Origin of the sequence: Pseudomonas sp. SED1, assembly GCF_034044025.1 — a bacterium.
Lineage (GTDB): Bacteria > Pseudomonadota > Gammaproteobacteria > Pseudomonadales > Pseudomonadaceae > Aquipseudomonas.
Map to the genome: position 1 here is coordinate 1 of NZ_JAXCIS010000229.1, position 112,031 is coordinate 112,031.

General features: G+C 60.5%; 106 protein-coding genes, 1 other RNA gene and 1 pseudogene (1 of these 108 running past the window's edge). 66 read left to right on the plus strand and 42 right to left on the minus strand.

Going from position 1 to position 112,031, the window contains the following annotated elements; all coding sequences use genetic code 11:
* Positions 1-71: 71 nt before the first annotated feature.
* Complete coding sequence (ppx, locus tag SNL23_RS28795) at positions 72-1,574, minus strand: exopolyphosphatase (RefSeq protein WP_318304420.1); 1,503 nt, start codon at positions 1,572-1,574, stop codon at positions 72-74.
* A gap of 492 nt (positions 1,575-2,066) precedes the next feature.
* Between ppx and SNL23_RS28800 the strand changes: the two genes are divergently transcribed.
* The 4 genes from SNL23_RS28800 to SNL23_RS28815 all read left to right on the plus strand — a co-directional run bounded on the left by SNL23_RS28800 (position 2,067) and on the right by SNL23_RS28815 (position 6,557).
* Positions 2,067-2,720, plus strand: coding sequence for a DUF1120 domain-containing protein (locus SNL23_RS28800; protein ID WP_076013098.1), 654 nt, complete (start codon positions 2,067-2,069; stop codon positions 2,718-2,720).
* Positions 2,721-2,821: 101 nt separating this feature from the next.
* Positions 2,822-3,535, plus strand: a complete 714-nt coding sequence (locus tag SNL23_RS28805) for a fimbria/pilus chaperone family protein (RefSeq protein WP_076013097.1) — start codon at positions 2,822-2,824, stop codon at positions 3,533-3,535.
* Between the two features lie 6 nt (positions 3,536-3,541).
* On the plus strand, positions 3,542-6,040 hold the full coding sequence (locus SNL23_RS28810; protein ID WP_318304422.1) for a fimbria/pilus outer membrane usher protein: 2,499 nt from the start codon (positions 3,542-3,544) through the stop codon (positions 6,038-6,040).
* Positions 6,000-6,557, plus strand: coding sequence for a hypothetical protein (locus SNL23_RS28815; protein WP_318304424.1), 558 nt, complete (start codon positions 6,000-6,002; stop codon positions 6,555-6,557). Before SNL23_RS28810 ends, SNL23_RS28815 begins: the two co-directional genes overlap by 41 nt.
* A 4-nt stretch (positions 6,558-6,561) precedes the next feature.
* Here SNL23_RS28815 and SNL23_RS28820 read toward each other — a convergent pair whose 3' ends face one another.
* The 4 genes from SNL23_RS28820 to SNL23_RS28835 are packed head-to-tail and all read right to left on the minus strand — an operon-like array spanning position 6,562 to position 9,408.
* Positions 6,562-7,299 (minus strand): amino acid ABC transporter ATP-binding protein, encoded by a 738-nt coding sequence (locus SNL23_RS28820; RefSeq protein ID WP_076013094.1) that lies wholly within the window; start codon positions 7,297-7,299, stop codon positions 6,562-6,564.
* Positions 7,286-7,936 (minus strand): amino acid ABC transporter permease, encoded by a 651-nt coding sequence (locus tag SNL23_RS28825; protein WP_076013093.1) that lies wholly within the window; start codon positions 7,934-7,936, stop codon positions 7,286-7,288. Before SNL23_RS28825 ends, SNL23_RS28820 begins: the two co-directional genes overlap by 14 nt.
* Positions 7,933-8,601 (minus strand): amino acid ABC transporter permease, encoded by a 669-nt coding sequence (locus SNL23_RS28830; protein WP_003213995.1) that lies wholly within the window; start codon positions 8,599-8,601, stop codon positions 7,933-7,935. The genes SNL23_RS28825 and SNL23_RS28830 overlap by 4 nt, the downstream gene beginning before the upstream one ends.
* Positions 8,602-8,622: 21 nt before the next feature.
* Positions 8,623-9,408 carry a transporter substrate-binding domain-containing protein gene (locus tag SNL23_RS28835; RefSeq protein WP_076013092.1) on the minus strand — a complete coding sequence of 262 codons (786 nt, stop codon included), beginning with the start codon at positions 9,406-9,408 and terminating at the stop codon, positions 8,623-8,625.
* Between the two features lie 253 nt (positions 9,409-9,661).
* Here SNL23_RS28835 and SNL23_RS28840 point away from each other — a divergent pair, with 253 nt between their 5' ends.
* The 6 genes from SNL23_RS28840 to SNL23_RS28865 all read left to right on the plus strand — a co-directional run bounded on the left by SNL23_RS28840 (position 9,662) and on the right by SNL23_RS28865 (position 16,967).
* The gene (locus SNL23_RS28840) at positions 9,662-10,357 is read left to right on the plus strand and encodes a FadR/GntR family transcriptional regulator (RefSeq protein ID WP_076013091.1); all 696 of its coding nucleotides are present in this window, start codon (positions 9,662-9,664) and stop codon (positions 10,355-10,357) included.
* Positions 10,358-10,478: 121 nt separating this feature from the next.
* The gene (gene trxA, locus SNL23_RS28845) at positions 10,479-10,808 is read left to right on the plus strand and encodes a thioredoxin TrxA (RefSeq protein ID WP_003213989.1); all 330 of its coding nucleotides are present in this window, start codon (positions 10,479-10,481) and stop codon (positions 10,806-10,808) included.
* Positions 10,809-11,042: 234 nt separating this feature from the next.
* Positions 11,043-12,302: a transcription termination factor Rho gene (gene rho / locus SNL23_RS28850; protein ID WP_008438874.1), complete on the plus strand. Its 1,260-nt coding sequence runs from the start codon at positions 11,043-11,045 to the stop codon at positions 12,300-12,302.
* A 155-nt stretch (positions 12,303-12,457) separates the two neighbouring features.
* Positions 12,458-14,443 (plus strand): acyltransferase family protein, encoded by a 1,986-nt coding sequence (locus SNL23_RS28855; protein WP_318304428.1) that lies wholly within the window; start codon positions 12,458-12,460, stop codon positions 14,441-14,443.
* 89 nt (positions 14,444-14,532) lie between these two features.
* Complete coding sequence (ubiD, locus tag SNL23_RS28860; RefSeq protein ID WP_017476626.1) at positions 14,533-15,999, plus strand: 4-hydroxy-3-polyprenylbenzoate decarboxylase; 1,467 nt, start codon at positions 14,533-14,535, stop codon at positions 15,997-15,999.
* Complete coding sequence (locus SNL23_RS28865) at positions 15,999-16,967, plus strand: CDP-6-deoxy-delta-3,4-glucoseen reductase (protein WP_318304430.1); 969 nt, start codon at positions 15,999-16,001, stop codon at positions 16,965-16,967. The genes ubiD and SNL23_RS28865 overlap by 1 nt, the downstream gene beginning before the upstream one ends.
* Before the next feature lie 151 nt (positions 16,968-17,118).
* Here the strand turns inward: SNL23_RS28865 and SNL23_RS28870 are convergent, their stop codons facing one another.
* Entirely contained in the window at positions 17,119-17,595 is a 477-nt protein-coding gene (locus tag SNL23_RS28870) for a sn-glycerol-3-phosphate transporter (RefSeq protein WP_076013088.1), read from the minus strand.
* Between the two features lie 329 nt (positions 17,596-17,924).
* On the opposite strand from SNL23_RS28870, the gene SNL23_RS28875 reads away from it, so the two are divergent.
* Both SNL23_RS28875 and SNL23_RS28880 read left to right on the plus strand, forming a co-directional pair.
* Complete coding sequence (locus tag SNL23_RS28875) at positions 17,925-20,318, plus strand: TonB-dependent receptor plug domain-containing protein (protein WP_318304432.1); 2,394 nt, start codon at positions 17,925-17,927, stop codon at positions 20,316-20,318.
* Between the two features lie 40 nt (positions 20,319-20,358).
* On the plus strand, positions 20,359-21,012 hold the full coding sequence (locus tag SNL23_RS28880; protein WP_076013086.1) for a gamma-glutamylcyclotransferase: 654 nt from the start codon (positions 20,359-20,361) through the stop codon (positions 21,010-21,012).
* Here the strand turns inward: SNL23_RS28880 and glpT are convergent.
* The 3 genes from glpT to SNL23_RS28895 form a co-directional block, all read right to left on the minus strand.
* Positions 21,009-22,346, minus strand: coding sequence for a glycerol-3-phosphate transporter (gene glpT / locus SNL23_RS28885; protein ID WP_048729316.1), 1,338 nt, complete (start codon positions 22,344-22,346; stop codon positions 21,009-21,011). The genes SNL23_RS28880 and glpT overlap by 4 nt on opposite strands.
* Positions 22,347-22,629: 283 nt before the next feature.
* Entirely contained in the window at positions 22,630-23,247 is a 618-nt protein-coding gene (locus SNL23_RS28890) for a flagellar basal body-associated protein FliL (RefSeq protein ID WP_318304433.1), read from the minus strand.
* Between the two features lie 75 nt (positions 23,248-23,322).
* Entirely contained in the window at positions 23,323-24,300 is a 978-nt protein-coding gene (locus tag SNL23_RS28895) for an NADPH:quinone oxidoreductase family protein (protein ID WP_076013084.1), read from the minus strand.
* A 149-nt stretch (positions 24,301-24,449) separates the two neighbouring features.
* On the opposite strand from SNL23_RS28895, the gene SNL23_RS28900 reads away from it, so the two are divergent.
* Entirely contained in the window at positions 24,450-24,857 is a 408-nt protein-coding gene (locus SNL23_RS28900; RefSeq protein ID WP_167664041.1) for a flagellar basal body-associated protein FliL, read from the plus strand.
* 118 nt (positions 24,858-24,975) lie between these two features.
* On the opposite strand, the gene SNL23_RS28905 is transcribed toward SNL23_RS28900, so the two are convergent.
* The 4 genes from SNL23_RS28905 to SNL23_RS28920 form a co-directional block, all read right to left on the minus strand.
* A complete protein-coding gene (locus SNL23_RS28905; RefSeq protein WP_318304434.1) occupies positions 24,976-26,094 on the minus strand; it encodes an ABC transporter permease in 1,119 nt (372 codons plus the stop codon).
* A gap of 1 nt (position 26,095) precedes the next feature.
* A complete protein-coding gene (gene rbbA, locus SNL23_RS28910) occupies positions 26,096-28,816 on the minus strand; it encodes a ribosome-associated ATPase/putative transporter RbbA (RefSeq protein WP_318304435.1) in 2,721 nt (906 codons plus the stop codon).
* Positions 28,813-29,778 (minus strand): HlyD family secretion protein, encoded by a 966-nt coding sequence (locus tag SNL23_RS28915; protein ID WP_318304436.1) that lies wholly within the window; start codon positions 29,776-29,778, stop codon positions 28,813-28,815. The genes rbbA and SNL23_RS28915 overlap by 4 nt, the downstream gene beginning before the upstream one ends.
* Before the next feature lie 189 nt (positions 29,779-29,967).
* Complete coding sequence (locus tag SNL23_RS28920; protein ID WP_167664043.1) at positions 29,968-30,417, minus strand: EVE domain-containing protein; 450 nt, start codon at positions 30,415-30,417, stop codon at positions 29,968-29,970.
* Between the two features lie 196 nt (positions 30,418-30,613).
* Between SNL23_RS28920 and SNL23_RS28925 the strand changes: the two genes are divergently transcribed.
* Complete coding sequence (locus SNL23_RS28925; RefSeq protein ID WP_003213959.1) at positions 30,614-30,763, plus strand: hypothetical protein; 150 nt, start codon at positions 30,614-30,616, stop codon at positions 30,761-30,763.
* 7 nt (positions 30,764-30,770) lie between these two features.
* On the opposite strand, the gene SNL23_RS28930 is transcribed toward SNL23_RS28925, so the two are convergent.
* The 4 genes from SNL23_RS28930 to SNL23_RS28945 all read right to left on the minus strand — a co-directional run bounded on the left by SNL23_RS28930 (position 30,771) and on the right by SNL23_RS28945 (position 32,189).
* A complete protein-coding gene (locus SNL23_RS28930; RefSeq protein ID WP_076013078.1) occupies positions 30,771-31,400 on the minus strand; it encodes a 5-formyltetrahydrofolate cyclo-ligase in 630 nt (209 codons plus the stop codon).
* A 56-nt stretch (positions 31,401-31,456) separates the two neighbouring features.
* Positions 31,457-31,635, minus strand: a non-coding RNA gene (gene ssrS, locus SNL23_RS28935) — 6S RNA.
* 30 nt (positions 31,636-31,665) lie between these two features.
* Positions 31,666-31,983, minus strand: a complete 318-nt coding sequence (locus SNL23_RS28940; RefSeq protein WP_003213956.1) for a cell division protein ZapA — start codon at positions 31,981-31,983, stop codon at positions 31,666-31,668.
* Entirely contained in the window at positions 31,980-32,189 is a 210-nt protein-coding gene (locus tag SNL23_RS28945) for a TIGR02449 family protein (protein ID WP_003213954.1), read from the minus strand. Before SNL23_RS28945 ends, SNL23_RS28940 begins: the two co-directional genes overlap by 4 nt.
* 138 nt (positions 32,190-32,327) lie before the next feature.
* Here SNL23_RS28945 and SNL23_RS28950 point away from each other — a divergent pair, with 138 nt between their 5' ends.
* The 9 genes from SNL23_RS28950 to gcvH all read left to right on the plus strand — a co-directional run bounded on the left by SNL23_RS28950 (position 32,328) and on the right by gcvH (position 41,704).
* Complete coding sequence (locus SNL23_RS28950) at positions 32,328-32,885, plus strand: YecA/YgfB family protein (protein ID WP_003213952.1); 558 nt, start codon at positions 32,328-32,330, stop codon at positions 32,883-32,885.
* Positions 32,886-32,905: 20 nt separating this feature from the next.
* Positions 32,906-34,228, plus strand: a complete 1,323-nt coding sequence (gene pepP / locus SNL23_RS28955; protein ID WP_167664044.1) for a Xaa-Pro aminopeptidase — start codon at positions 32,906-32,908, stop codon at positions 34,226-34,228.
* Positions 34,225-35,412, plus strand: coding sequence for a 2-octaprenyl-6-methoxyphenyl hydroxylase (ubiH, locus tag SNL23_RS28960; protein ID WP_318304440.1), 1,188 nt, complete (start codon positions 34,225-34,227; stop codon positions 35,410-35,412). The genes pepP and ubiH overlap by 4 nt, the downstream gene beginning before the upstream one ends.
* Positions 35,405-35,890 carry a DUF4442 domain-containing protein gene (locus SNL23_RS28965; protein ID WP_167664046.1) on the plus strand — a complete coding sequence of 162 codons (486 nt, stop codon included), beginning with the start codon at positions 35,405-35,407 and terminating at the stop codon, positions 35,888-35,890. The genes ubiH and SNL23_RS28965 overlap by 8 nt, the downstream gene beginning before the upstream one ends.
* A 9-nt stretch (positions 35,891-35,899) precedes the next feature.
* On the plus strand, positions 35,900-37,117 hold the full coding sequence (locus SNL23_RS28970) for a 2-octaprenyl-3-methyl-6-methoxy-1,4-benzoquinol hydroxylase (protein ID WP_167664199.1): 1,218 nt from the start codon (positions 35,900-35,902) through the stop codon (positions 37,115-37,117).
* Between the two features lie 95 nt (positions 37,118-37,212).
* Positions 37,213-38,217 (plus strand): extracellular solute-binding protein, encoded by a 1,005-nt coding sequence (locus SNL23_RS28975; RefSeq protein WP_318304441.1) that lies wholly within the window; start codon positions 37,213-37,215, stop codon positions 38,215-38,217.
* Positions 38,218-38,413: 196 nt separating this feature from the next.
* Positions 38,414-40,030 carry an ABC transporter permease gene (locus SNL23_RS28980; protein ID WP_167664047.1) on the plus strand — a complete coding sequence of 539 codons (1,617 nt, stop codon included), beginning with the start codon at positions 38,414-38,416 and terminating at the stop codon, positions 40,028-40,030.
* A gap of 156 nt (positions 40,031-40,186) precedes the next feature.
* A complete protein-coding gene (gene gcvT, locus SNL23_RS28985; protein ID WP_076013071.1) occupies positions 40,187-41,269 on the plus strand; it encodes a glycine cleavage system aminomethyltransferase GcvT in 1,083 nt (360 codons plus the stop codon).
* Between the two features lie 51 nt (positions 41,270-41,320).
* Positions 41,321-41,704, plus strand: coding sequence for a glycine cleavage system protein GcvH (gcvH, locus tag SNL23_RS28990; RefSeq protein WP_017476603.1), 384 nt, complete (start codon positions 41,321-41,323; stop codon positions 41,702-41,704).
* Positions 41,705-41,746: 42 nt separating this feature from the next.
* Here gcvH and SNL23_RS28995 read toward each other — a convergent pair whose 3' ends face one another.
* The 7 genes from SNL23_RS28995 to SNL23_RS29025 all read right to left on the minus strand — a co-directional run bounded on the left by SNL23_RS28995 (position 41,747) and on the right by SNL23_RS29025 (position 47,830).
* Positions 41,747-42,886, minus strand: coding sequence for a DegT/DnrJ/EryC1/StrS family aminotransferase (locus tag SNL23_RS28995; protein ID WP_167664048.1), 1,140 nt, complete (start codon positions 42,884-42,886; stop codon positions 41,747-41,749).
* Positions 42,887-43,045: 159 nt separating this feature from the next.
* Positions 43,046-43,717: an outer membrane protein gene (locus tag SNL23_RS29000; protein WP_076013070.1), complete on the minus strand. Its 672-nt coding sequence runs from the start codon at positions 43,715-43,717 to the stop codon at positions 43,046-43,048.
* Positions 43,718-43,879: 162 nt separating this feature from the next.
* A complete protein-coding gene (locus SNL23_RS29005; protein WP_010167882.1) occupies positions 43,880-44,197 on the minus strand; it encodes a DUF2388 domain-containing protein in 318 nt (105 codons plus the stop codon).
* A 69-nt stretch (positions 44,198-44,266) separates the two neighbouring features.
* Positions 44,267-44,713, minus strand: a complete 447-nt coding sequence (locus SNL23_RS29010) for an NfeD family protein (RefSeq protein ID WP_167664049.1) — start codon at positions 44,711-44,713, stop codon at positions 44,267-44,269.
* Positions 44,714-44,723: 10 nt separating this feature from the next.
* Positions 44,724-45,644: an SPFH domain-containing protein gene (locus tag SNL23_RS29015; protein ID WP_003213925.1), complete on the minus strand. Its 921-nt coding sequence runs from the start codon at positions 45,642-45,644 to the stop codon at positions 44,724-44,726.
* A gap of 59 nt (positions 45,645-45,703) precedes the next feature.
* Entirely contained in the window at positions 45,704-47,407 is a 1,704-nt protein-coding gene (locus SNL23_RS29020) for a GspE/PulE family protein (RefSeq protein WP_167664050.1), read from the minus strand.
* Between the two features lie 84 nt (positions 47,408-47,491).
* On the minus strand, positions 47,492-47,830 hold the full coding sequence (locus tag SNL23_RS29025) for a hypothetical protein (protein ID WP_076013067.1): 339 nt from the start codon (positions 47,828-47,830) through the stop codon (positions 47,492-47,494).
* Between the two features lie 127 nt (positions 47,831-47,957).
* Between SNL23_RS29025 and SNL23_RS29030 the strand changes: the two genes are divergently transcribed.
* Positions 47,958-48,428 carry an Lrp/AsnC family transcriptional regulator gene (locus SNL23_RS29030; protein ID WP_010167872.1) on the plus strand — a complete coding sequence of 157 codons (471 nt, stop codon included), beginning with the start codon at positions 47,958-47,960 and terminating at the stop codon, positions 48,426-48,428.
* Positions 48,429-48,527: 99 nt separating this feature from the next.
* On the opposite strand, the gene SNL23_RS29035 is transcribed toward SNL23_RS29030, so the two are convergent.
* On the minus strand, positions 48,528-49,895 hold the full coding sequence (locus tag SNL23_RS29035) for a CYTH domain-containing protein (RefSeq protein WP_167664051.1): 1,368 nt from the start codon (positions 49,893-49,895) through the stop codon (positions 48,528-48,530).
* A 158-nt stretch (positions 49,896-50,053) separates the two neighbouring features.
* On the opposite strand from SNL23_RS29035, the gene argE reads away from it, so the two are divergent.
* From argE to SNL23_RS29085, 10 genes are all read left to right on the plus strand, one after another.
* Entirely contained in the window at positions 50,054-51,202 is a 1,149-nt protein-coding gene (gene argE / locus SNL23_RS29040) for an acetylornithine deacetylase (protein ID WP_076013065.1), read from the plus strand.
* Positions 51,203-51,336: 134 nt separating this feature from the next.
* On the plus strand, positions 51,337-52,635 hold the full coding sequence (gene argA / locus SNL23_RS29045) for an amino-acid N-acetyltransferase (RefSeq protein WP_003213914.1): 1,299 nt from the start codon (positions 51,337-51,339) through the stop codon (positions 52,633-52,635).
* A gap of 595 nt (positions 52,636-53,230) precedes the next feature.
* The gene (locus SNL23_RS29050; RefSeq protein WP_076013064.1) at positions 53,231-54,574 is read left to right on the plus strand and encodes an OprD family porin; all 1,344 of its coding nucleotides are present in this window, start codon (positions 53,231-53,233) and stop codon (positions 54,572-54,574) included.
* A 273-nt stretch (positions 54,575-54,847) separates the two neighbouring features.
* Positions 54,848-55,486 (plus strand): peroxiredoxin, encoded by a 639-nt coding sequence (locus tag SNL23_RS29055; RefSeq protein ID WP_010167863.1) that lies wholly within the window; start codon positions 54,848-54,850, stop codon positions 55,484-55,486.
* A 317-nt stretch (positions 55,487-55,803) separates the two neighbouring features.
* Positions 55,804-56,397 carry an NADPH-dependent FMN reductase gene (gene ssuE / locus SNL23_RS29060; RefSeq protein WP_076013062.1) on the plus strand — a complete coding sequence of 198 codons (594 nt, stop codon included), beginning with the start codon at positions 55,804-55,806 and terminating at the stop codon, positions 56,395-56,397.
* 108 nt (positions 56,398-56,505) lie between these two features.
* Positions 56,506-57,474 carry a sulfonate ABC transporter substrate-binding protein gene (locus SNL23_RS29065; protein ID WP_076013061.1) on the plus strand — a complete coding sequence of 323 codons (969 nt, stop codon included), beginning with the start codon at positions 56,506-56,508 and terminating at the stop codon, positions 57,472-57,474.
* Positions 57,475-57,499: 25 nt separating this feature from the next.
* Positions 57,500-58,648, plus strand: a complete 1,149-nt coding sequence (ssuD, locus tag SNL23_RS29070; RefSeq protein WP_076013060.1) for an FMNH2-dependent alkanesulfonate monooxygenase — start codon at positions 57,500-57,502, stop codon at positions 58,646-58,648.
* 9 nt (positions 58,649-58,657) lie between these two features.
* Positions 58,658-59,446, plus strand: coding sequence for an aliphatic sulfonate ABC transporter permease SsuC (gene ssuC, locus SNL23_RS29075; RefSeq protein ID WP_076013059.1), 789 nt, complete (start codon positions 58,658-58,660; stop codon positions 59,444-59,446).
* On the plus strand, positions 59,443-60,249 hold the full coding sequence (gene ssuB, locus SNL23_RS29080) for an aliphatic sulfonates ABC transporter ATP-binding protein (protein ID WP_076013058.1): 807 nt from the start codon (positions 59,443-59,445) through the stop codon (positions 60,247-60,249). The genes ssuC and ssuB overlap by 4 nt, the downstream gene beginning before the upstream one ends.
* Before the next feature lie 29 nt (positions 60,250-60,278).
* Entirely contained in the window at positions 60,279-60,494 is a 216-nt protein-coding gene (locus SNL23_RS29085) for a TOBE domain-containing protein (RefSeq protein WP_003213899.1), read from the plus strand.
* Positions 60,495-60,666: 172 nt separating this feature from the next.
* On the opposite strand, the gene SNL23_RS29090 is transcribed toward SNL23_RS29085, so the two are convergent.
* Positions 60,667-61,305, minus strand: coding sequence for a TetR/AcrR family transcriptional regulator (locus SNL23_RS29090; RefSeq protein WP_076013057.1), 639 nt, complete (start codon positions 61,303-61,305; stop codon positions 60,667-60,669).
* Positions 61,306-61,384: 79 nt separating this feature from the next.
* On the opposite strand from SNL23_RS29090, the pseudogene SNL23_RS29095 reads away from it, so the two are divergent.
* Positions 61,385-61,462: pseudogene (locus SNL23_RS29095) on the plus strand (outer membrane lipoprotein carrier protein LolA); the annotation flags it as partial.
* A gap of 62 nt (positions 61,463-61,524) precedes the next feature.
* Here SNL23_RS29095 and SNL23_RS29100 read toward each other — a convergent pair.
* Complete coding sequence (locus SNL23_RS29100) at positions 61,525-62,901, minus strand: glutamine synthetase family protein (protein WP_003213894.1); 1,377 nt, start codon at positions 62,899-62,901, stop codon at positions 61,525-61,527.
* A 278-nt stretch (positions 62,902-63,179) separates the two neighbouring features.
* On the opposite strand from SNL23_RS29100, the gene SNL23_RS29105 reads away from it, so the two are divergent.
* The 8 genes from SNL23_RS29105 (at position 63,180) to SNL23_RS29140 (ending at position 72,367) form a co-directional block, all read left to right on the plus strand.
* A complete protein-coding gene (locus SNL23_RS29105) occupies positions 63,180-63,959 on the plus strand; it encodes a gamma-glutamyl-gamma-aminobutyrate hydrolase family protein (RefSeq protein ID WP_318304445.1) in 780 nt (259 codons plus the stop codon).
* A gap of 39 nt (positions 63,960-63,998) precedes the next feature.
* The gene (locus tag SNL23_RS29110; RefSeq protein WP_010167850.1) at positions 63,999-65,357 is read left to right on the plus strand and encodes a glutamine synthetase family protein; all 1,359 of its coding nucleotides are present in this window, start codon (positions 63,999-64,001) and stop codon (positions 65,355-65,357) included.
* Between the two features lie 58 nt (positions 65,358-65,415).
* Positions 65,416-66,780 carry an aspartate aminotransferase family protein gene (locus SNL23_RS29115; RefSeq protein ID WP_318304447.1) on the plus strand — a complete coding sequence of 455 codons (1,365 nt, stop codon included), beginning with the start codon at positions 65,416-65,418 and terminating at the stop codon, positions 66,778-66,780.
* 221 nt (positions 66,781-67,001) lie between these two features.
* Positions 67,002-68,096: a polyamine ABC transporter substrate-binding protein gene (locus SNL23_RS29120; RefSeq protein WP_318304491.1), complete on the plus strand. Its 1,095-nt coding sequence runs from the start codon at positions 67,002-67,004 to the stop codon at positions 68,094-68,096.
* Positions 68,097-68,261: 165 nt separating this feature from the next.
* Positions 68,262-69,356, plus strand: a complete 1,095-nt coding sequence (locus SNL23_RS29125; RefSeq protein ID WP_063026413.1) for a polyamine ABC transporter substrate-binding protein — start codon at positions 68,262-68,264, stop codon at positions 69,354-69,356.
* A gap of 67 nt (positions 69,357-69,423) precedes the next feature.
* Complete coding sequence (locus tag SNL23_RS29130) at positions 69,424-70,566, plus strand: ABC transporter ATP-binding protein (RefSeq protein ID WP_076013053.1); 1,143 nt, start codon at positions 69,424-69,426, stop codon at positions 70,564-70,566.
* Positions 70,563-71,483 carry an ABC transporter permease subunit gene (locus SNL23_RS29135; RefSeq protein WP_076013052.1) on the plus strand — a complete coding sequence of 307 codons (921 nt, stop codon included), beginning with the start codon at positions 70,563-70,565 and terminating at the stop codon, positions 71,481-71,483. The genes SNL23_RS29130 and SNL23_RS29135 overlap by 4 nt, the downstream gene beginning before the upstream one ends.
* On the plus strand, positions 71,480-72,367 hold the full coding sequence (locus SNL23_RS29140) for an ABC transporter permease subunit (RefSeq protein WP_167664054.1): 888 nt from the start codon (positions 71,480-71,482) through the stop codon (positions 72,365-72,367). The genes SNL23_RS29135 and SNL23_RS29140 overlap by 4 nt, the downstream gene beginning before the upstream one ends.
* Before the next feature lie 142 nt (positions 72,368-72,509).
* On the opposite strand, the gene SNL23_RS29145 is transcribed toward SNL23_RS29140, so the two are convergent.
* Positions 72,510-73,151, minus strand: coding sequence for an HD domain-containing protein (locus SNL23_RS29145; RefSeq protein WP_318304450.1), 642 nt, complete (start codon positions 73,149-73,151; stop codon positions 72,510-72,512).
* A gap of 300 nt (positions 73,152-73,451) precedes the next feature.
* On the opposite strand from SNL23_RS29145, the gene SNL23_RS29150 reads away from it, so the two are divergent.
* Positions 73,452-74,417: a GlxA family transcriptional regulator gene (locus SNL23_RS29150; protein ID WP_318304451.1), complete on the plus strand. Its 966-nt coding sequence runs from the start codon at positions 73,452-73,454 to the stop codon at positions 74,415-74,417.
* On the opposite strand, the gene SNL23_RS29155 is transcribed toward SNL23_RS29150, so the two are convergent.
* Positions 74,395-74,748 (minus strand): carboxymuconolactone decarboxylase family protein, encoded by a 354-nt coding sequence (locus SNL23_RS29155; protein ID WP_016973032.1) that lies wholly within the window; start codon positions 74,746-74,748, stop codon positions 74,395-74,397. The genes SNL23_RS29150 and SNL23_RS29155 overlap by 23 nt on opposite strands.
* Positions 74,749-74,847: 99 nt before the next feature.
* Here SNL23_RS29155 and SNL23_RS29160 point away from each other — a divergent pair, with 99 nt between their 5' ends.
* Positions 74,848-75,750, plus strand: coding sequence for an AraC family transcriptional regulator (locus SNL23_RS29160; protein WP_318304453.1), 903 nt, complete (start codon positions 74,848-74,850; stop codon positions 75,748-75,750).
* A gap of 132 nt (positions 75,751-75,882) precedes the next feature.
* On the opposite strand, the gene SNL23_RS29165 is transcribed toward SNL23_RS29160, so the two are convergent.
* Complete coding sequence (locus SNL23_RS29165; protein ID WP_318304456.1) at positions 75,883-78,246, minus strand: penicillin acylase family protein; 2,364 nt, start codon at positions 78,244-78,246, stop codon at positions 75,883-75,885.
* A gap of 239 nt (positions 78,247-78,485) precedes the next feature.
* Between SNL23_RS29165 and SNL23_RS29170 the strand changes: the two genes are divergently transcribed.
* Both SNL23_RS29170 and SNL23_RS29175 read left to right on the plus strand, forming a co-directional pair.
* Positions 78,486-79,571: a GNAT family N-acetyltransferase gene (locus SNL23_RS29170; protein ID WP_318304458.1), complete on the plus strand. Its 1,086-nt coding sequence runs from the start codon at positions 78,486-78,488 to the stop codon at positions 79,569-79,571.
* Positions 79,568-80,449 (plus strand): hypothetical protein, encoded by an 882-nt coding sequence (locus SNL23_RS29175; protein ID WP_318304460.1) that lies wholly within the window; start codon positions 79,568-79,570, stop codon positions 80,447-80,449. Before SNL23_RS29170 ends, SNL23_RS29175 begins: the two co-directional genes overlap by 4 nt.
* On the opposite strand, the gene SNL23_RS29180 is transcribed toward SNL23_RS29175, so the two are convergent.
* The 4 genes from SNL23_RS29180 to SNL23_RS29195 all read right to left on the minus strand — a co-directional run bounded on the left by SNL23_RS29180 (position 80,439) and on the right by SNL23_RS29195 (position 83,158).
* A complete protein-coding gene (locus tag SNL23_RS29180; RefSeq protein WP_318304461.1) occupies positions 80,439-81,662 on the minus strand; it encodes a DegT/DnrJ/EryC1/StrS family aminotransferase in 1,224 nt (407 codons plus the stop codon). The two genes, SNL23_RS29175 and SNL23_RS29180, sit on opposite strands and share 11 nt — an antisense overlap.
* Positions 81,659-82,072 carry a DMT family transporter gene (locus tag SNL23_RS29185; RefSeq protein ID WP_076013044.1) on the minus strand — a complete coding sequence of 138 codons (414 nt, stop codon included), beginning with the start codon at positions 82,070-82,072 and terminating at the stop codon, positions 81,659-81,661. The genes SNL23_RS29180 and SNL23_RS29185 overlap by 4 nt, the downstream gene beginning before the upstream one ends.
* Complete coding sequence (locus SNL23_RS29190; RefSeq protein WP_076013043.1) at positions 82,072-82,428, minus strand: EamA family transporter; 357 nt, start codon at positions 82,426-82,428, stop codon at positions 82,072-82,074. The genes SNL23_RS29185 and SNL23_RS29190 overlap by 1 nt, the downstream gene beginning before the upstream one ends.
* Before the next feature lie 145 nt (positions 82,429-82,573).
* Positions 82,574-83,158 (minus strand): DUF6436 domain-containing protein, encoded by a 585-nt coding sequence (locus SNL23_RS29195; protein WP_318304463.1) that lies wholly within the window; start codon positions 83,156-83,158, stop codon positions 82,574-82,576.
* A 111-nt stretch (positions 83,159-83,269) separates the two neighbouring features.
* Here SNL23_RS29195 and SNL23_RS29200 point away from each other — a divergent pair, with 111 nt between their 5' ends.
* On the plus strand, positions 83,270-84,211 hold the full coding sequence (locus SNL23_RS29200; protein ID WP_318304464.1) for an alpha/beta hydrolase: 942 nt from the start codon (positions 83,270-83,272) through the stop codon (positions 84,209-84,211).
* Between the two features lie 104 nt (positions 84,212-84,315).
* Here SNL23_RS29200 and SNL23_RS29205 read toward each other — a convergent pair whose 3' ends face one another.
* On the minus strand, positions 84,316-85,068 hold the full coding sequence (locus SNL23_RS29205; protein ID WP_076013040.1) for a DUF2059 domain-containing protein: 753 nt from the start codon (positions 85,066-85,068) through the stop codon (positions 84,316-84,318).
* A 131-nt stretch (positions 85,069-85,199) separates the two neighbouring features.
* On the opposite strand from SNL23_RS29205, the gene SNL23_RS29210 reads away from it, so the two are divergent.
* Together SNL23_RS29210 and SNL23_RS29215 are read left to right on the plus strand one after the other, a co-directional pair.
* A complete protein-coding gene (locus SNL23_RS29210) occupies positions 85,200-85,832 on the plus strand; it encodes a 2OG-Fe(II) oxygenase (RefSeq protein WP_076013039.1) in 633 nt (210 codons plus the stop codon).
* Between the two features lie 2 nt (positions 85,833-85,834).
* Positions 85,835-86,329: a DUF523 domain-containing protein gene (locus SNL23_RS29215; protein ID WP_318304492.1), complete on the plus strand. Its 495-nt coding sequence runs from the start codon at positions 85,835-85,837 to the stop codon at positions 86,327-86,329.
* 110 nt (positions 86,330-86,439) lie between these two features.
* Here the strand turns inward: SNL23_RS29215 and SNL23_RS29220 are convergent, their stop codons facing one another.
* On the minus strand, positions 86,440-87,219 hold the full coding sequence (locus SNL23_RS29220) for a transporter substrate-binding domain-containing protein (protein ID WP_076013038.1): 780 nt from the start codon (positions 87,217-87,219) through the stop codon (positions 86,440-86,442).
* Positions 87,220-87,353: 134 nt separating this feature from the next.
* Here SNL23_RS29220 and SNL23_RS29225 point away from each other — a divergent pair, with 134 nt between their 5' ends.
* Positions 87,354-87,794, plus strand: a complete 441-nt coding sequence (locus SNL23_RS29225) for a DUF4399 domain-containing protein (RefSeq protein WP_063026439.1) — start codon at positions 87,354-87,356, stop codon at positions 87,792-87,794.
* A 63-nt stretch (positions 87,795-87,857) separates the two neighbouring features.
* On the opposite strand, the gene serA is transcribed toward SNL23_RS29225, so the two are convergent.
* Positions 87,858-89,087: a phosphoglycerate dehydrogenase gene (serA, locus tag SNL23_RS29230; RefSeq protein ID WP_076013037.1), complete on the minus strand. Its 1,230-nt coding sequence runs from the start codon at positions 89,085-89,087 to the stop codon at positions 87,858-87,860.
* Between the two features lie 204 nt (positions 89,088-89,291).
* On the opposite strand from serA, the gene SNL23_RS29235 reads away from it, so the two are divergent.
* From SNL23_RS29235 to SNL23_RS29250, 4 genes are all read left to right on the plus strand, one after another.
* Positions 89,292-90,686 carry an FAD-binding oxidoreductase gene (locus tag SNL23_RS29235; RefSeq protein WP_076013036.1) on the plus strand — a complete coding sequence of 465 codons (1,395 nt, stop codon included), beginning with the start codon at positions 89,292-89,294 and terminating at the stop codon, positions 90,684-90,686.
* A gap of 22 nt (positions 90,687-90,708) precedes the next feature.
* Entirely contained in the window at positions 90,709-91,374 is a 666-nt protein-coding gene (locus SNL23_RS29240; protein ID WP_010167806.1) for a fumarylacetoacetate hydrolase family protein, read from the plus strand.
* 247 nt (positions 91,375-91,621) lie between these two features.
* On the plus strand, positions 91,622-92,551 hold the full coding sequence (locus tag SNL23_RS29245) for an SdiA-regulated domain-containing protein (RefSeq protein ID WP_318304467.1): 930 nt from the start codon (positions 91,622-91,624) through the stop codon (positions 92,549-92,551).
* Between the two features lie 118 nt (positions 92,552-92,669).
* Positions 92,670-93,578, plus strand: coding sequence for an SdiA-regulated domain-containing protein (locus SNL23_RS29250; protein ID WP_318304468.1), 909 nt, complete (start codon positions 92,670-92,672; stop codon positions 93,576-93,578).
* Here the strand turns inward: SNL23_RS29250 and SNL23_RS29255 are convergent, their stop codons facing one another.
* A complete protein-coding gene (locus tag SNL23_RS29255) occupies positions 93,579-95,531 on the minus strand; it encodes an autotransporter domain-containing protein (protein ID WP_318304470.1) in 1,953 nt (650 codons plus the stop codon). It abuts the gene before it with no gap.
* A 316-nt stretch (positions 95,532-95,847) separates the two neighbouring features.
* Positions 95,848-96,519 carry a ribose-5-phosphate isomerase RpiA gene (gene rpiA, locus SNL23_RS29260; protein ID WP_008438935.1) on the minus strand — a complete coding sequence of 224 codons (672 nt, stop codon included), beginning with the start codon at positions 96,517-96,519 and terminating at the stop codon, positions 95,848-95,850.
* A 136-nt stretch (positions 96,520-96,655) separates the two neighbouring features.
* Between rpiA and ilvA the strand changes: the two genes are divergently transcribed.
* On the plus strand, positions 96,656-98,170 hold the full coding sequence (gene ilvA / locus SNL23_RS29265) for a threonine ammonia-lyase, biosynthetic (RefSeq protein ID WP_003213834.1): 1,515 nt from the start codon (positions 96,656-96,658) through the stop codon (positions 98,168-98,170).
* Between the two features lie 40 nt (positions 98,171-98,210).
* Positions 98,211-98,624 carry a DUF2269 family protein gene (locus SNL23_RS29270; RefSeq protein WP_093203960.1) on the plus strand — a complete coding sequence of 138 codons (414 nt, stop codon included), beginning with the start codon at positions 98,211-98,213 and terminating at the stop codon, positions 98,622-98,624.
* A 112-nt stretch (positions 98,625-98,736) separates the two neighbouring features.
* On the opposite strand, the gene SNL23_RS29275 is transcribed toward SNL23_RS29270, so the two are convergent.
* Complete coding sequence (locus SNL23_RS29275) at positions 98,737-99,393, minus strand: HAD family hydrolase (RefSeq protein WP_167664067.1); 657 nt, start codon at positions 99,391-99,393, stop codon at positions 98,737-98,739.
* 143 nt (positions 99,394-99,536) lie between these two features.
* On the opposite strand from SNL23_RS29275, the gene SNL23_RS29280 reads away from it, so the two are divergent.
* Together SNL23_RS29280 and ptsP are read left to right on the plus strand one after the other, a co-directional pair.
* Positions 99,537-100,016, plus strand: a complete 480-nt coding sequence (locus tag SNL23_RS29280) for an RNA pyrophosphohydrolase (protein WP_003176750.1) — start codon at positions 99,537-99,539, stop codon at positions 100,014-100,016.
* Positions 100,017-100,038: 22 nt separating this feature from the next.
* A complete protein-coding gene (ptsP, locus tag SNL23_RS29285) occupies positions 100,039-102,318 on the plus strand; it encodes a phosphoenolpyruvate--protein phosphotransferase (RefSeq protein WP_076013030.1) in 2,280 nt (759 codons plus the stop codon).
* A gap of 137 nt (positions 102,319-102,455) precedes the next feature.
* On the opposite strand, the gene SNL23_RS29290 is transcribed toward ptsP, so the two are convergent.
* Complete coding sequence (locus SNL23_RS29290; protein ID WP_318304473.1) at positions 102,456-103,202, minus strand: NRDE family protein; 747 nt, start codon at positions 103,200-103,202, stop codon at positions 102,456-102,458.
* 89 nt (positions 103,203-103,291) lie between these two features.
* Between SNL23_RS29290 and SNL23_RS29295 the strand changes: the two genes are divergently transcribed.
* From SNL23_RS29295 to SNL23_RS29305, 3 genes are all read left to right on the plus strand, one after another.
* Complete coding sequence (locus tag SNL23_RS29295; protein ID WP_076013028.1) at positions 103,292-104,074, plus strand: sulfite exporter TauE/SafE family protein; 783 nt, start codon at positions 103,292-103,294, stop codon at positions 104,072-104,074.
* 66 nt (positions 104,075-104,140) lie between these two features.
* Positions 104,141-104,953, plus strand: coding sequence for a prolipoprotein diacylglyceryl transferase (gene lgt / locus SNL23_RS29300; RefSeq protein ID WP_318304474.1), 813 nt, complete (start codon positions 104,141-104,143; stop codon positions 104,951-104,953).
* A gap of 51 nt (positions 104,954-105,004) precedes the next feature.
* Positions 105,005-105,838, plus strand: a complete 834-nt coding sequence (locus SNL23_RS29305; protein ID WP_076013026.1) for a thymidylate synthase — start codon at positions 105,005-105,007, stop codon at positions 105,836-105,838.
* A 125-nt stretch (positions 105,839-105,963) separates the two neighbouring features.
* Here SNL23_RS29305 and cadR read toward each other — a convergent pair whose 3' ends face one another.
* A complete protein-coding gene (cadR, locus tag SNL23_RS29310) occupies positions 105,964-106,413 on the minus strand; it encodes a Cd(II)/Pb(II)-responsive transcriptional regulator (RefSeq protein ID WP_017476559.1) in 450 nt (149 codons plus the stop codon).
* Positions 106,414-106,498: 85 nt separating this feature from the next.
* Between cadR and SNL23_RS29315 the strand changes: the two genes are divergently transcribed.
* From SNL23_RS29315 to SNL23_RS29330, 4 genes are all read left to right on the plus strand, one after another.
* Complete coding sequence (locus tag SNL23_RS29315) at positions 106,499-108,769, plus strand: heavy metal translocating P-type ATPase (RefSeq protein ID WP_318304476.1); 2,271 nt, start codon at positions 106,499-106,501, stop codon at positions 108,767-108,769.
* 16 nt (positions 108,770-108,785) lie between these two features.
* Positions 108,786-109,652 carry a LysR family transcriptional regulator gene (locus tag SNL23_RS29320; protein ID WP_318304477.1) on the plus strand — a complete coding sequence of 289 codons (867 nt, stop codon included), beginning with the start codon at positions 108,786-108,788 and terminating at the stop codon, positions 109,650-109,652.
* A 294-nt stretch (positions 109,653-109,946) separates the two neighbouring features.
* Positions 109,947-111,011, plus strand: coding sequence for a putative 2-aminoethylphosphonate ABC transporter ATP-binding protein (locus SNL23_RS29325; RefSeq protein ID WP_318304478.1), 1,065 nt, complete (start codon positions 109,947-109,949; stop codon positions 111,009-111,011).
* Position 111,012: 1 nt separating this feature from the next.
* Positions 111,013-112,031, plus strand: partial view of a putative 2-aminoethylphosphonate ABC transporter permease subunit gene (locus SNL23_RS29330; RefSeq protein ID WP_318304480.1) — the 5' portion only. 706 nt of this gene lie beyond the right edge of the window; 1,019 of the gene's 1,725 nt are visible here — the first part of the coding sequence; the start codon lies at positions 111,013-111,015; the stop codon falls past the right edge of the window.

A 112,031-nucleotide genomic window follows, 5' to 3' on the forward strand; every position in this document is an offset into this window, starting at 1 on the left:
TTGTGGCGTTTGATTGTTCCCACGCTCTGCGTGGGAATACATCCTGTGACGCTCCGCGTCACTCACCCCTATCAGCGTACGTTCAGCGTCAACCCAACCCGCGTCAGCCATTCGGCTTCCTGGGCGAAATCCGCCTGGGTCAGCTGGTTTTCATCCAGCCAGTTCTTCGGGAACACCACGTCCAGGCTGTCGGCATTGGCGCGCAGCACCACTTGCGGCATTTCCTGGGTGCCACGGATGTGGTGGAACAGGATCGCGAAACGCAGCAGCGCGCACAGGCGAATCAGCTTGATGCCTTCGTCACCGAACTCGGCAAACTTGTCCTTCGGAATATTGCGGCGGTGGCCGCGTACCAGCAACGCGAGCATCTGCTGGTCTTCCCGAGAGAAACCCGCCAGGTCCGAGTGCTCGATCAGGTAGGCGCCGTGCTTGTGGTAATGGTAGTGGGCGATGTCCAGCCCCACTTCATGGACCTTGGCCGCCCAGCCCAGCAGTTCACGCCAGACGCCGTCTTCCAGGTCCCAGTCCTCGGCCACCTGGTCAAACGCGTGCAGCGCTTTGCGCTCAACCCGCGCCGCTTGTTCCAGGTCGACGTGGTAACGCTCCATCAACGAGCTGAGGGTGCGTTCACGGACGTCCTCGTGATGATGGCGGCCCAGCAGGTCGTACAGCACGCCTTCACGCAGGGCGCCGTCGCAGTGGTCCATGCGTTGCAGTTCGAGGGCGTCGAAAATAGCTTCGAGAATCGCCAGGCCTGCGGGGAAAATCGTGCGGCGGTCAGGCTTGATGCCGTCAAAATCGATCTTCTCGGCATCTCCCAGCTTGAATAGCTTGCGCTTGAGCCAGGCCAGGCCTTCGGCGTTGACCTCGCCAGTGCCGTGGCCGCCGGCCTTGAGCGCCAGACCGATGGCGCGAATGGTACCGGACGAGCCGATGGCCTCATCCCAGGTCAGGCGGTGCAGGGCGTGCTCGATGCTCATGATCTCCAGCCGCGCTGCCGTATAAGCCTGGGCGTAGCGGGCCGGGGTGATCTTGCCATCCTTGAAATAGCGCTGGGTGTAGCTGACGCAGCCCATCTGCAGGCTTTCGCGCAGCAATGGTTCGAAACGCTGGCCAATGATGAACTCGGTACTGCCCCCGCCGATGTCGGCCACCAGGCGTTTGCCCGGTGTGTCGGCCAGGGTATGGGAAACGCCGAGGTAGATGAGGCGCGCTTCCTCACGGCCGGAGATGACTTCTACGGGGTGGCCGAGAATGTCCTCGGCACGGCGGATGAATTCGCCGCGGTTGCGGGCTTCGCGCAGGGCGTTGGTGCCGACGATCCGCACGGCGCCCGGGGGCATGCCGTTGATCAGTTGGGCAAAGCGCTTCAGGCAATCGAGCCCGCGCTGCATGGATTCTTCATTGAGCTGACGCTCATCGTCGATCCCGGCAGCCAGTTGCACTTTCTCGCCGAGCCGCTCAAGGATGCGGATTTCGCCGTTCTGGGCCTTGGCCACGACCATGTGAAAGCTGTTGGAGCCCAGGTCGATGGCGGCGATCAGGGACAGATTCTTGGCTTGGGATTGCGGCATGGTTAAGGGGTCTCGGTCGATAACCTCGCCATCGTGCCACGATCAACCGCTGACGCCAACGCGTAGTGCCAGAGTAATTTTTCCAAAACCGCTATGAGACCGGCGAGTTGTCGTTGTAGGAAATGTGCGTTCATCTCGTATTACTAAGTTAATAGTTGATGTGGTCCATATTTGTTCAACCAAGCACCTATTGGGGTAACTGATAGTTCCTACGCGTATTCGTATTCATCCTGAGCGATTTTACGCACGCTCGCACAACGGCGCAGGAAGGTTCAAGGCGATATGCCTGATGGTTCATACGAGGATTGAAATTTTTTCCGGCTTTATTGTGGAATTGATATGCCGATACTTCGATTCGGCATTTGTGCCGTGGCGGTATTTATTTATGGATCAGAGCATCGTGCTGCATAAGTTTGTCCGCATGAACGCGGGCAATGATCGTTTCTGGCCATCTGTAATTAGCCGTTTCTCTCATTGAAAGGTAACTATCTGATGAAGAAAAATATTGCTGTATTGGTGGGCATGTTCCTGGCTGTTGCAGGTCTGAGCGCGCAAGCCGCCGATCTTCGTGTCAAAGGTACTATCGCGCCTTCCAGCTGCAGTTTTACAATCACTAACTCTGTTATTGATTACGGTGCTATCAATCCCAGCACCTTGAGCCCAACCAACTATACCAAGTTGGCCACCAAGACTACTCCTTATGCAATCAGGTGCAGCAGCGGCGTAAAGACCAAGGTGGGTATCAAGGCAGTGGATAACCGCGCCAGCAGCCGGATCCCGAACCTGATGGTTAGTCAGATTGGCGGGAGTTACACCGATACCTATAACTACGGCTTGGGCACAACCGCAAGAGCGCAGAAAATAGGCGGTTACGTTGTACACCTGCGTAACTCTGTGGCTGATGGCAGGGCGGTAAACGTTCTTACCAGTATCAATAATGGTACAAGTTGGGTGCAGGGTGGGCCGGCTTTGGGGCAAGGCGCGAACATTGCTGCATGGCACACTGGCACCAACACGCCAATCCAACTGAATACACTGGCCGGGAATCTGGAAATTCAGGCAGTTATCAATAAAACTTCTGAGCTTGATATGACGAGTCAAATCGCTCTTGATGGTCAAGCGACCTTGGAACTGCGTTACCTCTAAGCATTATTTGAATTGGGTCGGTGCAAGTTAGGGCTGAGTGTTATTTTGCCAGAGCTTGCGTCGACTGGTTTGTATTCTTGAGGTAATGGGAAGGTCGTTCGATGACTCAGTTGAGATTCAAGGTTCTTGCACCTTTGTATGTTTGTTTGAATATGGTGTTCGCTGCTGGTGTATGGGCAGATGGTATGCGTCCTGAAACAACCGTTATTGTGCTGAACGAGTCGGAGGGTGAAGTCAGCATCAACGTAACCAATACCGATGGAGGCCCCGCCTTACTTCATTCGACGATCGAAGATATTCCTGAAGACCTTGAGCCGTTGGTGCTTATAACGCCGCCTGTTGCACGAGTCGATGCAGGGGAGCAGCAGATGGTGAGGTTCCTGGCGATTGGCAAGGAGCCGCTCAAGACACAGCGTTTGAAGCGCGTGTCTTTCGAGGGCGTTCCTCAGACGCGACCCGGTTCGGGTGCGACCATCGGTATCAGCCTTCGGCAGAATTTGCCCCTGATCCTGCACCCCAAAGGCTTGCCTCGAAATGAAGCACCCTGGGAGCTACTGACCTGGCAACTGCAGGCCAGCACTCTGATCGTGCGCAACGACAGTCCTTATGTGGTCCGACTGGGCACTGAAGTGAAGGTCAATCCGCAAAAAATTCAAGCCATCCTTCCTCGCGCCTATATCTTGCCGGGCGAAGTGTTGAGGGTTGACCTGAAGAAGGCCCTACCGGACGCCACTTCAGTGACCCTCGAGCCGGCCACCATCTATGGATTTACCGTCGACAGCTACGACGCATTACTCCTAGCCAATGCGCCTTGACCGGTCATGAGAAAAGTCAAAAGAGTTACGGGTGCAGTCAGTAAAAAACTATCTAAAACCAAGCGTGACGATGAGCGATCCAGGCGTAATGGCCTGGTGTGTGTGGCGATCCTGTCGGGGATGGCTGAGCAGGCTTACGCTGCCCAGCCCGGCACCCAGTTGCTGGGGTTCGACCTGGCGACCTTACAGGCTCGCGGCATTGACCCCGGCGTCGCTCGTTATTTCCGTAGCGCTGCGCGTTTCACCGAAGGCGTGCGCGTTGTCGGGCTGACGGTGAATGGTGACCGGGTCGGGCTGGCGGATGTGCGTTTCAATCATGAAGGCGAGTTGTGTTTCACCCGTGGTTTGCTCGACCGAGCGGGCTTGCAAGTGCCTTCCCGGGTACTGAACAAAGACGCAGCGGTTGACCAGGCTTGCCATGACTTCCTCTCTGAGTATCCCAATACGGTCGCAACGTTACGCCCGGGAAGCGAGGAAGTATTCCTGGTGGTGCCTACCCAGGCGTTGCGCGAACTGCAACGCGGGTCTGGCCACTACTCCCGGGGCGGTACCGCAGGGATGCTCAACTATGACCTGCAGGGCAGTAATAGCCATTCGCGGGAGGACACCAGCCGTTATTTCTCCGCTTCGACTGAAATAGGCTTCAACTTCGGCGACTGGATTGCCCGTAGTCGCCAGTTGTATGTCTCCAGCGATGGTCGCTCCACTACTGAGCATCTGTTTGCCTACGCACAGCGTGATTTAGTGCCGTTGGCATCTACGCTCCAATTGGGGCAGATCTCCGGCACCAGCCCGGTATTTGGCGGTGTGCAACTGTTGGGTGCGCAGTTGTTTCCCGACGGGGTCGCGAGCGGTTCGAGCGGTGCAGGCGTCGTGGTTGAGGGCGTGGCCGTCAGCCAATCACGGGTTGAGGTACGCCAATCAGGCGCCCTGATTTACACCACGGTGGTGCCCGAAGGTCCCTTTTCATTGAACAATTTACCTTTGCTCAATGGCACAAGTGACCTTCAGGTCAGTGTCATCGAAACGCGAGGAGGGCGACGTAGCTTCGTGGTGCCGGCGGCGTCTTTTCGCGCGGCAGTACCGGTCAGGACGGGTTATACGGCTGGGCTGGGCAAGGTGCGTGATGTGAACCGTAGTGGCGCCAAAGAGCCTGTGCTGGGAATGGCCAGCGGAACGTGGGCATTGGGCAAGCGCAGCGCCTTCAGCTCCGGGGTGCAGGGTACCGACAACTACAACTCGGTGGGCTTTGCGCTGGACACCGGTTTTGGCGAACGTTTTTCCTTGGGGCTGCGGAACAACCTTGCGCGCGACCGAAAAAAAAAGCTCCAGGGCGCGCGCAACAGCGTTTCCCTGGGAAGCACGTTGCCTGGCAATGTGCAGGTGTCGCTGAGCGCGACTGCTCAAACCCCAGGCTATCGTGAGGTGCTCGACACCCTGCGTACTGCCGCCGCCGAGGCCGGGGACGCGCGGTTTAAAACCCAGTACACCGCGGGCTTCAGTTGGGCTGTCCGAGAGGTTGGCGAGTTTTCGCTGGGCTATTCCCGGGCGGCTCATTTCAATAGCAGGACCACCCAAAACGTCTATGGCTCATGGAGCAAGGACTTCAGGTACGCGAACGTGGGTGTGACGGTGGACTCGCAAGTGGGTAAGTCGGGTGACACCAGGGGCGACAATGATGGCGTCGGGGTTCGCTTGCAGGTCACTGTACCGCTGGGCCGTGAGCGGTCCCTCAGCTCTGTTGCACGGCATCAAGGTCGTCGATCCAGTATTGGCACCACGTACAACGAACGTGTGGATGAAACCCTCAACTATGAGCTTCGTGGCGAGAGAGACTTGAGAGGCGATCATGAGCAGGCCGTGGGCGGCTGGGTCAACACCATGTCGCGTTATACCCAGGCGGGCGCGGGCATTGACCGGGATGGCTCCAGCACACGCTATAGCGGGCAATTGCAGGGCGCCGTAGTGGCCCATGACCGGGGCGTGACCTTTACGCCGTACCGGGTCGAGGATACGTTTGGCGTCGCCTCGGCCGGTGATATAGCCGGGGCCCGCATCAGCACCCCTCAAGGGCCGGTGTGGACTGATCACTGGGGCATGGCGGTGCTTCCCGGGCTGCCCGCCTATCAAGTCAGCCAGCTTGAAATCGAAGGCAAGTCCTTGCCGCGGCAGGTGGATATCAAGAACGGTACGAAAGTGCTGGAGGCCGGGCGAGGTTCATTCAGCAAGGTCGACTTCGAGGTGGTTAAAGTTCGACGCGTGCTACTGAGGGCCACGGATACAGCTGGCGAGCCTCTGCCCCAGGGTGCATCGGTGCTGGGTGCAGGTAATGCATTCCTGACCAACGTAGTCGCAGACGGCATGATTTTCCTGAGCAATATCGATAGCGCGCAAACCCTCATGGTGTCATCGCCAAGCGGGGCTTCGTGCACACTTCAACTCGACCTGGCGGAGCAATCTTATGATGAGCGACCCTACGAAACCGCCTCAGCGACCTGCCGTTAAGGTAGGCGCTGCAGGCGTGCTGTCCTGCCTGTTGATGGCGGGCGAGGCCTATGCCGCAGAATGTCGTCTGTCGTTGAGCCGGCCAGAGGTTGATCTTGGCGCCTTGCGCCATGGTGGGCAGGCTGCTGCGCAAGGCGTACTTTTTGGTAAGCGCACGGTGCATTTGAATGTGGTGTGCCCGCAGGACACGCTCATCGCCCTGCGTTTTCGAGGCGTACCCGCTGTGGGCCAAGGCTTCAAGTTTGGCGAGCAGGGGTATTTCAACCTTAGCCTCCAACAGGCGGTGCTGGACGGCAGGCCCGCGGAGTTGGCCCCGATGCATAATCGGGCCGAGCGAAGCGGCCAACTGCTGCCGGACCAGACCATGGTGGTGCTGGCAGCCGGACTGCCCGTCGTGGGTCGCGTGTTTTCGGCCCAGGTGCAAGTCGACACTTATCTCTTCGACACGACCACCGCCGTGCGCGACAAAACCGTGCTGGAGGGCGGTGGGCGTTTTGAGTTGGTGCCGGCTGGCTGACGGCTCAGTCGGGTGTCTCTGTCGAGCCGATAAAGTTGGCCAGTTCGGCGGTCTGCGGGTTGGCAAACAGGATTTTCGGGTCACCCACTTCATGCACCTTGCCCTGGTGCATGAACACCAGCTTGTCCCCCACTTCCCGGGCAAAACGCATCTCGTGGGTGACCATGATCAGTGTCATGCCATCCTTGGCCAATTGGCGCACCACGCTGAGTACTTCGTTGACCAGTTCCGGGTCCAGGGCCGAGGTGATTTCATCACACAGCAATACCTTGGGTGACATGGCCAGCGCCCGGGCGATAGCTACCCGCTGCTGTTGGCCGCCGGACAGTCGATCAGGGAAGGCGTCGAACTTCTCTCCCAGCCCGACCCGCTCCAGCATCTGCCGCGCCAGTTGCGCGGCCTTGGCTTTCGGCACTTTCTGCACCACTTGTGGCGCAAGCATGACGTTTTCACCCACCGTCAGGTGCGGAAACAGGTTGAACTGCTGGAATACCATGCCGACCTTTTGCCGCAAGCTGCGCAGGTCGGCGCGGGCGGCGTCGAGGTATTCGCCGTCGACTTCAATCACTCCATCGTTGATCGACTCCAGGCCATTGAGGGTGCGCAACAAGGTGGATTTACCCGAGCCGCTTCGACCGATGATCGCCACCACCTGGCCTTCTTCGACACTCAGGTCGATGCCCTTGAGTACATGGTGATCGCCGTAATACTTATGCAGGGCGGAAATTCTAAGCAGAGGCATGCAGTCTCCTTTCCAGGTAGCGCGCACTGAGGGACAAGGGGTAGCAAAGCAGGAAGTAACCGAGCGCCACCAGGCCATAGACCATGAAGGGTTCGAAGGTCGCGTTGGCGAGCATGCCGCCGGTCTTGGTCAGCTCGGTGAAGCCGATGATCGAGGTCACGGCGGTGCCTTTAACCACCTGCACCGAGAACCCCACGGTCGGCGCCACGGCAATGCGCAGGGCTTGGGGCAGGATCACGTAGCGCAGTTGTTCAAGCGGGTTGAGGGCCAGGCTCGCGGACGCTTCCCATTGCCCGTGGGCGATGGAGTCGACACAGCCACGCCAGATCTCGGCCAGGTAGGCGCTGGTGAACAGGGTCAAGGCAATGGCTGCCGCCAGCCAGGGCGAAATGTCCACGCCGAGCAAGGCGATGCCGAAGAACACCAGGAACAGCTGCATCAACAGCGGCGTGCCCTGGAACAGTTCGATGTAGGTGCGTGCAACGTTGCGCGGGAAGGCTTTGCTGCTGATACGCATGGTCATCACCAACAAGCCGATCACGCCGCCGCCGATAAACGCCACCAGCGACAGCAACAGCGTCCACTGCAAGCCGGTGAGTAGGTTGCGCACGATGTCCCAGAACGAAAAATCACTCATCGGGCGTTCCTCATGACATAGCGCCGGCCGATCCAGTTCAGCAATTGGCGGATCATCAGCGCCATGCACAGGTAGACCAACGTGGTCAGTGCATAGGTTTCAAAAGCACGGAAGTTGCGTGACTGGATAAAGTTGGCGGCGAAGCTCAGCTCTTCTGTGGCGATTTGCGAACAAACTGCCGAGCCGAGCATCACGATGATGATTTGGCTGCTCAGGGCCGGCCAGACCTTGCCCAGCGCGGGCAGCAACACCACATGGCGGAACGCCTCGAAACGCGTCATCGCCAGCGCGGCCGCCGCTTCCAGTTGCCCACGCGGGATCGCCTGGATGCCGGCGCGGATGATCTCCGTGGAGTACGCCCCCAGGTTGATCACCATCGCCAGCACCGCCGCCTGCCATTCGGTGATTTTCAAACCGAGGGACGGCAGGCCGAAGAAGATGAAAAACAACTGCACCAGGAACGGCGTGTTGCGGATCAACTCGACGTACACCCCGAAGATCCAGCTGAACGGCTGGATCTTCCACGCCCGCACCACGGCGCCGACGATTCCCAGCGCCACGCCCAGTACTGCACCGATGGCGGTCAGCTCAAGGGTGAACAGCGCGCCGCGCAGCAACAGATCGGTATTGGCCAGAACCGGCACAAAGTCGAATTGATAGGCCATAGCTAACCCTCGTTACCGCGATCAGAGATCAGCCGGCAGCGGCTCTTTAAGCCACTGCATTGCGTTCTTTTCCAGGCTGCCGTCAGCTTTGGCCGCGACCAGAATCTGGTTGACCTTGTCCAGCAGCGCCGGCTCGTTCTTGTTTACGCCCACATAGACCGGCGAGTCCTTGAGCTTCACTTTCAGTGCCGGTACGCGCTTGGGGTTGCGCTCGCTGATGGCCACCATCACCACGTTGCCGCTGGCGATCAGGTCCACCTGGCCGGCGAGGTAGGCGGCGATGGTCGAATTGTTGTCTTCAAAGCGCTTGATCGTTGCCTCTTTAGGCGCGACGGCGGTCAGCTCGATGTCTTCGATGGCACCGCGGGTCACGCTGATGGTCTTGCCCTTGAGGTCGTCAACGGTGCTGATCGGCGCATCTGGCGGGCCAAATACGGCGAGGTAGAACGGCGCGTAGGCCTTGGAGAAGTCGATGACCTTTTCGCGCTCGGCGTTCTTGCCGAGGCTGGAAATTACCAGGTCGACTTTGCCGGTGGTAAGAAACGGGATGCGGTTGGTGCTGTTGACCGGGGTCAGTTCAAGCTTGACCTTGAGCTGGTCGGCCAGCAGTTTTGCGGTGTCTATATCCAGCCCGCGAGGCTTCATGTCCGGGCCGACCGAGCCGAACGGCGGGAAATCCTGAGGCACGGCCACCTTGAGGGTGCCACGGGCGACGATATCGTCCAGACCGTTGGCCTGGGCGGGCGCCTGGCTCAGCATCAGGCTGGCAAACAGGGCAGTGAGCAGGGCGCTGCAACGCTTGGTCATGGCAACTCTCCGAAAGGGACGAAAGGATTTTCTGAGTTTTGCCAGTGCACAGCCCATGCCAGCACTGTCTTAATTCGCTGGAAGGCCGGTAGCTGTTGAGTTCTGGCGGTCTTACTGGTCTGAACAGTTGCCGCGTTTTCTGCACCCTTTTCGAGCGCCTTCAAAACCCCGCGAGCCCCTTTGGGGCGTGGCTTGCCGGGCGCTGCGAATAGCTTTACAACTATTCGCTCAGTTGACGAAAACTCGAGTTTTTATGAATTCAATCGCCCAAGCCGTACCGGAAGTGGCGCTACAGGCCATCCGCAAGTTGATCGCTGACGAAGGCTTCGGGCCGGGCGATGCATTGCCCTCCCAGCGCGAGCTGGCGCTGCAATTGGGCGTGAGCCGGGCCTCGTTGCGCGAAGCCTTGTCGTCGCTCAGTGCGTTAGGCGTGGTGAGTGTGCAGCCGGGAAAGGGCGTGTTCGTGCAAGCGCCCGAGGAGCTTCCGGGTTTGGCCTGGCCGTTTACGGCGCAGGCAACGCCGCTGGATATCTTCCAACTGCGCTACGCCCTGGAAGGCTTTGCCGCGGGGCTGGCGGCGGTGACGCTGACCACCGATGAGCTGGATTGCCTGGAAGACAATGTCGAGGCGATGCGCAAGGAGCTCAAGGCCGGCGACTTTGAAGCCGCGGCCCGGCTGGACTTCGAATTCCACCAGCGCATCCTGCTGGCCAGCGGCAATCAGGCGATGGTGAATATTCTCAGTGCCAGCGCCGAGGTGTTTCTGGAGAGTCAGAAGCTACCGTTCATCCGGCCGGAGCGGGCCATGGAGACCTGGCAGGAGCACCGCAAGATCCTCCGTGCGCTGGCCCGGCGCGCCAGCGGGGCGGCCCAGAAAAGCATGCAGGAACACGTACGTAACGCAGCGCTGCGCACCGGCATTGCGTTCATGACTCCCGTGACCCCATGAATTGGGCTATACCCAAACTCATGCACCACCATAGCAAGAGTCAATCAGCTGCGGCTTCCTGAACGCGGGAAGGGCGGCTATGATGGGCAACGTTTTTTTTGCTTACAACCCGGAGACATCCATGAGCAACGATCTTATCAAGCACGTCACCGACGCGACCTTTGAGGCCGAAGTACTGAAGGCCCAGGGCCCGGTGCTGGTTGACTACTGGGCTGAGTGGTGCGGTCCTTGCAAAATGATCGCTCCGGTCCTGGACGACATTGCCACCACTTACGAAGGCAAGTTGACCATTGCCAAGCTGAACATCGACGACAACCAGGAAACCCCGGCCAAGCACGGCGTGCGTGGTATCCCAACCCTGATGCTGTTCAAGAACGGCAATGTCGAGGCCACCAAGGTCGGCGCGCTGTCGAAGTCCCAGCTGCAAGCTTTCCTCGACGCCAACATCTAAGCGTCCTCAAAAGGCCCCGCAAATTGCGGGGCTTTTTCGTGAGACAGGGCTAGACGCTCTGAAATTCAGGTGGTACATTCGGCCCCGCACTGGTTTCTCCACTGCCCCCTGCAAGCCGTCGCCGACGCTCTCCTTTTCGATTAGTACGCGATCCTGTCGCCTTCTCTGCGGCGCGGCCTCATTAAGCCAAAAGCTTAATTTCCCCCCCTCCATAAATGATTACGTCATTCCTATATGAATCTGACTGAACTCAAGCAAAAGCCGATTACCGAACTGCTCGAATTGGCCGAACAGATGGGCATAGAAAATATGGCCCGTTCGCGCAAGCAGGACGTGATTTTCTCCCTGCTCAAAAAGCACGCGAAAAGCGGCGAGGAAATCTCCGGTGATGGCGTGCTGGAGATTCTCCAGGACGGCTTCGGCTTCCTCCGCTCTGCAGACGCTTCCTATCTCGCCGGCCCAGACGATATTTACGTCTCGCCGAGCCAGATCCGTCGCTTCAACTTGCGCACCGGTGACACCATCGTTGGCAAGATCCGCCCTCCAAAGGAAGGTGAGCGTTATTTCGCCCTGCTCAAGGTCGACACGATCAACTACGATCGTCCCGAGAACGCGAAAAACAAGATTCTCTTCGAGAACCTGACCCCGCTGTTCCCGACCGTGCGCATGAAGATGGAAGCCGGTAACGGTTCCACCGAAGACTTGACCGGTCGTGTCATCGACCTGTGCGCCCCGATCGGCAAAGGCCAGCGCGGCCTGATCGTGGCCCCGCCGAAAGCCGGCAAGACCATCATGCTGCAGAACATCGCAGCGAACATCGCCCGTAACAATCCTGAAGTTCACCTGATCGTGTTGCTGATCGATGAGCGTCCGGAAGAAGTAACCGAAATGCAGCGCACCGTGCGCGGCGAAGTGGTTGCCTCGACGTTCGATGAGCCGCCAACCCGCCACGTGCAGGTTGCCGAAATGGTGATCGAGAAGGCCAAGCGCCTGGTCGAACACAAGAAAGACGTGGTGATTCTGCTCGACTCCATTACCCGTCTGGCCCGTGCCTACAACACCGTGATCCCGAGCTCCGGCAAAGTGCTCACCGGTGGCGTCGATGCCCATGCCCTGGAGAAACCGAAACGTTTCTTCGGCGCTGCGCGGAACATCGAAGAAGGCGGCTCGCTGACCATCATCGCCACCGCGCTGGTTGAAACCGGCTCGAAGATGGATGAAGTGATCTACGAAGAGTTTAAAGGTACCGGCAACATGGAACTGCCTTTGGACCGCCGTATCGCTGAAAAGCGTGTGTTCCCGGCCATCAACATCAACCGCTCCGGCACACGCCGTGAAGAGTTGCTGACCGCCGACGACGAACTGCAGCGCATGTGGATCCTGCGCAAGCTGCTGCACCCGATGGATGAAGTGGCTGCCATCGAGTTCCTGATCGACAAGCTGAAAACCACCAAGACCAACGACGAGTTTTTCCTGTCGATGAAGCGCAAGTAACACGACGCTTCGGTCAAAAAGGATGGCGCCCCATGGGGCGCCATTTTTTTTGTTTCTGAAAAAGGAGGTTTGGCCTTAGTGTGTGTCTGTTTAGAAACAAATTTGCGGGTGTGACTACACTCGCTGTCAATCTGATCAGGCAAACAACAAGATTTATGACCATTCTCGCTTATCGCAGGGACATTGACGGCCTGCGTGCCATTGCCGTTCTCGCTGTTGTGCTGTTTCATTTTGGTGTACCGGGCTTCACCGGCGGCTTTGTCGGTGTTGATGTATTTTTCGTGATCTCCGGTTACTTGATCACCTCGATCATCTGGCGTGAACGTGAGGCCGGGCGCTTCAGTTTTGTCGGCTTCTGGGCCCGGCGAGCGCGGCGTATCCTGCCAGCACTGTTTGTGATGATGCTCGGCACGCTGGTGGTGGGCTGGTTTTTGCTGGCGCCCAAGGATTACAGCGAGTTGGGGCGCTCGATTCACAACCAGGTGGTGTTTATCTCCAACCTGTTTTTCATGCGCCAGGACGGCTACTTTGATGTGGCCTCCGACATCAAGCCGTTGCTGCATACCTGGTCATTGTCGGTTGAAGAACAGTTCTACATTCTTTTTCCTCTGTTGCTGACAGTACTGTCGAGCCGGCTCAAACACTGGCGTGCGGCGCTGTTTGTGTTGTTGCTGGTGTCGTTCGGGATGAGTACGTGGGCGGTGGCCCACGCTCCGGAAAGAGCCTTTTTCCTGCTGCAGATGCGTGCCTGGGAACTGTTGGCGGGCGCAATGCTGGCGGTTATGCCTGTACGCCAGTACCGCGCGAGCCCGGCATTGGCGCAGGTCGTCAGCCTTGCCGGTCTTGGCCTGATCCTGCTGGCGGTCTTCGCCTATGACCCAAGCACGCCGTTTCCCGGCGCCGCAGCGCTGTTGCCGGTGGTGGGCGTGGTCTGCCTGATTTGGGCCAACGGCCAGCAAGCCACCCTGGCGAGCAAGCTGCTGGGCAGCCGATTGCTGGTGGGGATCGGCCTGATCTCCTACTCCTGGTACCTGTGGCATTGGCCGGTCTACGTGTTCGGCAAGTACGCCAGTGTCGATGGCCTGGGGCCGTGGGAGCTTGGTGCGCTGTTTGTGTTAAGCCTGTTGCTGGGCTACGGATCCTGGCGATTCGTCGAGGCGCCGTTCCGTGAGCGTCGGTTGTTGGCAGGGCGCAAGCAAATCCTGGTGGTGGCGGGTATCGCGCTGCTGGCGGTGGGGCTGCTCGGCAAAGGCCTGGTCTGGACAAAGGGGTTGCCTTGGCGCCTGTCGCCCGAGGCGCTGCAATTTGCCCAGGCGCGCGAGTGGAGCCCGGACCTCATGGCCTGCCTGGTGGACGGCGGTAAAAATCGCCATCATGGATTTTGTCATTTCGGACCTCAGTCCGCGCCGACACGCGCGTTGGTATGGGGCGATAGCCATGCCACGGCGCTGGTTCCGGCATTGCAAGACGGCGCGAGCAAATACGGTGTCAGCGTCACTCAGGCAGGGTATGCCGGCTGCCTGCCGTTTAATCGCAAGGAAAGCGTTCCAGGTTGCTTGAGCTTTAACCAGCGAGTCACCCAACTGCTGGGTCAGGAAACCTTTAGCGACGTAGTGCTGGCAGCGCGCTGGAGCCTTTATGTCTACGGGCAGCTCGATGGCGACACCGAGGCTTCACTGCTCAACCCGGCGACCGGTACTTATGATCGTACTATCGCCGAGCAGCGCTTCGCCGAAAGCGTGCGCGCCCTTGTGCAGCAATTGCGCGCCAGCGGCCATCGGGTGTGGCTGGTCAAGGAAGTCCCCCTGCAGGAATTCAATCCGCCTTACCGCCTCAGTCGCCTGGCGATGCTTGGCCGTCCCACCGACAAAGAAGGCATGCCCCTGGCTGATCACCTCCAGCGCCAGGCCTATATCAGCAGCGTATTCGAGCGCATCGCGGCGGCTGATCCCGGGGTAAAGGTAATGGATCCGGCGCCTAAGCTATGCAGTGCGAATGACTGGTGTCGCGTGGAACTGGACGGTCAGTCGCTGTACACCGACGACAATCACCTCTCGGCGGTTGGTTCGCGGTATGTCGAGGCGTTCCTTGAACCGTTGTTCAAAGCCTTGCGCAATGAAACCCAGGCATCCGCTCTTTGAGTCTGTGTCGTCGGCAATGCTGCTCAATAAGCTGCCAGCGACCGTAAGAGCAGGTAGGATGTACGCCTATTTTACGGGTGGCATGGTTAATGAAATTCAAGGATCTTCGGGATTTCGTGCAGCAACTTGAGCAGCGCGGAGAGTTGAAACGTATCCAGGTGCCGATTTCCCCGGTCCTGGAGATGACTGAGATTTGCGACCGCACCTTGCGTAACAAGGGCCCGGCGCTGCTGTTCGAAAACCCGGTGGGCTTTGATATCCCGGTGCTCGGCAACCTGTTCGGCACCCCCGACCGTGTTGCGTTTGGCATGGGCGCCGAGTCCGTCAGCGAACTGCGGGAGATCGGCAAGCTGCTGGCCTTCCTCAAGGAGCCTGAGCCACCCAAGGGTCTGAAGGACGCCTGGTCGAAGCTGCCAATTTTCCGCAAGATCATCGCCATGGCCCCCAAGGTCGTGAAAGACGCGGTATGCCAGGAAGTGGTCATCGAAGGCGATGACGTCGACCTCGGCATGCTCCCCGTGCAAACCTGCTGGCCTGGCGACGTCGGCCCGCTGATCACCTGGGGCCTGACCGTCACCAAAGGCCCGAACAAGGACCGCCAGAACCTCGGCATCTACCGTCAGCAAGTAATTGGCCGCAACAAGGTCATCATGCGCTGGCTGAGCCACCGTGGCGGCGCGCTGGATTTCCGTGAGTGGTGCGAAAAGCATCCCGGCAAGCCATTCCCTGTTTCGGTGGCCCTGGGCGCTGACCCGGCGACCATTCTCGGCGCCGTCACGCCAGTGCCCGACAGCCTTTCCGAGTATGCTTTCGCCGGTCTGTTGCGCGGTAACCGCACCGAGTTGGTGAAATGCCGTGGTAATGACCTGCAAGTGCCGGCCACCGCCGAAATCATCCTTGAAGGCGTGATTCACCCCGGCGAGATGGCCGATGAAGGCCCGTACGGCGACCACACCGGCTACTACAACGAAGTCGACAGCTTCCCGGTGTTCACCGTCGAGCGCATCACCCACCGAATCAAGCCGATCTACCACAGCACCTACACTGGCCGTCCGCCGGATGAGCCGGCGATCCTCGGCGTGGCGTTGAACGAAGTGTTTGTACCGATCCTGCAAAAGCAGTTTCCGGAAATCACCGACTTCTACTTGCCGCCCGAAGGCTGCTCGTACCGCATGGCCATCGTGACGATGAAGAAGTCGTACCCCGGCCACGCCAAGCGGGTAATGCTGGGTGTGTGGTCGTTTTTGCGACAGTTCATGTACACCAAGTTCGTTATTGTCACCGACGACGATATCAACGCCCGGGACTGGAACGACGTGATCTGGGCCATCACCACGCGCATGGACCCCAAGCGCGACACGGTGATGATCGATAACACGCCGATCGACTACCTCGACTTTGCCTCGCCGGTATCGGGCCTCGGCTCGAAAATGGGCCTGGATGCCACCCATAAGTGGCCGGGTGAAACTACCCGAGAATGGGGCCGCGTGATCGTCAAGGACGAAGCGGTAACTGCCCGTGTGGATGCGCTCTGGAAAGAATTAGGAATAGATTGATGCGTGTAACCCTGCAGCCTTCCGGTGCGGTACTTGAACTGACGCCCGGCGAGCGGATTCTCGAGGGCGCGCGACGCCTGGGCTACGATTGCCCCCAGGCGTGCCGCAATGGTGTGTGCCACGTATGTGCAGCGCTGCTGGTAGAAGGCCGGGTGCAGCAAGCCGGTGAGGTGCGTGACCATGGCGAGTTTTTTACCTGCATTGCCGAACCGCTGGAAGATTGCATTGTGTTGTGGGATGGCGTGCTGGCGCCGGGAGAGTTGCCGGTGCGCAAATTGTCTTGCCAACTGAGTGAGTGCGTTGAAGTGGGCGGTGACGTGTGGCGCGTGCGCCTGCGGGCTCCGGCCGGCAAGGCAGTGCGTTACCACGCCGGGCAATACCTGATGATCGAACGGGAAAACGGCGAGAAGTCGGCGTTCTCCCTGGCTTCGGCGCCCCACGCCGGGCGCGAGCTGGAATTGCACGTACTGGCCCGTGAAGACAGTGCCCGCAGCCTGCTGGAGCAGTTGCAGCGCAACCAGATGGCGCGCATCGAAATGCCGTTTGGCGATACCCACTTGGCCGAACTGCCCGACGGGCCGCTGGTGCTGATCGCCGCCGGTACCGGCATGGCGCAGATGCACAGCCTGATCGAACACTGTCGCGCCAGTGGCTTCAAGCACCCGGTGCATCTGTATTGGGGTGTACGTCGACCGGAAGATTTCTACGAGATCGAGCACTGGGACCAGTGGCTGCAACTGCCCAACCTGTTCCTGCACAAAGTGGTCAGCGACCTGTGTGGCTGGGAAGGGCGCTGCGGGTTGCTGCATGAAGCGGTGTGCGAAGACATCAGCGACCTCAAGGCCGTGCACGTCTACGCCAGCGGCTCACCGGCGATGATCTATGGCACCCTGGATGCGTTGGTCGAGGCCGGCATGGATGCGCACCAGATGCGTGCCGATGTGTTTGCCTACGCACCCCGTCCGTAACCTGTGGCGAGGGAGCTTGCTCCCGCTGGGCTGCGTAGCAGCCCCAAAACAGTCGCTGGGTTCTATCTGAAAGACCGCATGAACTTCAGGGGCCGCTTCGCGACCCAGCGGGAGCAAGCTCCCTCGCCACAGAAGCCCTTCAGCGGCTCAATTAAAACCGCACGCCCGTCGTCACCATCGCCGCATTAAACCCGAGCAACACCAGCTCGGCGGCAACCGGCCCGTAGTGAGTGCCCACGGACGGGATGATCACCGGCGCCACTCCCAGTCCATTCAGCGGAATCTTGTCGCGGTACTTGCCGCGATAGCCCTGGATCACGCCGCCAGTGAGCTTCAAGTACACCGGATAATCGGTCATGTCGTAGCGTTTGCCGGCGTAGGCGTAGTACGACCGCTGTCTGAACGAGTTGCGAAATGTCGCCCCGCCATACACCAGGCCTGACGCTTCATTGCGCTCCAGGCCGATCAGGTCCTGATTGTTGTTGTGGTCCTTGTCCGGCGCAAAGTGCCGGGTGTAGACACTTGTCTGGGCGTACCAGAAGCCTTTTTCGTCTTGGCTGGGTGCTTCCACCGCCAGGGCGGTGGTGGCCTGTGCCAGGAGCAGTAGGCTGGAAAGTCGGTATTTCATGGTGCGACCTCGATAGTCGGTGCGGTTGGCGGCTAAGTGGGTCGTGATAAGTGCCTATTTTGAAGGCTCCCCGCGCCTCTAGGCTGAACGTGCGCTGAAACTACAGGGATTGAGGCGGCCAATCCTGATGAGCGGAGCGACCCGGGCTTATGCATTCGCTTATTCTTTAAAGGTATTTAATTTGTTACATAAATATCATTAAGCTATATGACAACGGACTACCGACTTTCTGCCAATAACCAATAAATGACCGCCACCGTCCGCCACACGGATCGATCGTATGAGCTCAGAGCATTGACGTTCTGGCTTTTGATTCCAAGGGGAGCGGTATGGGGAGCAACAAGCAGCACCTGCTGTACACGGCGATTTTGTCGGCTAACTTGCTGACCGCTGTGGGATTCAGTCCAGTGGCAGCCGCTGAAACGGCCACTACCGATGTACCCAAACTCGACACAGTCATAGTGACCGGCACCCGCGCCCAAGAGCGCACGGCCAGTGCTTCGCTGTCGCCCATCGATGTGATTTCCGGCGACACCTTGCGCAGCACCGGCTCTGATGAATTGGGCGCGGTGTTGGCCCGTCTGATTCCGTCCATCAACTTTCCACGCCCCAGCCTGGTAGACGGCGCCGAACTGGTACGCCCGGCGCAACTGCGCGGCCTGTCACCGGACCAGGTGTTGGTGCTGGTCAACGGCAAGCGCCGCCACACCAGTGCCTTCGTCAACCTCGGCGGCGCAGTGGGCCGCGGCTCGGCACCGGCGGATCTGAATGCGATCCCGCTGTCGGCGGTCGACCATATTGAAGTGCTGCGGGACGGCGCGTCCGCCCGCTACGGGTCCGATGCGATTGCCGGGGTGATCAACGTGATCCTCAAGCATGACGACCACGGTGGCTCGATCACCAGCAAGTTCGGTGAGTACAAGAAGGGTGACGGTATCCAGCGCAATCTCAGCGGCAACACCGGTGTGGCGCTGGGCGATAACGGCTTTATCAATATCTCGGCCGAAGGTGCCGACAACGATTACACAAACCGCGCCGGCAAGGATCTGCGTCCGGGCAGCGTTGGTTCGACGACCTATGGCCAGCGAGTATTCCGCCAGGGCGAGCCGGCTACCGACCAGGGCAAGCTGTTTCTCAACTCGGAATACTCCTTCAGCGAAGCCGCCGAATTCTACGCGTTTGGCGGCTACAGCAAGACCCGCGGCGAGACGGCGGCGTTCTACCGGGCCAGCAACGCGAGCAACAATATTCCTGCGCTCAACCCCAACGGCTACTTGCCACTGATTCGCGGCGACGTGGAAGACACGTCCCTGGCGGTCGGTCTGCGCGGCCTGTTGGCCTATGACTGGCATTACGATGTGTCGGTCAACTACGGCAAGAACCAGTACCAGATCGGTACCGAAACCATCAACACCTCACTGGGCCTGGCGACGCCGCGCAAGTTCGACAACGGCACTTTGGTCAATGACCAGAAGCAACTCAGCCTGGACCTGTCGCGGGAATTCAGCCTGGGCTGGTTGCCGTACCCGGTGTCGGTAGCGTTTGGTGGCGAATACCTGGACCAGGGTTACCAGATCAAGGCGGGCGACCCGGAGTCCTACTACCAGACCGGCAGTTCGGGCCTGGGCGGCTTCCGGGATTCCGACGCCGGCACCAGCACGCGCCATAACTGGGCGCAGTACCTGGACCTGGAAACCAACTTCACCGAAAAACTCAGCGCCTCGGCTGCCGTGCGTCATGAGGACTACAGTGATTTTGGCTCCAACGTCAGCGGCTCGCTCTCGGCCCGCTACGACTTCACCCCGCAAGTGGCCTTGCGCGGCAGTGTATCCAACGGTTTCCGCGCGCCGTCCCTGGCGCAGCAGAACTTCGCCTACACCTCGTCGCAGCTGATCGGCAACACCATCCAGGAAGCCGGTACGTTCCCGGCCAACAGCCAGGTGGCGCGCCTGCTCGGTGCTGAAGACCTGAAAGCCGAGAAGTCCCGCAACTACAGCCTCGGCCTGGTGCTGGAGCCTACCGACAACTTGACGGTGACCGCTGACGTCTACCGTATCGACATCAGCGACCGCATCAGCCTGTCTTCCAACCTGGACCTGAGCAAGAACCCGGCTGCGCTGGCGTACCTGCAGGCCAACGGCGTCGGCAACATCAACTACACCACCGTGCGTTACTTCACCAATGCCACCGATACCACCACCAACGGCGTCGACCTGGTGGCCAACTATCGCTACCAGCTGGATAACGGTGTGCGCTGGAACAGCACCGTGGGCTACAACTACAACCACACCAAGGTCACCGACGTAAAAGCCAACCCGGCGGTACTGGACAGCCTGGGGGCGAGCCTGGTCCGGGTGGATCGTCGCGAACGCATCGGCCTGTTGGGCGACACCACGCCCCAGCACAAGTTGAGCCTGGGTAACGACCTGAGCTTCGGCAATTGGGCGCTGCACAGTAATTTGGTGCGCTATGGTTCATTTACCAGCTACCAGGCCGACCCGGCCAACGACCAGAGCTTCAAGGCCGCTTGGCTGTTGGACCTGTCAGCCGACTACAAGCTGAAAAACTGGACCTTCACCGTTGGCGGCGACAACGTCACCGACAAGTACCCGGAAAAACTCAATGCCTACGCCAGCAGTGGTGGCAATTTGGCCTATAGCACTTTTTCGCCGTACGGTTACAGCGGCGCGTTCTATTACGGTAAAGTTGCTTACAACTGGTAACAGCTTCTCGTAACAACAAAGGAGACCTAAGCGATTTGCCATGACCGCCATTGAATCTGATCTTTTGCAATTGGCTTACCCTCCGCGGCTCGATCTGGGGCCGCAACTCACTCACGAACAGTTGATGAGCTCGATGCAAGCCACCATGGCTTTGCATAAGGGTGGGCCGGTCTGGCTATTCGCTTATGGTTCGCTGATCTGGCGGCCTGAATGTTCGTCCACACAACGCATGCGGGCGCGGGTCCACGGTTATCACCGGGGTTTGTACCTGTGGTCCCATGAGCACCGGGGCACGCCGGAAACACCGGGGTTGGTGTTTGGCCTGGATCGTGGTGGCTCGTGCAGTGGGTTTGCCTACCGCTTGCCGGAAGATCAGCTGGAGGCTTCGCTTTATGCCTTGTGGCAGCGCGAGATGCCTTACCCGTCCTACCGGCCACACTGGCTCACCTGCCGTCTTGAAGATGGCAGCCAGGTGCAGGCATTGGGATTTGTTTTGGAACGGCACCTGCCCAGCTATGCCGGGAACTTGCCCGATATCGTGCTGAATCACGTGTTGCAAAGCGCTTGCGGGCGTTACGGGACCACTCGCGATTATGTCGAGCAGACCGTCAACGCCCTGCGTAGCCACGCCATGCCAGACAAGAATCTGGAGGCGCGGCTCAAGCGGTGTTCCAAAGGCTGTTCCGACGATTAACGTGCGGTACTGACGCTATTGGTGTGCCACAAGGTGGGGATCAGGAATGCAATCGCCAGCAGGCACGCGCCGATCAGCAGCACAAAACCGCCGTCCCAACCGAAATGGTCAACGGTGTAGCCCATGGCCGCACTCGCTGCCACCGAACCACCCAGGTAACCGAACAGGCCCGTAAAGCCCGCCGCAGTACCGGCGGCTTTCTTCGGTGCCAGCTCCAGCGCCTGCAGGCCGATCAGCATCACCGGGCCGTAGATCAGGAAGCCGATGGAGAACAGCGCGATCATGTCGACCATCGGGTTGCCCGGCGGGTTGAGCCAGTAGACCAGGGTCGCGACGGTCACCAAGGCCATGAACACAATGCCCGTCAGGCCTCGGTTGCCACGGAAGATCTTGTCCGACATCCAGCCGCACAGCAGCGTGCCCGGAATGCCCGCCCACTCGTAGAAGAAGTACGCCCACGAGGTTTTATCCACGTCGAAGTGCTTGGCTTCCTTGAGGTACGTCGGTGCCCAGTCCAGTACGCCGTAGCGCAGCAGGTAGACGAAGACGTTGGCGAAGGCGATGTACCAGAGCATTTTGTTGCGCAGCACATACTTGACGAAGATTTCCTTGGCGCTGAATTCGTCTTCGTGGCTGGCGTCGTAGCCTTCCGGGTAGTCATTCTTGTACTCCTCGATAGGCGGCAGGCCCACCGATTGCGGAGTGTCGCGCATGGTAATGAAGGCAAATGCCGCCACCAGCAGGGCCACGGTGGCCGGGACGTAGAACGCCGCGTGCCAGTCGTTGAACCACGCCATGCCCAGCAGGAACAGCGGGCCGATCAAGCCACCGCCGACGTTATGCGCCACGTTCCATACGGAAACCACGCCGCCGCGTTCCTTCTGCGACCACCAGTGCACCATGGTCCGCCCACTTGGCGGCCAGCCCATGCCTTGGGCCCAGCCGTTGATGAACAGCAAAATGAACATCATGGTCACGCTGGACGTTGCCCAAGGCGCGAAACCGAAAATGAACATCACCCCGGCGGACACCAGCAGGCCGAAAGGCAGGAAGTAGCGCGGGTTGGAGCGGTCGGACACCAGGCCCATGAGGAACTTGGACAGGCCGTAGGCAATCGCAATCGCCGACATCGCCAGGCCCAACTGGCCACGGGTGTAACCCTCGTCGATCAGGTACGGCATGGCGAGAGAGAAGTTCTTGCGCAGCAAGTAGTACCCGGCGTAGCCGAAGAAAATACCGGCGAAGATCTGCCAGCGCAGGCGTCGATACGTGCTGTCTATTTTTTCTTCAGGCAGGGGCGCCTGATGTGCGGCAGGACGGAAGAAAGCAAACATTCAAGAGCTCCAGATTTCTTGTTTTGACTGCGGATGCGAATGTTACAGTTTCGTTACCGAAAATAGCACCGCCTCTTATCTGCGGGCATAGGAATAGAGTGCAATTGCATGTTCTTTTACGAACATGTCGCTTAGAGGCAAGTGAAGGACGTTTTCAGGAGGGAATGCCAAGAACCTGTGGCGAGGGAGCTTGCTCCCGCTGGACTGCGCAGCAGGCCCATCTTTGGGGGCCGCTTCGCGACCCAGCGGGAGCAAGCTCCCTCGCCACAGACAGTGATTCGGTTCAGATGCCGTTGGCGGCTGCGATATCACCTGGAAGCAGGTGTTCCTGGACTTTCTGGCTGCGTGACTCCACCAGTTGGCCTTGCTCGTCGAAGCGCAACACGATCAGCCAGTCATACACATTTTCCGGCCATTTCTTCATGCCGGTGAGTGCCGGGCCGTCGCCGCCAAAGGCTTCGATCAACTTGTCGATATGCCCGTGGTGCCACGCGATCAGCACGGTTTGGGCCTGGTTGGACTTGCGCAGCGACTTCACCAGCTTGCCGACTTGATCGTCTGAGTAGGGTGTTTCAAGTGGGAGTTGCAGGCGCTGGGCCAGCGGCGTCAGGGTCAGGCGAGGGCGGGAGCTTTCCTTGCTGTCGCTGGTAGCGATCAGCCGCTGGGGCACCACAGAGACTCCATTCAACAACAGTGGGTCGAAATAACTGGCATAGGCTACCGCCCTTTGTTCGCCCTTGGGGCTTAGCAACGGGCCTTCATCGGGTTTTTCTGCATGACGCACGATCAGCACGGTCACGTTGTTTAGCCCACGCACATCCTTGTCCTCTTTATGGGCAAAGGCTTGAGCCGAGATCACCATCAACAACCCCAGCAGCAGCGCGCGCAACCGTGTGACCATTATTTTTCCTGCCAATGAATGAGTGCCTCGGCCGATCATGGGCCCAGGCACCTCGCCGACAAAATGAAACAATCGTCAGCGTAGCTGCACCACGACCTTGCCGACGGCCTTGCGCTGGCCGAGGTCATTGATTGCCTGCGCCGCTTGCTCCAGCGGGTACACCTGGGACACCAGCGGCTTCAGCTTGCCTTCGGCAAACCAGTTGAACAGTTGCTGGAAGTTGGCGGCATTGTCCTGAGGCTGGCGCTGGGCAAACGACCCCCAGAACACCCCGACCACCGACGCGCCCTTGAGCAGCGCCAGGTTTACCGGCAACTCAGGAATGCGCCCGCTGGCAAAGCCCACCACCAGCAGCCGGCCATTCCAGGCGATGCCGCGAATGGCTTGGTCAAACAAGTCGCCGCCCACCGGGTCGTAGATCACATCCACACCGTTGCCGCCGGTAAGGCGTTTGATTTCGTCCTTGAGGCTGGCTTCGCTGTAATTGATCAGCTCATCGGCACCGGCCGCCTTGGCCACCGCCAGCTTGTCGGCACTGCTGGCCGCGGCGATCACCCGGGCGCCCATGGCCTTGCCGATTTCCACCGCAGCCAGGCCGACACCGCCGGAAGCACCGAGCACCAGCAGGGTTTCCCCAGGCTGCAGGTTGGCCCGCTGCTTCAGTGCGTGCATCGACGTGCCGTAGGTCATGCTGAACGCGGCGGCGGTGTTGAAGTCCATGCTCGGCGGGATTGGCAGCACGTTATAGCCTGGTACCGCGACCTGCTCGGCGAAGCTGCCCCAGCCGGTCAACGCCATCACCCGGTCACCGACCTTCAGGTGGCTGACGTTTTCCCCGACTTGGCTGACCACGCCCGCCGCTTCACCGCCTGGCGAAAACGGGAAGGGCGGCTTGAACTGGTATTTACCCTCGATGATCAGGGTGTCCGGGAAATTGACCCCGGCGGCATGCACGTCCAACAGGATTTCGTTCTTCTTGATCGCCGGGCTTTCGACGTCTTCCAGCACCAGGGTTTCGGCGGGGCCGAAGGCTTTGCACAGCACAGCTTTCATCGGACTATTCCTTTTGGCGTGTTGGCCGATAAGTGTAGGTGGGCAGGGCGACGGGTCAACGAGCATGCCCCGGCCTGATAAGTCGCCATAAGCTTGTGCTCAGGGCTGCTAGCGTTATGCTACTGGGCAACCGAATTGAGGAATGAATTGTGAAAGCGTGGATCCTGTTGATGCTGGCCCTGACACTGCCGATGGCCGCCCAGGCCGAAGAAGCCAAAGAAGGCGACGCGCCGAAGGTCAGCTATATCAGCCTGAGCCCGCCGTTCGTCGGTAACTACGGCCTGGACGGCACTGCGAAGCTGCGGGTGTTCAAGGCGGACATCGCCCTGCGGGTGACCGGCCCCGAGGCGGCGGCCGCCGTCAAAGCCAACGATGCGTTGATTCGCAACCAGTTGGTGGCGCTGTTTACCCAGCAAACCAACGACGCCATGAGCAGCGTCGACGGCAAGGAAAAGCTGCGCCAGGAAGCCCTGAAGCAGACTCAGCAAGTAATGAACGACGAGACCGGCAAGCCGCAGGTTGAGGATTTGTTGTTCAACAACCTGATCATCCAGTAAGCCGGTCGCTTCGCGCCCTTCGCGAGCAAGCCCGCTCCCACACTTGACCGAGTTCCAGCATGAGAACGCGGTTGAATGTGGGAGCGGGCTTGCTCGCGAAGAGGCCCTGACAGACACCTCAGGAAGCCAGGCTCTTCCTGAACCGCGCCAACGCCACCGCAAAGAACAACAACCCAATCCCCGCCAGTGCCAGCAAGTCCGGCCACACCACAGTCACGCCTGCATCCCTGAACAATATCGCCGCACTCAGGCTCACAAAATGCGTCGACGGCGAGCCCTGCATTACCCATTGCAACCACTGCGGCATGCTGTCCAGTGGCGTGCTGCCGCCGGACAACAGCAGCATCGGAATAATCACTGGGATCGCCAGCAGGCCGAACTGCGGCGTCGAGCGGGCGAGGGTGGCGAGGAAGATGCCCAAGGCCGTACTGGCAAACAGGTACAGCGCCGTCACCAGCAAAAACAACGTCAGCGACCCGGCCAGCGGCACGCCGAGCAAGCCTTTCACCACCACTTCCAGCGACAGCCAGGTGCACAGCACTACCACCAGCATGTTGCTCCAGATTTTCGCCAGCATGATTTCCAGTGCCGTCAGCGGCAGCACCAGCAGATGGTCGAGGGTGCCGTGTTCACGTTCACGCAGCAGCGCGGTGCCGGTCAGCACGATGGCGAGAATGGTGATGTTGTTGACGATCTGAATCACCGCCAGAAACCAGCCGCCTTCCAGGTTGGTGTTGAACAACGCCCGGGCGGTCAGCAGCGCCGGCGCTTTTTGGGCCGCATCGGCCTGGCCGCCATAGGTCAGCAATTCCCGCTGGAAAATCCGCCCGATATACCCGGCGCCCATGAACGCCTGGCTCATGGCCGTGGCATCGACGTTGACCTGCACGCCCGGCTGGCGCCCGGCCAACAGGTCGGCCTGGAAATTCGCCGGCACGTTGATCACGAAGGTGTACTGGCCGCTGTCCATCACCTTGTCCAGTTGGTCATACGGCAAAGGCACCGCCGCCTGGAATTCCGGTGGTTGCAGTGCTTCGGCCAGTTGTCGGGACAGCGCGCTGTGGTCTTCATCCACAAAGGCCACGCTGGCGTTGTGCACGCCGATCACCGAACCGGCGGCGGGCATGTAGATGGCGACGGTGAAGGCGTAGAACAGGAACAGCAGCAACACGCTGTCGTGGCGCAGGCTGGTCAGTTCCTTGATGCCGAGGCGCAGGATATGGGCGAACTTGTGCATCTCAGGCCTCCTGCTTCTTGAGCATGATCAGGCTAAGCCCGGTGAACCCCAGGAAGAACCCGAACAGCGCCAGGCACTGCGGCCACAACTGGCGCAGGTCGAGGGCTTTGGTAAAAGTGCCCACCGCAATGTCGAGGAAGTAGCCCGCCGGGAACAGCATGCCCATCAACGCGGCGGCACCTTCCAGGGACGAGCGCGGCACGATCAGCCCGGAGAACTGAATGGTCGGCAGGCTGGTGATGATCATGGTGCCGAGAATCGCCGCGATCTGGGTGCGGGTGAACGCGGAAATCAGCAGGCCCATGCTGGTGGTGGCCAGCACATACAGCAGGCCGCCGAAGGCCAGGGTCACGCCGCTGCCTTTGAAGGGCACGCCGAATAGCCAGCGGTTCATTGCTACCAGCAGCCCGAGGTTGATCAGGCTCACCGCCAGGTACGGTGCCTGTTTGCCCAGCAGGAACTCCAAGCGAGTCAGCGGTGTGGCGTAGAAGTTGGTGATCGAGCCCAGTTCCTTTTCGCGCACGATCCCCAGGGCCGTGAGCATCGCCGGGATGAAGGCGAGGATCAGCGCCATCACGCCCGGGCCGATGGCGTTCACGCTGACCACGTCCTGGTTGTACCGAAAGCGGGTTTCCAGTTTGGCGGCGGCTTGCTGATTCAGTGGCGTGCTGTTTAGTTCGGCCAGTTGCTGGAGATTGGCCTGATGCACCGCTTCTACATAATTGCGGCTGGTTTCCGCACGGAATGGCATGCCGCCATCGAGCCAGGCGGCCACGGCGGGTTGGCGGCCGGCGTAGAGGTCACGGCCGAAACCCGGCGGGATCTCCAGAGCGAGTTTGATTTCCGAGCGTTGCAGGCGTTTGTGCAGTTCGTTGGAGTCAGTGATCGGCGGTTGCTCGGCGAAATAGCGCGAACTGCGGAATGCTTCCAAGTAAGCACGGCTTTGCGGCGTTTGATCCTGGTCGTAGACAGCGAAGGCGAGCTTTTCCACGTCCAGGGAAATGCCGTAGCCGAAGATCACCATCATGAAAATCGCACCCAGCAGGGCGAAGGCCATGCGCACTTTGTCCCGCAGCAGTTCCTTGCCTTCGCGGCTGGCGACGGCCAATAGGCGGGCGATGCTGAACCCGCGTTTGCTGACGGGCGGCGCCATGGGTTCGCTGACGGTTTCGGTGGGTGCGGTAGTTGCTTCGGGCGCACCTTGGGCCTGTTCCAGGCAGGTGACGAACGCTGCTTCCAGGGTCTCGCCGTGGAATTGCTGTTGCAGCGCATCTGGTGTGTCGCAGGCCAGTACCTTACCCGCGTGCATCAGCGAGATCCGATCGCAGCGCTGGGCCTCGTTCATGAAGTGCGTGGACAGGAAGATCGTCACGCCCTGCTCCCGGGACAGCTCAATCAACAACCGCCAGAAATCATCCCGCGCGGCTGGGTCGACGCCCGAGGTCGGCTCATCGAGGATCAGCACTTCCGGGCGGTGCAGCACCGCCACCGCCAGGGACAAACGCTGACGCAAACCCAATGGCAGCTCGCCGGAAGGCTGCTCGGCAACGTCGCCCAGGTCAAAACGCTCGATCAACTCATCAATGCGCTGGCCGCTTTCAGCCTTCGGCAGGTCGAACAACTGCGCATGCAGCACCAGGTTCTGGCGCACGCTGAGTTCGCCGTACAGCGAGAAGCTTTGCGACATGAAACCCACGCGCTTGCGGGTCGCCAGGTCCTTGGCGTTTACCGGGTTGCCCAGCAGGGTCGCGGTGCCCTCGGTGGCGGGCATCAGCCCGGTGAGGACTTTCATGGTGGTGGTTTTGCCGCAGCCGTTGGAACCGAGGAAACCGAAGATCTCGCCTCGGCCAATGCCGAAGCTGACCTTGTCGACCGCCGTGAAGTCGCCGAAGCGCAGGGTCAGGTCGTGGGCTTCGATGGCGATGTCGGTGTTGTCGCTTTGCCGTGGCGGAATCACCAGCGGCCGGTTGTTGTGGGCGCTGTCACCCTGGAAATGGGTGAAGGCTTCGTCCAGTTTGCCGCTGGGTGTCGCGGCGGCGAGTTCGCTGCTCAAGCCGTCGGCGATCAGCTTGCCGCGGTCGAGCATCAGGCAGTGTTCGAACTGCTCGGCTTCTTCCATGTAGGCAGTGGCTACCAGCAATGTCAGCTGCGGGCGTTCGCTGCGTACGGTTTCCACCAGCTCCCAGAAGCGCCGACGGGACAGCGGGTCGACGCCGGTGGTGGGCTCGTCGAGGATCAGCAGGTCCGGGTCGTGGATCAGCGCGCAGCACAGGGCGAGTTTCTGTTTCATGCCGCCGGAGAGTTTGCCGGCGGGGCGCTCGGCGAAGCGCGCAAGGTCGGTGGCCAGCAGCAGGTTATGCATGCGCTGTTCGCAGTCGGCTTTCGTCAGGCCGAACAGCGTGGCGAAGAACCGGATGTTCTCGCTGATAGACAGCTCGGGGTACAGGTTGCCGCCCAGGCCCTGGGGCATGAAGGCGATGCGCGGGTACAGGCTGTTGCGATGGCGGCGGTCTTCGATGGAGCCGCCGAGTACTTGCAGTTCGCCTTGTTGAAGCTTTTTGACCCCGGCAATCAGGCCCAGCAGGCTCGACTTGCCGGCGCCGTCCGGGCCGATCAGCCCGCAGCGTGTGCCGGCGGGCAAGCTGAAGGCGATGTCGATCAGCGCCTGTTGCTTGCCGTAGCGATGGTTGATGCCCGTGGCGTGCAGCGCCAGGCCGCTCATTGCAGGTTGGCCGGCCAGTCCAGTTCAGCGGTGCGCACATAGCCGGCGCCGGGCATGCCCGGTTTGGCTTGCGGCACGGCGCTCGGTTGGGTCAGGCGCAGTTTGACCCGGAACACCAGCTTCTGGCGCTCGTCGCGGGTTTCCACTTCCTTGGGCGTGAACTGCGACTTGGCCGCGACAAAACTGATTTTCGCCGGCAGCGGTTGCTTCGGCAGGGCGTCGAGGACGATCCGCGCCTCGCTGCCCACGGTCAAAGCGCCTGTGACTGAAGCGGGCAGATACAGGTTCATGTATTGGTCGTTGGGGTCGATTAGCAGCAACACGCGACCACCGGCACCGAGCACTTCGCCGGGTTCGGCCAGGCGCAGCTGGATGATGCCGTCGATGGGCGCCCGCAGGCTGCTGTCTTCGATTTCGCTGGTGAGCTGCGCGACCTGGGCCTGGGCGGCGCCGATGGCGGCCTTCACCGAATTGACCTGGGCCTGCGCGGCGACCACGGCGGCGTTGCCGGTGTTTTGCCGCGCCTGCTGCTGGTCGATCAACTGGCCGCTGGCGAAGCCCCGTTTGTACAGCTCCTGGGTGCGCTTGAGTTCCTGGCTGGCCAGCAGTTGTTCGCTCTGGCGCAGTTGCACATTGGCTTGGGCGGCGGCGAAATTCTCTTTGGCGCGCAGCACTTCGGCTTCAGCCTGGGCGCGCTGGGCTTCCAGAGTGCGGGTGTCCATGCGCGCCAACAGTTGGCCCTTGAGCACCTTGTCGCCTTCGTCCACCCGCACTTCGGCGAGGCGCCCGGGGATTTTGGCGGCGATCTGCACTTCGGTCGATTCCAGCCGGCCATTGCCCATGCTCAAGCCTTCGGGCAGGCGGTCCTGGGTGGATTGCCAATAGCCAAAGCCGCCGGCGGCCAGCAGCAAGACAATCAATGGGTTGGCGAAAAGATGGGAGGTGCGGTGGTTCGTCGACATGGGTGCATCCTGCGGCGTTAGCGTCCTAGTTTGACCGATCCTGCCCGAAGGCCCTTGATGCGGGTCAAATGAACTGTAGGAACGAGGGGGGCGCCTAGCCCTTGCTCGCGAAAAACGTCAACGATAACGCGACCTGTCTGGATAGTCGCGGTGCCTTGGAGTTTTTCGCGAGCAAGCTCGCTCCTACAGTTAAAGCAGGCCGAGTACGGCGGCCCATTGCTCAGGGGTGACCGGCATCACCGAAAGGCGGCTGCCTTTTTGCACCAGGGGCAGTTCGGTGAGGGCGGTTTGCTGTTTCAGATAGCCCAGCCCCAGAACCTTGGGGAAGGTCTCGACGTGGGCGACGTTGATCGCGCTCCACGGGTTTTTCTCAGGGCTGGCTTTGGCGTCGAAATAATGGCTGTCAGGCTCCAGCGCGGTCGGGTCCGGGTAGGCCGCCTCGACGATTTTGCCGATGCCGGCAATCCCCGGTTCCGGGCAGCTGGAGTGATAAAAGAAGAACTGGTCACCCACCGCCATTGCCCGCAGGAAGTTACGCGCCTGATAGTTGCGCACCCCGTCCCAACGGGCTTCGCCGAGCTTTTCCAGGCCCTTGATGGACAGTTCATCGGGCTCGGATTTCATCAGCCAATAGGCCATGTTTTCGCTCCTCAAAAGACGATTGGGAAAGTTGTCCGGCAATTTTATGACAAACCGACGGTCGGTTGGCGTCAAGGTTTGCGTGTTGGTCCACGTTAACGCAGAATGCCGGGGTTTTGAGCTTGGCGCAGCTGGCACGGACTACTAATGGAACGTTGCTGTCATCATGTGCAAGATGCCTGAAGGGGGGCAATCGATGAAACGCAAACCGGATTTACTATGGATATTGGTTATTTTGTTCGGTCTGGGCGTCGTGACCACCGGCTATGCGCAGAGCTTGTGGTCGAACAAGACTGACGCACCGATTGAACTCGCACAGCAACAACCGCAACCGTTCAAACGCTGACCTGTCTTTAAGGCGCTGCTGGTTCCAGTAGCGTCTCTGCTATATACCAATCCTTATCGGTGACTGTGCCCTCAAGCGGTACATCCCAGCTCGCCTGCGCCAATCGTTCGACCTTCTGGCATTCATGGGCCAGGCCCAACAGTGTCGGCTTGCGCCAGGATTTCCGGCGGGCCATGTAGGCCAGGCTGCGGTCATAGAAACCGCCGCCCATGCCCAGCCGTCCGCCCACATCATCGAATCCCACCAGTGGCAACAGCACCAGGTCCAGCGCCCAGACCTTGCGTTGCCGGCTGACATTCACCTGTGGCTCAAGGATGCGAAAACGGTTGGGGCTCAGCTTCTCGCCGGGCCGTACCCGCTGAAACACCATCTTGGTTCGCGGCCATGCGCTGAGCACCGGCAGGTAAGTCGCTTTGCCCCGGCGTTGCGCGGCGCGCAGCAGCAGGCGCGGATCGATTTCACCGTCCGTCGGTAGATACAAGGAGATGTGTTTGGCTCGGCGAAACAGCGGGTGCTGTGCCAGTTGCCGATACAGGCCCAGGGCGGCCTGGCGTTGCTCGCTGGGCGTCAGGGCGCGGCGGGCTGTGCGCAGCATGCGTCGAAGTTGCGGGCGGGAAAGCGGCGCAGGTTCGGTCATGGTTTTCGGCTCATAAAACAATGCCAGTCCTAAGACTGGCATTGGATTTGGGAATCAGGCTCCCCGACAGAACCGCTGTCGACTAAGCCCTTGAACCCGAAAGTTCAAGGTGGAAGAAGCAGTAGGCTTTAAGGCTTTCCGTCTAGCGGACATGCACACCAGCCCAACGTGCAACTTCCAGGGTAGTGCGAATCGGCTCCGGGACATCGCCGACTGGCAAGCACGCCAGGGAGTGGGGCGAGTATACCCGAAACCGACGCCGCAATCAGCCCTTGGGTGGCTCTGGATCGGTAGAAAGTACCAGATCAACCCGCTCCAGCAGGTCGCGCACTTGCTCGCGCGTCGAGCCGCTGGCCTGCACGTCAGGCCGTTCCTGCTTATGCAGTAAATCGTGGGTAATGTTCAGTGCGGCCATCACCGCGATGCGATCGGCGCCGATGACTTTGCCGCTGCTGCGGATTTCACGCATCTTGCCGTCCAGGTAGCGGGCAGCGCTCACCAGGTTGCTGCGTTCTTCCTGTGGGCAGATGATCGAATATTCTTTGTCGAGAATCTGCACGGTGACGCTATTGCTTGAACTCATGAGTCTTGCTCCAGGGCCTTCAGGCGCGAAATCATCGATTCGACCTTACGCCGGGCGATTTCGTTTTTTTCAATGAGGTGAGCGCGTTCCTCGCGCCAGGTCTTTTCCTGAGCTAATAGGAGTCCGTTTTGGCTCTTAAGTTGCTCGACCCGGTTAATTAGCAGCTCGAGTCTGGCCATCAGCGCTTGCAGGTCGGTGTCTTCCATTGGGTTCCACTGGATTTGTCTGATGAATGGCAACTGCTGGATAAACGATCTGACGCCCTCGATAGTCTTGGTACGTCTGCCGATGCTAGGATACAGCGCTTCATTCTAGACATTGCGCCGCCTGGCGCCTAGCTCACCATGCCCATTCAGAATTCCCCGTACGATGCTTTTTCCAAACTGCTGAGCTCCAGCGGTCATCCTTGCTCGCCTGCCGAGCTGCACGGCGTGCTGCTGGGCCGCAGTTGCACCGGTGTCGGCTTTGATGCCGACAACTGGCTGGCCGACGTCGCCGAGCTGCTGGAAACCGAGCCCACCGAAAACGTGCGCAATGCCCTCATCGGCTTGCAAGAGATGGTCAAAGGCGAACTGACCGGTGATGACGTCACCGTCGTGTTGCTGCTGCCGACCGATGACGCGCCGCTCACCGAGCGCGCCGCCGCGCTGGGCCAATGGTGCCAAGGCTTCCTCCACGGTTTTGGCGTGAACGCCGGCGGCCTGGACCTGAGCACCGATGCCCAGGAAGTGCTGCAAGACCTGGCCGCCATCTCCCAGGTGCAAGACGCCCTGGAAGAATCCGAAGACGGTGAAAGCGACTACATGGAAGTCATGGAATACCTGCGCGTCGCGCCGCTGCTGCTGTTCACCGAGACCCGTAAATCGGCTGAGCCCGCTGCACCCAAGCCGTCGCTGCACTAAGAAAGGAAGCCCATCTGCCCATGATCCATATCCCCAAAGCGGAATACACCCGGCGCCGCAAGGCGCTCATGGCGCAGATGGAACCCAACAGCATCGCCATTCTGCCGGCGGCTGCGGTGGCCATCCGCAACCGTGACGTCGAGCACGTCTATCGTCAGGACAGCGACTTCCAGTACCTGAGCGGCTTCCCCGAACCGGAAGCGGTGATCGTGCTGATGCCCGGCCGCCAGCACGGCGAGTACGTGCTGTTCTGCCGTGAACGCAATGCCGAGCGGGAATTGTGGGACGGCCTGCGAGCGGGCACCGAAGGCGCGATCCGCGAATTCGGTGCTGATGACGCTTTCCCGATTACCGATATCGACGACATCCTGCCCGGCCTGATCGAAGGCCGTGACCGGGTGTATTCGGCGATGGGCAGCAATGCCGAATTCGACCGGCATCTGATGGAGTGGATCAACGTGATCCGCTCTAAAGCGCACCTCGGCGCCCAGCCGCCGAATGAATTTGTTGCCCTGGATCATCTGCTTCACGACATGCGCCTGTATAAATCGGCGGCAGAAGTGAAGGTGATGCGCGAGGCCGCGCGGATTTCCTGCGCGGCCCATGTGCGGGCCATGCAGGCCAGCCGCGCCGGGTTGTATGAGTTCAGCCTCGAGGCGGAGCTCGACTACGAGTTTCGCAAGGGCGGGGCGAAGATGCCGGCCTATGGCTCCATCGTCGCCTCGGGGCGCAACAGCTGCATCCTGCATTACCAGCAGAATGACGCGGTGCTCAAGGATGGCGACCTGGTGCTGATTGACGCCGGTTGCGAGATCGACTGCTACGCCAGCGACATCACCCGCACCTGGCCGGTGAGCGGCAAGTTTTCGGCTGAGCAAAAGGCGATTTACGAAATCGTGCTGGCTTCCCAGGAAGCTGCCTTTGCCGAAATCGCCCCGAACAAGCATTGGAACCAGGCCCATGAGGCGACGGTGCAAGTGATCACCGCCGGGCTGGTGAAGCTGGGATTGTTGCAGGGTGACGTCGACGAGCTGATCGCCAGCGAAGCCTATAAAGCCTTCTACATGCACCGCGCTGGCCACTGGCTGGGGATGGATGTGCACGATGTGGGCGAGTACAAGGTAGGCGGCGAGTGGCGGGTGCTGGAAGTCGGCATGGCGCTGACCGTGGAGCCGGGGATCTACATTTCCCCGGACAACCAGAACGTGGCGAAGAAATGGCGTGGCATTGGCGTACGCATCGAGGACGACGTGGTGGTGACCAAGCAAGGCTGTGAAATTCTGACCGGTGGCGTGCCCAAGTCCGTCGGCGAGATCGAAGCGCTGATGGCGGGTGCCCGATGAGTCGGGTCAACCTAGCGATTATCGGCGGCGGCCTGGTGGGCGCCAGCCTCGCGTTGGCGTTGCAGGCCGGGGCCAAGGCCCGTGGCTGGAAGATCGTGCTGATCGAGTCGTTTGCGCCTGGCGACAGTTACCAGCCGAGTTATGACGCGCGTTCTTCAGCGCTGTCCTTTGGCGCTCGGCAGATTTATCAACGGTTGGGTGTCTGGCAGGAAATCTCCCGTCGCGCCGAGCCGATCAAGCAGATTCATGTGTCGGACCGTGGCCGTTTCTCCACTGCGCGCCTGTCGGCCATGGAAGAAGGCGTGCCCGCCCTCGGCTACGTGGTGGAAAACGTCTGGCTCGGCCAATGCCTGTGGCAAGGCCTGGACAAGGAAGTCGTCAGCTGGCGTTGCCCGGCGGAAGTCACCCGCATGGAGCCGCTTGCCGATGGCTACCGCCTGACCCTCAATGACGAAACCGTGCTGGAGTGCGACCTCGCGGTGCTGGCCGATGGCGGCCGCTCCGGCTTGCGCGAGCAACTGGGCATCGGCGTCAAAAAGCGGCCGTACAACCAGAGTGCGCTGATCGCCAACATCACCCCAAGCGAAGCTCACAACGGCGAGGCGTTCGAGCGGTTCACCGACGAAGGGCCGATGGCCTTGCTGCCGTTGCCGGACAACCGTTGCGCGCTGGTCTGGACCCGCATCGGCATGGACGCCCAGCGCCTGGCCGAGCTGGACGATCGCAGCTTCCTCAGTGAATTGCAGGGTGTGTTCGGCTACCGCTTGGGCACTCTGAAGCAGGTCGGTGCGCGTCACTTGTACCCGTTGACCCTTGTGGAAGCCGAAGAACAAGTGCGCTCCCATCTGGCGGTGCTCGGTAATGCCGCCCACAGCCTGCACCCGATTGCCGGTCAAGGCTTCAACCTGTCCCTGCGGGATGCCTACGCGTTGGCCGAGGCGCTGCTGGCCGGGCCTGAGATCCCGGGCGACCTGGCGACCTTACAGGCATATCGCGAGCGCCAGCGCATGGACCAGAAACTCACTGTCGGTTTTTCCGACCAAGTCACCCGCCTGTTTGGCAGTGCGCAACCGTTGGTAGCGCTGGGCCGCAACATGGGGTTGCTGGGTCTGGACCTGCTGCCGCCGGCCAAGCGCTGGTTTGCGCGTCAGGCCATGGGCCTGGGTACCCGTCCCGATGCGTGAGTGGCTGACCCAACGCCTGGGCAAGGCGCGGCTGTTGCGCTGGATCATGACCCTGTACCCGCCGTACCTCGGGGCCGGAGTTCGGGTGTTGCACATCGGCAGCGATTTTCGCGAGGTCAAGGTGCGCATGGGCCTGGGCTGGTACAACCGTAATTACGTTGGCACGCAGTTTGGCGGCAGCCTGTATTCGATGGTCGACCCGTTCTACATGCTGATGCTGATGGAGAACCTGGGGCGCGACTACATTGTCTGGGACAAGGCTGCGGCCATCGATTTCATCTCCCCGGGCAAAGGCCCTGTGTTTGCCGAATTTTCCATCGACCAGGCGTTGCTGGACGAGATTCGCCAGCACACCGCCGGCGGCGAGAAGTACCTGCCGCAGCTCAAGGTGCAGATTCATGACGGCTCCGGCACCCTGGTGGCGCGGGTCGACAAAACCCTTTACGTGCGGCGCAAGCCGCAAGCGAGACAGGCTTAAAGCATGGACATGCGCGCAGATGTGCTGATTGTCGGGGCCGGAATGGTCGGAAGCGCCCTGGCGCTGGCGTTGCAGGGCAGTGGCCTGCAGGTGCTGCTGCTGGACGGCAGCCCGCTGAGCGTCAAACCGTTCGACCCGGACGCCGCGTTCGAGCCGCGGGTGAGCGCCCTGTCGGCCGCCAGCCAACGCATCCTCGAACGCCTCGGCGTGTGGGACGGCATTGTCGAGCGACGTGCCAGCCCTTATGGCGAGATGCAGGTGTGGGACGGCAGCGGCACCGGGCAGATTCACTTCTCGGCAGCCAGTGTGCATGCCGAGGTGCTTGGGCATATCGTCGAAAACCGTGTGGTTCAGGACGCCTTGCTCGATCGCCTGCACGACTGCGACCTCGGGTTGCTGGCCAACGCGCGCCTGGAACAGATGCGCCGCTCCGGCGATGACTGGCTGCTGACCCTGGCTGATGGCCGCACCTTGCGCGCGCCGCTGGTGGTCGCGGCGGACGGCGCCAACTCGGCCGTGCGCCGTCTGACCGGCACCGCCACCCGTGAGTGGGATTATTTGCACAACGCCATCGTCACCAGTGTGCGCAGCAGTCAGTCGCATCAGCGCACGGCATGGCAACGTTTTACCGACAACGGCCCGCTGGCGTTTTTGCCGCTGGTGCGCGATGGGCAGGAAGACTGGTGTTCGATCGTCTGGTCGACCACCCCGAGTGAGTCCGAGCGCTTGATGGCGCTGGACGATGAAAGCTTCTGCCGTGAGCTGGAACTCGCCTTCGAAGGACGCCTGGGCACCGTGGTAAGCGCCGATCCACGGGTGTGCGTGCCGTTGCGCCAGCGCCATGCCAAGCGTTACGTCGCCGAGGGCCTGGCATTGATTGGCGATGCGGCCCACGTCATTCATCCGTTGGCGGGGCAGGGCGTGAACCTGGGCTTCCTCGATGCGGCGGTGCTGGCCGAGGTGTTGTTGGCCGCCAACGAGCGCGGTGAGCGCCTGGCGGATGCGAAGGTGCTCAGCCGTTACGAGCGCCGGCGCATGCCGCACAACCTGGCACTGATGGCGGCGATGGAAGGCTTCGAGCGGTTGTTCCAGGCTGATCAACTGCCGCTGCGCTGGCTGCGTAATGCCGGGCTGAAGGTGGTTGAGCAGATGCCGGAGGCCAAAGCGTTGTTTGTGCGTCAGGCCTTGGGCTTGTCCGGCGATTTGCCGGAGCTGGCCAAGGCCTGAGGGGGCTGCGCAACATTTGGTAACGGCTCCGTCGAGCGTTACCAAATGTGAGTCCTTATCATTTGCCCTCTTTTCGCAAATGAGAGACCGCACCCATGTTGGCACCCAAGCGCCTCCTGACTGCCCTGGCACTCACCCTGATCGGCAGCACCACCGTGCAGGCGGCCGATGAGGTCGTGGTCTACTCCTCGCGCATCGACGAATTGATCAAGCCGGTGTTCGACGCCTACACCAAAAAGACCGGCGTGCAGGTGAAGTTCATCACCGACAAGGAAGCGCCGCTGATGCAGCGCATCAAGGCCGAAGGTGAAAACGCCGCCGCCGACCTGCTGCTCACCGTCGATGCCGGCAACCTCTGGCAGGCCGAGCAGATGGGCATCCTGCAACCGTTCACCTCTGCGGTGATCGACAAGAATATCCCCCTTCAATACCGCTCTTCGGCCCATGCCTGGACCGGCTTGAGCCTGCGCGCGCGGACCATCGCCTACTCGACGGATCGCGTGAAGCCGGGCGACCTGACCACCTACGAGGCGCTGGCCGACAAGCAATGGGAAGGCCGCCTGTGCCTGCGCACTGCGAAGAAGGTCTACAACCAGTCGCTGACCGCCACCCTGATCGAAACCCACGGCGCGGCCAAGACCGAAGAAATCGTCAAGGGTTGGGTCAACAACCTGTCCACCGACGTGTTCTCCGATGACATCGCCGTGCTCGAGGCGATCAATGCCGGGCAGTGCGACGTCGGTATCGTCAACACCTATTACTACGGCCGCCTGCACAAGCAGAAGCCGGACCTGGCGGTGAAACTGTTCTGGCCCAACCAGGGCGACCGTGGGGTGCACGTCAACCTGTCGGGCATCGGCTTGACCAAGCATGCACCGCACCCGGAAGCGGCCAAGGCGCTGGTTGAATGGATGACTACACCGGAAGCGCAGAAGATTTTTGCGGATGTGAACCAGGAATTCCCGGCCAACCCGGCCGTGCCGCCGTCGGCTGAAGTCGCGACCTGGGGCAAGTTTGTGGCCGATACGTTGCCGGTGGAAGTGGCGGGCAAGCGTCAGGCCGAGGCGATTCGCTTGATGGATCGGGCTGGCTGGAACTAGATACAATTTGTAAGGCACCGCCGATCTAAATGTGGGAGCGGGCTTGTGTGGGAGCGGGCTTGCTCGCGAAGACGGTGTATCAGTCACCTGTGCGTTGACTGACACGCCGCTTTCGCGAGCAAGCCCGCTCCCACACAAGCCGCTCCCACATTGGTTAGCGGTGGCTTCAAGCTATTCATTCTCTGAGAATTAACCTTTGGCCCATCCCGCCCAACGCCGCTGGTACCTGCCGGTCTTCACCGTCGCCGCCCTGGTGCTGCTGCCGCTGAGCGTGCTGTTGCTGTCGTGGCAGAGCATCGATCACCAGATCTGGTCCCACCTGTGGGAAACCCAGATGCCACGCCTGCTGGGCAACACCTTGACCCTGGTGCTGGGCGTCGGTGTGGGCGTTACGCTGCTGGGTGTCAGCCTGGCCTGGCTGACCAGCCTCTGCGAATTCCCCGGCCGGCGCTGGCTGGACTGGGCGTTGATGCTGCCTTTCGCGATTCCTGCCTATGTGCTCGCCTTCGTCTTCGTTGGCTTGCTGGACTTCTCCGGTCCGGTGCAAACCCTGCTGCGCGAATGGTTCGGCACGGGGTTGCGCCTGCCTCGCGTACGGTCCACCAGCGGCGTGATCATCGTGCTAATGCTGGTGTTCTATCCCTACGTCTACCTGTTGGCGCGCACCGCGTTTCTCGCCCAGGGCAAAGGCCTGATGGAAGCGGCGCGGGTATTGGGGCAGTCACCGTGGCAAGCGTTCTGGCGTGTGGCCCTGCCCATGGCGCGCCCGGCCATCGGTGCGGGTGTGGCCTTGGCGCTGATGGAGACGTTGGCAGATTTTGGCGCCGTCTCGGTGTTCAACTTCGACACCTTTACCACCGCCATCTACAAGACCTGGTACGGCTTTTTCAGCCTCTCCAGTGCTGCGCAACTGGCCAGCCTGTTGCTGCTGGTGGTGATGCTGGTGCTGTACGGCGAGCGCCGTGCCCGGGGTGCCAGCCGACCCAGCAACGAGCGACCTCGCGGCAAGGCGCTGTACCACCTGCGCGGGTTCAAGGCGGCGTTGGCCAGCGGTTGGTGCGGCTTGGTATTCGCCTGCGCGTTCGTGATTCCGATGCTGCAACTGGTGGCTTGGTTCTGGCAGCGGGGTCGCTTCGATCTGGACGAGCGCTACGCCGGCTTGATCGTCCATACCCTCTACCTCGGTGGTATGGCGGCCCTGATCACCGTCAGCGTGGCCCTGGTGCTGGCGTTCGCCCATCGTTTGGCGCCCACTCGGGCCATCCGCTCCGGCATCAGCCTGGCCAACGTGGGTTACGCGCTGCCGGGCTCGGTGCTGGCGGTGTCGATCATGTTGGCGTTCAGCTACCTGGATCGTGAGTTGGTGATCCCGGTATCAGGCTGGCTGGGGGGCGCCGGCAAACCGCTGTTACTGGGCAGTTTGTCGGCCTTGCTGCTGGCGTATCTGGTGCGCTTCATTGCGGTGGCCTACGGGCCGCTGGAAAACAGCCTGGCGCGAATCCGCCCGTCCTTGCCGGAAGCCGCCCGCAGCCTGGGCGTCAGCGGGCCGCGACTGTTTTGCAAAGTGTATCTGCCGCTTTTGCTGCCGGGCACCCTGAGCGCGGCGTTGCTGGTGTTTGTCGATGTGCTCAAGGAAATGCCCGCCACCCTGCTGATGCGCCCGTTCGGCTGGGACACACTGGCGGTCCGGATTTTCGAGATGACCAGTGAAGGGGAGTGGGCGCGGGCTTCGCTGCCGGCCTTGACCCTGGTGTTGGTGGGCCTGTTACCGGTCATCGGGTTGATCCGACGTTCGGCGAGACGAATCGGTTAGGTGCCAGTCCTACGGCATGAGGCTACAATGCGCGGCATTCGGTGCGGTCGATCTTTCAGATCGGGTTGCTGAACGCGGCTACAGGCCTTGTATTTCAAGGCGTGCGGCCCGAACGGCGACCGTCCGCACCTTCGCCACGCCCGGAAGGAGAAACCCATGGGACAGCGCACGCCTCTGTATGACCTGCATCTCGCCCTTGGCGCGAAAATGGTCGATTTTGGCGGTTGGGATATGCCGTTGCACTACGGCTCGCAGGTTGAGGAACACCATCAGGTGCGACGCGACTGCGGGGTGTTTGATGTATCCCATATGACCGTGATCGATATCAAAGGCCCCCAGGCCAAGGAATGGCTTCAGCATCTGCTGGCCAATGATGTTGACCGACTGCACGGCTGCGGCCGTGCGTTGTACAGCGCCATGCTCAACGAGCAGGGCGGCGTGGTGGACGACATGATCGTGTACCGCACCGAGACCGGTTACCGGCTGGTGGTCAACGCTGCCACCCGCGACCAGGACATGGCCTGGATGCAGGCCCGGCTCGGCAGCTTTCAGGCCCAGATCCACGAGCGGCCCGAATTGGCCATGCTCGCTATTCAGGGCCCCCATGCCCGGCAAAAGATCGCCGAACTGGTCACCCAATCACGCGCCACCTTGATTCACCAGCTCAAGCCCTTTGAAGGTTTTGCCGACGGCGACTGGTTTATTGCACGCACCGGTTATACCGGTGAAGACGGCCTGGAAATTGTCCTTCCGGCCAACCAGGCCCCGGCGTTTTTCAACGATCTGGTGGGCGCAGGTATTTCGCCCATCGGCCTCGGCGCCCGCGACACGCTGCGCCTTGAGGCCGGCATGAACCTCTACGGTCAGGATATTCATCAGGACGTTTCGCCCCTGGCAGCCAACATGGCCTGGAGCATCGCCTGGGAGCCGGCCGAGCGCGATTTCATCGGCCGCGCCGCCCTGGAAGCCGAAAAGGCTGCGGGCGTGAAGTCCAAGCTGGTCGGCCTGGTACTGGAGGAGCGCGGGGTTTTACGCGCTCATCAGGTGGTTCGTATCGCCAATGTTGGCGAAGGAGAGATCACCAGTGGTAGTTTCTCTCCTACGCTAAGCAAATCCATTGCCCTGGCGCGTGTGCCGTCGGCGACTGCTGACCGGGCCGAGGTGGAAATCCGCGGCAAGTGGTACCCGGTTCGGGTGGTCAAACCGACCTTCGTGCGTCATGGCAAAACATTGATTTAACTTTTCCGGCGGGCCAATGGCCGCTGACATTTTTTCTTGAGGACACAGACTATGAGCGATATCCCTGCCGACCTGCGTTTTGCCGAAAGTCACGAATGGGCCCGTCTGGAAGCTGACGGCACCGTGACCGTCGGGATCTCGGACCATGCCCAGGAAGCATTGGGGGATGTGGTGTTCGTCGAGTTGACCGAAGTCGGCAACGTATTTGAGGCGACTCAGCAGGCGGGTGTAGTTGAATCGGTTAAGGCCGCTTCAGATATCTACTCGCCAATTGCTGGCGAAGTGATCGCGGTGAACGACGCCTTGAGCGGCGAGCCAGAGCTGTTGAACTCCGACCCTTACGGCGCCTGGATCTTCAAGCTCAAGCCAAGCAACCCGGCTGAGCTGGACAAGCTGCTGGATGCTGCCGGTTACAAGGCTGCCATCGGCGAGTGATCCTGCTGCGGGAGCCGGCAATCGGCTCCCGCTAAGGTTTTATCAGCGCTTCAATACCGCTTTGACTGCCGCTACCGAACGCTCTACATCCGCCTTCGTCATCGCCGTGAACATCGGCAACGACACAATCAAGCGCCCCACTTTTTCCGCTACCGGAAACATGCCTTCCTTGAACCCCTGCGCCTTGTACAAGCTCAGCAGGTGGATCGGCGGGTAGTGATAGCCAATGCCGACGCCGTGGGCCTGCATCTGCTCCATGAACGTGGCGCGTGCCGGCAACCCGTCCTGGCGCTCCGGCAGTACCAGTTGGAACAGGTGCCAGTTGCTGTTTTCGAAGTCTGCCGGTGGCAATTGCGCGCCGTACTCTTCTTCAAAATCACTGCCGAAGCATTCGAAATAGTGCCGCGCCAGCTCCTGGCGATGGGCAGTGATCTTCTCGATATGGGCGAATTGGCCCAAGCCGATGGCCGCTGCGATGTCGGTCATGTTGAACTTGCCGCCGAGTACATCCACGTCCAGGCCGTCGAAGCCGGTGCGGGTCACGCCTTGCAGGCGATATTTTTCTGCCAGGCGCGCTTCTTCAGCGTTGTTCAACACCAGGCAGCCGCCTTCGGATGACGTGATGTTCTTGTTCGCCTGGAAGCTGAACGACACGAAATCGCCGGTAGCGCCAATGCGCTGGCCATCCCAGCTGGAGCCCAAGGCCTGGGCGGCGTCTTCGACGATGCGCAGGTTGTACTTGTTGGCCAGCGCGTAGAGCAATGGCATGTCCAGTGGCAGACCGGCCAGGTACACCGGGATGATCGCCTTGGTGCGCGGCGTGATCGCGGCTTCCACCTGGGCCAGGTCGATATTGCGGGTAACCGGGTCGATATCAGCGAACACTGGCGTGGCGCCGACTTCCAGAATCACGTTGGCCGTGGCGACCCACGAAATCGGGGTGGTGATGACTTCATCTCCAGGGCCGATTCCGGCGATGCGCAAGGCGATCTCCATGGTGCAGGTGCCCGAGTTGAAGGTGCGCACCGGGCGCCCGCCAAAGTATTCCGACAACTGCGCTTCGAACGCCTGCACTTTCGGCCCGCTGGTGATCCAGCCGGAGCGCAGTACGTCGCCCACCGCCGAGATAGTGGCTTCATCAATGGTGGGCTTGGAGAACGGCAGAAAGGGCAGTTGGCTCATGACGTTGAAGGCATCCGTTTCAGAAAGGCGCTGAGAAAAAAGCATATCAATGCCGCGCATGGTTGCACGGCTCGACTGAATATAGCCTGTCGCCTGTGAATGAATCGTCCCCCCTTAAACAAAAATGCCGCCTTGGGAGCGGCATTTTCAGCATCGGTGTCAGAAGGCGACGCGTGCCTCAAGAAACACATTCTGTTCCTTGAGCTTGCCTTTGAGCTGTTCGTCCAGGGCATTTATCCGGTTTGCGAACGTGTTGTAGCCGGTTTCGATCCTGCCCATGTCCACGTAACGCCAGCCGGTGCCCAGGGTCAGGGTTTTGCTGACCTTGGCATCCAGCCCCAGGCCCACGCTGTAGGCGAAGTTGTGTTGGCGATGGCTGGCGAAGCGACGGGTTTCGTTGGCCTGATAGCCATTGGCGTCAATTTGGGCCAGGCCCACCCCTGCCATGCCGTAGAACGACAGCCACTCGTTGATCGGGATATTTTTATAACCGTTGAGCATCAAGCGCTGGCTGTCGGTCTGCAGGCTGTTGACGTTGGCATTGAACGGTGCCCAACGGGATTTGTAGTTCGATTGGCTGGGCATGGTGTATTCACCTTCAACGCGCCAGCCATCAGCCAAGGCATAACCCACGGCAAATGAACCGGTGAATGTCTTGCTGTTGTCTGGCGCTTCTACCCGGTGGGTTACCCGTGGGCTGGTCAACAGGGAGCTTGAGAGATTCTGGCGGGCGCTGTTGAGCTTTGCCGACCCGTACCAACCTTCTGCCTGGGCGTAAGGGGTGACGATCGCGGCAAGCAGCAGGGCGCAGGAGAGTTTTTGCATGGTCATCGATTCACTTGATCTAAAAAGGGAGTCGATAGCTTGTTGCTGGGGGGACGGGCCGCTCGACAGGAGTTTTCCTGATCAAATCCTGAATCGTCAGCGTCGGGTGTAGGAAGGCGGGGCAAAAAAATGCCGCTCTCGAAGAGCGGCATTTTTTATGCGGCGGTATTACTCGGAAGCAATGGCGTTTTTCGCCAGGATAGCGTTGGCCAGGTCCATATCCGTGGCCTTGAGGCCAGGGTTATCAGCGCGCACCTTCTGCATCGCAGCTTCCAGGTACGGGCCACGGATGCTGCCGTCGCTGGCGACGAAGCTACCGGCGTCGTCCTGGGCGGCGACCACCATTTTGTGGTCCTTGAAGGTCAGGTACGTCGAGCCGGTGGTGGCACCCGATGAGATGACATTACGCCAGAAGCTGTCGGCCATGGCTGAACCGACAGGAAGGGAAAGCACAGCGAGGGTTGCGACAGCATATTTTAGACGCATGATGGGTGACTCCGACTGGGTTATCTGAACAGTTTGATTGTAGATAGCCCAGTCGAGTTCCATGGATGACTAAACAGTTTCAACCTGCAAAATCACGCCTTCCTGACCAGTGACACGTACGTGTGCCCCAACCGGCGCGTCAGGCCCGGATGCCATCCAGACACCGTCCCCAACCTTGATCTTGCCACGTCCCTCGATAATGGCCTGATGCACCACAAAGGTGCGGCCGATCAGCTCCGAACCGCGCATGTTCAGCCCTGGCTGGTCGCTGACTTTGGCGCTGCTACGTTGGCGTCGCCACCAGTACACCGCCGTCAGGATCGATAACACCGCGAACAGCAGCAGTTGCCATTCGAGGCCCAGGCTCGGGATCAGGAATTTGATCACGCCCACGGCTGCCGCGGCGATGCCCATCCACAGCAGATAACCGCCGGCACCGAACACTTCAAGGATCAACAGCACCGTGCCCAGTGCCAGCCAGTCCCAAAACGACAGGTGCTGCAGGAATTCCCACATGGCGCGTGCCTCAGGCTTTCTTGTTGTCGAAGGTTGCCTTGACGATCTCGCCGATACCACCGACGGCGCCAATCACCTGGCTGGCTTCCAGCGGCATCAGGATCACCTTGCTGTTGTTGGCCGAGGCCAGCTTGCCCAGTGCGTCGATGTATTTCTGGGCGACAAAGTAGTTGATGGCCTGCACGTTACCGGTGGCGATCGCCTCCGATACCACTTGAGTGGCGCGGGCTTCAGCTTCGGCCTGACGCTCACGGGCTTCGGATTCCAGGAACGCCGCCTGACGACCACCTTCGGCCTCAAGAATCTGCGCCTGCTTCTTGCCTTCGGCGGTCAGGATCGCGGAGGCTCGCAGGCCTTCGGCTTCGAGGATCTGTGCACGCTTGATCCGCTCGGCCTTCATCTGGCCGGACATGGCGGCCATCAGGTCGGCAGGCGGGCTGATGTCCTTGATCTCGATCCGGGTGATCTTGATGCCCCACGGTGCGGTGGCTTCGTCGACGGTGCGCAGCAGTTTTTCGTTGATGCCGTCACGCTGGCTGAGCATTGCATCCAGCTCCATGGAGCCGAGCACAGTACGGATGTTGGTTTGCAGCAGGTTGCGGATGGCGTGTTCGAGGTTGTTCACCTCGTAGGCGGCCTGGGCGGTATTGACCACCTGGAAGAAGCACACGGCGTCGATCTGCACCGTGGCGTTGTCGGCGGTGATGACTTCCTGGGGTGGAATATCCAGCACGCTTTCCATCACGTTGATCTTGCGACCGATACGGTCCATGACCGGGATAATGATGTTCAGGCCCGGCTTGAGGGTGTTGGTGTAGCGGCCGAAGCGCTCGACCGTCCACTGGTAACCCTGCGGAACGACCTTGAAGCCCATGAACAGTATGGCGACGGCCAAGCCTACAAAAAGAAGCAGTACGGTTCCGATCTGCATAACGATTCCTTGTCTGGTGTGGGCGGTAAAGCGAGGTTTTTCCGATTGTAACGGTGTTGTCACGGATAAGAACGGTTTACCGGCCCATCAATCAAAGGATTTGTTTCTGAATCCCCAGGCGTCACTCGCAGCACCTCTTCCATCGTCGTCAGCCCTGCCATTACCTTGCGCGTACCAGCAGACCGCAAGCTGCACATGCCTTGGTCAAGGGCCGCGCGGCGCAAGGCCTGGAGGTCGGTGCCCGGGGTGATAAGAGCCTTGAGGCGGTCGTTCATCAGCATGATCTCGTAGATCCCGGCCCGTCCTCGATAACCACTTTCCCGACATTCCCCACAACCCACGGCCTGATAGACCTGCCCGGCAGGCTGCTTGCAGTGCGGGCACAACAGACGCACCAGACGCTGGGCCATCACTCCCAGCAATGTCGCATTGATCAGGTAATGAGGAATGCCCAGTTCCAGCAAGCGACTGATGGCGCCGGGTGCATCGTTGGTGTGCAGCGTCGACAGCACCAGGTGCCCGGTCAGGGCGGCCTGGATCGCCATTTCTGCGGTTTCCAGGTCGCGAATCTCGCCGATCATGATGATGTCCGGATCCTGGCGCATCAGGGCACGGATGCCGCTGGCGAAGGTCAGGTCGATGTTGGGTTGGACCTGCATCTGGTTGAAGGCCGGCTCGACCATCTCGATCGGGTCTTCGACGGTGCACAGGTTGACCTCGCGGGTGGCCAGTTGCTTGAGCGTGGTGTAGAGGGTGCTGGTCTTGCCCGAACCGGTGGGCCCGGTGACCAGGATGATGCCGTTGGCCTGGACGGTCATGGATTGCCAGCGTTGCAGGTCGTCGTCGGAGAGCCCCAGTTGCTGGAAATCCTTGTGCAGCACCTGAGGATCGAAAATTCGCATCACCAGCTTTTCGCCGAAGGCCGTGGGCAAGGTCGACAGGCGCAGTTCCACTTCACCGCCCGCCGGGCTTTTGGTCTTCACCCGGCCGTCCTGGGGTTTGCGTTTTTCCGCCACGTTCATCCGCCCGAGACTTTTCAGGCGGCTGACCACTGCCATCGTCACTTGGGACGGGAATTGATAGACGTCGTGCAGCAGCCCATCAATGCGAAAACGCACGCGGCCCTGGTCGCGACCGGGTTCGATATGGATATCACTGGCCCGTTGGCCGAAGGCGTACTGCAACAGCCAGTCGACGATATTGACGATGTGCGCGTCATTGGCGTCGGGTTCCTGGTCGCTGGCGCCAATGTTGAGGAGTTGCTCGATGTTGGGAGCGCTGGACGTTTTTTGATCAATAGCGCCGTTGACCGATTTCGCCAGCCGATAAAACTCCACGGTGCAGCGTTGAATGTCCTCAGGGTTGGCCACCACGCGCTTGATGGAGCGTTTCAACACTTGGGCCAGGCCAGATTCCCAGCTGGTCACGTAGGGCTGGGCGCTGGCGACTGTAACGCTGCCGCCATCGACCGCCACCGCGAGGATCCTGTGCCGCTGGGCAAAGGCGTACGACATCAGCGGCACCACTGCGGCGACATCGATTTTCAACGGGTCGATACGCAGGTAAGCCTGCCCACAGTGACGGGCGAGCCATTCGGTCAGCATTTCCAGGGACGGCCCATGGCTGGCAATGCATTCCAGGGGATGCAGCTCGCTGTTCGCCGGAACGATCAGGTTGGCAGGCACCAGGCCCTGGTCGATCAGGGCAGGCAACAACTGATGGATTTCCAGCCAGCGATCCTGGGTGTTTGGCGCAACGGACATGATGACGTTCCTGGGCAACGGTTAGGCGTAGACCTCAGGCTAGTCACCCGTTGCGCTTCGGCTTCCGGGGTTTATTGCAGGCTTTTACTGACCGGCTGCCTTTACCGCCAGAGGCCGCGCAGTATCAGCCGGTTGCAGTTCCAGCGAGCACACACTGATCAGGTTACGAAGTTTTTCGCCGATCACTTGGGCCCGATGCCAGCTCAGGCCGTCCATCACGATATCGATCGCCAACAGGTCGTCTTCGCGCTGCACGTTCACCTGGCGAGGAACCAGGAACTGCAGGGCAAAATAGTTGAGCACCCTGCACAACACATCGGGTTCAGCCTCGGCGAGGATTTGATAGTGCGCCTGGCAGTGAGCATTGCTGACGGCCCAGGCATCGACGCGTGGGGCGGGGCTGGCGGATTCGACGACGTGCATGATGATTCTCCGGATTCGACTGGAGAAATTTTTACATGCGGCGCAGGAGATTTCTTATCTAAAAAAGCCCGTATTGGCTTATAAGAGAATCATTCAATTCCGTAAAGTACGATTAATGGGTATTTCTATGCACAGTGAGTTGGACGTGTACGACCGGCGCATCCTGGCGCTGTTGCAGGAAGACGCTTCGCTCTCCAGCGCGCAGATTGCCGAGCAGGTCGGCCTGTCGCAGTCGCCGTGCTGGCGCAGGATTCAGCGGCTGAAAGAGGAGGGTGTGATCCGCGGCCAGGTCACCCTGCTGGACCGCAAAAAAATCGGCCTCAACACGCAGATCTTTGCCGAGGTGAAACTCAACGCCCACGGACGTTCCAACTTCACTGAATTCACCGAGGCGATTCGCGGTTTTCCGGAAGTGTTGGAATGTTATGTGCTGATGGGGGCGGTGGACTTTTTACTGCGTATCGTCACGTCGGACATTGAAGCGTATGAGCGGTTTTTCTTCGAAAAACTCTCGATGGTGCCGGGGATTCAGGAGGTCAACTCGATAGTGGCCTTGTCGGAGATCAAGTCCACCACGAGTTTGCCGGTGTTGCGCTGATAGTTGTCATGGCCTGATTTTAGTGGCGAGGGAGCGTGATCCCAGGATTAGGGGCTGCTACGCAGCCCAGCGGGAGCAAGCTCCCTCGCCACAAGGGGTTTACAGGCGCAGCAGGGTCTTCCAGGCGCGATTCTGATACACCGCGATTGCTTGATGCATCCGCGCATCCAGCGACTCATCGGTAATCGGCTGGTTGGCCAGGTGCGCCAGCTTGTTCAGCTCGCCATACAAACGGTCCAGCTCGGCGATATCCAGCACTTGGCGTGCATGGTGCAGCCAGGCCAGGATGCGTTCGATACGCGGCAGTTGCTCGGCCAGGTCTTCCGGCTGTTGCTGGTAGCGCGGCAGTTGCAGGGCGACGGCGTCGTCGGCCAGCAGGCGCGGCAGCCAATTGGCGAGCTGTGCAGCGCCCTGGCGATTGCCACGCACGTTGCGCTCCGCTGCCCAGGTACGGGCCAGCAGCCAGCGGGAAGTGGTCAGCGAGAAGAGGCCCCAGCGCACGTCTTCCAGTTCTTCAGCGAACTGTTCTGGCGCGGCCTTGCGGATGTCTTCATCGTCGTCACCCGCCTGGACCAGCGGGCGCCAGTCTTCCAGCAAGGCGTCCAGTGCGGCGCGCAGTTCGCTGGTGGATTGGCGTGGCGCGGCCTGGCCGAGGCTGCCGAGCAGGGCACGCAGTTCGCCGAGGTTTTCTACCCAGTCTTGCAGCAGACGCCAGTGGCCATTGAAACGGTATTGCTCGGCCAGGCGCTGGCTGCTGCCCAACAGGTGCCACATGACGGCGGCAAACGCGTCGTCCAGCGGCATTTCAGCGTGCAGCACCGGCGTTGGCAAGCTCAGGGAATAGCTGTTGGCGTCGAACAGGCGATAGCCACGCTCAGCCTTGCTGATATCGCACGGCATCAGGGCCAGGGTTGCGGCCAGTTCAGCGGCCAGCTCCAGCAGGGCGGCCGGGTCGCCTTCGCGCAGTTCCAGTTCCAGTTCGCAGATTTCTTCTTTCTGCTTGCCGGCGACCACGTGGCCGAGGTCCAGGGCGGCTTCGATCACCACCTTGGCCTTGCCGCGGCCCCAGGCAATTTCGGCGCGTTCGCGGACGAAATCGGTGGTGAAGATCGGCTTGAGGGTCTTTTTGTCCAGCTCGGCCAGTTGCTCTGGCCAGCATTCGCCGTCGAGCTTCTTCACGTCGAGCTTGGCTTTGGCCAGGTCCCAGTTGTACTCATTGCGTTCCGACAAGCCGGCAACGCTCTGGCCACGGGTCTTGAGGGTCTGGATCACTTCGTCGCCGTCTTTGCGCAGGCGCAGGGCCACTTTGGCCTGGGCCAGGTCGCGTTCCGGGGTGTCGAAGTACTGGTTCATCAACTCACGGCGTTCCCAGCCACTTTTGTTGCGTTTTTTCAGTAACGGGTGCTCACGCAGCGCGGCGAGGGTTTCGCGGCTGACGCGGAGCTTGATTTCGGTTTCTTTCTGCATGGCCGGAAAATCCAGGATCGGGAGCGCAGCCGGGGAAATGAGTGGCTGCCAAGGCCGTGCAGTGTACAGGACTGAGCCCGGCAACGCGCCGCAACGGTTTATTGTGTCGTGCAGATGGCTCTATGATGGGGTTCATCCGGGAAGTTGAGAGACCGCGCATGCCTTTACCGTCCATGAAAGAACAATTCGCCGCGCTGATTGCCGCGCCTTCGGTCAGTTGTACCCAGGCTTCTCTCGACCAATCCAACCGCCCGGTGATCGATTTGCTCGCCACCTGGCTGGGGGACTTGGGCTTTGCCTGCGATATCCAGCAGGTCAGCCCCGGCAAATTCAATCTGCTGGCCAGTTTCGGCACGGGCCCCGGCGGCCTGGTGTTGGCGGGGCACAGCGACACCGTGCCGTACGACGGCGCGCTATGGCAGACCGATCCGCTGAAGCTGACGGAAGTCGACGGCCGCTGGGTAGGACTGGGCAGCTGTGACATGAAAGGTTTTTTCGCCCTGGTGATCGAAGCCGTCCAGCCGTTGCTGGACCAACCCTTCAAGCAACCGCTGCTGATCCTTGCCACCTGCGATGAAGAAAGCTCCATGGCCGGCGCCCGTGCGCTGGCCGAGGCGGGCCGTCCTTTAGGTCGCGCGGCGGTGATCGGCGAGCCGACTGGCCTCAAACCCATCCGCCTGCACAAAGGCGTGATGATGGAGCGCATCGATATTCTTGGGCGCAGCGGCCATTCGTCGGATCCAAGCCTGGGCCACAGCGCGCTCGAAGCCATGCACGACGCCATCGGCGAGCTGCGTGGCCTGCGCCTGGCCTGGCAGCGCGAATACCGCAACCCGCAGTTCAGTGTGCCGCAACCGACCATGAACTTCGGCTGCATTCACGGCGGCGATAACCCCAACCGCATTTGCGGCCAATGCTCCCTGGAATTCGACCTGCGGCCCTTGCCCGGCATGGATCCCCAAGTGCTGCGCGCGGCCATCCGGCAGAAGCTTGAACCCCTGGCCGAGCGGCATAAGGTGAAGATCGACTACGCGCCGTTGTTCCCCGAAGTACCGCCGTTCGAGCAGGCCGAGGATGCCGAGTTGGTGCGGGTGGCTGAACGACTTACCGGTCATCGCGCCGAAGCAGTAGCGTTCGGCACCGAAGCGCCTTATCTTCAGCGCCTTGGTTGCGAGACCCTGGTGCTCGGCCCTGGCGATATCGCCTGCGCCCACCAGCCCGGCGAGTACCTTGAAATGTCACGCTTGACGCCTACAGTGCGTCTATTGCGGGAACTGATTCAACATTACTGCCTGACACCTGCATAAATTAACCCCTGCCCATCCGTACATAGAAGGAGAGCGAGCGTGTCGCCAAGCCTGTTCCGACGATAACCAACAGCCCGCTGTGCGTTTTCATGATTCATCCCTTTTTGGCTGCTTTTTATTACAGGCCCAGGTTTATGCCCGAATACGTCAATTGGCTTCGTCACGCTTCGCCTTACATCAATGCCCACCGCGACTGCACCTTTGTGGTCATGCTGCCGGGCGATGGTGTGGAACATCCGAACTTCGGCAATATCGTCCACGACCTGGTGCTGCTCCACAGCCTGGGCGTGCGTCTGGTGCTGGTCCACGGTTCGCGTCCGCAAATCGAAACCCGCCTCGCCGCCCGCGGCCTGACCCCGGCTTACCACGAAGGCTTGCGCATCACCGATGCCGCGACGCTTGAGTGTGTGATCGACGCCGTCGGCCATCTGCGTATCGCCATCGAAGCGCGGCTGTCCATGGACATGGCCTCCTCGCCGATGCAAGGCTCGCGCCTGCGGGTGGCCAGCGGCAACCTGGTGACCGCGCGCCCGATCGGTGTGCTTGAAGGCGTCGACTATCACCACACCGGCGAAGTGCGCCGCGTCGACCGCAAGGGTATCAACCGCCTGCTGGACGAGCGTTCCATCGTGCTGCTGTCGCCGTTGGGTTACTCGCCCACCGGTGAAATCTTCAACCTCGCCTGCGAAGACGTCGCCACCCGCGCCGCCATCGACCTTGGCGCAGACAAGCTGCTGCTGTTCGGCGCCGACCTTGGCCTGATTGACGAACACGGCCGGCTGGTGCGTGAGCTGCGGCCGCAACAGGTGCCCGCGCACTTGCAACGCCTGGGCAACAACTACCAGGCCGAACTGTTGGACGCGGCAGCCGAGGCGTGCCGTGGCGGCGTAGGCCGCAGCCATATTGTCAGTTATGCCGAAGATGGCGCCTTGCTGACCGAGCTGTTCACCCGGGACGGCGGCGGTACGCTGGTGGCCCAGGAACAGTTCGAGCTGGTGCGCGAAGCGGCGATTGAAGATGTTGGCGGTCTGCTGGACCTGATCAGCCCGCTCGAAGAGCAGGGGATTCTGGTGCGCCGTTCCCGGGAAGTGCTGGAGCGGGAAATCGAGCAGTTCAGCGTGGTGGAACGTGAAGGCATGATCATCGCCTGTGCGGCGCTGTATCAGATCGCCGACTCAGACGCAGGCGAGCTGGCGTGCCTGGCCGTGAACCCGGAGTACCGCCATGGCGGTCGCGGTGATGAACTGCTGGAGCGTATCGAGACCCGTGCCCGTGCCCAGGGTTTGAAGACGTTGTTCGTGCTGACCACCCGTACGGCCCACTGGTTTCGCGAGCGTGGTTTTGTACCGAGTACGGTCGACCGCCTGCCGTCGGCGCGGGCGTCGTTGTACAACTATCAGCGTAATTCGAAGATTTTCGAAAAGGCGTTGTAAGCCTGAAGCGGCGAGGGGGCAATCCTCTCGCCTGTCACTTTGGCGAGTCTTGCATCCGGGCCGGGTGCAATGATGCCACTCGCCGGGTTTGCAGAATTATCCACACAACTGACATCAAAGTGACATTATCGCCAGGTACGGTGAGGTGCATTAGCGGGACGGCAGAAAAGTTTCATCGATACAAAAACTGTAACAAATTGACGGAATGATGTGCGTTTGGCCATGATGGCGTCGCGTTTTTGATCGTGAGTGACGTATGACCCCATTTGGTCAACACAAAACGATCTAAAAAAACGTAGAGACATACTCTTCAGGAACAACCTTATGGAGCGGTACTGCCTCAACGGCTTGACTGCCCCATGGAAAGCCTTATTCCTGAATCGTATTAAAAAGAATGAAACAATTCTTTTTGGGTGTATGAAAAACTCATTACCCTGCAGGGACCAAATCAACTGCGGTTAGACGAAAGTAGTAGACACACAAGGTTACGATTGACTTGTCAGTCACTATCCGGCGCTAATCGCGCATCTGTGGATCAAGGGCGTCAGACCCGAGACCTAAGAAATACAAAAATTAGAAATGAGAGGAGCGGTACATGAAGAAGTCAACATTGGCGTTGGCCGTAGCTTTGGGGGCAATCGCTCAACAAGCAGGCGCCGCAGGTTTTATCGACGACAGCAAGGTCACTCTTGGCCTGCGCAACTTTTATATCAATACCGACAACCGTGATGGCGTTCCTTCGAGAACGTCCAACACCCGCAGCAAAAACGCTGAATGGGGCCAAGGCTTCGACCTGCGCTTCATCTCCGGCTTTACCCAGGGCACTGTAGGCTTCGGTCTTGATGCCATCGGCCTGTACGGCGTACGTCTGGACTCAAGCCGTGAAAATCACGGTAACTACACCGGTACTGCTTCCGGCGGCACCGTGTTCCCAAGTGATGGCAACAAGGCGGTCAACGATTTCGCCAGCTTGGGCGTGACCGGTAAGGTCAAGATCTCCCAGACCGTGCTGAAGATCGGTACCCTGCAGCCGAACAACCCGGTCATCAAGACCAACGACGGTCGTCTGCTGCCACAAACCTTCCAGGGCGGCGAGATCTCTTCGAACGAGATCAAGGACCTGACCCTGACTGCCGGTCAGATCGAGCACTCCAAAGGTCGTAACTCCAGCAACAACGAAGGTTTGTCGCTGGCAGGCGCCAACGGCAGCTCGAACTATGACGCAGGTAACTTCGTCAACAAGTTCTACTACGCCGGTGCTGACTACAAAATCACCAAAGACCTGACCGCTTCGTACTACTACGGCGAGTTGAAGGACTTTTATGCTCAGAACTTCCTGGGCTTGGTCCACAACTGGGCGATCGGTCCAGGCACTCTGAAAAGTGACCTGCGTTACTACCGCAGCCGCGACAACGGTGCCAACGGTGACACTGCCGGTTACTACACCACCGGTTTCTACGGCAACACGACTACCAAAGGTAAAGTCGACAACGACCTGTACAGCTACCTGGCGTTGTACTCGGTTGCTGGTCACACCTTTGGTGCTGGTTACCAGTACACCAAGGGCGACAGCGACTTCCCTTGGTTGAACCAAGGTGACGGCTCGTCGAACAGCACCACTACCGACATGCAAATCCAGAAGTTCGCCCGTGCTGGCGAGCGTACCTGGCAAGCCCGCTACGCGTATGACTTCGCCAAGGTTGGCGTACCTGGCCTGACAGCCGGTGTGATCTACCTGCGTGGCAGCAACATCGACACTGCCGTCGGTGAAAAGACCGAGTGGGAGCGTGACTTGACGCTGGCCTACGTTATTCCAGAAGGTCCGCTGAAAAACCTGGGCGTCGCCTGGAAGAACGCCATGTGGCGTACCGACCTGGCCAGCACTCGCGACCAGGACGAAAACCGCCTGATCGTCAGCTATAGCTACGCGTTCAAGTAAGAGCGTAAAACCTTGCCCGGCGCAATGCCGGGCAAGGTGCTTTACTTTTCAAGTCGGGCTCAACCCCCGCAAGCCCGTCCTGAACCCCTCTTTGTACAGCGTCTCAAGGCCTTCTCGAACCTTGAAATGGATGTTGATCCTCGCCTGTCGCCAAGTCCAATGAACAGATTTTTAATATTCTTTTATCGTCTAGATAAATCGATATTTATTCTTTTTAAATAATCCACAACGCAGGCACAGTGGGCTCCATAAGCACTCATCAGGAGCCACACCATGAGCCTCAGACTGGGCGACATCGCCCCCGACTTTGAACAGGATTCCAGCGCCGGCAAGATTCGTTTCCACGAGTGGCTGGGCGATAGCTGGGGCGTGCTGTTTTCCCATCCGGCGGACTTCACCCCGGTGTGCACCACAGAGCTGGGTTTTACCGCCAAGCTCAAGGATGAATTCGCCAAGCGCGGCGTCAAGGCCATTGCCCTGTCGGTGGACCCGGTGGATTCCCACCACAAGTGGATCGAAGACATCAACGAAACCCAGAACACCATCGTCAACTTCCCGATCCTGGCCGACGCAGACCGCAAGGTCTCCGACCTGTATGACCTGATCCACCCGAATGCCAGTGACACCCTCACCGTGCGTTCGCTGTTCGTGATCGATCCGAACAAAAAGATTCGCCTGACCATCACCTACCCAGCCAGTACCGGGCGCAACTTCCACGAAATCCTGCGGGTGATTGACTCGCTGCAACTGACCGACAGCCACAAAGTCGCCACCCCGGCCAACTGGCAGGACGGTGACGAGGTGGTGATCGTGCCGTCGCTCAAGGACGAAGAAGAGATCAAGAAGCGCTTTCCGAAGGGTTACCGGGCGGTGAAGCCGTACCTGCGGCTCACCCCTCAACCGAATCGCTGACACAGAACCAAATGTGGGAGCGGGCTTGCTCGCGAATGGGCACTGTCAGTTGACGCCTCTTTGAATGACACACCGCTTTCGCGAGCAAGCCCGCTCCCACACTTGATCGCAATTCAAGTCTCACAAAGCAGGGGTTTTAAGGCCGTTTCGACGGCCTTTTTTTACGCCTGGAATTTAGTCAGCGGTATATGCATTTAAAGAATAAACAAATGAAAAAATAAGATTTATAGATATATAAATTGGCTGATATGGTCTGTCCCATCTTGGCGCCATCGCCACAAAGCGAACCGCCGACACTTTCCAAAGGAATTGCCTACATGCTGGTCGTAACACTTGGTGGTAGCCCCAGCCAACGTTCCCGGTCCGGGATCTTGCTGGATCACTCCCGAAACTGGTTGCAGCAACAAGGCGTGGAAGTGGTGAGTTATCAGATACGGGACTTCCCGGCCGAAGACTTGCTGCACGCGCGGTTCGACAGCCCGAAAATCATCGACCTGCTGCAGCAAGTGGCAAATGCCGATGGCCTGGTGATTGCCACGCCGGTGTACAAGGCTTCGTTTTCCGGTGCGCTGAAAACCATCCTTGACCTGCTGCCCGAACGCGCCCTGGCCCACAAAGTGGTATTGCCGATGGCCACCGGCGGCAGCATCGCCCACATGCTCGCGGTGGACTACGCGCTGAAGCCAGTGCTGTCGGCCCTGAAAGCCCAGGAATTGCTTCACGGGATTTTCGCCGAAGACAGCCAGATCGCTTACGGCGAAGGCAGTGCCCAGGCGCAGTTGGTGCCGGTGCTGGAACAACGTTTGAGCGAGGCCCTGGAGCAGTTCTACAGCGCCATGGCCCGCCGCCCGAAACCCCTTGATCCCAATGTGTTGAATGAACGTCTGTTGAGTGCTCGCTGGAGCATTTAAGCCTTACCGAGCTTTACCTGAATTCGACAAGTACTACTCACCTTACTCAGCCGTCAACGGCCAAGCAGGTGCAGCCAACCCCCTCATCGTATAGTTGGAGAGAGCGCCATGCGCACTGTCATCTTGCGTCGTGGACTGGTCGCACTGTTTGCTGCGGCTGTGTCGTTCGGCGCCATTGTTCAAGCCCAAGCCGCCGAAACCCTGCGGATCGGTTATCAGAAATACGGCACCCTGGTGCTGCTCAAGGCCAAGGGCTCGCTGGAAAAGCGCCTGGCCGAGCAGGGCGTGCAAGTGCAATGGACGGAGTTCCCCGGCGGCCCGCAACTGCTGGAAGGACTGAACGTCGGCTCCATCGACTTCGGAGTGACGGGTGAAACCCCGCCAGTGTTCGCCCAGGCTGCCGGTGCCGATCTGCTCTACGTCGCCTACGAACCACCAGCGCCGACCAGCGAAGCGATCCTGGTACCGAAAGACTCGCCGATCAAATCGGTGCAAGACCTCAAAGGCAAGAAAGTCGTCCTCAATAAGGGCTCCAACGTGCACTACCTGCTGGTGCGTGCCCTGGAAGATGCCGGCCTGAAATACACCGACGTGCAGACCGTATTCCTGCCGCCCGCCGATGCCCGCGCCGCGTTCGAGCGTGGCAGCGTCGATGCCTGGGTGATCTGGGACCCGTACCAGGCAGCCGCCGAAAAACAACTGCAAGCGCGCACCCTGCGTGACGGCACCGGCATCGCTGACAACCATCAGTTCTACCTGGCCACCAAGCCTTACGCCGAAAAACACCCTGATGTGATCAAGGCATTGGTGGAGGAAGTGCGCGCCGTGGGCGAATGGTCCAAGGCCAATCCGGAACAAGTCACCGAACAAGTTGCACCGCTGCTGGGCTTGCCGGCCGACATCACCCTGACTTCGGTGAAGCGCCAGGGCTACGGCGCGCTGTTCCTGACCCCGGAAGTGGTCGCCGCGCAGCAGAAGATCGCCGACAGCTTCTACCAACTCAAATTGATCCCCAAACCCTTGAACATCAAGGACGTGATCTGGACGCCACCCGCCGCCGTTGCCAAAGCGCCGTAATCCGACTTCTTCAGGAGACAACTCCATGAGCCTCAATATTTTCTGGTTCCTGCCTACCCACGGCGACGGCCATTACCTTGGCACCGCCGAAGGCGCTCGCGCCGTTGATCACGGTTACCTGCAGCAAGTGGCCCAGGCGGCAGACCGCCTTGGCTTCGGCGGAGTGCTGATCCCTACCGGCCGTTCCTGCGAGGATTCGTGGTTGGTGGCGGCGTCGCTGATCCCGGTGACCCAACGTTTGAAATTCCTTGTCGCGCTGCGCCCCGGGATCATTTCCCCGACGGTGGCTGCGCGTCAGGCGGCAACTCTGGATCGTCTGTCCGGCGGCCGTGCGTTGTTCAACCTGGTGACCGGCGGTGACCCGGAAGAATTGGCCGGCGACGGGTTGTTCCTGAGCCATGAAGAGCGGTATCAGGCGTCGGTGGAATTCACCCGCATCTGGCGCCGCGTGCTTGAGGGCGAAACCGTCGATTACGATGGCCAGCACATCAGCGTCAAAGGCGCGAAGTTGCTCTATCCGCCGATCCAGCAACCGCGTCCGCCGCTGTATTTCGGGGGTTCCTCCGAAGCGGCGCAGGACCTGGCAGCTGAACAAGTGGAAATGGTCCTGACCTGGGGCGAGCCGCCGGCCGCGGTGGCGGAAAAGATTGCACAGGTTCGCGCCAAGGCCGCCAAGCTCGGGCGTACCCTGCGCTTCGGCATTCGCCTGCATGTGATCGTACGTGAAACCAACGCCGAAGCCTGGCAGGCCGCCGACAAACTGATCTCCCACGTGGACGATGAAACCATCGCCCGCGCCCAGGCCTCATTGTCGCGCTTCGATTCCGTAGGCCAGCAGCGTATGGCTGCCTTGCACGGCGGTAGCCGCGACAACCTGGAAGTCAGCCCGAACCTGTGGGCTGGTGTAGGTCTGGTGCGCGGCGGTGCCGGCACTGCCTTGGTAGGTGATGGCCCGACCGTAGCTGCACGGGTGAAGGAATACGCTGACCTGGGCATCGACACCTTTATCTTCTCCGGTTATCCACACCTCGAAGAGTCGTATCGCGTGGCTGAGCTGCTGTTCCCGCACCTGGACATCGAGCGTCCCGAGCTGCCGAAGGGCGCCGGCTACGTCAGCCCGTTCGGCGAAATGGTCGCCAACGACATTCTCCCCAAAGCTGCGTCCCAGAGCTGAGGCGCCGCCATGAATCTTGAAAAGTTAAGTCATCGATTGGCGCCCTGGGCGCTGCCGATTCTGTTGCTGGCGGTATGGCAGTTGTCCGTTTCGGCAGGTTGGTTGTCGACGCGGATTCTGCCGGCACCCAGCGCGGTGATCGAAGCGGGCGTCAGCCTGGTGCGCAGCGGCGAAATCTGGACGCACCTGGCCATCAGCGGCTGGCGCGCGGGCCTGGGTTTTGTGATCGGCGGCAGCATCGGCCTGGCCCTGGGCTTTATCACCGGCCTGTCGACCTGGGGTGAGCGCCTGCTGGACAGCTCGGTGCAGATGATCCGCAACGTGCCGCATCTGGCGCTGATCCCACTGGTGATCCTGTGGTTCGGGATTGACGAGACCGCGAAGATATTCCTGGTCGCCCTCGGCACGCTGTTCCCGATCTACCTCAACACTTACCACGGCATCCGCAACGTCGACCCGGCGCTGGTGGAAATGGCCCGCAGTTATGGCCTGTCCGGCTTCAGTCTGTTTCGCCAGGTGATTTTGCCGGGCGCCTTGCCTTCGATTCTGGTGGGCGTGCGCTTCGCGTTGGGCTTTATGTGGCTGACGTTGATCGTCGCGGAAACCATCTCCGCCAGTTCCGGCATCGGCTACCTGGCGATGAACGCCCGGGAATTCCTGCAAACCGACGTAGTGGTACTGGCGATCGTGCTGTACGCGGTACTCGGCAAGCTGGCAGACCTGGCGGCGCGTGGCCTGGAACGTGTCTGGCTGCGCTGGCACCCGGCTTATCAAGTGAATAAAGGAGGTGCGGCATGACTGCTCAACAACCTCCACGCCTGCTGCGGGGCATTCCCCTGGCAGTGCGCAAGTTGCGCAAGGCTTTCGGCGCGCGGGAAGTGCTGAAGGCAATCGACCTGCACATTCCAGCCGGTCAATTTGTTGCGGTCGTGGGCCGCAGTGGCTGCGGCAAAAGTACCTTGCTGCGCTTGCTGGCCGGCCTGGACAAAGCCAGCGGCGGCGAATTGCTCGCCGGCTCCGCACCGCTGAGCGAGGCGATTGAAGACACGCGCTTGATGTTCCAGGAAGCGCGCCTGCTGCCGTGGAAAAAGATCATCGACAACGTGGGCCTGGGCCTCAAGGGCAACTGGCGTCCGCAGGCGTTGGAAGCGCTGGAAGCGGTCGGCCTGGCCGAGCGTGCCAATGAGTGGCCGGCGGCGTTGTCCGGTGGCCAGAAGCAACGCGTGGCCCTGGCCCGCGCCTTGATCCACCAGCCACGCCTGTTGCTGCTGGACGAACCGCTGGGGGCCCTGGATGCCCTGACCCGGATCGAGATGCAGCAACTGATCGAGAACCTCTGGCAGAAACACGGCTTCACCGTATTGCTGGTGACCCACGACGTCAGCGAAGCCGTGGCCATTGCCGACCGGGTGATCCTGATCGAAGACGGCGAAATCGGCCTCGACCTGCACGTGGAACTCCCACGCCCGCGGGTGCGTGGCTCCCACCGCCTGGCGGCGCTGGAAACCGAAGTGCTTAACCGTGTGTTGTCGCTGCCCGGCACCCCGCCGGAACCCGAACCTGTTTCACCGCTGCCTACGCAGTTGCGTTGGGCTCAATAATTCACTTGTCTTACACAGGAAGAACGACCATGACTATTAAAGCCATCAACGTGCGTAACCAGTTCAAAGGCACCATCAAGGAAATCGTCGAAGGCGACGTGCTGTCGGAAATCGACGTGCAGACCGCATCCGGCATCGTCACTTCGGTGATCACCACGCGCTCGGTGAAAGAGCTCGAGCTGGTGATTGGCAGCGAAGTGATTGCCTTCGTCAAATCCACCGAGGTATCGATCGCCAAGCTGTGATCGATGGTTCGCCCAAAACCCCGAAGGTGAAAGCTTGTCGGGGTTTTTGTCGTTCTTGAGATAGCTTTCGCGAGCAAGCCCGCTCCCACATTCGACCGCATTCCAAAGTTAAAACTCGGTCAAATGTGGGAGCGGGCTTGCTCGCGAAGAGGCCCGGACAGGCAACAAAAAATCAGAGCGCAGCCACCCGCTTGGGCAAGAACGCCGGCAGATAAAGCCCCACATACGCGTCAAACACCCGCATGCCTTCCTCGGCCATGCGCGGGGTGATTTGCCCGTGCTGATGCACCGAGCGCGCGTAGACGCGGTCGCTCAGTTCCAGGGCCAGGGCAAACACGTCGACATCGGCGGGCAGGCTCGGCACCTCGAAGTGCCGGTTGAACACTTCATGCATCAGGTTTCCCAGCTCCAAATCGTGCTGGCGGTCGGCCTGTGTCACTTCGGTCAGCCCGTGCTGGGCCAGGATCAATTGCCGGGCGGCGGCGTCGTTGCTGTAGATGATGAGCATGCGCTGCTCCACCACGCAGGACAGATCGCGCCAATGCTTGAGTGAGTCGTGATCGATTGGCGCCTGAATGGCCGCGCGGAAGGCTGCATGGACGTCAGCGGTCAGCGCCTCCAGCAAGGCAGGCACGCTGGCGAAGAAGTGGTACACCGATGACGGTGGAATCTGCGCCCGCTCGGCCACGCTGTAGATCGACAGGCTGGCCACGCCTTCGGCGGCCAGCAAGGTGCGGGCGGCGTCGAGGATCGCGTCGATCCGGGCCTGGCTGCGGGCGCGGGGTTTGCGAGGGGTGGCAGGGCGATTCATTGAAGTCTCCTACAGGGCAGCGGGCATTGTACGAGAGACAGCCTGTGATCCATACCATGTAGGAGCGAGCTTGCTCGCGATGGTCGTAAACGATGACGCGGGCATCCTGAATCAACGCGGCGACCTCAGGTTTTTCGCGAGCAAGCTCGCTCCTACAAACAGGCATAAAAAAACGCCGCAAGCCAAAAGCCTGCGGCGTTCCTTCAATCAAGCAACCGCTTACACGGTATGCAGGTACCAGTTGTACTCAAGGTCGGAGATGGAGTGTTCGAACTCTTCCAGCTCACTTTCCTTACAGGCGACAAAGATATCGATGTATTTAGGATCGATGTACTTGGCCATCACCTCGCTGTCGTCCAACTCGCGCAGGGCATCACGCAGGTTGTTCGGCAGACTCTGTTCGTTCTGCTCGTAGCTGTTGCCTTCCACGGGTGCGCCAGGCTCGATCTTGTTGGTCAGGCCGTGATGCACGCCCGCCAGGACCGAAGCCATCAGCAGGTAAGGGTTGGCGTCGGCGCCGGCCACACGGTGTTCGATACGTACGGCGTCGGACGATCCGGTCGGTACGCGAATCGCTACGGTGCGGTTATCCAGGCCCCAGCACGGCGAGTTCGGCACGTAGAACTGTGCGCCGAAACGACGGTAGGAGTTGACGTTAGGGCACAGGAACGCCATTTGGGCGGGTAGGGTCTCCAGCACACCGCCGATCGCGTGACGCAATGCGGCGTTCTGCTCGGGATCCTCGCTGGCAAAGATGTTCTTGCCGTCCTTGTCCAGGATCGAAATGTGCACGTGTAGGCCGTTGCCTGCCTGGCCCGGGTAAGGCTTGGCCATGAAGGTGGTGTCCATCTCATGGTCGTAGGCGATGTTCTTGATCAAGCGCTTGAGCAGTACCGCGTAGTCGCAGGCCTTTATAGGGTCGGCAACGTGGTGCAGGTTCACTTCGAACTGCGCCGGGGCACTTTCCTTGACGATGGCGTCGGCAGGGATGCCTTGCTCTTTTGCACCTTCCAGAATGTCCTGGAGGCAGTCGACGTATTCGTCGAGGTCGTCGATCAGGTAGACCTGTGTCGAGTGCGGGCGTTTGCCGGAGATCGGCGAGCGGGGCGGTTGTGGCCGGCCATTCACGTTCTCCTGGTCAATCAGGTAGAACTCCAGCTCGAATGCGGCGCAGATGGTCAGACCGAGGTCGTCAAATTTGCTTACAACTTGGCGGAGTACTTCGCGAGGATCGGCGAAGAAAGGTTCACCTTCGAGTTCGTGCATGGTCATCAGCAATTGCGCGGTTGGGCGCTTTTGCCAGGGCTCATTGCACAGGGTGTCGGGGATTGGATAACAGATTCGGTCAGCATCACCGATGTCCAGACCCAGGCCGGTGCTTTCCACCGTTGAGCCATTGATATCCAGGGCAAATAGAGAGGCAGGCAGGTTAATGCCCTTCTCGTAAACCTTGTGGAGGCTGGTGCGTTCGATGCGCTTGCCGCGCACCACACCATTCATATCCGCAATTAGAAGGTCTACGTACAGAACCTCAGGATGATCCTTAAGGAACGCGTTCGCTTCGTTAAGCTGAACGGCACGCGGGGGTACCGACATGATGCAACACCTTTGTTGTTAAAAATATCAATCATTGATCTCTTCGGGTTTCAGTCAACCCGAACGGCATGCCGAAGTCAAGCGAGGCCTTTTTTGCCCTAAAAAAGCGCCTTGAGGGCTTTTTTGGGGCTTTTTGGGGCGGTTTTTTGGGATTGGTGCTCTTGGAACCAGCACGTTTGAGCGGGCCGTGTTGTATTTTTTACGGGGGTGTTGTGTAAAAAAATGAACAAGGCTAAGCTCGATTCAAACCCATAACAGCAATAATACCGGGGTGCTTCATGTCTCGCCTGCCGTTAATCGGCGTCACCGCCTGCTCCAAACAGGTCGGTCTGCATGCTTATCACATCAGTGGCGACAAATACGTCCGTGCAGTGGCCACCGCTGCCAAGGGCTTGCCGTTGATTATTCCGTCCCTGGCGGACGTGCTCGACCCGGCCAATATTCTTGACGGCCTGGACGGCATTCTTTTCACCGGCTCACCTTCCAATATCGAACCCTATCACTACTACGGTCCGGCCAGCGCGCCCGGGACTGCTCATGATTCTGCACGGGACCAAACCACGCTACCGCTGCTGCGTGCCGCGATTGCGGCAGGCGTTCCGGTGCTGGGGATTTGCCGTGGCTTCCAGGAAATGAACGTGGCGTTTGGCGGCAGCCTGCACCAGAAGGTTCACGAAGTGCCGGGCATGATGGATCACCGCGAAGACGACACCCAGCCGCTGGATATCCAGTATGGCCCGGCGCACGCAGTGGCCATCTCCCCGAATGGGGTATTGGCAAGCCTGGGCTTGCCGCCGACGATCCAGGTCAACTCGATTCATTCACAGGGCATCGATCGCCTTGCGCCGGGTTTTCAGGTCGAGGCCACCGCGCCGGACGGCCTGATCGAAGGCTTTTCGGTTCCCGCGGGCAAGGCTTTTGCTTTAGGAGTGCAATGGCACCCCGAATGGCAGGTAAGCTCTAACCCGCACTACCTCGCAATCTTCCAGGCATTTGGCAATGCTTGTCGAAAGCGGGTGATGCAACGCGACGCGGATGCTGCGTCAACTTACGCCTGACCTTTAATGGATGTCAGGAAACACAGCCCAGAGGCATTTATGAGTAACAACCTCGACCAGCTCACCGATTGGTTGAAAGACCACAAGATCACAGAAGTCGAATGCATGATTGGCGACCTCACCGGCATCACCCGGGGCAAGATCTCGCCGACCAACAAGTTCATCGCCGAAAAAGGCATGCGCCTGCCCGAAAGCGTTCTGTTGCAGACCGTGACCGGCGACTATGTCGAAGACGACATCTATTACGAATTGCTCGACCCGGCCGACATCGACATGATCTGCCGCCCGGACGAGAACGCGGTGTACCTCGTGCCCTGGGCCATCGAGCCTACGGCCCAGGTGATCCACGACACCTACGACAAGCAAGGCAACCCGATCGAACTGTCGCCGCGCAACGTGCTCAAGAAAGTCCTCAAGCTCTACGCCGATAAAGGCTGGCAGCCCATCGTGGCGCCGGAGATGGAGTTCTACCTGACCAAGCGCTGCGAAGACCCGGACTTCCCGCTGCAACCGCCGATTGGCCGTTCCGGTCGCCCGGAAACCGGCCGCCAGTCCTTCTCTATAGAAGCAGCCAACGAATTCGATCCGTTGTTCGAAGACGTCTACGACTGGTGCGAGCTGCAGGAGCTGGACCTCGACACGCTGATCCACGAGGACGGCACGGCGCAGATGGAAATCAACTTCCGTCACGGCGACGCCCTGTCCCTGGCCGACCAGATCCTGGTGTTCAAGCGGACCATGCGTGAAGCGGCGCTCAAGCACAACGTGGCGGCCACCTTTATGGCCAAGCCCATGACCGGCGAGCCCGGCAGCGCAATGCACCTGCACCAGAGCATCATCGACATCGCCACTGGCAAGAACGTGTTCTCCAATGAAGACGGGACCAAGAGCGAGCTGTTCCTGCACCACATCGGTGGCCTGCAGAAATTCATCCCTGAGCTGTTGCCGCTGTTCGCACCGAACGTCAACTCGTTCCGCCGCTTCCTGCCCGACACCTCGGCGCCGGTCAACGTGGAGTGGGGCGAAGAAAACCGCACCGTAGGCCTGCGCGTACCGGACGCCGGTCCACAAAACCGTCGGGTGGAAAACCGCCTGCCGGGTGCCGACGCCAACCCGTACCTGGCGATTGCCGCCAGCTTGCTGTGTGGCTACATCGGCATGGTCGAAGGCATCAGCCCAAGCGCGCCAGTGGTGGGTCGTGGTTACGAGCGCCGCAACCTGCGCCTGCCGCTGACCATCGAAGACGCCCTGGAGCGCATGGAAAACAGCAAGACCATCGAGAAATACCTGGGTCACAAATTCATCACAGGCTACGTCGCGGTCAAGCGGGCCGAGCATGAAAACTTCAAGCGCGTCATCAGTTCGTGGGAGCGGGAATTCCTGCTCTTCGCCGTCTGATGCGCCGGGCGCGCCCTTCAAACGGCGCGTCCTCACCTGAAACATCTAGGAGATTGGTATGTCCAGCAACAACCCGCAAACCCGTGAATGGCAAGCCTTGAGCAGCGATCACCACCTGGCGCCGTTCAGCGACTTCAAGCAATTGAAAGAGAAAGGCCCACGGATCATCACCAAAGCCCACGGCGTTTACCTGTGGGACAGCGAAGGCAACAAGATCCTCGACGGCATGGCCGGCCTGTGGTGCGTGGCGATCGGTTACGGTCGCGATGAACTCGCTGACGCCGCCGCCAAGCAGATGAAAGAGCTGCCGTACTACAACCTGTTCTTCCAGACCGCCCACCCGCCGGTGCTGGAACTGGCCAAAGCCATCTCCGATATCGCCCCGCAAGGCATGAACCACGTGTTCTTCACCGGTTCCGGCTCCGAAGGCAACGACACCATGCTGCGTATGGTCCGCCACTACTGGGCGATCAAAGGCCAGCCGAACAAGAAAACCATCATCAGCCGCAAGAATGGCTACCACGGCTCCACCGTGGCCGGCGCCAGCCTGGGCGGCATGACTTATATGCATGAGCAGGGCGACTTGCCGATCCCGGGCATCGTCCACATCGCCCAGCCTTACTGGTTCGGCGAAGGCGGCGACATGAGCCCGGAAGAATTCGGCGTGTGGGCAGCCAACCAGTTGGAAGAGAAGATTCTGGAACTGGGCGTGGACAACGTCGGTGCCTTTATTGCCGAGCCGATCCAGGGTGCCGGTGGCGTGATCGTGCCGCCTGCCAGCTACTGGCCGCGCATCAAGGAAATCCTCGCCAAGTACGACATCCTGTTCGTCGCCGATGAAGTGATCTGCGGCTTTGGCCGTACCGGTGAGTGTTTCGGTAGCGATTTCTACGACCTCAAGCCCGACATGATGACCATCGCCAAGGGCCTGACCTCCGGCTACATCCCGATGGGCGGCCTGATCGTGCGCGACGAAGTGGTCGCCGTGCTAAACGAAGGCGGCGATTTCAACCACGGCTTCACCTATTCCGGTCACCCGGTTGCAGCGGCGGTAGCCCTGGAAAACATCCGCATCATGCGCGATGAACAAATTGTTAAGCGTGTGCACGACGAAACGGCACCCTATTTGCAAAAGCGTTTGAGGGAACTGGCGGATCACCCGCTGGTGGGTGAAGTTCGCGGTGTGGGCATGCTCGGTGCAATCGAGCTGGTTCAGGACAAGGCAACGCGCAAGCGTTACGAAGGCCGTGGTGTTGGCATGATCTGCCGCACGTTCTGCTTCGAGAATGGCCTGATCATGCGCGCCGTGGGCGACACCATGATCATTTCGCCGCCGCTGGTGATCAGCAAGGCCGAGATAGACGAGTTGGTGACCAAGGCGCGGCACTGCCTGGACCTGACTTTGGCGGCTTTGCAGGGCTAAGTGCTAGGCTCAGAGCGCAGCGCCGATTGGGCGCTGCTTCTGGGATGTTAGAAAAGGCATTTATAAAAAGAGCGCTTTGGTTGAAAGCCGGCCTCGGAACTTGCCAGACTGTCGCCCTGTTTTGTTGCCCCTTAGACGGGCTGCGAAACACGTTGTACTTAAAGAACGAACGTGGCCCAAAAAAGAAAAAATTGGAGCATGACCGAATGAAGGCATTAGGTTTGAAGAACGCTGGCAAGACCCTCCTGGCCTTGTCCCTGATGGGGGCCATGGCAGGCGCGGCGCACGCCGACGATAAAGTGCTGCACGTTTATAACTGGTCCGACTACATCGCACCGGACACCATCGCGAACTTTGAAAAAGAGTCCGGGATCAAGGTGGTCTATGACGTGTTCGACTCCAACGAAACCCTGGAAGCCAAGTTGCTGGCAGGCAAGTCCGGCTATGACATCGTCGTGCCGTCGAACAACTTCCTCGCCAAGCAGATCAAGGCCGGTGTTTACCAGGAACTGGACAAGTCCAAGCTGCCGAACTACGACAACTTGAACAAATCCCTGCTTAAAGCCGTGTCCGTCAGCGACCCGGACAACAAGCACGCCTTCCCGTACATGTGGGGCTCCATCGGCATCGGCTACAACCCGGAGAAGGTCAAGGCCGCACTGGGCATCGACAAGATCGACTCGTGGGACGTCATTCTCAAGCCGGAAAACCTCGCCAAGCTCAAAGGCTGCGGTGTGAGCTTCCTCGATTCGCCAACCGAAATGCTGCCAGTGGCACTGCATTACCTGGGCCTGCCGACCGACACCCAGAAGAAAGAAGACCTCAAGCAAGCCGAGGCGCTGTTCCTCAAACTGCGTCCTTCGATCGGTTACTTCCACTCGTCCAAGTACATCTCCGACCTGGCCAACGGCAACATCTGCGTAGCCGTGGGTTATTCGGGTGACGTGCAACAGGCCAAGTCCCGCGCGGCTGAAGCCGGTGGCAAGGTCAAGGTTGCCTACGACATTCCGAAAGAAGGTGCCGGCAGCTTCTATGACATGGTCGCTATCCCTAAAGATGCCGAGAACGTCGACGCCGCCTACAAGTTCATGAACTACCTGCTCAAGCCGGAAGTCATGGCGAGCATTACCAACAGCGTGCGTTTCCCGAACGGTAACGAGAAGGCCACCGCATTGGTCGACAAAGACATCACCAGCGACCCAGGCATTTATCCGCCAGCGGACGTGCAAGCCAAGCTGTATGCCATTGCTGACTTGCCGGCTGCTACTCAGCGGGAAATGACCCGCAGCTGGACCAAAATCAAATCGGGCAAGTAAAGCCGCTTTGATACCTGTTTTGCTAACTGCCGCGATGCGCGCGGTGGTTAGCGAAACAATTAAATGACAGAAAGTTTTGCCGGATCGGTTTATCGAGGGTAAGTTGCGCGCCGGTTTTGTTGCCGGGCAACAACTTCGGGCCCAACTATTTAAGAGGACCTCCACTTGCCAATTTCTTTATTTCGCAAAGCCTTGCTGGTGGGTGCAGGTATCACGCTGGCTGTCAGCGTGCAGGCCGCCCCGACTGTGCATATTTATAACTGGTCGGACTACATCGGCCCGGACACCCTGGCCAACTTTGAAAAGGCCACCGGCATCAAGCCAGTCTATGACGTGTTTGACTCCAACGAAACCCTGGAAGGCAAGTTACTTGCCGGGCGTACCGGGTATGACGTGGTAGTGCCGTCGAACCACTTCCTTGGCAAGCAGATCAAGGCCGGGGCGTTCCAGAAAATCGACAAGTCGCAACTGACCAACTACGCCAACCTCGACCCGGCGCTGCTCAAGCGTCTGGAAAAGAACGACCCGGGCAACCAGTACGCCGTGCCGTATCTGTGGGGCACCAACGGTATTGGTTACAACGTAGATAAAGTCAAAGAAGTGCTGGGCGTCGACAAGATCGACTCCTGGGCCGTGCTGTTCGAGCCGGAAAACATGAAGAAGCTGGCGAGCTGCGGCGTGTCGTTCATGGACTCGGCGGATGAAATGCTGCCGGCGGTGCTCAACTACATGGGCTTGAACCCCAACAGCACCAACCCTGAAGACTATAAGAAGGCTGAAGAGAAACTCCTGAAAGTGCGTCCTTACGTGACCTACTTCCATTCTTCCAAGTACATCTCGGACCTGGCCAACGGCAACATCTGCGTGGCGGCGGGTTTCTCCGGTGATGTGTTCCAGGCCAAGGCTCGTGCAGCCGAGGCGGGCAAAGGCGTGAACATCGCCTACGTGATTCCGAAAGAAGGCGGCAACCTGTGGTTCGACGTTCTGGCCATCCCCAAGGATGCCACCAACGTCAAAGAGGCCCTCGCCTTCATCAACTATTTGCTGAAACCTGAGGTGATCGCTCAGGTCAGTGATTACGTCGGTTACGCCAACCCTAACCCAGGGGCGGACAAACTGATGGAGCAATCGATACGCACCGACGAAGCGGTTTACCCACCGCAGGCGGTTCTCGACCGGACTTTTGTCAACTTCGAGCTACCCCCGAAAGTGCAACGTTTGATGACCCGTAGCTGGACCAAGGTCAAGACGGGCAAGTAAAGCTCAAAATATCCTGGGCTCGTCTGTGTTGGGCGAGCTGCACTCTTTTTTTCTGGGAGTTTCGTAAATGGCAGTTGCCTCCGGCGCCTATAAGAAAGCCCTCGAGGGCGACCAGACACCTAAAAAGGTGCTGGTCAAAATCGACCGGGTCACGAAGAAATTCGACGAGACGATTGCCGTGGACGATGTGTCCCTGGAAATCAAGAAAGGCGAAATCTTCGCCTTGCTCGGCGGATCGGGTTCGGGCAAATCCACCTTGCTGCGCATGCTTGCAGGCTTCGAGCGCCCAACGGAAGGACGCATTTACCTCGACGGTGTGGACATCACCGACATGCCGCCGTACGAGCGGCCGATCAACATGATGTTCCAGTCCTACGCCTTGTTCCCCCACATGACCGTGGCCCAGAACATCGCGTTTGGCCTGCAGCAGGACAAGATTCCCAAGTCGGAAGTCGACGCCCGCGTGGCCGAGATGCTCAAGCTGGTGCAGATGAGCCAGTACGCCAAGCGCAAGCCGCACCAACTGTCTGGCGGTCAACGCCAGCGGGTGGCACTGGCGCGTTCCCTGGCCAAGCGTCCGAAACTGCTGCTGCTCGATGAGCCGATGGGCGCACTGGACAAGAAGCTGCGTTCGCAGATGCAGCTGGAACTGGTTGAGATCATCGAGCGCGTAGGCGTGACCTGCGTGATGGTGACCCACGACCAGGAAGAGGCCATGACCATGGCCGAGCGCATCGCGATCATGCACCTGGGCTGGATTGCCCAGATCGGCAGCCCGATCGACATCTATGAAACACCCACCAGCCGCCTGGTGTGCGAATTCATCGGCAACGTCAACATCTTCGAAACCCAGGTGGTGGACGACGCCGAAGGCCATGCGGTACTCAAGTGCCCGGACCTGGACCGCAACATCTATGTCGGCCACGGCATCGCCACCTCGGTGGAAGACAAGTCGGTGACCTACGCCATCCGCCCTGAAAAGCTGCTGGTGACCAGCGAAATGCCGACCTGCGAGCACAACTGGTCCAGCGGCAAGGTGCACGACATCGCCTACCTCGGCGGCCACTCGGTGTTCTACGTCGAATTGCCGAGCGGCAAGCTGGTGCAATCCTTCGTGGCCAACGCCGAGCGCCGTGGCCAGCGCCCAACCTGGGGCGACCAGGTGTACGTGTGGTGGGAAGACGACAGCGGCGTGGTACTTCGCTCATGAACATGAAGAAGTTCAAACGCCAGCTGCAACGAATAACCCCCGGTGGCCGGCATGTGGTCATCGGGATCCCTTTCCTCTGGCTGTTCCTGTTTTTCGCGCTGCCGTTCTTCATCGTCTTGAAGATCAGCTTTGCCGAAGCCGACGTGGCGATCCCGCCTTACACCGAGATCTACACCTTCGTTGAGCAAAAGCTGCAATTGGTGCTCAACCTGGGCAACTACGCGATGCTCGGCGACGATGAGTTGTACATCGCCGCGTACCTGGGCTCGCTGAAGATGGCGTTTTTCAGCACCATCCTCTGCCTGCTGATCGGCTACCCGATGGCCTACGCCATTGCCAGCGCGCGCAAGGAAATCCAGACCGTACTGGTGCTGCTGATCATGATGCCGACCTGGACGGCGATCCTGATCCGCGTCTATGCGTGGATGGGCATCCTCAGCAACAACGGTTTGCTCAACGGCTTCCTGATGTCCATCGGGCTGATCAACGAACCGCTGCAGATCCTCAACACCAACATCGCGGTGTATATCGGCGTGGTCTATTCGTACCTGCCGTTCATGATCCTGCCGCTGTACGCCAACCTGGTGAAGCATGACCAGAGCCTGTTGGAAGCCGCATCGGACCTGGGTTCGAGCACTTTCAACAGCTTCTGGAAAATCACCGTGCCGCTGTCCAAGAACGGCATCATCGCCGGCTGCATGCTGGTGTTTATCCCGGTGGTGGGCGAGTTCGTGATCCCGGAACTGCTGGGCGGCCCGGAAACCCTGATGATCGGTAAAGTGTTGTGGCAAGAGTTCTTCAACAACCGTGACTGGCCGGTGGCGTCTGCCTTGGCGGTCGTGATGCTGGCGATCCTGATCGTGCCGATCATTCTGTTCAACCGCAGCCAAGCCAAAGAGATGGAGGGCAAGATATGAAGCGCGTCAGTTTCTCAAGCTTCATGCTGGTGGCGGGGTTGCTGTTCATCTACCTGCCGATGCTGATCCTGGTGATCTACTCGTTCAACGAATCCAAACTGGTGACGGTGTGGGGCGGTTGGTCGGTGAAGTGGTACGTCGGCCTGTTGGACAACACCCAGTTGATGGGCTCGGTCGGTCGCTCCCTGGAAATCGCCTGCTACACCGCGATTGCCGCGGTGGCGCTCGGCACCTTGGCGGCGTTCGTGCTGACGCGTATCAGCCAGTTCAAGGGCCGCACGCTGTTTGGCGGCCTGGTGACGGCACCGCTGGTGATGCCGGAAGTGATCACCGGTCTGTCGCTGTTGCTGCTGTTCGTGGCCATGGCGCAGATGATCGGTTGGCCTCAGGAACGCGGCCTGGTGACCATCTGGATCGCCCACACCACGTTCTGTTCGGCGTATGTGGCGGTGGTGGTGTCGGCGCGCTTGCGTGAGCTGGACCTGTCGATTGAAGAGGCGGCGATGGACCTGGGTGCGCGGCCGTGGAAGGTGTTCTTCCTGATCACCATCCCGATGATCGCGCCGTCGTTGGCGGCGGGCGGCATGATGTCGTTCGCGCTGTCGCTGGATGACCTGGTACTGGCCAGCTTTGTGTCGGGGCCGGGTTCGACCACGTTGCCGATGGAAGTGTTCTCGGCGGTGCGACTGGGGGTTAAACCCGAGATCAACGCCGTGGCCAGTTTGATTCTGCTGGCGGTGTCGATCGTGACGTTCCTGGTGTGGTTCTTCAGCCGTCGTGCGGAAGAGATGCGCAAGAAAGCGATCCAGCAGGCGATTGAAGAAGCGGCTGCGGATGGCTGGGAGAAGCCGGCGGATTCGCGTCGGGCACCGGCACCGGTCTAATCAGGTCTATCTGAAGAAACCGGATCAAAAATGTGGGAGCGGGCTTGCTCGCGAAAGCGCAGTGTCAGTCGCTGGATGTATTGACTGATCCACTGCCTTCGCGAGCAAGCCCGCTCCCACAGTTGATTGCATTTCAAGTCAGCTATGCGTTCCAAGGCGACTTGCGAATCACCTCGACAAAGTTCATCGGCTTGAACCCCGGCTCCTGATCCACCAACACATCGGTCTTCACGTTGCCGAACGTGGTCTGCGGACGATGGCGCAGGCCATCGGCAAACGCGCAGATGATGCACTCCTTGAACCCTTCACCTCGTGGATGCGCATGCACCACTGCTTCGCGCTGCACGCTGGTAAACGCCGCGTACTCCATCCCCAACACATCCATTTCGACGCCCGCCGTCACCAGCGCCACAGTCGGACGTAAATGTTTGGGCACGCCCGGCGTGGTGTGCAGGGCAATCGACAACCACACCTGCTCGATGTCGTCATCGCTCAGCCCGTAAGGCTTGAGGAAAGCCGCTGCCGCGTTGGCGCCGTCCACTTCAAAGCGCTCGTCATCACTGCGGTGACCTTCCACCAGGCCCAGGTCGTGGAACATCGCGCCGACGTACAGCAGCTCCGGGTTATAGGCCAGCTGCTGGCGCTCACCGCTCAAGGCGCCGAACAGGAACACCCGGCGAGAGTGGTGGTAGAGTAGGTCGGATTCGATGTCGCGGATGTATTCAGTGGTGGCCTTGGCCAGGGCGCTGTCCGGGATCTTGATGCCGGCGATGGTGGTGCTCATGGTCGTTATCCTCAAGAAAGCGCCGGGTTGGCGCCGATGAGTCCAGTCTGGTCGTGCGCTCGCGAGGGGGCTACCGTGGTGAGGGAGTGATCCCGGCCAATGTGCCGCGATATCGTGCCAAGCGGACTAGTCTCTTGAAACCTGTGAAGATCAAATGTGGGAGCGGCGGTGCGACGATTCGACTTGCTCGCGAAAGCGGAGTGTCAGTCATTGGATTTGTCGACTGATCCACCGCTTTCGCGAGCAAGCCCGCTCCCACAGGGGTTGCATTTATTCAGTTGAAAAAAGGTGTGTTTATCCATGGGCAAAACCGTCGCCATCCTGATCTTCCCCGGCGTCCAGTCACTGGACGTGACCGGCCCCCTGGATGTGTTCTGCGAGGCCAACCGTTTTCTGCCGCCCGAGGAGCATTACCAGTTGGAAGTGATTGGCCTGAGCCACGGCAACATGGCCTGTTCCAACGGCTTGTCGTTGCAGGCGCACCGGCATTTCAGCGAAGCCATCGAGCCCTACGATTTGCTATTGATGGCCGGCGGGCCGCAGTTGCCGTTCGAGGATTTCGGCTCGGCGTTCAATCAATGGCTGCGTGATGCCAGCGCGCGAGCCAAACGTTTCGGCTCCATCTGCAACGGCGCCTTCATGCTCGCCCGTGCCGGTCTGCTGGACGGGCGCACCGTCACCACCCACTGGGGCGACGCGGCCGGTCTGGCCAGTTTGTGCCCATCGGCCCAGGTCGACGCCGACCGCCTCTATGTGCAAGACGGCAACCTCTACACCTCGGCCGGGGTGACGGCGGGCATCGACCTGTCGCTGTACCTGCTGGCCCAGGACCACGGCCCGGAAGTCGCCCTCAGCGTGGCCAAGCGTCTGGTAGTGTTCACCCAGCGTTCAGGCGGGCAGTCGCAGTTCAGCCCGTTCCTTACACCCCACGCGGAAGCCACCTCTGCGGTGGCATTGGTGCAGCTGTATGTATTGGCCAACCTGACAGGCGACCTGACCATCGCTGACCTGGCCAAGGCCGCCAACATGAGCGCGCGCAACTTCTCGCGGGTATTCGCCCGGGAAGCGCAGATCACCCCGGCCGAGTTTGTCGAGCGGGCGCGGGTGGACGCGGCGCGGGTGATGCTGGAAAGCACCCACGCACCGCTCAAGACCGTGGCCTATCAATGCGGCTTTCGCGACGCCCAGCACATGCGCAGTGTGTTCAACCGCCGGCTGGGCGTGACGCCGCAACAATTCCGGCTTAACTTTGCGGCGCCGGTTTGAGCGTGTCGTAGGCTTCCAGGGCACGCAGCGAGTAGATATACGCCGCGCCGGCATTCAGCGAAATCGCCGTGGCCAGGGTCGCGGCCACTTCTTCGCGGGTAGCGCCGGCCTTGATCGCCGCGTCGGCATGCACGCCGATGCAACCGTCGCAGCGCGTGGTGATGGCCACGGCGATGGAAATCAGCTCACGGGTCTTGGCATCCAGGACGTTGTTTTCCTCGGCAGCTTCCCCCAGCGCCATGTAGGCTTTGACCATCTTCGGGTTGCTCTTGCCCAGTGCGCCAAAGGCTTTCTTCACGGTAGGCAGCAAGTCGGACCAGTTATTGAACATCGCGTTAACTCCTGAACAGGTTGGGTGTGAATCCAGTCTGGGCCGTTCCGGTTTGGCGGTATTGTTCAATCCGCTCATCTTTTTGACCGATGCTCGCAAATGAACTCCATCGACACCTTGATTGCGTTGGCTAACCTGCGGGGCAGCCTGGACTTGCGTTGCCAGTTCCAGGGCGCCTGGGCCATGGACCACGAGCCCGAGCCGCTGGGCGTGGCGCCGTATCACATTGTGCTGGCGGGCACCTGCCGCGCCGAATTGTCCGGTGGGCAGCAGGTGACGCTGGAGGAGGGCGATATCCTGTTGATGCCCGGTGGCGCGACGCACCTGGTGCGCAGCCAGGGCGTGCGGGTGAAGCCGGTGGCGCAGACCGTGATCGAGGGCGGCCTGTTGCCGATCCATCGCCTGGGCAGTGAGCAGCCGGACGTGGACATGCTTTGCGGCAGCTTTCGCTATAACCGTCAGTCGTTGTTGTTCAGTGCGTTGCCGGACTATCTGGTGGTGTCGAGTCGGCAGTGGCAGGCCGATGGGCAACTGGCTGCGCTGATTGCCTTGCTGCGCAGCGAGGCGGACGGGCAGCGATTGGGGGCGCGCTTCTTTATCGATGCACTGTCGTCGGCGTTGTTCACCTTGATCCTGCGGGCGTGGCTGACGCAGCAAGCGCCGGTGGCGGGCACCTTTGCCTTGTTGACCGACAAACGCCTGGGCAAGGCCTGGCAGGCGATGCTGGCGGACCCCGGGCATGAGTGGACCATCGACAGCCTGGCCAGCGCCGCGTCGATGTCCCGGGCGACCTTCATGCGTGGGTTTGTCAAAGTGGCCGGCGTGTCGCCGTGGGTGTTGCTGACGCAGTTGCGCATGGAGCTGGCGTTCAACCTGCTGCAGCAGTCGCGGCTGAGCCTGACGGATATTGCCGCCCAGGTGGGGTATCAGTCTCAGGCGGCGTTCAGCAAGAAATTCAAGGAGACCTACGGTGAAGCGCCGGGGCGGCTGCGAGCACGGTAGACGCAACAACGCAGATCAAAATGTGGGAGCGGGCTTGCTCGCGAAAGCGGAGTGTCAGTCACCAGATGTATTGACTGATCCACCGCATTCGCGAGCAAGCCCGCTCCCACATTGGGTCTTCTGTTTCTTCAGTTATTGCGGTGTGCGGGCCGGCAACAGCTTGAGCGTACTACGGGTATTCGCCGTCACTTCCTCATCATTGAAGTGCGCCTGCTCATACCCGCCTTCGATATAGGTTTCCGCCTGGTCGGAGTAGTGCTTGTCGAACGGCACGCCACTCTGCCCGACCGGGTTGATGGTCAGCGCATGCGCCGCATCGGCGAAGTCGATCAGGCGCCGGGTCGATGGACCATACGTCACCGGCCATGGCGCCGGGCCGATCTGTGCGGATTGGTTGTTAGGCACTTCATGAGTACCGGGAGCGGCAAACGGGCCGACGTTGACGATCTTGTCCAACGGCTTCTGCGAGCCCAGCGGATGGCCGTGGGTCAGGGTGTGGGCCTTGCCCCATTGCCACTGCGACGGGTCGTCGCCGAAGGTCGCCTTGAGGTGTTGCAGGCTATTGTCCCACGCGAGCTTGACGGTCTCGGCGCGGTGGCCATCCCACCAAGGCGAATCCGCTGAAGCGGTCAGGCGCGGTAAGGCCGCATCCACCACTCGGGTGGTGAGCAAGGTCTTGAACATCGCATCGCCCAGCTTTGGGTGGAACGCGGCGTCGGTGAGGTTGAACAGGAACTGGTTGAACAGCGTGGCACTGGTGGAGTCCAGCGGGTAATCGCCTTTCCACGTTGCCAATTGCTCCACCAGTTTCAACTGCGCCGGGTCCTTGACCACCTCACGCAGCACCGGCAGCAGCGGTGCCAGCAGCCGTGGGCCGTAGGCGGTGGTGGTGCCGAGCTGCAAGGCCTGGCTGTTGTCCACATCCCATTTCACGCTGTTGTCGCTCAACTGGGCATTCAACTGCTGGCCACGGTCCGCCAGGTTGTAATAACCGGGAATCGGCATGCCGGTGGGGGATGCCGGCTGGGCGTTGGCAGACACCACGTAACCGCGCGCCGGATTTTCTTCCTGGGGGTTGGCGCTGAACGGGTAGAAGCCGAGCTTGTCCGCCTGGGCGGTGCTGCCGTCGAGGATAAAGCCCGGGTTGACCCCGGCCGGGCGGATCGGCAATTGCGCCGCTGCCCACCAGCCGATATCGCCCTTGGCATTGGCCCACACGATATTCAAGCCAGGCGCCTGGACCTTGGCCGCCGCCGCACGGGCCTTGGCCAGCGTGTCGGCACGGTTGAGCTGGTAGAAACCGTCGAGGATCGGGTTCTCGGTGTTGAGGAACGCCCACCACATGGCAATCGGCGTCTTGCCGGCGTTTTCGCCGAGCACGTCATTGATGATCGGGCCGTGGGGCGAGGTGCGCAGGGTCATGGTCACCGGGTCCTGGCCCTTGACCGCGATCTGTTGCTCGCTGCTGGTCATGTCCACCCAGTTGTCGTGGTACCAGACCTGGTTGGGGTTGTCCGGGTTGACCTTTTCGGCGATCAGGTCGAGGTCATCGTTCTGGAACATGGTCAGGCTCCAGCCGAAATCCTTGTTGTGGCCCAGGAACGCCACCGGCACCAGCGCGTTGTGATAACCGTAAAGCTCGAAACCCGGCGCTGACAGCTGCGCCTCGTACCACACCGATGGCACCGAGAAGCGGATATGCGGGTCGCCCGCCAGCAACGGTTTGCCGCTCTTGGTGCGGCTGCCGCTGATGGCCCAGGCGTTGCTGCCTTCGAACTGCGGCAGGCCGTTTTCGGCCAGGGCTTGTTCGCTCAACTGGGCGATGGCGCCGAGGTCTTTCCAGTCACCGGCAGCCAGGTTCAGTGCGCCCTTGGGCTGCCAATCGAGGTCGAAGACCTTCAGGTAATCGTTGCCCAACTGATCGCGTACATAGGTCAGCAACGGTTCGGTACGAAAGGCGGCGGCAAAGCTGTAGGCCAGGTAGCCGGCGACGCTGATGGTGTCTTCGGCGGTGAACGGACGCTTGGGGATGCCCAGTACGTCGAACTCCATGGGTTTGGCGTGGCTGTCCTGATACTGGTTGACCCCGTCCAGGTAGGCTTGCAGGGCCTTCCAGGACGCAGACTCATGGTCCATGTGTTCGACGTAGCTCAAGGCCCGCTCGCGAATGCGCAGGCTGCGGAACAGTTTGTCGGTTTCCAGCAACTTCGGCCCCAGCACCTCGGCGAGCTCGCCACGGGACAGGCGCCGCATGATCTCCATCTGGAACAACCGGTCCTGGGCATGCACGTAGCCGAGGGCGCGGTACAGGTCGGCCTCATTTTCGGCGCGGATATGCGGCACGCCTCGGTCGTCGTAGCGCACGGTGACCGAGCCTTGCAGGTGGGCCAGCTCCACCGTGCCCTGGCGGGTCGGCTGCTTGCTGTACACGTACCAGCCGGCGCCAACCATAAGGGCTACGAGCAGGATGGCCAGCGCGGTCAGGATGCGTTTCATGGGGTGTCCCTTATTAGTCGGTCGCCGTGAAGATTCGGGCAGTTTAGTGGGTTTGGCGAGCGCTGCGGAAAATGCTCTCGGGTTCGTGCTCCCTGAACCTGAGCTGCATGAAGTCGGGGTTCTGAAGTGGGCCGCGGGTGGGCGGAGTATTATGTTTACTCTGTTACATGACACCAGCGGCGCGATGATTCACCCCGTCATCCGGGCGCGCCTTTGCTATCACTTTCGGAATGCAATTTATGACAGATCCCAGCCGTGCACAGGTGCCTTATGCCTGCTGCATGGAAACGCCATCGCTGATCAGCCACTTTTTGCGATACCCGCCGGTGGGCTTCAACGCCCAGCTGTCAGCACAGGGACTGCCGTACTTTTTCACCCGGTTCGACCTGCAAACCACCGCCGACGATGAGCTGCGTGCCCGCCTGCGCAGTTGGCCGGGGTACCGTTTGTGGCAGTCGTGGCTGCAAGTCGACACCTGTTTTGTCGGCACCACGGTCAGCGAGTATTCGCCGTTTCCGCTGAGCGTACCGCCACAGGACATGGCGCAATGGCTGCAACAGGAATGTGCGCCGCAACGCAAACTCACCATCGTCAAAGATGTGCCGCTGGATTCTCCGCTGCTCAGCGTCGAGGACAATCGCTACGCACACGCGTTGATTGAGGCCTGCACCCAGCGCGGATTCATCAGTGTGGAGGGCCAGGCGCTGGCCTATGTGCCGATCGACTTCAGCTCGACGGACGAGTACCTGTCGCGGCTGTCCCACAGCCGTCGCCGCAATATCCGCCGCAAGCTACGCAGCCGTGATGAACTGCGCATCGAGATCCTGGACACCGGCGATGCCCGCTTCAGCGATGAGCAATGGCAGCAGGAACTGTATCGGCTGTACAAGGCGGTGTACGCACAGAGCGAGATCCACTTCGACTTGCTCACGCCCGAGTTCTTCATCCAGTTGCTCACCGATGCCGACAGCGGCGGGCATGTGTTCTGCTACTGGGACGAGGACGAGCTGGTTGGCTATAACCTGTGCTATCAGCAAGACGGCAAGTTGCTCGACAAGTACATCGGCCTGAACTACCCACTGGCACTGGAGCACAACCTGTACTTCGTCAGCTGGTTTGTGAACCTGGAGTTCGCCCTGGAAAAGGGCCTGCAGTTTTATGTCGCGGGGTGGACCGACCCACAGGTCAAGTCCAGCCTCGGCGCCAAGTTCACGTTTACCCGCCATCTGGTCTGGGTGAGAAACCCGCTGCTGCGCAAAGTGATGAACCGTTTCCGGCACCATTTTGAAAGCGATATGCAGTGGCAGCAGGAGCAAACCGCATGAGCCAGGCCCGTCCCGCATTGATCCTCGATTTTGACGGGGCCGTGAATAACATTCCCGGCGCCATTACCCTGCCGCTGCAAGCCTGGCAGGAGAAGATTCGGTTCGGTTGCCGCTGGGCCCAGTTCAAGGAGCTGGAACGTGCGCTGCAAACACAGATGCCCAGTGACTACGGCTGTGTGTTCACCGGCAGCGGCGACTATCACCATCTCAGCCAGTTGTTGTTGAATCGCCTCCCCACCCAGCAAAAAATCCAACTGATCATCTGCGATAACCACCCGGACAACATGCGCTATCCGTTTGGTATTCATTGTGGGTCCTGGGTCTACTGGGCCAGCCGTTTGCCGCAGGTCGAGCATGTGCATGTGCTGGGCATCGGCTCGCCGGACATTTCCCTCAAGCACGCCTGGGAGAATCACTGGTCGCCGTTGGTGAAACGCAAGCTGACCTACTGGAACACCAACGTCGATACCCGCTGGTTGAAGTGGATCGGCGCAGGCCGCAGCAATCGTGCATTCGCCAACGCGGACGAGCTGATGAGCGCGTTCCTGGCGCAGCTCGACCGGTCGTTGCCGGTGTATCTCTCCATCGACAAAGACGTGCTGAGCCCGCAGGTGGTGAATACCAACTGGGACCAGGGCGAGTTTCTGGAGACGCATTTGAATCAGCTGATCGATGCATGCCACGGCAGCATCATTGGCGCGGACATTACCGGCGACGTGTCTGCCTACCACTACCAGAGCAAGTTCAAGCGCTGGCTGAGTGCGTCGGATGGCCAGGAAGAGCTGCCGGAGAACCAGGTCGTCATCTGGCAACAGCAGCAGAATGAGTTGAATGCGCGCTTGTTGACTCGCATCGATCAGAGCTGGGCTAGCGTTTAAGAATTCGCCGTAGATGATCCAGCACTTGCTCGAACAGTTCGTCCGTCAGCCAGTGGCTGTTGCTGATCGACAGGGTTTGGGCGGCGAAGCATTGCGCGTGCGGGGTCGCGGCGCCTTGCTGCAAGAGCGGGGTGAGTGCCGGGTAGCCCGGCAATACGTGGATGAACAGGCGGGTGACGCCCAGGCCCGATGTCCACAGCTGCGCCATGGCGGTATCACGGGTTTGGGCGCTGGGCATCACCACCATCAGGAACGGCCAGGTGCCTTGCTGGCCTGGGCCGTCGGTCAACACCGAAACGCCGGGCAAGCCGTTGAGCAACGCCACGCGGCGCAACGCCCGCAGGCGCCCTTGCTGCAAATGTTCGGGCAGGCGTGTCAGCGCTGCAGCACCTACTTTTTGGCGATAACTGCCCAGACGGTGCAACGGAATATCGTTGACGCAAAAATCGTCGCCGACCGCCGCCACTTCATCGCCCCGCGCCAGCGCCGCCCGCAGCGGCTTGCCGTACACGTACTTGAGCCCGCGAGGCTGATACGCCGCGGCATAGCCCCACAGCTCGGCGCTGCGTTGCACTTCCCAGCGCAGGCTGAACGGCAAGTCCTGGCGGCATTGCTGGTGCAAGGCCTGATGCAGCGCCGGGTCCCGGCTGAATAACACGCCGCCTTCGGCCGTCGTCAGGCCTTTGCCCAGCGCCATGCTGAAAAAGCCAATATCGCCTTTGAGCCCGACGCTTTTTCCGTCATCCATCGCGCCCATGGCTTGGGCGGCGTCTTCGATGATTGCCACGCCAAGCGGATCGGCAATGCGCTTGGCGGCATCCACATCCGCCACACGCCCGGCCAGGTGGGTGACGACGATCGCCAAGGTGTTTTCGTTGCACAACTGCGCCAGCTGTTGTTCGTCCAGGTCAATGCTGCCGGGCTGTAAATCGCACGGCACCACCCGTAGAGGCGGGCAGTGATGGGCAGCCAGGGCCACCAGCGGGCAGGTGTAAGCCGGGACGATAAGCTCGGTGCGCCCAGGACTTCGTTGCTGCAACACTCGCAGCGCCATGATCAGGGCGGCAGTGCCGGAACAGGGCAGGGCCGGCAGCGGGATATCGAGTTGCTGGGCCAGCGAGCGGGCCAGGTCGCCCGAGAGGTTGAACAAATCCCGCCAGCGCAGGGGAAGTCCCGCTGTTGGCGGAATCTCCCGGCCGGCAACGCGGGTCATGACGCCAGCGTCTGCGAGGGCTCGGCCTCGACGGTCTTGCTCTCTTTGTCTTCGCTACGCGCCAGGCACAGGATGCCCGCGATAATCAGCGCACCACCGACGATTTTAGGCAGGGTTAACGTGTCATTGAACAGCCAGACGGAGATCAGCGTCACGCTGATCAGCTCCAGGTGTGACGCCGCAAATGCCGGGCCGACCGGCGCGTATTTCAACAACGTCATCCAGGTAAAAAACGCGCCGATGTAGCCAACAAATGCACCGTAGATCCACGGCGCGCCGAACACGCGTATCAGCCAGGCGGCGTCCATCGTCAGCGGCTCGGCGTGAATCGAGGCGAACTTAAAGCTGACCTGCGCCAAGGTATCGAAAACGATCAGCGACAGAAAACCCAGGATATAAAACCGTTTCATTACTCAAACCCCACGACGGTCACGCCACAGGCGATCAGCATGATGCCGATCAACCGCCATTTGGTCAGGCTTTCCTTAAACAGGAAACGCCCGGCAATCATGATCACCACAATATTGATGGAGCCCAGCATCACCCCGACCGACAACGGCACCAGCGTCAGGAAAGCCAGCCACAGCACGAATTCGAAGACGTAGCAGATGATGCCCAGCCAGATCCACGGACGCTTGAGCATATGGCGCCAGTGGGCCATGCCGTCATGCTCGGCGCTGGCTGAGGCAGCGGCTTTAAACGCCAACTGGCCGGACGTATCAACGATGACGTTGAGTATCCAGAGGATGATGGTTAATTGGCTCATGTGTTCCCGTGTCGTCTGCTTGTGCGCCTGGCACCGACGACTCAAACGCCGTCCGCCCCACTAGCTGGTCACGATACAGGAGCATGCCGATACAGTTATTCGAGTTTGCCGAATGAACAGCGTCTGTTCAGCTTGGCGCGTCGCCTCAGGGTGGAGGGGCGGCCGCGTTCCACTCGCAGTAACAGCCTACCGCCAGGGTGTGGGTCGCATTGACCTCGCGCCCGACTCCGAGGGCTTGCAGGATGGGCTCGATAAAACTGTTGCTGGAGTTACACGTCAGCCCTTCGCTGTAGGGCCCGAAGTAGGCCAGCTTGCCGCTGCGGTCCCAGATGCCTACGGCGGGGCTGGCAGGCAGGTGTTGGGCGCCTGGCACGGCTTTGAGGGGCTTCATCGCGCCGAGGGTGGCGGGCAGCTGGCCGTGGCTGCCGGCCTTTTGCAGGGAATAAAACTCTACGCCTTGGGGCGCGTACTGCTCGATCAGCTCGCTGAGGTGCTGTTGGTTGCCGACATTGCACGGGCAGGCCGGGTCCCAGAAGTGCACCAGGCGGATCGGGCCCGGGCCGGCAAGCTCGGCCGGCAGGCTCAGGCTGTCACCGGAAAACACCGCCGTATGCTCACTGAACGCCCGCAGGTAACGTCCCTGAAACCAGTCATACGCCGCCCATAGCACCCCGGCGCAAATGATCACGATCAGGCTGGCGAAGAGGGTGGTGCGGTAGGGCTGTCGCATTTGGATCGATCCTCGGAGGACGCGTAGCTTGCCATGCTTGCCCTGACAGATGAATATCGCGGCTCGATATTCATCTGTTCAACGCGTTGAAGCCACAGTCTGGAAGTTCTTATGCCCGTTACGTTTGACCCTGATCATCTACGCGAAAGCTTGCGGCCCCTGGTGGACGCGCAGCCGCTTTCTGCCGAGGCCCGGGTCTACCAGCGCTTCTACGGCCTGGACCTGCCCGCCCGCACAGTGCCCGCAGTGAGTCGCCTGGGGCGGGTTGCAGTGGATGGGTTCGAGGTGGTCTGCCAGGTGTGGTGGCCGCCCGTTCCGGTGGCGACGATGTTCCTGTTCCATGGCTTCTACGACCACATGGGTTTGTACCGCAATGCCGTGGATTGGGCGCTGGACCAGGGCTTTGTGGTGATCGCCTGCGACTTGCCGGGCCATGGTTTGTCCAGCGGCGAGCGGGCCAGTATCGATGACTTTGCGGTGTACCAGGACGTGGTGCAGGCGCTGTTTGAACAGGCCAAGGCGTTGCAATTGCCGCAGCCGTGGCACCTGTTCGGGCAAAGCACCGGCGGCGCGATTGTGGTGGATCACCTGCTTAACCATGGCGTCGACAGCCCGGCCCAGGGCAAGACCTTTTTGCTGTCACCGCTGGTGCGCCCCCGTGCCTGGGGTTGGTCGCAGCTCAGTTATTACCTGCTCAGGCCGTTCGTCAAAGGCATCGCCCGGCGTTTCAGCGATAACACCAACGACCCGCAGTTCAAGCCGTTCCTGGAGGCCGACCCGTTGCAGCCCCGGCAACTGCCGACCGCCTGGGTGGGCGCCTTGGCGCGCTGGATCAAACGCATTGAAGCAGCGCCACGCAGTACGCGGCGGCCGGTGATCGTGCAGGGCGAGGAGGACATGACGGTGGACTGGCAGCACAACCTGAAGGTGCTGCGCAGCAAGTTCGACCAGCCGGAGATTTTGATGCTGCCGCGCGGCAGGCATCATTTGGCGAATGAGATTCCGGAGATTCGACAGCAATACTTCAGGTTTCTCACCGACCACCTGAAATAACGCAATCCAAATGTGGGAGCGGGCTTGCTCGCGAAGGCGGTAGATCAGTTAGCATAACCAGTGACTGGCACACCGTCTTCGCGAGCAAGCCCGCTCCCACAGGGTTACTGCGCCAGGCTTGAAGTGCTCTGCCCGACCGCCAGGCCGGCCCGGATCGCCGCCAGTGCCGCCTTGTAGTACGCCTTGCCATCCGGCGACTCCGCGAACGTCGCGAACTCCTCCAGTTCCGGGTCAGACAGATCCCGGTAGACGTACAGCAACGTGTTGTTCAAATCATTGCCAATCTGCTGCATCAAGCGCTCACGCTGGCCGTTCAACATGCCTTGCGCCTGACCGCCGCCCAACAGGCCGGGGATCATCTGGCTCAAGCTGTCGGCCGCCACACCGGCAATCGCCAGGCTGACTTCAGCCCCGGCTTCCCGCGCAGGCAGCGCCTGGGCCAGGTGGCCGATGATCAGGCTGCGGGTGGCGTCGGCTTCCATATGGGGCAAGCCCTGGGCATTCTTCGCCAGTTGATCCCGGCGCGTGGCCAGCAACTCGGCGGCGACAATCTTGCGGCCAAGGGGCGATTGGAAGAAGGCCAGCGCCGGCTTTGGGTCCGCCAGATTCTTGCGAAGCTGTGCTTCGGCGCGCTGGTCTACCGACTGAGGCGCAAAGCGTTTATTGCTGTTGTCCACCAGCGCTTGATACACCGCCGGCGGCAAGCTGTTGCGGTAGCGTTGCTGGGCAGCACTGAGGGCGTCATTAAAATGCGCGCGCTGGTCTGCCCAGCCGGCGACCTTGTACAACTGGTCATGGCTGTCTGCCCAGGCGGGCAAAACGCAGAGCATCAGCAAGGAAAAAAACAAACGACGCATAGGGACTCCTGTCAGTCGGCCACTATTGTCCGTGTCGGGCGTAGGATTTGTCGAGAAATCCTATCGGTCACCTGACTAAAGTGTATTCAGACGCTCGGCGGCTCTGTCGGATTCACAGGCGTATGGATACTATGCGCGCCATGCCCATACCCTCCGACCACCCGCTGCTGTTACGCATTGTCGATGACCTGGCCGCACAAGGCTGGTCGCAGCAGAATATCTTCCTGCCCGAGGCTCTGACCCTCGAACTGGCGGCTGAGTGCCATAAACGCGCCGCCGAGGGTGAATTGGCGCCGGCAGCCGTCGGGCGCGGGCCGTCCCAGGAGATTCGCGAGGGCATTCGGGGTGACCATATCCAGTGGCTGGAGCCGGGTGAAGTGGTTGCCTGCGACACCTACCTCGAATTGATGGACAGCCTGCGGGTGGCGATGAACCGGGGCCTGTTCCTGGGCCTGGAAGACTTCGAAAGCCACTTCGCGATGTACCCGCCGGGGGCGTTTTACCTCAAGCATGTAGACCGTTTTCGCGATGACGACCGGCGCATGGTGTCGGCGGTGATCTACTTGAACAACGCCTGGCTGCCGGAGCATGGTGGCCAGTTGCGCATGTACCTCAAGGGCGACGTCGAATACGATGTGGTGCCCATCGGCGGTTGCCTGGTGGTGTTCCTGTCGGGGGAGATCCCCCATGAAGTCATGCCCGCCACCCGCGAACGCCTGTCCCTTACCGGCTGGTTTCGCCGGCGGGGTAACGAGCCGTTCTGATGATGCAAAAGATTCTGGTCAGCCGCTGCCTGCTGGGGCACCGGGTACGCTACGACGGAGGCGCCAGCGGGCCTTTCGACCAACTCGCCGCATGGCAGGCGGAAGACCGGGTGGTTGCCGTGTGCCCCGAGGTTGCGGGAGGTTTGCCGACGCCACGGCCGTCAGCCGAGATCCCGGGCGGGCAGGGGATTGACGTGTGGGAAGGCCGCGCCCAGGTGCTGACGGCCCAGGGCGAAGACTTCAGCGAAGCTTTCCTCGAGGGTGCCCGCCAGGCGTTGGCCTTGGTGCAGCGTCACAACATCCGGGTCGCCGTGCTCAAGGCCAACAGCCCGTCTTGCGGCAATCTGCTGACCTATGACGGCACCTTCACCGGTGTGAAGGTCACGGGCGAAGGCGTGACGGCGGCATTGCTCAAGCGCCATGGGGTGTTGGTGTTCAGTGAGCTGGAACTGCCCGAAGCGGCAGCGGCCCTGGCAAAACTCTCCAGCCCGACATAGATCAACATGTGGGAGCGGGCTTGCTCGCGAAAGCGCAGTGTCAGTCACCCGATGCTCAAGCTGACCCACCGCATTCGCGAGCAAGCCCGCTCCCACATTGACCGAGTCGTTTATTCGGCCTTTTTCACCGGCTTGCTCGCATCCATTCCGAACCACTTCTCCGACAACGCCGTCAGCCGGCCATCGGCCTTCACCCGTTGCAGGGCCTTGTCCAGGCTGGCCTTGAACGCCGGGTTACCCTTCTGGAACGGAATCGCCAGGCTCAGCGTAGGGCCAACGTCTGCACCCTCTTTCACCGGCAACTGGCTGTCGCGAATCGCGTAGGGAATCAGCAACCGGTCACTGATGGCGGCATCGATCTGTTGGTCTGCGACGTCCTTGATCGGCTGCTTGGCATCGGCATAACTACGCAAATCCACGCCCTCGGCGGTGCGCGCCTGCTCCACAAACTGACTGCCCTGGGCCACGCCCAGCGCCTTGCCCTTGAGCGCCGCGAAGCTGCCCAGCGGGCGTTGTTCCTGCTTGCGCACGATCAGTTGTGCACTGGAGTAGCTGTAGGGCTCGCTGAAGTCGAAACGATCCGCCAGTTCAGGAGTCATAGCGATATGGTTGATGGCCACGTCGTACTTGGCGCTTTCCACGCCCGCCAGCAACTCGGCGGCATCGACGGTGATAAAGGAGGGGCGTACGTCCATTTCCTTGGCCAGTAACTCACCCAGCTCCACTTCAAAGCCGGTGAGTTTGTCGCCTTCCTTGAAGTTGAAGGGCGGGGTGTTGGCTTCCAGGGCGATGCGCAATTCCCCACGGTCAAACACATCGTCGATCAGTTCGGCGTGGGCCAAGGGGCTCACAAGGGGAAGTAAAAGTAACAGGCCAGGCAGGAAGCGCATGGTCTCTCCTAAAGAATTCGAATGAGCGAGGCGCTGTTCCGGCTCGCTTTGCTATGGTGTTGAGTGCCTTGGACAGCAATTTGTCGCGAAGTTGTCATAACCCTACAGATTTCACCGAAAAACTGGAGAAGTGAATGAAAGCCTTTTTGACCCGTGCAACCCTGGCCAGCCTGCTGCTGGGTGCTTCGATGTTGGCGACCGCTGCTGATGGCATCCCGCGCAGCGCTCCACCAGAAGGTGCCAAAGTGTTCATCGTGTCGCCCAAAGACGGCGCCACTGTCGATAAAACCTTCACCGTGAAATTCGGCATGGAAGGCCTGAAGCTGGCCCCGGCCACCAGCCAGGACCCTGGCACCGGCCACCATCACCTGCTGATCGATCAGAAAGCATTGCCTGACGCCAGCGTGCCAATCCCGGCCACCGACACCGTGATCCACTACGGCAAGGCCCAGACCGAAACCGAGCTGACCCTCACCCCAGGCAAGCACACGCTGCAACTGGTAGCCGGCGACAAGCTGCATATGCAGTTCAACCCGACTGTAGCGTCAAAAGTCATCACGGTTAATGTGAAGTAAGATTTGTTCAGACGAAAAAAGGGAGACCCGAGGGTCTCCCTTTTTTTGTGCACGTTTTAACGATTAGAACAACACGCGGCTACGGATAGTGCCTTTGATGTGTTGCAGCTTCTCTTGCGCCAGGTCCGAGTATTCGGCGTCTACGTCGATAACCACGTAGCCGACTTTCTCGTTGGTCTGCAGGAACTGACCGGAAATGTTGATACCGTTTTCCGCGAAGACCTTGTTGATCTCCATCATCACGCCAGGGATGTTCTGGTGGATGTGCAGCAGACGGTGCTTGCCAGGGTGAGCCGGCAGGGCCACTTCCGGGAAGTTGACCGAGGACACCGACGTACCGTTGTCGCTGTACTTGACCAGTTTCTCCGACACTTCCAGGCCGATGTTGGCTTGGGCTTCAGCGGTGGAGCCGCCGATGTGCGGGGTCAGGATCACGTTGTCCAGGCCGCGCAGCGGGCTTTCGAAGATGTCGTCGTTAGAGCGCGGCTCTACCGGGAACACGTCGATGGCGGCGCCGATCAGGTGCTTATCCTTGATCGCGTCGGCCAGGGCGTCCAGCTCAACAACAGTGCCGCGTGCGGCGTTGATCAGGATCCCGCCCTTCTTGATGGCACGGATTTCCTTCTCGCCGATCATCCACTGGGTCTCAGCGGTTTCCGGTACGTGCAGGGTCACGATGTCGGACATGCCCAGCAGCTCGGTCAGGCTCGACACCTGAGTGGCGTTGCCCAATGGCAGCTTGGTCAGGGTGTCGTAGAAGAACACCTGCATGCCCAGGCCTTCGGCCAGAACCGACAGTTGAGTGCCGATCGAGCCGTAACCGACGATACCCAGCTTCTTGCCGCGGATTTCGAAGGAGTTGGCTGCGCTCTTGATCCAGCCGCCACGGTGGCAGGAAGCGTTCTTCTCCGGAATACCGCGCAACAGCAGGATGGCCTCGGCCAATACCAGCTCAGCAACGGAGCGGGTGTTGGAGTACGGTGCGTTGAACACCGCGATGCCGCGCTCGCGCGCTGCGTTGAGGTCGACCTGGTTGGTGCCGATGCAGAAACAACCTACAGCGACAAGCTTCTTGGCGTGATCGAAGATCTCTTCGGTCAGCTGAGTGCGGGAGCGAATGCCGATAAAGTGCGCGTCGGCGATCTTTTCCTTGAGCTGGGCTTCCGGCAGAGAACTGGTGATGTACTCAATGCTGGAGTACCCAGCAGCCTTCAGAACTTCGACGGCCGATGGGTGGACGCCTTCCAGAAGAAGGAACTTGATCTTGCTCTTATCGAGAGAAGTCTTGCTCATCTGCGTAAACCTGTATCCCGGAGAAAAATGGCAGGGAATCGAGCAGCGCAAGCTGACCCGGACGGCAGGAAAGCCGTCACCGCAGAACGCCCTTGGGCACTATCCTGCGGGGGCGGTATGCTAGCATACGTGCCCCGCTAAACACCCATTCCTGCGACGTGAAGCGTTCTCAGGATGACCATGAATTGTTCGAGAGTTCTGTCGATGACCCATCCTGCCCTGATTGATGAGCTGAAGACCCTGGTTGAGCCTGGCAAGGTCCTGACCGATGCTGACTCCCTTGAGGCTTACGGCAAGGACTGGACCAAGCATTTCGCCCCAGCCCCGGTGGCCATCGTCTTCCCGAAGACCACCGAACAGGTGCAGGCCATCGTCCGTTGGGCCAATGAACACAAGGTGGCGCTGGTGCCGTCCGGTGGCCGTACCGGCTTGTCGGCTGCTGCGGTGGCGGCCAATGGCGAAGTGGTCGTGTCGTTCGACTATATGAACCAGATCCTCGACGTGAACCTCACCGACCGCACCGCCGTGTGCCAGCCGGGCGTGGTCACCAAGCAATTGCAGAACGTCGCCGAAGAAAAAGGCCTGTATTACCCGGTGGACTTCGCTTCGTCCGGTTCCAGCCAGATTGGCGGCAATATCGGCACCAATGCCGGCGGGATCAAGGTCATTCGCTACGGCATGACCCGTAACTGGGTCGCCGGCATGAAAGTCGTCACCGGCAAGGGCGACTTGCTGGAGCTGAATAAAGACCTGATCAAGAACGCCACCGGCTACGACATGCGCCAGCTGTTCATCGGCGCGGAAGGCACCCTGGGCTTTGTGGTCGAAGCGACCATGCGCCTGGACCGGGCGCCTAAAAACCTCACCGCGATGGTGCTCGGCACCACCGATTTCGACTCGATCATGCCGGTGTTGCACGCCTTCCAGAGCAAGCTGGACCTGACCGCCTTCGAGTTCTTCTCCGACAAGGCCCTGGCCAAAGTCCTCGCGCGCGGCGACGTGCCGGCGCCGTTCGAGTCCGACTGCCCGTTCTACGCGCTGCTGGAATTTGAAGCGACCACCGAAGAAGTGGCCAACGACGCCCTGGCCACGTTCGAACACTGCGTGGAGCAGGGCTGGGTGCTGGACGGCGTGATGAGCCAGAGCGAAACCCAACTGCACAACCTGTGGAAGCTGCGCGAGTACATCTCCGAGACCATCTCCCACTGGACGCCGTACAAGAACGACATTTCGGTGACTGTGTCGAAAGTGCCGGCCTTCCTGAAGGAAATCGACGCGATCGTCGGCGAACACTACCCGGACTTCGAAATCGTCTGGTTCGGCCACATCGGCGACGGCAACCTGCACCTGAACATCCTCAAGCCGGAAAACCTGAGCAAGGATGAGTTCTTCGCCAAGTGCGCCACCGTGAACAAGTGGGTGTTCGAGACCGTGCAGAAGTACAACGGCTCGATCTCCGCCGAACACGGCGTGGGTATGACCAAGCGCGACTACCTGACCTACAGCCGCTCGCCGGTTGAAATCGAATACATGAAGGCAGTGAAAGCGGTGTTCGACCCGAACGGGATCATGAACCCGGGCAAGATTTTCGCTGTTTAACAGTCCCTGAAGGAGTCGGTCCATGAGCTATCAGCACAAATATGTCGACGGCACCAATATTCACTTTCCGCTAGGGAAAGTGGTGTGCATCGGGCGTAACTACGCCGAACACGCCAAGGAACTGGATAACCCGGTACCCACCGAGCCGCTGCTGTTTATCAAACCCGGCAGCTGCGTGGTGGCGCTGGAAGGCGGTTTCGCCATTCCTACCGAGCGCGGTTCGGTGCACTACGAAGCGGAAATCGCGGTGTTGATCGGCAAGCCGCTGTCGACCAAGCCGAGCCGCGAGGAAGTGCTGGACGCCATCTCCGGCTTTGCCCCGGCCCTGGACCTGACCCTGCGGGACAAACAGGCCGAGCTGAAAGCCAAGGGCCTGCCGTGGGAAATCGCTAAGTCGTTTGATGGCGCGGCAGTGATTGCACCGTTCGTGGTCGGCAGTACCTTCCCGGACGTGACTGACATCGGCATTCGCCTGACCATCAATGGCGAAGTGCGCCAGGACGGCAACAGCGCGATCATGCTCAACCCGATCATCCCGATGATCCAGTACATGGCCGGTTGCTTCTCGCTGCAGGCCGGGGATGTGATCCTCACCGGTACGCCGGCAGGCGTGGGCCCGCTGAACGTGGGCGATGAGCTGGTGCTGGAATTGCCGGGTGTGAGCCGGTTCGAAAGCAGCGTTCGCTAAATACCTGGCGAAACGCGATCAAAAATGTGGGAGCGGGCTTGCTCGCGAATGCGGTGTGTCAGTCGCCGGATGTATTGGCTGATCCACCGCCTTCGCGAGCAAACCCGCTCCCACATTTGATCGGTGTATGGCTGCAAAATCGGGGTTTTGCATTTTTTTCACACCCCATCCGGATAATCCTCAGCCTCCTGCGCGCGGACCTTGTGATCCTGTGCTATCCCCTAAAGCTGACTTTCTGGAAAGCGTAATGGCCGTGCCTCTCCCCTCCGTAAAACCCACGTTGCGTTCACGCCTTGCCATGCGCTGGTATTCCTGGCTGTTCCTGGCCGGCGCGATCATCTATGGCGTGGCCTGGGCCATGCATTGGGACGATCGCGGCGTGTTGTGGGTGGCGGAGGGCTTCGAAACCCCGACCGAGCGCCTGGAAAGTGTCTGGCTCCCGGACTACCACGCGGTGATCGACGCCAAGCTGCTGCCCGGCATGGAGAAGGACGAAGCCTCGGACCTGGCGTATAACCCGCTGACCAAGACCCTGTTCTCGGTCATGGGTAAGAACCCGTTCCTGGTTGAGCTGACCCTGCAAGGCGACGTGCTGCGCAAGATGCCGCTCAACGGCTGGAACAACCCGGAAGGCGTGACCATGATGGAAAACGGCCTGATGGCTGTGGTCGATGAGCGTCAGCACAGCCTGACCATCATCAAGGTTGACCCGCAGACCCAGCAGTTGAGCAAAGCCGACTTCCCGTCCTATGACCTCGGCCCCTCGAAGGACCAGAACAAAGCCTTCGAAGCGATCACCTGGGACAAGCGCAATCAACAGCTGATCCTCGGCGAAGAACGCCCGCCGGCCCTGTTTACCTGGAAAAGCGACGGCAGCCAGACGCTCACCGGTGACAAGCAGAAGCTCGCCAGCACCGAATTGGACATGCGCAACCTCTCGGCACTGACCGTCGACCCGCGTACTGGCCATCTGCTGGCGCTGTCGGCCGATTCCCATCTGCTGCTGGAACTCGACGAAAAGGGCGAGCAAGTCAGCTTCATGACTTTGCTCGGTGGCTTCAATGGCTTGAAGAACACCATTCCCCGTGCCGAAGGCGTAACCATGGACGAGAACGGCACGCTGTACATGGTCAGCGAGCCGAACCTGTTCTACCGTTTCGAGAAACAGGCGCAGTAGTTCGATTACGTCAGATTTTTCGCTATTTGCGGCATCTGCCAGACACCCGGGGCGTTTAAGTTTAAATTCAGGCGACCGTGATATTCATTCGCCAGTTTTCACTTTGAGCCCCGCCCCGATGCGTCGACTTGCCCGTCCCAAACCTGCTTTTTTCATCCTGATCCTGATCGCCCTGGTGGCTTGCGGTGTGGTTGCCCAGCAATTGCGTCTGTTCGAGCGTGCCTGGTTCAACTGGCAATCCTGGCGCAATCCCGCCGGGGAGCATTCGATTGGCCTGGGGGATTACCGAGTAGCCCTGGAAGCGCAGGTGATCGACGGCCTCAACGATGATGTCTCGGCCCTGACCTTTGATCCGGTGCGCAACAGCCTGTTTACCGTGACCAACAAGAATGCCGAGCTGGTGGAGCTGTCCCTGGAGGGCAAAATCCTGCGGCGCATTGCGCTGGTGGGTTTTGGTGATGCGGAGGCGGTGGAGTACATCAGCGACAACACGTACGTCATCAGCGACGAGCGCCAGCAGCGGTTGATCAAGGTCCATGTGGATGACGATACCCAATTCCTCGATGCCGCCGACGCCGAGCAAATGACCCTCGGCGTGCACCTGGGTGGCAATAATGGCTTCGAAGGCCTGGCCTATGACTCGGTGGGCAAGCGCCTGTTTGTGGCCAAGGAACGTGACCCGATGCTGATCTACGAGGTGCACGGCTTTCCCCATTTCAAACCGGAAAAAACCTACTCGGTGCACGTGATCAACAACCCCAAGCGCGATGCCGGGTTGTTTGTGCGCGACCTGTCGAGCCTGCAATACGACGAGCGCAGCGGCCATTTACTGGCGCTGTCGGATGAGTCATTCCTGGTGCTGGAACTGGATATCGACGGTCGTCCCCTGAGCAGTTTGTCGCTGCTCAAGGGGCGCCATGGCCTGGAGCAGCGAGTGCCTCAGGCCGAGGGGATTGCCATGGACAACGACGGCACGTTGTACATGGTCAGTGAGCCGAACCTCTTTTATGTGTTCAAGAAGCCCTGATCAGAACATCCACTGCACGCCCAGCGAATAGCCGGTCTGGCTACCCTCGGCATGGCCCAATCGGCCGTTCACTTCGGCATACACGCCTAACTGCGGAGTGATTGCCAGTTGGCTGCCGACCTGGGCGCGGCCGAAGCTTTTATCTACTGACCCCAGCCGGGCCGTGCGTGCCTGGCCATCGGCGCGGGCGGTCAGGTCAAGGTCGTCCAGGCGGCCGTCGGCCAGTTCCTTGACCCAGGCGATGTCGGCGTAAGGCATCAGGCTCAGGCCATAAGGCAAGGCGACAGCACCGCGCACACGCCAGCCGAGGCTGGCTTCAAGTGAGTCGAACGACTGTTCTTCGTACTCAAGGGCGGTACGCAGGTCCTGCTTTTCATGGAATTTATCGATGCGGTAATGGGTGTAGTCCAGTCCGGCAAAGGGCCCGCTCTTGATCGCGCCGAAGTCGAAGTCATAGCCGCCCAGCACCCGCGCGCCCATTGCCAGCGCATCGGTTTTCCCAGTCAGGTGCTGATTGAGCAATACCGGCCCACCGTTGGCCTGGATCAGCAAATTGCGCCGGGAGTCAAAGCGACTGTGGCCCACGCTCAAGTCGCCGGCCAGCCAGCTCGGGCCGCCGTCATTCAACAGTGCGTAAGCGGCTGCCTGCCAGGTGTCGCTTTGCAGTTTGCCGCGATGCTCAAGCTTGTCGCGCCCATTGAGGTAGCTGAGGCTGGCGCCGAGGTTCAGGCTGGAACTCAACTGGTAGTCGCCCAGGGCATGCAAGCCGAGATTCCGCGCCTCGGGGTTGGGAGCGGCGTCGAAACCACTGTCGGGGTTGTATTCGCCGTCTACGCCGATTTCGCCATCGAAGCTGCCGACCTCGCGGCTAGCCGACTGCAGGGTCAGCCAGCGGCGATCGTGCAGGCGCACCATCGACTGATGCTGGCGTTGCAGGTTGTCCTGCATGTTGCGCGCAACGGCGCCACCCGAGGCGGTGGAGGCCATCAAGTCGGCATTGGTCAACTCCAATACCAGCCGGCTGAGCAGCCGCGAATAGTCCCGCAGGCGCTGATCAATACGTTCCTGGCCGAAGGCGTTGGTCAGCACGTCCTTGTTGTCCTCGGTAGGGTCGTGCCAGGTCGATCCGCCGGGGATGGCCGGGTTGTTGGTCTGGGTGTAACCATCCAGGTCGCCCAATTCCCAGTTGGTTGCTTCGATGTACAGGATCGGGATATTCAGCGGCTCGAAGGGTTCGCCGTCGCTGCAGCAGCCGGTGCCCTTGGGGTGTTGCGGGTCGAGGCCGGGGTTGGTGAACAGCGGAATGTTCAGCTCCCTGGCGATCTGGAACGTGTGCTCGCGCAACGACGCCAGCGCCGGGTTGGCCGTGCTGTTCTGGCCGGCGTGGGCGTACATCATGTCGCCGGTGATCAGGCTGTCGAGGTTGATCATCGCCAGCATGTTGGCCTTCTGGCTGGCGCTCAATGCGTTGACGAAGGCTTTCGAGCCGCGCAAGCCTTCTTCCTCCGCGCCAAAGCCGACGATTTGCAGGCCGTTCTCCAACTGCAGCCCGCCCAGGTTTTTTGCCACCTCGGTCAGCACACTGGCGCCGGAGCCGTTGTCATCGAGGCCTTGCAAGGTGGGGCGACCAAAGTAGGTGTCGAAGTGCGCGCCGATCACCACATATTGCGGCTGGGTGCCGGCGGCGTAGGCCACCACGTTTTGCGAACTGCGGGAGGTGCCGCTCGCGGCCCAGGAAAAATCCTGGCGGCTGATGCTGTAGGCGCTGCCCATCTGGCTTTGCATCCAATCGGCGGCCCCGGCGAAATTGGCGGTGCCGCGATAGCGACCGGGATAGTCGTTGATCAGCGTTTCCAGGGTGGTGTTGGCGTGTTGGCCGTAATCGTATGACTGGGCGCTGGTGGACAGCAGGGCACTGGCAACGCTGACAGCGAGGGCTAGAGGCTTTATCACAGGGTCTTCCTTGAAGTGATTGGAGTCGGGAGCCGAGACCTTTTGCACAATGCGCGCCTCATTCCATGGGCGGCGGCGAATTGGCGCATTGTTAAACGCACGAGTCGCCTGGCTGTAATTTGTAACAGATTTGATACGAAGCGCGGCGAGAGATGCCGAGGCGGGTGCTCGGTTTCGGCCGAGGGTGAGCGCAAATGCTGCTTGCAGGAGCACGTTTGCTCGCGAAAAACGTTACCGGTAACGCGGGTCGTCCTGAGCGGGCGAGGCGCTTGTTGGTTTTTCGCGGGCAAGCCCGCTCCTACAGTGGAGGAGCGGTTCAGGCTTTGAGGGTTTTCACGCCTTCCGGGGTGCCCAGCAGCAATACGTCAGCCGGGCGTGCCGCGAACAGGCCGTTGGTGACGACGCCGACGATGGCGTTGATCTGGCGCTCCAGTTCCACCGGGTTGGTGATCTGCATGTTGAACACGTCGATGATGATGTTGCCGTTGTCGGTCAGCACGCCTTCGCGGTACACCGGGTCGCCGCCCAGCTTCACCAGCTCGCGGGCCACGTGGCTGCGGGCCATCGGGATCACTTCAACCGGCAGCGGGAACGCGCCAAGTACGGGCACCAGTTTGCTGGCATCGGCGATGCAGATGAAGGTCTTGGCCACGGCCGCGACGATCTTCTCGCGGGTCAGTGCTGCGCCGCCGCCCTTGATCAGGTTCAGGTGTGCGTCGCTTTCATCGGCGCCGTCGACATAGAACTCCAGGTCGCTGACGGTGTTCAGCTCATACACCGGAATACCGTGGCCCTTGAGCCGCGCAGCGGTGGCTTCGGAGCTGGCGACCGCGCCGTCGAACGCGCCCTTGTGCAGGGCCAGCGCATCGATAAAGCAGTTGGCGGTGGAGCCGGTGCCGACACCGACGATGCTTTTATCGTCGAGTTTAGGAAGGATTAAATCGACGGCGGCCTGGGCCACTGCCTGTTTGAGTTGATCCTGGGTCATGCGGGCTCCGGAACGGGCGGGGAGTAAAGAGGGGCGCGAGTATAACCCAACAAAACCTCGGTTTTCGTGTGGTCGCCCGGCCGAACGCTGGGTTAGACTCCTTGGCCCTGCCCAACCCGCCCAGTGATGCTTTCCGATGCTTGAACAGTACGTCAAAAAGATCCTCACCTCGCGCGTTTACGACGTTGCCGTAGAAACCCCGCTGCAGACCGCCCGCCAGCTCTCCGAGCGCCTGGGTAACAAGGTCTGGCTCAAGCGCGAAGACTTGCAGCCGGTGTTCTCGTTCAAGATTCGCGGTGCCTACAACAAGCTGACCCAACTGAGCGCCGAAGAACGTGCGCGCGGCGTGGTCACCGCTTCAGCGGGCAACCACGCCCAGGGCCTGGCCCTGGCGGCCAAGGTGCTGGGGGTCAAGGCCACCATCGTGATGCCCAAGACCACGCCCGAGATCAAGGTCGAAGGCGTGCGCTCCCGTGGCGGCAAAGTGGTGCTGCACGGGGATTCTTTCCCGGAAGCGCTGGCGTATTCGCTGAAGCTGGTCGACGAAAAAGGCTACGTCTACATTCACCCCTACGATGATCCGCACACCATTGCCGGGCAGGGCACGGTGGCGATGGAGATTCTGCGCCAGCACCCGGGGCCGCTGGACGCGATTTTCGTCCCGGTGGGCGGTGGTGGCCTGATCGCCGGGATCGCGGCGTACGTGAAATACCTGCGGCCTGAAATCAAGATCATCGGCGTCGAGCCGGACGACTCCAACTGCCTGCAAGCCGCCATGGCGGCGGGCGAGCGCGTGGTATTGCCGACCGTGGGCATCTTCGCCGACGGCGTGGCAGTGGCGCAGATCGGCCAGCACACCTTCGACATCTGCAAGGACTACGTGGATGAAGTGATCACCGTCAGCACCGATGAAATCTGCGCGGCGATCAAGGACATCTACGACGACACCCGCTCCATCACGGAGCCGGCTGGCGCCCTGGGCGTGGCGGGCATCAAGAAGTACGTCGAGACCCGTGGCATCACCGGGCAAACCCTGGTGGCCATTGATTCCGGGGCCAACGTCAACTTCGACCGCCTGCGCCACGTGGCCGAGCGCGCCGAGTTGGGTGAAGGCCGCGAAGCCATCATCGCCGTGACCATCCCCGAGAAGCCGGGCAGCTTCAAGGCCTTCTGCGAGGCCGTGGGCAAGCGCCAGATCACCGAATTCAACTACCGCTACCACTCTGGCCGCGAAGCGCACATTTTTGTCGGCGTGCAGACCCACCCGGAAAATGACCCGCGCAGCGCGCTGATCGCCAGCCTTACCAGCCAGGGTTTCCCGGTGCTGGACCTGACGGAAAACGAACTGGCCAAGCTGCACATCCGCCATATGGTCGGTGGCCATGCGGCGCACGTCAGCGACGAAGTGGTGTTCCGCTTCGAATTCCCGGAACGTCCGGGAGCGTTGTTCAACTTCCTCAACAAATTGGGCGGGCGCTGGAACATCTCGATGTTCCACTATCGCAACCACGGCGCCGCTGACGGGCGCGTAGTGGCGGGCCTGCAAGTGCCGGCGGACGAGCGCCACCTGGTGCCGGCGGCGCTGGAAGCCATTGGCTACCCGTACTGGGATGAAAGTGATAACCCGGCCTACCAACTGTTCCTCGGTTGAGCGACTACGCTGACTGAGCGGCCTTCAAGGAATCGAGAACATGGAAACGCTGACCACCCTTAAAGTTATCCACATCGCGGCCACGGTGTTGCTGCTGCTCAGCGGCGTCGCGCTGGCGGTGCTGGCCTGGCGCAAACGCAGCGCAGGGCCTGCCTATACCGTGCAGCGGCCGTGGGTGTTTGTGTGGTTGTTGATGGGGATTTGCGTAGTGAGCATGCCGTTCACCGGCTGGTGGCTGGCGCACTTGATCGGCTGGCCGCTGGGGCAAACCTGGATTCTGGGTTCGAGCGTGATCTACACCGTGGCGGCGCTGAGCTGGTTCTGGCTGGTGGCGCGGCTTAATCGACTGCGGTTGGGCGGGGCGGGGAGTGTGAACTTTACTTTGGCGCTGGCGGTGGTGAGCCTGGTGGGGTTTGTGGCGATTGCCGGGTTGATGGGTGCTAAACCCGTTTAAGGCTTGAAACCGGGTCGCCTTCATTCGCGAGCAAGCCCGCTCCCACATTCGACTGCATTCCAACGGTGGAACTCGATCAAATGTGGGAGCGGGCTTGCTCGCGAAAGCGTTATCAGCCGCGCAGGCTAATCACCGGCCAACCACGCTTCTCAGCCTCAGCCCGCAGATTCGGATCCGGATCCACCGCCACCGCGTTCGTCACCTGCTCCAGCAACGGCAGGTCATTCATCGAATCGCTATAGAAGTAACTGTCCTCCAGGCTATACCCGGTCTCTTCCAGCCAACGATTCAAGCGCGTCACTTTACCTTCGCGAAAGCACGGGATATCCGTGCTGCGCCCGGTGTAACGGCCACCTTCCATCTCGCATTCCGTCGCAATCAGGGTTTCAACCCCCAGCCGCTCGGCAATCGGTGCCGTCACAAAACGGTTGGTCGCGGTGATGATCACCAGCTTGTCGCCCGCCGCCCGGTGCTTGGCCAGCAATTCAACCGCCTGGGGCAGCATGATCGGCTCGATGCAGTCGCGCATGTAGTCGCGGTGCCACTCATCCAGCTGGGCCATCTCGGTGCGGCCGAGGATTTCCAGGCAGAAGTTCAGGTACTCGGCATTATCCAGCTTGCCGGCCAGGTAGTCCTGGTAGAACTCATCGTTGCGGGCCTTGTAGGCCACGGCGTCGAGAATCCCGCGTTCACAGAGGTAATCGCCCCAGGCGTGATCGCTGTCACCCCCCAAAAGCGTGTTGTCCAAGTCGAATAAAGCCAGGCGCATTGCAGTTACTCGCTGAAAAGTCTGTAAAAAGGCGTCCAGAATACGGTCTTTTCACAAGAGTGCACATAAGGTAAGCAGCCTCGTTGCCGCTGTATCAATCTTTGTGGAACAATGCGGTGACATGCGTTTGCGAGGTTGTTGCCGTGATCGACCCCGATGGTTTCCGTCCTAATGTCGGGATTATTCTTACGAATGATGCCGGACAGGTGCTATGGGCTCGCCGTATCAACCAAGATGCCTGGCAGTTTCCTCAAGGCGGAATCAACCCCGACGAAACCCCTGAAGACGCCTTGTACCGTGAGTTGAACGAAGAAGTAGGCCTTGAACGTGAAGATGTGCAAATTCTGGCCTGCACCCGAGGCTGGTTGCGCTATCGTTTGCCGCAACGTCTGGTGCGTACCCACAGCCAACCGCTGTGCATCGGCCAGAAACAGAAATGGTTTCTCCTGCGCCTGATCTCCAACGAGCAGCGGGTGCGGATGGATTTGACCGGTAAACCGGAGTTCGATGGCTGGCGCTGGGTCAGTTATTGGTATCCGTTGGGCCAGGTGGTGACATTCAAGCGCGAGGTTTATCGTCGCGCTCTTAAAGAGCTTGCCCCGCGCCTTTTAGCGCGCGACTGACGACGGAGTTCGACCCCGAGCCATGCTCAATACGCTGCGCAAGATCGTCCAGGAAGTTAACTCCGCCAAGGATCTCAAGGCGGCGTTGGGGATTATTGTGTTGCGCGTCAAGGAAGCCATGGGCAGCCAGGTCTGCTCGGTTTACCTGCTGGACCCCGAGACCAACCGTTTTGTCCTGATGGCCACCGAGGGCTTGAACAAGCGCTCCATCGGCAAGGTCAGCATGGCGCCCAATGAAGGTCTGGTGGGCCTGGTGGGGACGCGTGAAGAACCCCTGAACCTTGAAAACGCTGCCGATCACCCGCGTTATCGCTACTTTGCCGAAACCGGCGAAGAGCGCTACGCCTCGTTCCTCGGTGCACCGATCATTCACCACCGCCGCGTTGTCGGCGTGTTGGTCATCCAGCAGAAAGAACGCCGCCAGTTCGACGAAGGTGAAGAAGCCTTCCTCGTGACCATGAGCGCGCAGCTCGCCGGGGTTATTGCCCACGCCGAGGCCACCGGTTCGATTCGCGGCCTGGGGCGCCAGGGCAAGGGTATCCAGGAAGCCAAGTTCGTCGGCGTACCGGGTTCGCCGGGCGCAGCCGTCGGTACCGCCGTGGTCATGCTGCCGCCGGCCGACCTGGACGTGGTGCCGGACAAGACCGTCACCGACATCGACGCTGAAATCATCCTCTTCAAGACCGCCCTCGAAGGCGTGCGCAATGACATGCGTACCCTGTCGACCAAGCTGGCCACCCAGCTACGGCCTGAAGAACGGGCGCTCTTCGACGTGTACCTGATGATGCTTGACGACGCGTCCCTGGGCAGCGAAGTCAAGGACGTGATCAAGACCGGCCAGTGGGCCCAGGGCGCGCTGCGCCAAGTGGTCACCGATCACGTCAACCGTTTCGAATTGATGGACGACGCCTACCTGCGCGAACGCGCCTCGGACGTGAAAGACCTCGGTCGCCGCCTGCTGGCCTACCTGCAGGAGGAACGCTCGACCACGCTGGTGTACCCCGATAACACCATCCTGATCAGTGAAGAACTGACCGCCACCATGCTCGGCGAAGTGCCGGAAGGCAAACTGGTGGGCCTGGTCTCGGTATTGGGTTCGGGTAACTCCCACGTCGCGATCCTGGCCCGGGCCATGGGCATCCCGACGGTGATGGGCCTGGTGGACCTGCCGTATTCCAAGGTCGACGGCATCCAAATGATCGTCGACGGCTACCACGGCGAGGTCTACACCAACCCCAGCGAAGTGCTGCGTAAGCAATACGCTGAAGTGGTGGAAGAAGAACGCCAGCTGTCCCAGGGCCTCGACGCCCTGCGGGAACTGCCGTGCGTGACCCTCGACGGCCACCGTGTACCGCTGCTGGTCAACACCGGGCTGCTGGCGGACGTGGCGCGCGCACAGCAGCGCGGCGCTGAAGGTGTTGGGCTGTACCGCACCGAAGTGCCGTTCATGATCAACCAACGTTTTCCGAGTGAGAAGGAGCAGCTGGCGATTTATCGCGAGCAACTGTCCGCCTTCCATCCGTTGCCGGTGACCATGCGCAGCCTGGACATTGGCGGCGACAAGTCACTGTCGTATTTCCCCATCAAGGAAGACAACCCCTTCCTTGGCTGGCGCGGTATTCGCGTTACCCTCGACCATCCTGAAATCTTCCTAGTCCAGACCCGCGCCATGCTCAAGGCCAGCGAAGGCCTGAATAACCTGCGCATTCTTCTCCCGATGATCTCCGGCACCCACGAGCTGGAAGAAGCCCTGCACCTGATCCACCGTGCCTGGGGCGAAGTGCGCGACGAAGGTTCTGATGTACCGATGCCGCCGATTGGCGTGATGATCGAGATTCCGGCGGCGGTGTACCAGGCTAAAGAGCTGGCGCGGCAGGTGGACTTCCTGTCGGTGGGTTCCAACGACCTTACCCAATACCTGCTGGCCGTTGACCGCAACAACCCACGGGTGGCCGACCTTTACGACTACTTGCACCCGGCAGTGCTGCAAGCCTTGCAGAACGTGGTGCGCGACGCCCATGCCGAAGGCAAGCAAGTGAGTATCTGCGGCGAGATGGCCGGTGACCCGGCGGCGGCCGTGCTGTTGATGGCGATGGGCTTTGACAGCCTGTCGATGAACGCCACCAACTTGCCGAAGGTGAAATGGATGCTGCGCCAGATCAACCTGAGCCGGGCCAAGGAACTGCTGGCGGAATTGATGACCATCGACAACCCGCAAGTTATCCACAGCTCGCTGCAATTGGCGCTGAAGAACCTTGGGTTGGCGCGGATGATCAACCCGGCGTCTGCAAAAAGCCTCTAACCGGATTTCAGAGCCTGTCCCCAATCGAAATGTGGGAGCGGGCTTGCTCGCGAAGGCGGTGTATCAGTCACCGGATGTATTGACTGACACCCTGTATTCGCGAGCAAGCCCGCTCCCACATTTGATTTGCGTGACGTTCAGATTTTGAGTTCCACCTCGCCCAGCCTGCCGCCATGGGGCCCAAAACTGCGCTCCACGATATGCCGTGTCCCGTCGGCATTCACAATCAGCGCCGTGCTCGCCCGAGTCCCGTAACTGGGGCTGGCAATAAACACGCTCGACAACAAACTCTCTGTCGCCAACCCCACGCCGGTATCCGGCAAGTCGGCAAAAGGCGCGGTCTGCGGGTCGCTCAAAATCCCCAGCAAGGCCTCGGGCTGAGGATCTTCCAGCACTTGCGTCAGCGCCGCCTTGGCCTTCAACAACTTCGGCCACGGCGTATCCAGCCCCGCGTTGGATAACCCATAAACCCCTGCTTCCAGGCGCGTCGGCGCTGATTCGCTGGCGTTGTAATGCCACAATTCGTCCCGCGTCCCCACCAACAGGTTAAACCCGGCATATTCAATCGATCTGCCGTTAACGTCGGCCAAATAGTCGTCAATCGACAGCGAGCCGCTGAGAAAACGCGCCACCAATTCGCCCCGCGACTTGCGCGCCGGCGGCTGGTGCGGGTCACGGATATTGGTCAGCGCCGCAAAGCGACCATCCGCCCCGACCCCCAGCCAGGTCCCGCCGGCTTCCTGGTCGCGCCCGGCGTAAACATGGGGCGCATCCAGCCACTGGGCCAACGGCAGACTGGGCCGGGCATAGAACTCATCACGGTTGGCCGCGACGATCAGCGGCTGGGCGTGGCCCGGCCGCCAGGCAAAAACAATCAGGCACATAAGGAAATCCCTTTGTGTTTTGCCCACTCTACCCATAGAACCCTGTGCTTTGCATCCGTTAACATGCCGGTCTGTTTTCGGGGGCTCCCATGGAATTTCTGCTGTATTTGCTGCTGGGATCCTGTGCGGGCATGCTCGCCGGGCTGTTTGGCGTGGGCGGCGGGATCATTATCGTGCCGGTGCTGGTGTTCAGTTTCACCTTGCAGGGCTTCGATCCCTCGGTGTTGACCCACCTCGCTGTCGGCACGTCCCTGGCGTCTATTATTTTCACCTCGGTCAACGCGGTGCGCGAGCATCACCGCCGGGGCGCCGTGCGCTGGCCGATCTTTGTGTGGATGGCTGTGGGCATTCTGCTGGGTGCAGGCTTCGGCGCGCTGACTGCCGAGGCGATTTCCGGGCCGCATTTGCAGAAGATCATCGGTGTGTTCGCCCTGGTGATCGCGTTGCAGATGACCCTGGAGCTCAAGCCCAAGGCCAGCCGCCAGGTGCCGGGCAAGCTCGGCCTGACCTTGGCCGGCGGCGTGATCGGCTGGTCGTCGGCGATTTTCGGCACCGGTGGTGGTTCGTTGACCGTGCCGTTCCTGACCTGGCGCAGCGTGCCGATGCAGCAGGCAGTGGCCACTTCGTCGGCCTGCGGCTTGCCGATCGCCCTGGCCAGTGCATTAAGTTTCATGATTCTGGGCTGGCATGACCCGCTGCTGCCCGAGCATAGTCTCGGCTTTGTGTATTTGCCGGCGCTGCTGGGCATTGCCCTGACCAGCATGGTGGCGGCCCGTTTCGGCGCGCGCCTGGCGCATCGGTTGTCGCCACGCTTGCTCAAGCGGCTGTTCGCCGGCTTGCTGTTTTGCGTAGGTTTGAATTTTTTGTTGTAACGCAGGCTTAATCGCGCAACGGCATGGTCCGATGCGCCATGACTATTGATTTAACGAGGAGTCGCAATGCTGCCTTACCCGCAGATCAACCCGGTGGCCTTGGCCATCGGTCCGCTGCAAATCCATTGGTACGGGTTGATGTACCTGATCGGCATCGGCGGTGCCTGGCTGCTGGCTTCCCGGCGCCTGAACCGTTTCGACCCGACCTGGACCAAGGAGAAGCTCTCCGACATGGTGTTCTGGATGTCGATGGGGGTCATCGTCGGCGGACGCCTGGGGTATGTGCTGTTCTACGACCTGCCAGCCTACATCGCCAACCCGACGCTGATCTTCGAGGTGTGGAAGGGCGGCATGGCGTTCCACGGCGGGTTTGTGGGCGTGATGATCGCTGCCTGGTGGTTTGGCCGGCGTAACGGCAAGTCGTTCTTCCAGCTGATGGACTTCGTCGCGCCGTTCGTGCCGATTGGCCTGGGTGCCGGGCGTATCGGTAACTTCATCAATGCCGAATTGTGGGGCAAGCCGACTGACGTGCCGTGGGCCATGGTGTTCCCGCCCTTCAGCGACCCGGCGCAATTGCCGCGTCATCCGTCGCAGCTGTACCAGTTCGCCCTGGAAGGTGTGGCGCTGTTCCTGATCCTCTATATCTTCTCGCGCAAGCCACGCCCAACCATGGCCGTGTCGGGCATGTTCGCGCTGTTCTACGGGATCTTCCGCTTTATCGTCGAGTTCGTGCGGGTGCCGGATGCGCAGCTGGGCTACCTGGCGTGGGGCTGGTTGACCATGGGTCAGATTCTCAGCCTGCCGATGATCATCGCCGGCCTGGGTCTGCTGTGGTGGGCTTACAATCGCCCGCAAGGCATCAAGAACACCGCGCTTTAAATTCGAACGCCGGGGCCCGAGGGTCCCGGCTTCAACGAAACAGGTATAGACATGAAGCAATATCTCGAACTACTGAACGATGTCGTGACCAATGGCCTGACCAAGGGCGATCGCACCGGCACCGGCACCAAGGCGGTGTTTGCCCGTCAGTTTCGGCATAGCTTGGCCGACGGCTTCCCGCTGCTGACCACCAAGAAGCTTCACTTCAAAAGCATCGCCAACGAATTGATCTGGATGCTGAGTGGCAACACCAACATCAAGTGGTTGAACGAGAATGGCGTAAAAATCTGGGACGAATGGGCCACCGAAGACGGCGACCTGGGCCCGGTGTACGGCGAGCAGTGGACCGCCTGGCCAACCAAGGACGGCGGCAAGATCAACCAGATCGACTACATGGTCGAGACGCTGAAGACCAACCCCAACAGCCGCCGCATCCTGTTCCACGGCTGGAACGTCGAGTACCTGCCGGACGAGACCAAAAGCCCCCAGCAAAACGCCCGCGACGGCAAGCAAGCGCTGCCGCCTTGCCACCTGCTGTACCAGGCTTTTGTGCATGACGGTCACCTGTCGATGCAGTTGTACATCCGCAGCTCCGATGTATTCCTCGGTCTGCCGTACAACACCGCGGCCCTGGCGTTGCTCACCCATATGCTGGCCCAACAGTGCGACCTGATCCCTCACGAGATCATCGTCACCACGGGCGACACCCATGCCTACAGCAACCATATGGAACAGATCCAGACCCAGCTGGCGCGCACGCCGAAGAAGCTGCCGGAACTGGTGATCAAGCGCAAACCCGAGTCGATCTACGATTACAAATTCGAAGACTTTGAAATCGTGGGCTACGACGCCGACCCGAGCATCAAGGCCGACGTAGCCATTTAAAGGCGGTCTCGGTCTAAATGTGGGAGGGGGCTTGCTCGCGAATACGGTGTATCAGAAACACATTCAGTGGCTGACACTCCGCTTTCGCGAGCAAGCCCGCTCCCACATTTGTTTTGTGTACACATTCAATGGCCGTGGCTTCTGCCCACATGTGAGGGCTCAGCCTCGCTGGCCGCGACACTCCCGCTGACTTCCAGCCGCTGCAAAATCCCGCACTGGTCCAGATCCGGCCCGCCGCCGCAGCGTTGGCGCAGGTCGAGCAACTGTTCCTGCAACGCCAGCAGCCCGTCGATCCGCGCTTTCACGTGGTGGATGTGCTCGTCAATCAATGCATTCACGCTTTCGCACTGATCCTGAGGACTGTCCCGCAGGCCCAGCAGGCTGCGAATTTCCTCAAGGGTCATGTCCAGGCTGCGGCAGTTGCGGATAAACACCAGCCGTTCGGTGTGCGCCTGGGTGTACAGGCGGTAGTTTCCATCGCTGCGCGCAGGCGGCGGCAGCAGGCCTTCCTTCTCGTAATAACGGATGGTTTCCACCTGGCAATCCGTCAATTTTGCCAATTCGCCGATCTTCATCGCAGCAATCTCCAAAAGGGTGCTTGACCCTATAGTGGCTACAGGGTCTTTACTTGGCAACAGGCACCTTTACGGACGCGACAGAATGAGCGACTCCATCCACACCCCGCACAAGCACGACCATGATCATGACCACGCGCACGATCACGGCCCCAAGCTGAAACCTGTACAGAAGCACGACCATGGCAGCCATGGCGATTCCTGCTGTTCCAGCAAAGCGGCGCCTGCGCTGGTGAAGCTGACTGAAGCCCCGACGGCGGGCTCGCGGCTGAGCACCTTCCGCATTGAAGCCATGGACTGCCCCACCGAGCAGACGCTGATCCAGAACAAACTGGGCAAGCTCGCCGGTGTGCAGCAACTGGAATTCAACCTGATCAACCGCATCCTCGGCGTGACCCACGACTTGCCGACTACCGCGCCGATCATCGACGCCATCAAGTCCTTGGGCATGCAGGCGGATCCCATCGAAGAGGGCGTCGCCCCGGCGGAACCGCCGGCGAAGAAGCACTGGTGGCCGCTGGCCCTGTCTGGCGTTGGTGCGTTAGGCGCCGAAGTGCTGCACTTCACCAACGCAGCCCCGACGTGGGTGATCGCCCTGGTCGCGCTGATCTCGATCTTCAGCGGCGGCCTCACCACCTACAAAAAGGGCTGGATTGCCCTGAAAAACCTCAACCTGAACATCAACGCCCTGATGAGCATCGCCGTCACCGGCGCGATCCTGATCGGCCAGTGGCCTGAAGCCGCGATGGTGATGTTCCTGTTCACCGTGGCCGAACTGATCGAAGCCAAGTCCCTCGACCGTGCTCGCAATGCCATCAGTGGCTTGATGCAGATGACCCCGGAACAGGCCACGGTTCGTCAGGCCGACGGCAGTTGGGTTGAACAGGATGTCAAAGTCATCGAACTGGGCGCCATCGTGCGGGTTCGCCCCGGCGAGCGCATTGGTCTCGACGGTGAAGTCACCTCCGGCCAGTCCACCATCGACCAGGCGCCGATTACCGGTGAAAGCCTGCCGATTGAAAAGACCCTGGGCGACAAAGTCTTCGCTGGCACCATCAACCAGGCCGGCTCCCTGGAATACAAAGTCACCGCCGCCGCCAACAACTCGACCCTGGCGCGGATCATCCACGCCGTGGAACAGGCCCAAGGCGCCCGTGCGCCAACCCAGCGTTTTGTCGACACCTTCGCCAAGGTCTACACCCCGGCGGTGTTTATCTTTGCCTTGGGCGTGGCGCTGATTCCGCCGCTGTTCATGGCAGGCGCGTGGTTTGATTGGATCTACCGTGCGCTGGTATTGCTGGTCGTCGCCTGCCCTTGTGCGCTGGTGATTTCCACCCCGGTGACCATCGTCAGCGGCCTGGCCGCCGCGGCGCGCAAAGGCATCCTGATCAAGGGCGGCGTGTACCTGGAGGGCGGTTACAAGCTCGACTACCTGGCCCTGGACAAGACCGGCACCATCACCCACGGCAAACCGGTGCAAACCGATTACCTGTCGCTGTTCCCGAACATGGAAGACAGCGCGCCGGCCCTGGCCGCGAGCTTGGCCGGGCGCTCCGATCACCCGGTGTCCCTGGCCATCGCCAACGCGGCGGTGGATAAGAATCTTACCGTTCACACTGTGGATAACTTCGAAGCCCTGGCGGGTCGCGGTGTGAAGGGTGAAATCAATGGTGAAGTCTATTACCTGGGCAATCACCGTCTGGTGGAAGAGCTGAACCTGTGCTCGCCGGCCCTTGAAGAAAAACTCTTCGCCCTGGAAAAACAAGGCAAGTCCGTGGTCCTGCTGCTGGACAAGTCCGGCCCGCTGGCGCTGTTCGCCGTGGCCGACACCGTGAAAGACACCAGCCGCGAGGCCATCCAGCAGTTGCATGACCTGGGCATCAAGACCCTGATGCTCACCGGCGACAACACCCACACCGCCAAGGCAATCGCCGATCAGGTCGGCATCGACCAGGCCCAGGGCGACCTGTTGCCCACCGACAAACTGCAAGCCATCGAAGCGCTCTACGCCAAGGGCCACCGGGTGGGCATGGTCGGCGACGGCATCAACGACGCCCCGGCGCTGGCCCGTTCCGAGATCGGGTTTGCCATGGCCGCCGCCGGTACCGACACCGCCATCGAGACCGCCGACGTGGCGCTGATGGACGACGACCTGCGCAAGATTCCGGCATTCATTCAACTGTCGCGGCGCACGTCGAGTATCCTCAAGCAGAACATTGCCCTGGCCTTGGTGATCAAGGCGATCTTCCTGGCGGTGACCTTCCTTGGGATGGCCACCATGTGGATGGCAGTGTTCGCCGACATGGGCGTGAGCCTGCTGGTGGTGTTCAATGGTCTGCGCCTGTTGCGCAAATAGTCGATGAGAGGGTGGTGTGCTGAGTGCCGAGCTGAAGGCGTTTTACATGGTCGCCCGCCTGGGCAGTATTACCCAGGCGGCGAAAAAGCTCGGGCTGAGCCAGCCCACGGTGACCACCCAGATTCGTCACCTGGAAAGCCAGTACTCGGTGGAATTGTTCTACCGTGGCGGGCGCCGCCTGACCGTCAGCGACGAAGGCGCGCGGCTGTTGCCGATGGTCAAGGCGCTGTTGCAGCAGGAAGCGGACATCGAGTTTTTCCTGCGTAACAGCGGCCAGGTGCAAGGCGCGTTGAGGATTGCCGCGACGGCGCCTTATTACATTCTCGACCTGGTCAAAACCTTCCGTGAGCGGCTGCCGCAGGTTGAGGTTTCGGTGGAAATCGGCAACTCCCAGCAGGTGCTGGAAGCGCTGGATGACTACCGCGTCGACGTCGCTGCTTCATCCCAGTTGCTTGAAGACCCGCGCCTGATCCGGCGGGTACTGGGCATGGACCCGCTGGTGCTGGCGGTGCATCGCAATCATCCGCTGGCAGTGCTCGACCATGTGCCGTTGACCGCGCTGGCCGGGCACACCTTGCTGATGCGCGAGCCGGGCTCCACCACCCGTCGGTTAACCGAGGAGATGCTGCAGGGCGCCGGTGTGAGTTACGGGCCGTTGCTGGAGATCGGCAGTCGGGAATCGATCCGTGAGGCGGTGTTGCGTAACATCGGCATCAGCATCATCGCCCGGCAGGAAGTGCCCCACGATCCGCAACTGCGTGTGCTGACCATCGAGAATGCCCCGCAGATTCCCGAATATTTGTACTGTCTTAAAGAGAGAAAGGGTGCCCGATTGCCGGCGACTTTCCTGGGGTTGGCGCAGGAAATGTCTCCGGCAGGCTAACTTGCTTCCATGGCGAGCGGGCTTTTGTGGCGAGGGGGCTTGTCCCCCGTTGGGCTGCGAAGCAGCCCCAATAAGGTCACTGCATTTTTCCTGGCAGATCGCGCCAGCAGGGTTTAGGACTGCTGCGCAGTCCAACGGGGGACAAGCCCCCTCGCCATAAGCGCTAGGCTATAGATACGGGGTAAACCTTACCCAAATCCACCAATACCACTATCGCCACGTTTTGCCTTTCTGCCACAAGAGGGACGCATTGCCTGCCTAGGATGACCTTCATCAGTTTGATGAGGTGCCTCCATGAACACAGCTCAGACCCGCCCCGGCGCGCCAATGAAGGTGCGCGGTGTGCAGAAACGCTTCGGCGCCTTTACCGCGTTGGATAACGTGTCCCTGGATGTCGCCGCCGGCGAACTGGTGTGCCTGCTGGGCCCGTCAGGCTGCGGCAAGACCACCTTGCTGCGCTGCATCGCGGGCCTTGAACGCCAGGACAGCGGCGAGTTGTACCTCGGCGACCGCGACGTTTCCCTACTGGCACCCCAGGCACGGGACTACGGCATTCTGTTCCAGTCCTACGCGCTGTTTCCCAATCTCACCGTCGAAGCGAACATCGGCTACGGCCTCACTGGCAGTGGCCGCGATGAGGTGCGCAAGCGCGTCGGGCAGATGCTGGAACTGGTAGGCCTGGTGGGCAGCGAAAAGAAATTTCCCGGTCAACTCTCCGGCGGCCAGCAGCAGCGTGTGGCCCTGGCCCGCGCCCTGGCACCGGCGCCGTCCTTGTTGTTGCTGGACGAACCCATGTCGGCCCTCGACGCCCGGGTACGCGAGCATCTGTGCACCGAGCTTCGCCAACTGCAACGCCGCCTGGGCATCACCACCCTGATGGTCACCCACAACCAGGACGAGGCCATGCTGATGGCCGACCGCATTGCTGTGATGAACAACGGCAAGGTCGAGCAATACGCCACGCCCCAGGAAATCTACGACCGCCCGGCCACGCCGTTCGTGGCCGAGTTCGTCGGCCAGGGCAACTGGCTGCCGTTCAGCCGCAACAGCGACAGCCACGCCCAGGTCGGCGGGTTGAACATGCGTCTTGCGGAAAACTCGGGTGCCGCAAAATCGGGCCGACTCTTCTGCCGCCCCGAAGCCATCAACGTCAACCCGCCGGTGCATGAAGAAAACCTGTTCCCGGCCAAGGTCCGCGAGATCACCTTCCTCGGCAACCGCTGCCGCATGAGCTTTGAGCTGGACCAACTGCCCGGCCATCCGCTGCTGGCCGAACTGGCCCCGGAAGCCATGCCACGCCTCGGCGCCCAGGACATCTGGGTCGCGCTGCCCCCGCGCAGCCTGCAGGTGTTTGCCTGAGATGGCCCGCGATATAACTCTGCCGATACCCGATAACGTGGCTCGTCAGGTTTCCCGTGCCGAAGTCGGCGACCGTATTTTTGTTATCGGCGGCAAGCTGCTCTGGCTGTGTTTGCTGGGCGTCGCGGTACTGCTGCCGCTGCTGGCCATCTTCTGGCGCGGCTTCAGCAGTGAAGCCGGGCAGGGCGGTGGCCTGGTGGCTGCGCGGGAACTGGTCACCAGCGATAACTTCCACTGGTTGCTGGGTAACAGCCTGAAGGTTTCCCTCAGTGTGGCGGCCATCGTCGTACCGCTGGCTTACCTGTTTGCCTACGCTTTGCAACGCACGCTGATTCCCGGCAAGGCGATCTGGCGCGGCATGTCGCTGCTGCCATTGATGGCGCCGTCGATGCTGCCCGGGATTGCGCTGGTCTACCTGTTCGGTAACCAGGGCATGCTGCGCGGGCTGCTGTCGGACAACATCTATGGCTTCTGGGGCATCGTCCTCGGTGAAGTGATCTACACCTTTCCCCATGCGTTGATGATTTTGTTGTCGGCGCTTTCCCTGGCGGATGCACGACTGTTTGACGCCGCATCGAGCATGGGCGCCAGCCCGTCCCGAGCGTTTCGCAGCATCACCTGGCCGGCGACGCGCCAGGCTGTCTTCGCCGCGTTTTGCCTGGTGTTCACCTTGACCATCACTGACTTCGGCGTGCCCGTGGTAGTCGGTGGCGACTATCAAGTACTGGCCCTGGAAGCCTACAAAGCCGTGGTCGGGCAGCAACAATTCGGCCGGGGCGCCTTGATCGGCATGGTCCTGCTGCTGCCGGCACTGTTCAGTTTTGGTGTCGACGCCTGGCTACGCCGTCGCCACGGCGACTCCATGAGCGGCCGCGCCCAAGTGTTCCAGCCGGCGCCGTCGAAACTGCGAGATGGCTGCTACCTGGCCATCGTCCTGCTGATCTGCGCGATCCTGCTGCTGGTGTTCGGCATGGCGGTCTACTCGTCGCTGGTGAAGTTCTGGCCCTACAACCTGTCGCT

Excerpts from the sequence above, each read along its gene's own strand:
- ppx (WP_318304420.1), bottom strand. The coding sequence starts at position 1,574 with ATGCCGCAATCCCAAGCCAAGAATCTGTCCCTGATCGCCGCCATCGAC.
- SNL23_RS28800 (WP_076013098.1), top strand. The coding sequence starts at position 2,067 with ATGAAGAAAAATATTGCTGTATTGGTGGGCATGTTCCTGGCTGTTGCA.
- SNL23_RS28805 (WP_076013097.1), top strand. The coding sequence starts at position 2,822 with ATGACTCAGTTGAGATTCAAGGTTCTTGCACCTTTGTATGTTTGTTTG.
- SNL23_RS28810 (WP_318304422.1), top strand. The coding sequence starts at position 3,542 with ATGAGAAAAGTCAAAAGAGTTACGGGTGCAGTCAGTAAAAAACTATCT.
- SNL23_RS28815 (WP_318304424.1), top strand. The coding sequence starts at position 6,000 with ATGAGCGACCCTACGAAACCGCCTCAGCGACCTGCCGTTAAGGTAGGC.
- SNL23_RS28820 (WP_076013094.1), bottom strand. The coding sequence starts at position 7,299 with ATGCCTCTGCTTAGAATTTCCGCCCTGCATAAGTATTACGGCGATCAC.
- SNL23_RS28825 (WP_076013093.1), bottom strand. The coding sequence starts at position 7,936 with ATGAGTGATTTTTCGTTCTGGGACATCGTGCGCAACCTACTCACCGGC.
- SNL23_RS28830 (WP_003213995.1), bottom strand. The coding sequence starts at position 8,601 with ATGGCCTATCAATTCGACTTTGTGCCGGTTCTGGCCAATACCGATCTG.
- SNL23_RS28835 (WP_076013092.1), bottom strand. The coding sequence starts at position 9,408 with ATGACCAAGCGTTGCAGCGCCCTGCTCACTGCCCTGTTTGCCAGCCTG.
- SNL23_RS28840 (WP_076013091.1), top strand. The coding sequence starts at position 9,662 with ATGAATTCAATCGCCCAAGCCGTACCGGAAGTGGCGCTACAGGCCATC.
- trxA (WP_003213989.1), top strand. The coding sequence starts at position 10,479 with ATGAGCAACGATCTTATCAAGCACGTCACCGACGCGACCTTTGAGGCC.
- rho (WP_008438874.1), top strand. The coding sequence starts at position 11,043 with ATGAATCTGACTGAACTCAAGCAAAAGCCGATTACCGAACTGCTCGAA.
- SNL23_RS28855 (WP_318304428.1), top strand. The coding sequence starts at position 12,458 with ATGACCATTCTCGCTTATCGCAGGGACATTGACGGCCTGCGTGCCATT.
- ubiD (WP_017476626.1), top strand. The coding sequence starts at position 14,533 with ATGAAATTCAAGGATCTTCGGGATTTCGTGCAGCAACTTGAGCAGCGC.
- SNL23_RS28865 (WP_318304430.1), top strand. The coding sequence starts at position 15,999 with ATGCGTGTAACCCTGCAGCCTTCCGGTGCGGTACTTGAACTGACGCCC.
- SNL23_RS28870 (WP_076013088.1), bottom strand. The coding sequence starts at position 17,595 with ATGAAATACCGACTTTCCAGCCTACTGCTCCTGGCACAGGCCACCACC.
- SNL23_RS28875 (WP_318304432.1), top strand. The coding sequence starts at position 17,925 with ATGGGGAGCAACAAGCAGCACCTGCTGTACACGGCGATTTTGTCGGCT.
- SNL23_RS28880 (WP_076013086.1), top strand. The coding sequence starts at position 20,359 with ATGACCGCCATTGAATCTGATCTTTTGCAATTGGCTTACCCTCCGCGG.
- glpT (WP_048729316.1), bottom strand. The coding sequence starts at position 22,346 with ATGTTTGCTTTCTTCCGTCCTGCCGCACATCAGGCGCCCCTGCCTGAA.
- SNL23_RS28890 (WP_318304433.1), bottom strand. The coding sequence starts at position 23,247 with ATGGTCACACGGTTGCGCGCGCTGCTGCTGGGGTTGTTGATGGTGATC.
- SNL23_RS28895 (WP_076013084.1), bottom strand. The coding sequence starts at position 24,300 with ATGAAAGCTGTGCTGTGCAAAGCCTTCGGCCCCGCCGAAACCCTGGTG.
- SNL23_RS28905 (WP_318304434.1), bottom strand. The coding sequence starts at position 26,094 with ATGCACAAGTTCGCCCATATCCTGCGCCTCGGCATCAAGGAACTGACC.
- rbbA (WP_318304435.1), bottom strand. The coding sequence starts at position 28,816 with ATGAGCGGCCTGGCGCTGCACGCCACGGGCATCAACCATCGCTACGGC.
- SNL23_RS28915 (WP_318304436.1), bottom strand. The coding sequence starts at position 29,778 with ATGTCGACGAACCACCGCACCTCCCATCTTTTCGCCAACCCATTGATT.
- SNL23_RS28920 (WP_167664043.1), bottom strand. The coding sequence starts at position 30,417 with ATGGCCTATTGGCTGATGAAATCCGAGCCCGATGAACTGTCCATCAAG.
- SNL23_RS28925 (WP_003213959.1), top strand. The coding sequence starts at position 30,614 with ATGAAACGCAAACCGGATTTACTATGGATATTGGTTATTTTGTTCGGT.
- SNL23_RS28930 (WP_076013078.1), bottom strand. The coding sequence starts at position 31,400 with ATGACCGAACCTGCGCCGCTTTCCCGCCCGCAACTTCGACGCATGCTG.
- SNL23_RS28940 (WP_003213956.1), bottom strand. The coding sequence starts at position 31,983 with ATGAGTTCAAGCAATAGCGTCACCGTGCAGATTCTCGACAAAGAATAT.
- SNL23_RS28945 (WP_003213954.1), bottom strand. The coding sequence starts at position 32,189 with ATGGAAGACACCGACCTGCAAGCGCTGATGGCCAGACTCGAGCTGCTA.
- SNL23_RS28950 (WP_003213952.1), top strand. The coding sequence starts at position 32,328 with ATGCCCATTCAGAATTCCCCGTACGATGCTTTTTCCAAACTGCTGAGC.
- pepP (WP_167664044.1), top strand. The coding sequence starts at position 32,906 with ATGATCCATATCCCCAAAGCGGAATACACCCGGCGCCGCAAGGCGCTC.
- ubiH (WP_318304440.1), top strand. The coding sequence starts at position 34,225 with ATGAGTCGGGTCAACCTAGCGATTATCGGCGGCGGCCTGGTGGGCGCC.
- SNL23_RS28965 (WP_167664046.1), top strand. The coding sequence starts at position 35,405 with ATGCGTGAGTGGCTGACCCAACGCCTGGGCAAGGCGCGGCTGTTGCGC.
- SNL23_RS28970 (WP_167664199.1), top strand. The coding sequence starts at position 35,900 with ATGCGCGCAGATGTGCTGATTGTCGGGGCCGGAATGGTCGGAAGCGCC.
- SNL23_RS28975 (WP_318304441.1), top strand. The coding sequence starts at position 37,213 with ATGTTGGCACCCAAGCGCCTCCTGACTGCCCTGGCACTCACCCTGATC.
- gcvT (WP_076013071.1), top strand. The coding sequence starts at position 40,187 with ATGGGACAGCGCACGCCTCTGTATGACCTGCATCTCGCCCTTGGCGCG.
- gcvH (WP_017476603.1), top strand. The coding sequence starts at position 41,321 with ATGAGCGATATCCCTGCCGACCTGCGTTTTGCCGAAAGTCACGAATGG.
- SNL23_RS28995 (WP_167664048.1), bottom strand. The coding sequence starts at position 42,886 with ATGAGCCAACTGCCCTTTCTGCCGTTCTCCAAGCCCACCATTGATGAA.
- SNL23_RS29000 (WP_076013070.1), bottom strand. The coding sequence starts at position 43,717 with ATGACCATGCAAAAACTCTCCTGCGCCCTGCTGCTTGCCGCGATCGTC.
- SNL23_RS29005 (WP_010167882.1), bottom strand. The coding sequence starts at position 44,197 with ATGCGTCTAAAATATGCTGTCGCAACCCTCGCTGTGCTTTCCCTTCCT.
- SNL23_RS29010 (WP_167664049.1), bottom strand. The coding sequence starts at position 44,713 with ATGTGGGAATTCCTGCAGCACCTGTCGTTTTGGGACTGGCTGGCACTG.
- SNL23_RS29015 (WP_003213925.1), bottom strand. The coding sequence starts at position 45,644 with ATGCAGATCGGAACCGTACTGCTTCTTTTTGTAGGCTTGGCCGTCGCC.
- SNL23_RS29020 (WP_167664050.1), bottom strand. The coding sequence starts at position 47,407 with ATGTCCGTTGCGCCAAACACCCAGGATCGCTGGCTGGAAATCCATCAG.
- SNL23_RS29025 (WP_076013067.1), bottom strand. The coding sequence starts at position 47,830 with ATGCACGTCGTCGAATCCGCCAGCCCCGCCCCACGCGTCGATGCCTGG.
- SNL23_RS29030 (WP_010167872.1), top strand. The coding sequence starts at position 47,958 with ATGCACAGTGAGTTGGACGTGTACGACCGGCGCATCCTGGCGCTGTTG.
- SNL23_RS29035 (WP_167664051.1), bottom strand. The coding sequence starts at position 49,895 with ATGCAGAAAGAAACCGAAATCAAGCTCCGCGTCAGCCGCGAAACCCTC.
- argE (WP_076013065.1), top strand. The coding sequence starts at position 50,054 with ATGCCTTTACCGTCCATGAAAGAACAATTCGCCGCGCTGATTGCCGCG.
- argA (WP_003213914.1), top strand. The coding sequence starts at position 51,337 with ATGCCCGAATACGTCAATTGGCTTCGTCACGCTTCGCCTTACATCAAT.
- SNL23_RS29050 (WP_076013064.1), top strand. The coding sequence starts at position 53,231 with ATGAAGAAGTCAACATTGGCGTTGGCCGTAGCTTTGGGGGCAATCGCT.
- SNL23_RS29055 (WP_010167863.1), top strand. The coding sequence starts at position 54,848 with ATGAGCCTCAGACTGGGCGACATCGCCCCCGACTTTGAACAGGATTCC.
- ssuE (WP_076013062.1), top strand. The coding sequence starts at position 55,804 with ATGCTGGTCGTAACACTTGGTGGTAGCCCCAGCCAACGTTCCCGGTCC.
- SNL23_RS29065 (WP_076013061.1), top strand. The coding sequence starts at position 56,506 with ATGCGCACTGTCATCTTGCGTCGTGGACTGGTCGCACTGTTTGCTGCG.
- ssuD (WP_076013060.1), top strand. The coding sequence starts at position 57,500 with ATGAGCCTCAATATTTTCTGGTTCCTGCCTACCCACGGCGACGGCCAT.
- ssuC (WP_076013059.1), top strand. The coding sequence starts at position 58,658 with ATGAATCTTGAAAAGTTAAGTCATCGATTGGCGCCCTGGGCGCTGCCG.
- ssuB (WP_076013058.1), top strand. The coding sequence starts at position 59,443 with ATGACTGCTCAACAACCTCCACGCCTGCTGCGGGGCATTCCCCTGGCA.
- SNL23_RS29085 (WP_003213899.1), top strand. The coding sequence starts at position 60,279 with ATGACTATTAAAGCCATCAACGTGCGTAACCAGTTCAAAGGCACCATC.
- SNL23_RS29090 (WP_076013057.1), bottom strand. The coding sequence starts at position 61,305 with ATGAATCGCCCTGCCACCCCTCGCAAACCCCGCGCCCGCAGCCAGGCC.
- SNL23_RS29100 (WP_003213894.1), bottom strand. The coding sequence starts at position 62,901 with ATGTCGGTACCCCCGCGTGCCGTTCAGCTTAACGAAGCGAACGCGTTC.
- SNL23_RS29105 (WP_318304445.1), top strand. The coding sequence starts at position 63,180 with ATGTCTCGCCTGCCGTTAATCGGCGTCACCGCCTGCTCCAAACAGGTC.
- SNL23_RS29110 (WP_010167850.1), top strand. The coding sequence starts at position 63,999 with ATGAGTAACAACCTCGACCAGCTCACCGATTGGTTGAAAGACCACAAG.
- SNL23_RS29115 (WP_318304447.1), top strand. The coding sequence starts at position 65,416 with ATGTCCAGCAACAACCCGCAAACCCGTGAATGGCAAGCCTTGAGCAGC.
- SNL23_RS29130 (WP_076013053.1), top strand. The coding sequence starts at position 69,424 with ATGGCAGTTGCCTCCGGCGCCTATAAGAAAGCCCTCGAGGGCGACCAG.
- SNL23_RS29135 (WP_076013052.1), top strand. The coding sequence starts at position 70,563 with ATGAACATGAAGAAGTTCAAACGCCAGCTGCAACGAATAACCCCCGGT.
- SNL23_RS29140 (WP_167664054.1), top strand. The coding sequence starts at position 71,480 with ATGAAGCGCGTCAGTTTCTCAAGCTTCATGCTGGTGGCGGGGTTGCTG.
- SNL23_RS29145 (WP_318304450.1), bottom strand. The coding sequence starts at position 73,151 with ATGAGCACCACCATCGCCGGCATCAAGATCCCGGACAGCGCCCTGGCC.
- SNL23_RS29150 (WP_318304451.1), top strand. The coding sequence starts at position 73,452 with ATGGGCAAAACCGTCGCCATCCTGATCTTCCCCGGCGTCCAGTCACTG.
- SNL23_RS29155 (WP_016973032.1), bottom strand. The coding sequence starts at position 74,748 with ATGTTCAATAACTGGTCCGACTTGCTGCCTACCGTGAAGAAAGCCTTT.
- SNL23_RS29160 (WP_318304453.1), top strand. The coding sequence starts at position 74,848 with ATGAACTCCATCGACACCTTGATTGCGTTGGCTAACCTGCGGGGCAGC.
- SNL23_RS29165 (WP_318304456.1), bottom strand. The coding sequence starts at position 78,246 with ATGAAACGCATCCTGACCGCGCTGGCCATCCTGCTCGTAGCCCTTATG.
- SNL23_RS29170 (WP_318304458.1), top strand. The coding sequence starts at position 78,486 with ATGACAGATCCCAGCCGTGCACAGGTGCCTTATGCCTGCTGCATGGAA.
- SNL23_RS29175 (WP_318304460.1), top strand. The coding sequence starts at position 79,568 with ATGAGCCAGGCCCGTCCCGCATTGATCCTCGATTTTGACGGGGCCGTG.
- SNL23_RS29180 (WP_318304461.1), bottom strand. The coding sequence starts at position 81,662 with ATGACCCGCGTTGCCGGCCGGGAGATTCCGCCAACAGCGGGACTTCCC.
- SNL23_RS29185 (WP_076013044.1), bottom strand. The coding sequence starts at position 82,072 with ATGAAACGGTTTTATATCCTGGGTTTTCTGTCGCTGATCGTTTTCGAT.
- SNL23_RS29190 (WP_076013043.1), bottom strand. The coding sequence starts at position 82,428 with ATGAGCCAATTAACCATCATCCTCTGGATACTCAACGTCATCGTTGAT.
- SNL23_RS29195 (WP_318304463.1), bottom strand. The coding sequence starts at position 83,158 with ATGCGACAGCCCTACCGCACCACCCTCTTCGCCAGCCTGATCGTGATC.
- SNL23_RS29200 (WP_318304464.1), top strand. The coding sequence starts at position 83,270 with ATGCCCGTTACGTTTGACCCTGATCATCTACGCGAAAGCTTGCGGCCC.
- SNL23_RS29205 (WP_076013040.1), bottom strand. The coding sequence starts at position 85,068 with ATGCGTCGTTTGTTTTTTTCCTTGCTGATGCTCTGCGTTTTGCCCGCC.
- SNL23_RS29210 (WP_076013039.1), top strand. The coding sequence starts at position 85,200 with ATGCGCGCCATGCCCATACCCTCCGACCACCCGCTGCTGTTACGCATT.
- SNL23_RS29215 (WP_318304492.1), top strand. The coding sequence starts at position 85,835 with ATGCAAAAGATTCTGGTCAGCCGCTGCCTGCTGGGGCACCGGGTACGC.
- SNL23_RS29220 (WP_076013038.1), bottom strand. The coding sequence starts at position 87,219 with ATGCGCTTCCTGCCTGGCCTGTTACTTTTACTTCCCCTTGTGAGCCCC.
- SNL23_RS29225 (WP_063026439.1), top strand. The coding sequence starts at position 87,354 with ATGAAAGCCTTTTTGACCCGTGCAACCCTGGCCAGCCTGCTGCTGGGT.
- serA (WP_076013037.1), bottom strand. The coding sequence starts at position 89,087 with ATGAGCAAGACTTCTCTCGATAAGAGCAAGATCAAGTTCCTTCTTCTG.
- SNL23_RS29235 (WP_076013036.1), top strand. The coding sequence starts at position 89,292 with ATGACCCATCCTGCCCTGATTGATGAGCTGAAGACCCTGGTTGAGCCT.
- SNL23_RS29240 (WP_010167806.1), top strand. The coding sequence starts at position 90,709 with ATGAGCTATCAGCACAAATATGTCGACGGCACCAATATTCACTTTCCG.
- SNL23_RS29245 (WP_318304467.1), top strand. The coding sequence starts at position 91,622 with ATGGCCGTGCCTCTCCCCTCCGTAAAACCCACGTTGCGTTCACGCCTT.
- SNL23_RS29250 (WP_318304468.1), top strand. The coding sequence starts at position 92,670 with ATGCGTCGACTTGCCCGTCCCAAACCTGCTTTTTTCATCCTGATCCTG.
- rpiA (WP_008438935.1), bottom strand. The coding sequence starts at position 96,519 with ATGACCCAGGATCAACTCAAACAGGCAGTGGCCCAGGCCGCCGTCGAT.
- ilvA (WP_003213834.1), top strand. The coding sequence starts at position 96,656 with ATGCTTGAACAGTACGTCAAAAAGATCCTCACCTCGCGCGTTTACGAC.
- SNL23_RS29270 (WP_093203960.1), top strand. The coding sequence starts at position 98,211 with ATGGAAACGCTGACCACCCTTAAAGTTATCCACATCGCGGCCACGGTG.
- SNL23_RS29275 (WP_167664067.1), bottom strand. The coding sequence starts at position 99,393 with ATGCGCCTGGCTTTATTCGACTTGGACAACACGCTTTTGGGGGGTGAC.
- ptsP (WP_076013030.1), top strand. The coding sequence starts at position 100,039 with ATGCTCAATACGCTGCGCAAGATCGTCCAGGAAGTTAACTCCGCCAAG.
- SNL23_RS29290 (WP_318304473.1), bottom strand. The coding sequence starts at position 103,202 with ATGTGCCTGATTGTTTTTGCCTGGCGGCCGGGCCACGCCCAGCCGCTG.
- SNL23_RS29295 (WP_076013028.1), top strand. The coding sequence starts at position 103,292 with ATGGAATTTCTGCTGTATTTGCTGCTGGGATCCTGTGCGGGCATGCTC.
- lgt (WP_318304474.1), top strand. The coding sequence starts at position 104,141 with ATGCTGCCTTACCCGCAGATCAACCCGGTGGCCTTGGCCATCGGTCCG.
- SNL23_RS29305 (WP_076013026.1), top strand. The coding sequence starts at position 105,005 with ATGAAGCAATATCTCGAACTACTGAACGATGTCGTGACCAATGGCCTG.
- cadR (WP_017476559.1), bottom strand. The coding sequence starts at position 106,413 with ATGAAGATCGGCGAATTGGCAAAATTGACGGATTGCCAGGTGGAAACC.
- SNL23_RS29315 (WP_318304476.1), top strand. The coding sequence starts at position 106,499 with ATGAGCGACTCCATCCACACCCCGCACAAGCACGACCATGATCATGAC.
- SNL23_RS29325 (WP_318304478.1), top strand. The coding sequence starts at position 109,947 with ATGAACACAGCTCAGACCCGCCCCGGCGCGCCAATGAAGGTGCGCGGT.